Below are 113767 nucleotides of genomic sequence, written 5' to 3'. Positions count from 1 at the left end.
GACGCCGCTACGGCCGGCATCGTTCTCGACCGATTCGCCGCGCTCGGTCTGCGGGTTCTCGCCATCGCCCAGCGGGCCGGGGCTGACGTCGAGACAGCGCCGGGCTCTGCGGGTCGCCTGGATCTGCTCGGGCTGGTCGCATTGGTCGACCCGCCGCGGCCCGGCGTGGCCGCAGCGGTGCGGGCGTGCCAAGACGCCGGGGTCCAGGTCAAGATGATCACCGGAGACCACCCGGTCACCGCGGCGGCGATCGGACGTGAGCTCGGCATCACCGGTGGCGCGCCACCGATGACCGGTCCGCAGATCGCGCAGAGCAGCGACGCGGACCTACGCGCCCGGGTCCAGGACACCGACGTGTTCGCCCGCGTCGAGCCGGAGCACAAACTGCGGCTGGTCCGGGCGCTGCAGGACAGCGGCGCCGTCACCGCCATGACCGGTGACGGCGTCAACGACGCCCCGGCCCTGCGACAGGCCGACGTCGGCGTCGCCATGGGCCGCGCCGGGACGGCCGTAGCGCGCGAAGCCGCCGACATCGTCCTGCTGGACGACGACTTCAGCACACTCCGGGCGGCGATCGAGGAAGGTCGCCGCGTGTACGACAATCTCGTCAAAGCCTTGGCGTTCGCGCTGCCGACCAACGTCGGTGAGGGCCTGATCATCCTCATCGCGGTGATGAGCTTCCCGCTGCACGGCGGGCAGCCGGTGCTGCCGATCGAACCGGTCCAGATCCTGTGGATCAACCTGGTCGCCACCGTGGCGCTTGCCCTCCCGCTGGCGCTGGAGGCGGCCGAACCGGGTGCGATGCGCCGTCCGCCCCGCCCGGCCTCGGAGCCGTTACTCACGCGTTTCGTCGTGGTTCGTACCCTCTATGTCGGTGTGCTGATGAGCGCGACAGCGGTCGCCTTGTTCCTGCTCGCGGTGCCGCTGGGCGTCGTCGGCCCGTCCTCGACCGCCCAAGCTCAGACGCTGGCCGTCACGGCGGTCGCGTTCTTCCAGATCTTCTACGTCCTGACCTGCCGGACGTTCGTCGCCCCCGTCCGGTCGATCGGCTGGAGGTCCAATCCGTCGCTCTTCGCGGGCATCGCGATCCTGTTGCTTCTCCAGGCAGGATTCGTGCACTTGCCCGTTGCGCACACGCTGTTCGGCACCGCGGACCTCACGCCCACCCAGTGGTTGCTGGCAGCGGTTGCCGGTGCCGTCGTTCTTCCGGCCGTCGCGGGCGAGAAACGGTGGCGGCGGCGTCGGAGCCACACTACGCCTACGGCGTGAGAGGACGCTCTCACGCGTCGGCCAGCGCTCCGCGGAGTTTGCCGCGCGAGCTGACATCGAGTTTGGTGAACACCTTGTGCAGGTGCCATTCGACCGTACGGGGGCTGATGAACAACTCCGCACCGATCTCCGAGTTGGACCTGCCCTCAGCGGCGAGCGCAGCGATCTGCGCCTCCTGCGCGGTGAGAGCCGCACGCACGTCGACCGTGGGCTGCCGTACCGACTCGCCGGTAACCAGCAGTTCACGCCGGGCCCGCTCGGCGAAGGCCGCAGCACCGAAACGATGCAGCATCTCGTACGCCGTTCGCAGTTGCTGCCGCGCCTCACGACGCCGGTTCTCGCGACGCAGCCACTCGCCGTACACGAGGTGCGTGCGCGCGAGGTAGACAGCGATACGGCTCCGCCCGAGGCGCTCGATGGCTTCGCGGTACAGCAGATCGGCCGCGTCGCCCTCGCTGAGCAGAGCTCGGGATCGCGCCAGGACCCCCAGGGCCCAGTCCGTACCGCTGCCCTGCGCTCGCACTTCGAGCCGTTGCAGTCCGGCTGCGGCTGCTTCGCGGTCATCTGCGCGGGCCCCCGCCTCGACGAGTTCGACGAGGGAGAACCCGAAAATCACCAGATCCTCGTGTTCGCCCGCTCGTTCAGCGCTCGTCACGGCGGCCTGGTACCGACCGAAGCCGTTGTGCAGCAACGCCTGCAGATAGTGACTCAGGCCGATCGCTCGTCCCTCACCCCAGGAGGTCGCATCACGGGCGCCCGCCTGAATGAACTCGATCGTCTGGTCGCCGTCACCGCGCCAGGCGGCGAGCAGGAGTGAGGCATAGCCCAGAGGTGAGTTGCCGGTCGCCTCTGTGAGCACGGCCGACTCCTCGATCAGCGAGGCGGCCACATCGAACTCTCCGGCGTGCACGTGGATGGCAGCGCGGTAGTTCAGAGCCAGCGGAAGGAAACTGAGGGCGCCGATCTCCCGCGCCGTCCGCACCGCGTGCGTGGTCAGTACCTCCCATGTCTCGTCGTCCCACATGTCGCCGGCAACCATCCACGCCAGCCACAGCCAACGCATGATGTCGTCCTCGTCGCGCCCGGCCCGCCGGCGGAACGCCCGCAGGGCGCGCTTCAGCAGCGGTGCACCCGCCACGTAGCCGTCCGTGAAGCGCGTCGCCAGGCCATCAAGGAGCTCGTCGGCCAGCCGCGGCGGCTGGGGTCCGCGCGGCGCGGCGCGGGCTGCCTCGGCCACCTCCCGCAATCCGTCGCGTCGGTTGAGGCGGCCGGCGAAGACCGCTGACCCAATCGCTTCCAGGTATGCCTCACGCGCTTGTCCGTCGTCGAATCGCTCCAGGCGCTTGGCCGCGTCGAGCAGCAACGGCAGAGCCTCGCCGCCGCGTCTATGGGCGAACACGATCTGGGCGCGGAGCCGGGCCAGCCGTCCAAGCTGCAGCTCGCCCAGCGGGCCTGTTTTCGCGGCGGCGAGGAGCCCGACCGCCGCATCGGGGACCCCGGCCTCGAAGGTGGCCTGTGCGGCGGCCAACGCTCTCGCCCCCCGCCTTGCCGGATCGGGTGTCAGCTCGGTCGCCCGCCTCAGAAACGCGGCCGCGGCGGCTATCCCGCCACGAGCCTGGGCCCGGTCTGCTGAGCGCTCCAGCTCGTCAGCCACAGCCTCGTCAGGTTCGATCGCCGCATGGGCGCGATGCCAGGCTCGGCGATCCGGGTCGGATGTGGGATCGCTCGCATCGGCCAGCGCACGATGGACGTTCTGACGTTCCGCCGGGGCCGCCGCGCGGTAGGCCGCGGAACGCACCAGCGGATGGCGGAACCGCACCTGAGTACCGAATTCGATCAGCCCAGCTTCCTCAGCCGCGACCGTGGCGTCCGCTCCGATGCCGAGTTGCTCGGCCGCCCGCCTCAGCAAGGACACGTCACCCACCGGCTCGGTGGCTGCCGCCAGCAGCAGACGTTGTGTCGTATCCGGCAGCGACCCGATACGCCGCACGAAGCTCTGCTCGATCCGGCTCGTCAGCGGCCGCGCGTCAGGGCGCCCGAATCCACCGGCCAGCTCCGTCGCCGTCAAACCTCGTGGCAGCTCCAACAGCGCCAGCGGGTTGCCGCGGGTCTCCGCGACGATCCGGTCCCGGACGCCTTCGTCGAGCCGTCCGGGGACCACCGAATCCAGCAGCGCACGCGCATCGCCGTCGTCCAGACCCCCGATGACCAGCTCGGGCGCGCCCACCAGCTGGTCATCACCGGAATCCGGCGTCGATGTACGCACCGCGAAAACGAACGCCACCGGCTCAGCCAACAACCGCCGCGCGACGAAGGTCAGGGTCTGCGCGGAGACCCGGTCCAACCATTGAGCGTCGTCCACTACGCAGATCAGCGGCTGCTCCTCGGCGACCTCGGCCAGCAGGCTGAGCACTGCCAGCCCGACCATGAAGCGGTCAGGTGCGCTTCCGGTCCGCAGACCGAACGCGGTGGCCAGGGCGTCACGCTGCGGGCCAGGCAGGCGGTCGAGATGCCCCATGATCGGCAGGCACAGTTGATGCAGCGCGGCGAACGCCAATTCCATCTCGGACTCGACGCCGGCGGCTCGTACGCTGCGACATCCCGGTGCGTTCGCCACCAGGTACTCCATCAACGCGGACTTGCCGACTCCCGCCTCGCCGCGCAGCACCAGAATCTGACTCCGGCCGGCCCTGGTGTCCGCGACCAGCCGGTCGAGCGTCTCACACTCGCGACGCCGGCCACGCAGCCTGAGTGGAGGGACGCTGCTCGACATCCAGCTACCACCGCCCGGGTCAAGGTGGCCAGGCCCTGGCCGGCCCGCGCCGTCCTCATGATGCCCTACCCGCGCGCAGTCGGTCAGTCAGCCGAACAGACACCGTCGAAGAGTTCGCCGAGGCGCCGATGAGCAGGCACGTCAGGCCGGCCATGTCGCCGGCTCGGGCAGCGTCGAGAAAGGCGTCACGCAGCCGGTCACGTTCCGTCGGGTCGGCCGGCCGGTGTCGTTGCCCGGCGAGATGCTTGCGCGCCCGGCACGCCAGTTGCCGCACATTCGCTTCGCTGAGCCCCAGCACGTCGGCAATCTGCCGGAACGGATACTCGAACGCCTCGCGGAGCACGTAAACGGCGCGTTCGGCGGGCGACAACCGCTCCAGCAGAAGCTGAGCCGCGCCGGCGAGCGCCTCGCCACGTTCCGCCTCCAGAGCTGGGTCGACGGACGCGTGAGTACGCTCCGGCAGGCGCTCGCCGACACTGACCTCACGGCGCGCATGGGCTGACATCACCGCATTGAGGGCCACCCGCCGGGTGATGGTTACCAGAAATGCGACTGAGTCCCGGACCTGTGTCCTGTCTGTGCGTTGCCAACAGACCCACGCCTCCTGAAGGACGTCCTCGGCGTCGGACGCGCGACCCAACGTGTGGTAGGCGATTCCGAACAAGCGGGCACGGACGCTTTGGAATTGCATCGCCGCTATGGACGTGCGTGGATCAGTCGTCGCACCCCACGTAGATCGACCATCCTGGGCAGTTGCGACGGTAGGTGAATCAGTCAGACGTGATCCTGACACGCGCATGGCAGTCTTCCCCCGGTCACGATGGTCTGGAATGCCGGACCCGGCGCCTTGTTCCGCCGAGCCGAACTGATGTCCTGGCCACTGTCATCCGGCACGGGCACGTGCCGCGCCCGTGGAAATCCGGGTGTACCCCCGGGCCGGGTGCGACCCGGGCATCGGCCGACCCGGGTCCCGCGGCGCCGTCACCCGGGACCGCATGAGGCGACCTCGCTCACCAGCGCCGTCGCCGTGGTTCGCGCGCTCAGGTCCACAGAATGCGCAGGAGTGAGGTCCGCGGCGTTGTTGCCGCGGACCTCACCTCGATACCGCTACGCAGTGAGCGCGGGCACGGCCTCGAGGATCGATGCCGTCACCGCCTCCGGCCGGGAGACGCTCAGCGCGTGGGAGGCGCCGGGCAGCTCGCGTACGCCCTTGGCGGCCGCCCGATCGGCCAGGAAGCGGTGCAGGACGACCGGAATGCCGAGGTCGCCGTCGCTGAAGACGAACCAGGACGGGATCGACTGTCAGGCCGGGGTAGCGGTCGGCAGCCCGGCGCCGAGGGTGTTCTCGGTGACGGGGCGCTGGGTGGCGCACATCAGGGCGGCCACTGCGGCGGGTACATCGGCAGCGGGCTGGTGATGGAAGGCGTCCGGGCGGATGACGAACTCGTTGCCCCCGGTAGCGACCGGGTAGGCGGCGAGCGCCGCACCGAGGGTGCTGCCGGGAAACTGAGGGAGAGCGCGAAGGCCGATTCGCCGCCGTGCAGGATCAGCCGCGCGGTCTGCCGGTGTCCCGGCCGGCGTCGGTGACCGGGTAGTACAGCGACGGGCGGTGGCGTACGCCTGCTCGATCGCGACCGGATAGCGGGCTTCGGGGGAGCGGTCGTACTCGACGAACACAACGGCGGCGTCGGTACCACGGCGAGCTCACGCACGAGCCGGTCGTGGGTGCCGGCGTCGCCGAGGATCCAACCACCACCATGCACGGACAACATGACGGGGAGTACCTGCGTGGTGTCCAGTGGCCGGACGATGCGGACGGCGACCTCGCCGACCTCGGCCGACACGATGATCTACTTTTCGTCCACGTCGAGCTTGCCGATCGGGGCGGCCCGGATGTCGTCGAGGACCTTACGGGCGCCGGTGGCTCCAAGCTCGTACAGGAACGATGGCTGGGCGGCGGCGTCGGCGAAGGCCTGCGCCGGCGAATACGAGACGAGTCCTCATGACCATCCTGACGAAGACCCACGTACTCGCCGTCGCCCGCCGCGCCTACGGAGCCGAATACGCCGAGTCGGTGGCAGAGCGCCTGCCCGAGCAACTCGACCCTGACAACGCTGCGGACACGGAACTGCTGTTTCGGCTCGGCCTGACGCCGGACCGCCTGGTCAGTGCCCTGGGCGCAGAGCTGTGAGCCAGGTCGTCAGTTCGCGGGCCGACGTGTCACGGTTCGCACCGTGTGCCGTTGCGGCGTCGTCTGCTCACCGGAGCGTGGAGCTTGCCGGAGCGCGGCCACCAGCGTGGAGGCGTATCGCCATCGACCCACGTTGGACTCACCGCATGAATGCCCATGTCGAGCATGGGTGCGTCGTACGGGTGTCCGGGTCCCCCTCGGACACCGATCAAAGACACGATCGTTCGCCGGGGTCCGGTTCCCGCCGGAGGTGATCGTGGTGGCGGCGCGGTTCACTCCGCTGCTGGCCGACGTCGCACGATTCACCCGGCACGCGCCAGGGGACCGGTGGTTCGTCGACGAGACCTCCGTCAAGGTCAACGGAGTGTGGCGCTGCATCTACCGCGCGGTCGACCAGCACGGACAGGTCATCGACGTGCTGCTCTCGGCCCGGCGGGACGCCGCAGCCGCTCGCCGGCCCATGCGCGGACTGCGGACCGATCGGACAGCACAAGTGGTGATCGCCGGGCACGCCTTCGTCCAGAATCTGCACCGCGGTCACTACGAACTCGAAGTCGACGCGCGACGCAACAACGCCGTCGGACAACGGCGGCGCCCGGAGGGCAGGGAGTGTGGGCGGCGAACGTCGTCAGATGGAGATCTCGAGGCCAACGAGAACACCGACCGCCTGCGCGGTGAGTGTCCGGGCGAGCCGTAGGTGGTAGTCCTTGGACACCGACGGGAAACCAACCGTTTCGATTGCCTCGGCGATGGCGGCCGTCGGCCGGACGTACGGCCAGGTGCCCGCGACCAGCGCCATCGAGGTGGCGGCGAAGCTGCGCGCGGCCTCGTCGGTCATCTCGGGCAGGCAGTCGCGGGTCAGCCCGGCGAGTCGTTGCAGGGCTGCGAGATTGCGGGTCTTGTAGGTGATCGCGAACTCGACGCTGAGTTCGGCGCCGACCAGCGCGCCGGACGCGCTCCATAGCTCGCAGAGGATGCCGGCGGCGGTGACCGTGTCGGCCAGGCTGCCAGCCAGGATCTCGGCGCGGCGGCCGGGCGGGCCGGTGATGTCCCGGTTCGCCAGCTCGGCGGCGAGCGCGTCGAGCCAGCTGTCCGCCTCGTCGGTCATCACCGACAGCAGGATCGCCTCGCGATTCTCGAAGTAGCGCAGCAGGCCCGAGGTGGCCAGCCCGGCCCGCTCGGTGATCGCCTGCAGGGTGATTTTGGCGATTGGCTGCTCGGCGACCAGGTCGGCTGCGGCCCGCAGGATGTCGGCCCGGCGTTGCGCGATCTGTTCGGGACGGCGTGCGCGTCGGAAGCCTGTGGTCGCCGTCATGCATCGATTGTCGCACCTCGGGGCCGGTGGCCCGAGTCGTCGCGGAGCTGGTGGATTCCTGGGTCTTCCCAATAACGGAAGAGCCTTCTATTATCTTGGATCTTGGACTCTCATCAGAACGGGAGGAGGAGCCGTGGATCGTCAGACACGTTCCATCCAGCTGAGGGTGAACGGGGAAGACACCCAGCTGGTCGTGGACACCCGGAGCAGCCTGCTCGACGCCCTGCGCGAGCACCTGGCTCTGACCGGCACGAAGAAGGGCTGCAATCAAGGCGGCTGTGGCGCCTGCACAGTGATCTCCGACGGCCGCCGGATCGTGTCGTGCCTGTCGCTTGCGGTCCAGCACGAGGGCGGCGACGTGGTCACCGTGGAAGGCCTCGACAGTGCCCTTCCGGCGGCATTCGTCACCCATGACGGTTTTCAGTGCGGCTACTGCACGTCGGGACAGCTGTGTTCCGCCGTGGCGATGCTCGAGGAGCACCGGCGGGGGATGCCGTCACACGTATCCGCTGACGTCTCGGCTCCGTCGTTCGAGTTGTCCCGGGCGGAGATCCAAGAGCGGATGAGCGGGAACCTGTGCCGCTGTGGCGCTTACAACGGCATCGTCGATGCGATCACCGAGGTCGCCGCCGCGAATGCCGCCAGGTCGGAGCGAGAGGTCGCCGTCGGCACATGAAATCCTTCCAGTACGAACGGCCCGCCACGATCGATCAAGCAGTCGCGCTGATCGCGGACCGGCCGGCCGCCAAGTTCCTCGGCGGTGGCACGAATCTTGTCGACCTGATGCGTGCGGAGATCGAGACTCCTCCCGCGCTGATCGATGTGACCCGGCTGGGTAACGACAGCGTCGACATCGTGGACTCGCACGTCGTCATCGGCGCCGGCGTCCGCAACAGCGACCTGGCCGCGGATCCACGTATTCGGGCCATGCTGCCGACGATCAGCGAGGCTGTGCTGGCCGGTGCCTCCGGTCAGCTGCGCAACATGGCGACGGTCGGCGGCAACTTGATGCAGCGCACCCGGTGCTCGTACTTCTACGACCACGCCGCGGCCTGCAACAAACGCACGCCTGGTGAGGGATGTGCGGCCCGGGAAGGGTTTCACCGCAACGGCGCCGTGCTGGGCGCCAGCGACCATTGCCTCGCGGTGTTCCCGTCCGATCTGTGCGTCGCTCTGGCGGCCGCGGACGCGGTGGTGGAGGTCCGCAGCAGCCGGGTGGTCCGGCGGATCCCCTTGGTCGGCTTCCACCTGCGGCCGGGTCAGACCCCGGATCGCGAGACAGTACTCGACGCGGACGAACTGATCACCGCCGTGGACGTCCCCGTTCCCCCGTACGGTCTGCGGTCCGGCTACCGCAAGGTCCGCGACCGTGCCTCGTATGCGTTCGCGTTGGTTTCGGTCGCCGCGGCGCTGCGCATCGACGACGGGATCATCACCCACGCCAGGCTGGCGCTCGGCGGCGTGGCCACCGTGCCGTGGCGGGCGCGGGCAGCCGAGTCTGTCCTCACCGGTGCGCCTGCCACCGACGAGGTGTTCCGGCAGGCGATCGTCGAGGAGTTGCGCGCCGCCGTGCCGACCCGCGATACCGCATTCAAGATCGGGCTCACCGAACGGACCGTCGTGGCGCATCTGCGACGCCTACGGGACATGGAGTTGGTCGCATGAACACCCCAGCCACCCCGGCGCCGGCTTGCACGACCGGCCTGGGAGCCCCGGCCGACCGGCTCGACGGACCGGCCAAGACGACCGGCGCGGCCAGGTTCGCCACCGAGTACCCGATGGAGAACCTCACGTACGCGGCGCTGACACACGCCACCGTCGCGCACGCCCGGATCACCAGCATCGACGTCACCGCGGCCCGGGCCTGCCCCGGTGTCCTGCTCGTGCTCACGCACCTCGACGCGCCGCAGCTCAAACCGGCTCCGAAGCCGGGCTTCACCACGGCCATCGCCCAGGCCACGTCATCGACGATCAACTACCTCAACACCGACGAGGTGCACTACGACGGTCAGCCGATCGCGGTTGTCGTCGCGGACAGCATCGAGGCCGCGCAGGAGGCCGCCGCCCTGATCGACGTCACCTACGATCCGCTGCCCGCCGCGGTGGACTTCGCCGGCGAGCTCGGCAACGCCCACCCCCTCAAAGGCCCACCGATCGGCATCATCCTTTCCGGCAAACGCGGTGACGCCGCCGCAGCGCTGGGCGAAGCCGCCGTCGTGGTCGACGAGCAGTACTCCACACCGGAACAGAATCAGAACGCGCTGGAGCCGCACGGAACCACCGCCGTCTGGGACGGTGACCACCTGACCCTCTACGAGGGCAGCCAGAACCTGCAAGGCATGGCCCAGCACCTCGCCCGCAAGTTCGACGTGCCGGCCGTCAACGTACGCATGATCTCCCGGTTCGTCGGCGGTGCGTTCGGCGGCAAGTCGCACGTGTGGCCGGCGACCCTGCTGGCCGCCCTGGCCGCCCGCGAGATCCGACGCCCGGTCCGGCTGATGCTGACCCGGGAGGGCGTCTACCGCACGGTGGGTGGACGCACCGCCACCCGCCAGCGTGTCGCTCTCGGCGCGGACCGTGACGGACACCTGCGCGCTCTGATCCACACCGCGACGACCAGGATCGGCACCGCCGGCGGCCATCCCGAGCAGGTCACCAGCTGCTCCCACGACATGTACGCGGCGGACGCGATCCGGCACGATCAGAAGGCAGTCACGCTCAACCTGGTTCCCAACACCTACATGCGGGCGCCGGGCGAGGCGCCCGGCACTTTCGCGCTCGAGTCCGCGATCGACGAGATGTCCTACCGGCTGGGTATGGACCCGATTGAGTTCCGGATCGCCAACCAGCCGACGAAGGCCCCCGTCGGCGGGAACCGGCTCACCCATCATGTCGTCACGGAACTGCTCCGGCTCGGCGCCGATCGGTTCGGCTGGAGCCGGCGCAACCCCGAACCGGGCGTCACCCGCGACGGTAACCACCTCGTCGGCCTGGGCGCGGCGGTCGCCTATCATCCCGCCACGCTGCTGTCGGCGAATCTCACGCTGACCCTCACCGCGATGGGGCGGGTCGAGGTGCGATGCGGTTTCCACGAGATGGGTATGGGAGCGGCCACCGCTGTCGCGCAGATGACCGGGCACCTCCTCGGTGTCCCACACACTCAGGTCACCGTCGACTACGGGGAAACCGGCCTACCGGTCGGGCCGCCGGCCGGACTGTCGGCGCAGACCGCGGCGATAGCCGGCGCCCTCGAGACGGGCTGTGCCGACCTCATCGAACAGATCGTGGCGATCGCCCGCCGTTCGACCGGATCGCCGTTGCACGGGGCGTCGCGGGCCGGCATCGTCGCCCGCGACGGCGGCCTCTACGCCGGTGACCGGGGCGAGAGCTACTCGCAGATCCTGGCCCGGGCAGGCCGGTCCAGGGTCGATGTCCGGGTGGGGTCGGACACCGGTCTCGGCGCGCTCGCCGGCCAGGTCAAGATGGCCGCCCGGATGGTCGTGGACAGTCGCCGCATCGCCCGCGCCGCCACCGGCGCCCACTTCTGTGAAGTTCGCATCGACGCGGACACCGGCGAGATCAGGATCGCCCGCTGGTTCAGCGCCTTCGACATCGGCCGGGTCGTGAACGCCAAGACCGCCATCAGCCAGCTCCGTGGCGGAATCATCATGGGTCTCGGGATGGCGATGTCCGAGGCAACCCTCATCGATCCCCGTACCGGGCGGATCATGAACCCCAGCCTGACCGAGTATCACCTTCCGGTGCACGCCGACGTGCCCGCTCTCGACATCCACGTGCTCGACGACCCGGATCCGAGCATGCCCCTCGGCGTCATCGGCGCCGGCGAGGTCGGTATCACCGGCGTCGCCGCCGCGGTGGCGAACGCCACTTTCCACGCCACCGGGCGAAGGATCCGCGACCTCCCGATCACCCTCGACCAGGTCGTGTCCTGACCTGACCGCGGCCGTAACCGCAAAGGACCCGCCATGTTGGAGCTGGCATCAGAGATTCTCGCCCGTTGTGCCGCGGACCGGCCGTTTGCTGTGGCCACCGTGGTCGGCACGAGCGGCAGTGCTCCGCGGCCGCCCGGTGCCGCGCTCGCCGTGGACGCCGGCGGTGCGGCCCTGGGCAGCATTTCCGGGGGATGCCTCGAAGGCGAAGTGTTTCAGCTCTGCGAGGAGCTATTGGCCGCCAACGGGCCGGCCTGGCCGGTTGTCCGGAGTTTCGGGTACGCCGACGAGGCCGGCATGGCCGTCGGGCTGACGTGTGGCGGCACGATCGACGTCCTGATCGAGCGCATCGATCCAGACGTCCGGCCCGAGGTGGCGGCGGCGCTCACCGCCGCCGCCGCGGGCCGGCCCACAACGCTCGTACGGACACTGGACGGGCCGGGCCGGGCCCTCTCGATCCAGCCGGACGGCCGGACCGAGGGAAGCCTCGGCGACAAGGAGCTGGACTGCGCCGCGATCGAGCTCGCGACGACTGCCCTCGGCGCCGGATCCACCCGGATCGCCACGGTCGGCGATGCCCGGCTGCTGATCGAGGCCACCCGCCCCGCACCACGGATGCTGATCTTCGGAGCGCTCGACCACGCCGCCGCGCTCGCCACCCTGGGCCGGTACGTCGGTTACCGCACCACCGTGTGCGACGCCCGGGCCACCTTCGCCACCACTGCGCGCTTTCCGGACGCGGACGAGGTCGTCGTCGACTGGCCCCACCGCTACCTCGCCGGCCAGGACCTGGACTCCCAGGCCGTGATCTGCGTGTTGACCCACGATCCGAAGTTCGACGTGCCATTGCTGGTCGAGGCACTGCGGCGACCGGTCGCCTACGTAGGGGCGATGGGTTCCCGCCGTACGCACGAGGATCGTCTGGATCGGCTCCGGGCCGCCGGACTCGATCCGGCCGAGCTGGCCCGGCTCCGATCGCCGATCGGCCTCGACCTCGGCGGTCGGACCCCGGCCGAGATCGCGTTGTCCATCGTGGCCGAGATCGTGGCGTCCCGGCACTCGGCGAGCGGCCGCCCTTTGCATACCGGCCTGCCCATCCACCACGAGAACGTCCTCGCCCCGGCCTCCGGCGTGCTGGGTTCGGAGGACGTACCCCCACCCGGAATGCGGACTTCTACGATGTGGTGACCCGGCCGGGTGGCGGAAGTTTCGGTCAAGGCGCTGTCGAAGGAGGCTTCGCTGACCAGGCTGATGGGTGACGCCGAGCCGCCCTCAGGCCGGCACCCGGGGGTCGTGCACCTGCAGGATGCGCTGCAGTTCGTCGGCCAGCACCCAGATCCGCGTGATCCGCTGGTCGGCGCCGATGGTGAGGACGTCGATGCCCAGGCCGCTGACCGTGCGCCCGGTCGGGGGCAATTCACCCAACGGGGTGTGCCACGGCCCGGTGTGCCGCGCGCTGTGCCGGAACGCGATCGTCAGCTTGCCCGGCGCGCCGACGTGGTCGACGATCTCGATGACGTGGTCGGTGAACGCGCTGTGCAGCGCCTCCGCGCGCGCCACCAGGTCGGCGACGGACATCGGGGTGCCGTTGATGACGACGGGATCGGCGTAGAGCCGGGCGAAGGCCGCGGCCGGATCCGGATGCACGCCGGGCGGCACCCGCCACAGGTCGAACAACTGCTGCTCGATGTCCACGGGACCCAGGATCGCGCCGCGCGGCCGGGCCGGCAAGGCCGCACCGCGAGACGGTTCCCTTTCGGAGATCGGGGCGTAATTTGTGGGGTAGCAGGTCGTCCCTCCGGCACTCAGCGGCGAGGAGTCATCGATGAACCAGCTGATCAACGACCCGGCGAAGGTGGTCGCGGACGCGCTCCGCGGCATCGCCGACGCCCATCCCGAGCTTCACGTCGATCATGAGAACCGCATCGTCCGCCGCGGCGACGCCCCGGTCGAGGGCAAGGTCGGGCTTGTCTCCGGGGGCGGCTCGGGTCACGAACCGCTGCACGCCGGCTTCGTCGGTCCGGGCATGCTGGACGCGGCCTGCGCCGGCGAGATCTTCACCTCCCCGGTGCCCGACCAGATCATGGCGGCGACGAAGGCCGTCGACGGCGGTGCCGGGGTGCTGCACATCGTCAAGAACTACACCGGCGACGTGATGAACTTCGAGATGGCGGCCGAGCTCGCCGCGGCGGAGACCGGCGTCACCGTCCAGGCCGTGGTGACCGACGACGACGTGGCAGTGCAGGACAGCCTCTACACCGCCGGGCGCCGCGGGGTCGGGGTGACCGTGCTGGTGGAGAAGATCGCCGGTGCCGCCGCCGCGCAGCGCCGGCCGTTGGCGCAGGTGGCCGACATCGCCCGCAAGGTCAACGCGAACGGCCGCAGCATGGGCGTGGCGCTCTCCTCGTGCACGGTTCCGACCGCCGGCAAACCCACGTTCGACCTGCCGGACGGCCAGATGGAGGTCGGCATCGGCATCCACGGCGAGCCGGGACGCCGCCGCGTGCCGCTGGCGCCGGCCGCGGAGATCGCCGAGATGCTCGTCAGCCCGATCCTCGGCGACCTGGACTTCACCGGCCGGGACGGCGTGATCGCCTTCGTCAACGGCATGGGCGCCACCCCACTCATCGAGCTGTACGTCATGTACCACGAGGTGGCGGCGATCCTCGCCAGGGCGGGTGTCTCCGTCGCGCGCTCGCTGGTCGGCCCGTACATCACCAGCCTCGACATGGCCGGCTGCTCGGTCACCCTGCTCAAGGCCGACGACGAGATCCTGCGGCTGTGGGACGCGCCGGTACGGACCCCGGCCCTGCGGTGGGGGAACTGAGCCGATGGACGGCACCGTGGACACCGTGGCGCTGACGAACTGGGTGCGGGAGTTCGGCCGGCTCGTCGCGACCCAGAAGGAGCGGCTGACCGAGCTGGATTCCGCGATCGGCGACGCCGACCACGGCGTCAACATGGACCGCGGGATGACCGCGGTCCTGGCGGTGCTCGCCGGCGAAGCGCCCACCACCCCGGCCGACGTGCTCAAGCGGACCGGGATGACCCTGGTCAGCAAGGTCGGCGGCGCCAGCGGCCCGCTGTACGGCACGGCGTTCCTGCGGATGGCCGCCGCGGCCGGGGGCGCCGACGCGCTCGACGCGCCGGGTTTCGCGAAGGTGCTGCGGGCCGGGCTCGACGGTGTGGTCGCCCGCGGCAAGGCCGAGGCCGGCGACAAGACGATGTACGACGCGCTGGCCCCGGCGGTGGACGCCCTGGACGGGGCACTGGCCGCCGGTCAGCCGCTCGGCGAGGCGTTGCGGACGGCGGTCGGTGCCGCCGAGCGGGGCCGTGACGCGACGATCCCGATGGTGGCCCGCAAGGGGCGCGCCAGCTATCTGGGTGAGCGTAGTGCCGGTCACCAGGATCCGGGGGCGACCTCGGTGACGCTGCTGCTGACCGCGGCCGCGACCGTGCTCGGCGGGGACTGAGGCCGTGGTCGGCCTGGTGGTGGTCAGCCACAGCCGGGCCCTGGCCCGCGCCGCGGTAGGACTCGCGGCGGAGATGATCCGGGGTACGGCGGTGCCGATCGAGATCGCCGCGGGGCTCGACGACACGGCGTTCGGCACCGACGCCGTTGCCATCACCGAGGCGGTGGCCGCCGCTGACCGTGGCGACGGCGTGGTCGTGCTGATGGACCTCGGCAGCGCCGTACTCTCCGCGGAGCTCGCGCTCGAGCTGCTGGCGGACGACCTGCGCGATCGGGTCGTGCTGTGCCCGGGGCCGCTGGTCGAAGGTCTGCTGGCCGCCGCGGTGGCTGCCGCCGGCGGAGCCGGCCGCGACGAGGTCGCCGCCGAGGCCGACGCCGGGCTGGCGGGCAAGCAATCCCAGCTCGGCGGGCCGGCCGCCGGTGCACCGGACACCGGCGGCGGGAAGGGGGACGGGCCCTCGGCCACGGTCACCGTGCTCAACCGGCACGGCCTGCACGCGCGGCCGGCCGCGCGGCTCGTCACCCTCGCCCGGTCGTTCGACGCGGAGGTGCGGGTCCGCAACGCCGAGACGGGATCGCCGTGGGTGCCGGCGTCGAGCCTGTCGCGGATCGCCACCCTGGGCGTGCTGCACGGACACCGGATGCAGGTACGCGCGTCGGGCCCGCAGGCGCGGGCGGCTGTCGACGGGATCGTGGCGCTGGCCGGGCGCGCGTTCGATGAGACCGAGCCCGCTTCCGCCGCAGAGGGCCCGGCCGCGCAGGGACGGGCGGCGTCACCGGGGATCGCCATCGGGCCGGCCCGGCACCTGTCCTCCGCACCGCTCGACATTCCCGACCTGCCCGCGCGCGGACCGGCGCAGGAGAGGCAACGCATCGACGACGCCCTCGCGTCCGTGCGGCAGGACCTGGAGAAGCTCCGGGCCGGCGCCGGCTCCATCTTCGACGCGCACCTGCTGCTGCTCGACGACGCCGATCTGCTCGCCGAGGTCCGATCGCGGATCGACGCCGGCGAGGCCGCGCCCCCGGCCTGGGCGGCGGCCACGGCCCGGGTCGCCGGCGAGTTCGAGGCGCTGGCCGACCCGTACCTGAAGGCGCGGGCGGCCGACGTCCGCGCGGTCGCCGACCAGGTGCTGCGCGCCCTGCTCGGGGTGCCCACCGCGGTCACGCGGGGGTCCGGCGTGCTGATCGCCGCCGACCTCACGCCGGCCGAGGCCGCGGCTCTCGATCCGGGGCGGGTCGCCGGTGTCCTGCTCGCGTTCGGCAGCCCCACCGCGCACAGCGCGATCCTGCTGCGGACCCGCGGCATCCCCGCCGTCGTCGGTGCCGGGCCGGCCGCGCTCGAGGTCGCCGACGGTACGCCGGTCGCGGTCGACGGCGGCACCGGCGAGGTGCTGGTGGCCCCGTCGGAGGCGGCGCTGGCGACACTGCGCGAACGGGCCCGCGGGCAGGCTGCGCGCCGCGAGCAGGCGGCCGGCCGCGCCTCCGCGCCGGCCGTGACCCGCGACGGCGTGCGAGTCGCCGTCGGTGCGAACGTGGGGTCGGCGGCGGAGGCACGCGTCGCCGCGGAGCACGGCGCCGACCTGATCGGGCTGATCCGTACCGAGTTCCTGTTCCTGGACCGCGACGCCGCGCCCGAGGTCGAGGAGCAGGAGGCCGCGTGGCGCGAGATCGCGCAGGCGCTCGGCGGACGCCGGATCACTGTGCGGACCCTCGATGTCGGCGGCGACAAGCCGCTGCGCTATCTGCCGGCACCGGCCGAGGAGAACCCGTTCCTGGGGGTCCGTGGCCTGCGGTACACGCTGCGGCATCCCGGGCTGCTCGCCGACCAGCTGCTGGCCGTCGTCCGGGTGGCCCGCGACGTGCCGGTCAGCCTGATGTTCCCGATGGTCAGCACCGTGGACGAGGTGGTGCACGCCCGCCGGATGCTCGACGAGGCCGTCGCGCGGGAGGGCGGCGGCGAGCCCGCCGGCCTACAGGTGGGAATCATGGTGGAGGTGCCGGCCGCCGCGCTCAAGGCCGCCGCGTTCGCGCCGTACGTCGACTTCCTGAGCATCGGGACCAACGACCTGACCCAGTACGCGCTCGCGGCCGAACGCGGCAACCCGGCGCTGTCCGCACTGGCCGACGGCCTCGACCCTGGCGTGCTGCGGCTGATCGAGGCGGTGTGCCGGGGCGTCGGCGAGCGGGTCACCGTCGCGGTCTGCGGCGAACTGGCCGGCGACGAGGTGGCGGTGCCGCTGCTGACCGGGCTCGGCGTGCGGGAACTCAGCGTGGCGCCGCGGAGCGTACCGGCCATCAAGGAGGCCGTCCGCGCCACGGACCTGGCAACGGCCGCCGCGCTGACGCGGGTGGCCCTGGAGATGCCGGACGCCGCCGCCGTGCGGGCGCTGCTCGACGGCCCGGGGTGAAGGAGCGCGGAGGGCACAGCTGTTCGTTTCGAGCGGGTGTTGGCCGCTGCCGTCGGGACATCTACGCGGCTCGGCTGACCTAACCTGGTGGCGGATGGCAACGGCGTACCGAATGATCGGACGGTGGCTCCCGTCGGCATCCGCGCGTCTTCGCCCCGCCGCGTCGTCGTTCTGGTCAGCGTGATCGTTCTGATCGACGTGTGCTTCTTCTCGGCGGTGGCGCCTCTGCTGCCGTCGTACGTGGTGGAGCTGGACCTGTCCAAGAGTCAGGCCGGTGTGCTGGTCGGCGCCTACGCCGCGGGGACGCTGCTGGCGTCCCTGCCGGCCGGGCGGCTGACCGCGCGGCGCGGCGCCCCGCGGGTTCTGGTCTCGGGGCTGCTTCTGCTGGCGGTGGCCAGCGTCGCGTTCGGTGTGGGCTCCTCGTTCGCGGTCCTCGCCGGTGCGCGCCTGCTGCAGGGGGTGGGCGGTGCCGCATCGTGGGCCGCGGGGCTGACCTGGCTCGTCCAAGAGGCGCCCCGCGAACGGCGTGGCCAGATGATCGGCACGGTGCTCGGAGCCGGCGTCGCCGGCGCGATCGGCGGTCCCGCGCTGGGTGCGCTTGCCCACGCCAGCAGTCCTCGGCTGGTCTTCGGCGTGGTCGGGGTCGTGGCGCTCGGTCTGGCCGCCGCCGTGGTGCTGACTCCTTCCCGTGAGCACACGCCGCAGACCGGGACGCTGCGCCAGGCGTTGCGTCAGCCGGCGGTACGCGTGGGGGCCTGGCTCACCGTCCTGCCGGCCATGTACTTCGGCGTCGCCGGTGTCCTGGTCCCTCTGCGCCTCGACGAGCTGGGACTCGGCGCGACCGGTGTCGCCGTGGTGTTCCTCTGCGCCGCCGCGGTGGAGGCCGCAGGTAGCCCGCTGGTGGGTCGGCTCTCCGACCGCTTCGGCCGCCTGCTGCCGCTGCGGGCCGGTCTCGGCGGCGTGCTGGCCGGCTGCCTGCTGCTACCGCTGCCGGGCCGGGCCGTGCTGCTGGCCGTGGTGGTGGTCTTCGCGGCGGCCATGAGCGGGATGCTGATGACCCCGGCGTCCGCGCTGCTGTCCGACGGAGCCGAGGCGTCCGGCCTGCCCCAGGGGCTCGCTTTCGGCCTGTTCAACTTGGCGTGGGCGGCCGGCCAGGGCATCGGCTCGGCGGGAGGATCACGCTTCGCCGAAAGCGTCGGTGACACCGCGTCGTATCTGGCGGTGGCTGTCCTGAGCGCGGCGACGCTGGCTGTGCTGATCGTCCGGGCGCCCACAGGAGTGCGCTGACGCTCGTGCGCGCCCCGCGCGCCCCTGCCAGCGGATTTCGCTGTCCACGATGGTCGTGGTCGCGGTCAGGCCGACGGTCCGGGCGACGGACGTGGCGGCCGAAACCACCCGCCAGAGCGACCGGCACCCAGGTGTAGTCGGGGTGGCTCTGCCAGAACATGGCGAGCCAGGACGATGGCGAAGCCGATGCCGAGATATTCCGATTGGGTCGTCTTGTCGCTCATGTGCAGCAGGCTGCGTACGCCGAAGTCGACCTTCCCGTACCCGAAGGCGTCGCAGCAGCGCAGTTGAGCCCAAAGCCTTTGGTACTCGCGCAGCGCCGCCCGTTCCCAAGACCGTTGCAGTGGATCTTGGCTCGTCGGCGGTACCTTCGCAGCGCTTGCGCGATCGAGCGCCGCGCAGATCATCGAGGGATGCTGGCGAGTCGCGCTACCGGATGCCGGCGAGACGATGCCGGTCCTGAGTGATCGTGGCCCGCAGGCCGTCCGGTAGCGGCAGCACCGTGTCCACCGAGGGAAAGAACGGCCCCGGTCGCCACAGCAGCGCGAAGCAACACAGGACAGCAAACAGCCAGCCGGCGAGCAGGTGGGCCGACGCTGTTACTCGGGTCTGCCTACTCGGACCGAGTCGACGTCGCTCCGCCAAGCGGGAGAGAATCACCGTCGCCAGGGCAAGCACCAAGCAGCTGAGCAGAATCTCACGGCCGCCGCGCGGCACGAGGTAGATGAGTATGACTGCGACGGCGGTCAGGCCAGCCAGAATCAGTGCCGCCGACCACCGGATCCGCGGCACTCGCGACATCAGCAACCAGAGCAGCAGTACAGGCCCGATGGCGATCAATACCAGGAGCACGGAACTGATCCTGCCAAGCAGACGCAATCCCGGGCGCCGGAGACACGGCTATCCGCGCTGCTCGCCTCCGCGTAGTGCTGCACCTGGACGACGCCATGGTTCCCCTTCGCTCACTCAGTGGTCCTGAGGAGCGAAGCGACGGCGTCATGTGCGCCCTCGGGTAGATGTACATCGTCGAGATCCACGACTGCCACGGCAGTGGCCAGGCGTTGTCGCACCTCCGGTATGGCTGACCATGCCGAAGCCGGCAACCGAAGGACGGCCCACAACAGGTCACCGGGGTAATGGTCGCCTTCGGCGTGCGGGTCGGCTGCCAAGACATCGACGGCGAGGGGCAGCAGGATGGGCACCGCTATCTCTTGCCCGAGCATGATCCGAAGATCCTCGACGGTGAACTGCTCAAGAGGCTTACACCTCAGCTCGGTGCAGCGTTGAACCAGAAACGAGGCATCGGCAGGGACCGTCCCCCAGTCCCTGCCCTCGATCTGCTGGATCGTTGTCATCGGGTCACTGTAGAGCCAGGTCGGTTCGCGGCTGCCGATGCACGCCACCGCGGTCGGCAAGGTGCCGCTCGCGTACGCGCCGGCCGACGTGCGGACTGCCGTGCTGACAGACCTGCCGAGGACGCCGTACACGGTGGCCGGTCCGGCGCGCGACCGCGGCCGGCTGGTGTCCGTGCTGCCGGTCGGCGCGCGGGGCATCGGGCGCAGCCTGCCCTGACGACCGGGTGGGGGATATCGACCCGGCTGATATCGGGTATCCGAATTTGAGGATTCCCCTCGCCGTAACGACGTCACTACCGTGCGATCCGGTTCGTCCATCGACGGGAGAGTCGCTTTGCGCCCATCTGGGGAGCCCACGGCCATGCGCAGTCGCTTCCTCGCCCGGCTGCCTCCCGACTGGCTGGGCCGGATGCGAGTGATCTTCGCCGTATTCGCCGCCATCCAGGTGCTGGGTGTCGTACCCGCGCTGACCGATGGCGATCCCGCTCCCGTGCCGAGAACGGCGTGCATCGTCCTGCCCGTCCTCATGGCCCTGCTGATGCTCTTCGCCGGTCTTCTGCACCGCGGCGTCCTGACGGCGTCGGTGCCGCTGGACCTGGCGACGGTCGCGATGGTGAGCCTGGTGCGGCCGGATTCCGTGATCGGCATCGTCATCGCGGGCTCGTTCGGCCGCGCCCCGTACGGCGGCAACGGCCAGGCTGCGATCCGCGCGGCGCTGTACCTGGCCACGGCCCTGGTGGCCGACGCGGTCCGGCCGGCCACGCTGCCGCGTCCGGCGCTCAACGACTGGCCGTTGCAGATCGTCCTGGCCGTGGTGCTCGCCACCCTGCTCAGCCGGCTCATCGTGCGGTTCCTGCACGGGTTGCAGACCGCCCTGCGGGCCGCGGACCGCCTCGCCACCGCCGCCACCGAGCTGCTGGCCGCCACCGATGTGGCCAGGGTGAAGCAGGTGACGGAGACCTGTGTAGCCGGGCTCGCGGACAAGACCTCCGGTCGGTTGGTGTTACCGGGTGAGCAGCTGCCGGCCACGACGCCCGGCAGTCGGCAGCCGGTGGAGCTGCCCTTGACAGCCGAGGGCAGGCGCCTGGGCACGCTTGTCATCACGTCCGCCGGCCCGCTGCCCCCGCTGTTGCGGTCCACGACGCAGGCGTTGGCGGCCCAGGCCACGGCCGCGGTGCAATCGATCGAGCTGCGTGAACGGCTCGCGCATGAGGCGACGCACGATCCGCTCACCGGACTGCCCAACCGGCCGTTGTTTCTCGAGGAGATCGCCCGGCTTCTCACCATCGGACGGCCGGACGACGTGGTGCTGGTCGCGATCGAGGTCGACGCGCCCGCTCGGGACGATCTCCACGTCGAGATAGCCCGGCGACTGGTGCGCTGCCTGCGCCACGGCGATGTGGCCGCACGGCTGGACAGCGGCGTCTTCGGCCTGGCGTCGGCCGGCCGGGTGCCGACCGCGGAGGCGCTGAGAACGCTTACCGAACAGGTCCGGACGGCGTTGAGCGGTCCCTACACCCTGGGCGATGAGGCGGTGCTGCTGCGCTGCGTAGCAGGAGCGGTGCGAGCACCGTCGACCGCTACAGGCTCTCGAGACAACGCCGTCGTGCTCCTGCGCCGGGCGACCGCGGCGATCGGCGCGGCCCGTCGTGGCGCGACGGAGGCCGGGGATCGGCACCCGGGCGAGGCAGACCTGACCACGGAGCTGTCCCATGCGTTGACGGCACATGACATCAAGGTCCTGTTCGCCCCGGTGATCGCGGTGGCCGACGACTCGCTGCAGATGATGTGCGCGGTCCCGGAATGGGCGGGACACGCCGCCGGTGCGGACCTGCTGGCGGCCGCCGATCAGGCCGGGCTGCTGCCACGAGTGGCCGGTTGGCTCACCACTGCCGCGTGCCGGTCGGCGACAGCCTGGCGCGGCCCGGATGCGGTGCCGGTGTGCGTCCCGGTCGGGGCCGGTCATCTGGCCCGGCCGTGGCTCGCCGATACCGTTCTCCACGCGCTGCAGACCACCGGGCTGCCGGGATCGCGGTTGCTGGTGGAGGTCCGGGAGGACGATCTGATGTCCGAACTCGACGGTGTCGCGGGCGCCGTCCGTCAGCTCCGAGGAGCGGGTGTACGCATCGCGCTGGCCGCGTTCGGCGCCGGCGCGCTGAGCCTGCGCGAGCTCGGCACCCTGCCGGTGGACGTACTGATCATCGACCCCGTGCTGGTCGGTGCGCGCCCTGAGGAGCGCAACGAGCGCATTCTGCGGACCATCGTGCGCGCTGCGCAGGCGCACGGCATGGGGGTGATTGCCGACGGCGTGCGGACGAGGGCGCAGCTGGAGTGGTTGAGCACCCTCGGCTGCGACGGTGTTCGCGGGCCGGTCCGCCACCGGCCCGGTGATCCGGTCATCGCGGGCGCCGACGGGCGTGCCCAGTGATCGGGGGTTGAGCAGGTCCCAGGCGGGCGTCGAGGTCTCCGATGAGGCTGTCACCTTTCCGGCGTACCGCGATCGTTGACGGTGGCTGACGGGTCACGCCGATCGCTGGTCGCCGACCGGCAGGATGCAGTACCGGCTGCGGAAGTACAGCAGTGGGCCGGTCCCGTCCGAGCCCGATTCGCCGAGGGCGGTGGCCCGGCCGACCGCGATGTGGTGGTCGCCGCCCTCGTGCAGGGCGGCGAGCTCGCACTCGATGTGGGCCAGCGCGCCGGCGAGCAGCGGGGCTCCGTTACTGCCGGGCCGCCACGGCACGTGGGCGAACCGGTCGGCGTGCCGGGCGGCGAAGACCTGGCTCACGTGTTGCTGGTCGGTGCCCAGGATGTTGACCGCGAAGCGGCCGGCCGCCTGAATCCGGGGCCAGGTGGTCGACGACTTCGCCGGGCTGACCATGACCAGGGGCGGGTCCAGTGACAGGGCCGAGAACGACTGGCACGTCATGCCGACCGGTCCGTCGCCGTCGTGCGCGGTCAGGACGACCACGCCGGTGCAGAAATGGGAGAGCACCCGCCGGAACGCCGCGGATTCGATCGTGGTCGCCATGAACCCTCCGATCCTGCGAAGCCATCGCCTTCCGTCAACATACTGACTAGTCAGTCAGTATGTAAAGGCCGGCGACCGACGGCCGAGACGGCCGGTCGAGGGTCAGGCGGTACGGACCAACAGCCGCAGCAACGTGTCGAAGGCTGCGGCGGTGTCCAGGTCCGGGTCGAGCAGCCAGCTCTTCTGCAGGCCGTTGATGGTGGCGGCGAGCAGGGTGGCAAGGACCTCCACGTCGATGTCGGCGGGCAGGTCGCCGAGCTCACGGCTGCGGATGAGGCGTTGGGTGAGTTCGTCATGGACGTAGCCGAGGCGGGCGGTGACGTAGCGCAGTGCGGCCTCGTTGCCGGCGATGCCCTCGCCCTCCAGGACGTGCACCAGCTGCAACGGGATCCGGGACTGTTCGGTGCGCCCGAGGAACGGCGCGAGTTCCCGCAGCTCCGCGAGCGGCCCTCCGTTGGGGGTCGCGGCTGGGATCTGCTGGGCCGCCCACTCGCGCTCCGAGTCGAGAACCGCCTGGAACAGCGCGTCCTTGGAGGGGAAGTGGTGCAGTACGCCGGGGCGGGTGAGCCCGATCTCGCGCGCGACGGCGTCAAGCGTGGTCTGGGCGTAGCCGCGCTGCGCGAACATCGTCGCGGCAGTCCGCACGATCGTGGCCTTCCAGCGGGCGCTCTCGGCGAGCTGTCGCTCGGACCGGTTGCGGGGGCGCCGGAGACGCGGGGTGGCGGGCGATTCGGTCGGTTCCGGCATGGAGCTGATGGTAACGGTGCGTCAAGGGTGCGTTGCCAGGCTATTGACTTACCAACTAGTCAGTCGATAACTTGCCGTACACCTCAGCGTGACGGAAAGGGTCTCCGTGAGAATCGACGTGCACGCCCACTACTGGGCAGCCAGCTACATCGACCTGTTGGTGGAACTCGGCCGTAGGGACCTTTCGTTCGCCGGGCGGCAGGCCGACGACCTGGCGCAGCGGCGCGACGAGATGGACGCTGTCGGCGTCGACGTGCAGATCCTCAGCGCCATCGGGCTCAACACGGAGGTGGCCGAGCCGGCGGGCGCCGCGCGCGCCGCCCGGCACATCAACGACGTGTACGCCGACGTGGTCGAGCGGCACGGTGGCCGCTTCCGGGCCTTCGCGAGCGTGGCGCTGCCGCACGTGGAGGAGTCCATCGCCGAGACCGACCGCTGTCTCGGCGAGCTCGGCCTCGCCGGCGTCGCGCTGCCCTGCTCGGCCGGCGGCAAACCGATCGACGACCCGGCGTTCGCCCCCTTCTGGGAGAACCTGGCGCGCTACGACGCCGTCGTCTATGTCCACCCCGTCGGCAGCAATTCCGCATGCCACCCGGGGCTCGCCGACTGGGGGCTGCACACGGCGTACGGCAGTCCCGTGCAACTCGCGACAGCCGTCACCCGGACCGTCTTCTCCGGCCTGACGTTCCGCCATCCCGGGCTGAGGTTCGTGTTCGGCGTGTGCGGCGGGGTCCTGCCGTACCTCTGGCCCCGGCTGGAGCGTAACCTGCGCCGCGCCTTCGACCACAGCGCCGACCGCGCCGTCGGCGGCAACTACTTCAGCTGGATCCGCGACCTGCCCCTGAACCCGGACGACCCGATGGAGGCCTTCCGGCGGTTCTGGTACGACACCAGCACCCAGGAGACCCCGGTCACCATGCTGCTAGCCAAGCAGACGTTCGGGGTGCCCCGCACCGTGCTCGGCAGCGACGCGATCTTCGCCTCCCTGACCGAAGCGGTGCGCTACATCGAGACCTCCGAGTACCTCACCGCCGCCGAGAAACACGCCATCCTCGACGTCAACGCCCAGCAGCTGCTCAACCTGCCGGCGCCGGTCGCGGCGCGCCACGATCGATAAGGGAGCACGACATGCACGTGTCTGTCTTCATGGGCCCGTTCTCCTTCGGCCCGGAGCAGGATCTGCCCAACATCGAACTGTGCTTGTCCCAGGCCGCCGCGGCCGCCGAGGCGGGGTTCGCCATGGTCACCTTCGGTGAGCAGCACTTCAACAACTACGAGCCGTACTGCAACCCGTTCCTCATGGCCGCCCGGTTGGCGCCGTACCTCGGCGACACCTGGTTCGGCACCACGATTGTGCCGCTGGTGCTGCACCACCCGTTGCGGCTGGCCGAGGACGCCAGCATCGTCGACCTGCTCACCCGGGGCCGCTTCATCATGGGCCTGTCCGCCGGCCGGGTCGGGTTCTCCCCGGATTTCGAGAACTTCGGTCTCGACCCGGCGCAGCGCCTGGAAATCTTCGCAAGCAAGCTCGACCTGTTGCGCCGGGCGTTCGCGCACCGTCCCGGTGATCCGCCGCTGGTCATGGACACGCCCTGGGACACCGGCCGGATGACCGGTCGGCTGATGCCGGTGTCGTACCGGGCAGGCGGGCCGCAGCTCGCCGTCGGCACCAACACCGACGCGACCATCGCCGAGTACGCGGCACAGGGCCTGCCGGTCTTCCTCGGCCCGTGTCTCCCGACCGAGGCCGCCCGCAAGCTGCGGATGTTCCGCGAGGCAGCCGCCGGGGCCGGGCACGACGCCGCGACGGTGGACCGGCTGGCCGCGCACTGCCTGGTCACCCGGCACGTGATCGTGGGCGCCGACGAGGACGAGGCGTGGGAACGGGCCGAGCTGATGGCCGGCCGTAACCCGCTGATGGACCGGTCCGTGGACAGCCGATCCCTGCGCGAACTGGCCGAGGTGGACCTGAGCGCTCCCGGCGCCGCGCAGGACCCGGCGAACCGCAACGCGGTGCACGTCCAGTCGTGGATCCTCGCGGGCACCCCCGACCGGGTGGCCGAACAGTTGCGCTGGTACGAGACGAACGGCGTGACGCAGGTGCTGACCCGGTTCACCGTGGGCGGGTACAACCCGGCCGAGATCGGCCGGTCCTTCGAACTCTTCGTCGGCGGCGTGCTGCCCCAGGTGTCGGCCGAGTTGCTGCCGGCCCTGTCCGGCGACGAGATCCGTTCGGAGCACCGGGGTGTGCGCGAGACCGTGCCGGCGCCGGTGCGGTTGAGTGGTCCGGCGGCCGACCCGAGCGGCCGGTGGGCGGCCGTCATCGAGACCCCGATGGGCAGTCAGAACGTCACGCTGGATCTGGCGGTGGACCGCGGAGCGCTCGCCGGCACCGCCACTCAGCACGGGTCCACCGTGCCGATCGCCGACGGCGAGGTGGACGGCGACACCGTCCGGTGGACGGTCTCGCTCACCACGCCGATGGCGATGACGCTGTCGTACACCGCTGTCGTCGACGGCGACGCCATGTTCGGCCACGTGCGGGCGGGTACGTTCCCGGCGGCCCCGCTGACCGGCAAACGCCTGCCTTGACGCCGGCTCACCTCGCGCCGTTATGCCTGGCACCCGCGGGGTTTCGCCATGCACTCGAGCGGATCTGGGCGGAGCTGGCCACCCGGCTCGGCCACGGGCGGGACGGCTGGACCCTCACGCCCGGCCCGATCACCGATCGCAGACGCTGATCACCTTGCTGCGGCAGAACCCGGCCCTCGCCGACCGCTACTCCGCGGACGCGCTGCGCCGAGCTTGCAGTTGTGGCAGCTGCGGTGGATGACCTCCAGCGCGGCGGGCGCGACCGGGCCGGCCGAGAGCTACGCGGGCCTGCCGATCGGCCGGTAGCGCTGCTGCGCGGTGTCGGAAGCGGCAAGGTAGGAGCTGATGGCCGCGGCGGTCATCCAGCCGCCGTACTGCTCGCCCCGGCCGGTTCGGAAGCCCAGCGCCTGCAGCCGGTCGGCCTGCGCCCGGTCGTCAACGGCCTCGGCGACGACATCGCCTCCCAGGTCCCGCGCGAGACGCGCCACTGCCGCCGTCACGGCCTCGGCCCGGAAGCCGTCACCGGACCTGGTCGAGGACCGGCTGTCGAACACGGTGACGTCGACCGGCGCCTCGGCGAGGTGCCGGAGCGCGGCGCCGCCGGTGAAGCCGCTGACCGCGATGCGGATACCGGCGCCGCGGAGCGCCGAGAGCGCATGGCGCACGCGCGTCTGCGACAGATCCGGTGCGGTGATCTCCAGCACCAGGGCGGACAGGGGGAGCCCAGCGCGGATCAGCGCGGCGGCTACCGTCGCGGCCAGATCCGGGTCGAGCAGCTGGTCGGCGGGCACCGGCACCATCGCGTACACGTCGTGGCCGGCGTCCCGCCAGGCGGCGAGCTGACCGCTGACCTCGCCCAGCGCCGGCATGCCGGTCTCCTCGACACCCGCGGCGCCCCGGTTCGGCGTTCCCGGCGAGCCGACCGACGCCACTACGCCGACGGGAGCACCGGACTCGAGATCCGCGATCGGCCGGTACCGCACCGGCGTGGAGGCGATCGGGGTGGCGGTCGGCGTACTGCCGGTGTCCGCGATCTCCATCGCGGGGGACCACACCGCGTATCCGTGCCGGCCGCTGCGTTTGGCCGCGTACATCGCCGTGTCGGCCCGGTGCCGGATCACCGCGAGGCTGTCCTCGGAGGTTGTCATCGCGATCCCGATGCTGGCTCGCATGCGTAGCTTCCGGCCGGCGACGGTGACATCGGTGGTCAGGGCCTGCAACAGCCGCGCGGCGACCTCGGTGGCCTCATCGGGGCCGCCGACGCGCCGCAGGACGGCGCTGAACTCGTCACCGCCGATCCGGCCGACGATGTCGCCGCTGCGGACGGACCGGCGCAGCATGTCCGCGAACGCGATCAGCAGCCCGTCGCCGACCTCGTGGCCGTAGGTGTCGTTGACCTGTTTGAAACCGTCGAGGTCGATGATGAGAACGGCGGACGCCGAGCCCTGCTGCTGGTGCAGGCGAATAGCGGCCGCCGCGCTGCTGTCGAGTTTCCCCCGGTTGGCCAGCCCGGTGAGGTGGTCCTGGTCGGCCATCTCCCGGTTCCGCCGCACTTCGGAATGCTGTCGCGCCGCCACCGCCACTGTGATGATGACCGCGCCGGCGACCAGCCCGCCGAGTTCGGCCAGGCTTCCGTCGCGGACGACACCGAACATGAGCAGCACGTATCCCACCGCGATCGCCGCGTAGGGCAGGTGCCGGACACCGGGCATCGGGGTCTCCGTCGCGGATCCCTGAGGCCGCCGCGGTCGCACGATGTGGATGGCGGCGGCCATGGCCATCGCGAGCTGGGCGGTCGCCACGGTGAGGACCAGGGGGGTGGACCAGGTGACGGTGCCGTTCGCCAGGATGCCGGGAAGCATGCTGAAGTCCGCCACGCTGGAGAGAACGAGGCCGCCGACGAACACCGGCAGTCCGCCGCGCAGCACGTCGCGTCCGCCCCGCATGACGACGGAGCAGAGCGCGAAAATCAGGACCGCGTCGGCGAGCGGTACGGCGAGCGACGACAGCACCGCCGGGTCGGGCAGACCTGTTCGCAGTGCCGGGCCGAGCCCGAAGAACCAGATGACCACGATGCCGGCGCCGACGACGGTCGTGACGTCGGCGCGGTGCTCGCGGCGGCGTGCGGCATTCCGGTCGTGGTGGCTGAACCACAGGATGCCCGCCAGCATGCAGCCGGCAGAGATGATACGGCCGAAGTTGAGCACCATCGCAACGTGTTCGCCGTCGCCGCCGGTGGCGCCGGTGACCGACAGCACAACCGAGATCGCGACGCTCGTGAAGGCGCCGGCGAACCACAGCCAGAGCCGGCGCACCTTCCCGCACTCACGCACCGCCGCTGTCACGCTGAACACCAGACACAGCAGCAACGATGGTGCCAGCGACGGGCCGATCCGCTCCGGCACCGGCGCGGTCGTCCAGCGCACAACGATCGCCAGCCACGTCAGGCCCACCAGCCACACCGGCCACAACGCCGGACGCAGGCTCCTGCGGAGCACGGAGGCGAAGCTCCTGTTCTCCCTACCAGCCGTCGGGGGCACACTCACGTCTTCCTCATCGGCACGTCTGTGGCTCAGTTGACGATGACGGAGCCTCGTGCCTTGCCGGCCGGCCCTCGGGCGTCTCAGCGCACGCCGCGGACCCGCAGGATGGTCACGCCCGCGATCACCGCGAACAGCACTCCGGCAAGGAACAGGGCCGGGTAGTTCTGACCGGCGCCGCCGGTCATCGAGAACAGCGGGATGGCGAGGAAGACCGGCGCGAACGCCGGCGCGATCGACTGCGGGATGAGGTTGGCCATGCCGAGGATGCCGAGATCCTTGGCGGCGTCCTGATCCTTGTTGGGCAGCACGTCGGCGACCAGCGCCAGGTCGATGGCGAAGTACGTGCCCTGGCCCAGGCCGATGAGTGCCATGGCGAACAGGAACAGCGAAATCGACCCGCGATCCGCCGGGGCGAAGGCCAGGACGGCGAGCCCCGCGGCGGCGATCACGGCCGCGATGAGGACGAACAGCCGGCGGCGGCGCAGCCGGTCGGAAAGCGGCCCCAGCGTCAGGCTGACCAGGATGACCATGACCGTCTGCACGCCGATCGCCAGGGGGACGAGATCCGTCGCCTGGGTCTCGGTGAGTCCCAGGTGCGAGGTCAGGTAGTAGATCTGGTAGTTCAGGACGAAGGAGATCGCCATGAACATGGCGAACCGGCTGATCCAGGCCCATCCGAAGTCGGGGTACCGGCGAGGATTCACCCAGAAGCTGCCGGCGAACTCGCGCAGGCTGAAGACAGGACGGTCCTCCTTGGCCAGCCGCCGGTCGGAAAGGACGACGGCGGAGAGCGAGACGAGAGCGAGCGCGATCACGGTGGGCACGATGATCGCGAGGGTGAGCGAGACCTGCGACAGCCCGCCGACGAGGGCCACTCCGAGAACGGCGGCGACGGCCTGGGTGAGCCCGAGCAGTCCGGAGATGCGGCCGCGGTGTTCCACCGGGACCTGATCGGGTAGCAGGGCGAGCAGGACGGCCATGGTCGCGTTGACGCCGATCTGGTTGATCGACCAGCCGACCGTCGCGGCCACGACGGTCGAGGACAGGCCGAGCACGACCGCGCCGAGCACCGACAGCACCGCTCCGAGGAGCAGCCACGGCCGCCGCATGCCCATGCGCCAGGTGGTGCGGTCGGAGATGCGCCCGAAGATCGGGTTGGCGAGGATGCCGAACACCGCCCCGATGCCGAGCACCATCGACAGCGTGGTGCCCTGGGTGCCGCGGTCCGGATCGATCTCGGCGACCTTCAGCGGCAGAGACACGATCACCGGGGTCAGGGTGGCGATCCAGAGTCCGAGACTGGCCAGGGCGAAGGTGAGCACGAACCGAACGGACGGACGGCTTGCCGGTGGGGTCGGGGGGATGCCCTCGAGGAGGGATCGGTCTGCGGTCATCGGTGACTCCTGGTCCTCAGTCGGGGAGCGGGATGCGAGCCTGCAGGTAGTGCGTGACCGCGCAGCAGAGTTCGGCGACGAACGAGTCCCAGTCGCGCCCGGTGTGCTCGGAGAAGGTGACCCGCGGGCGGATCTCCAGGACCAGCATCGACAGCACGAGCTGCGTCGCGAACTCCAGCGGCGCCCGATGCGCGGGATCCGATCCCGTGACCGGTTCGAGCACGGAGCGGAAGTCCTGGCTGAGCCGGTTCATCGCCTCCGCGCCGGCACCGCCCTCTTCGCCGCGGTCCAGCCGCAGCAGACTCCGGCCGTGCTCCCGGAAGACCCGGGCAATGGCGCCGACGGCGGCGTGGACGGCCGCGTCCAGGGTCGGCGCTTCCGCCGAGCGTGCCTGGTCGAAAGCCTGCTCATGGGCGCTGTTCACGGTTTCGAGCAGACGCTGGTGGGTGTAGTCGAGCAGCGCCTCGCGGTTGGGGAACCGTAAGTAGAAGGCGCCGCGACTGACGCCGGACCGGCGCTCGACGTCGCCGACGGTGACGGCCTCCCAGCCGCCCTCGCCGAGGAGCCGGACGCTCGCGCCGTAGATGCGCTCGAGCTTGTCGCGGCTGCGGTCCTGTCGCGGTGTGCGGACTGAGTCGGCCATGGGTGGGCTCCTCGTTGATGAATCTTGGTGGCGGTGGTCACATCTTGACAGAGCAAACCAGACCGGTCCAGTCTTGTTTCTCACATGTCAAGGGGAGATCACGTGGTCACTGTCGATGTGCACGCACATCATCTGCCCGCCGTCCTGGGCGCGCGTTTCACCGCGCTCTCCGGCCGGCCCTATCCGCTGCGGCATTCCGAGGACCAGTCCCGGCGGATCGCCGACCTGGACCGGGCCGGCGTCGACGCGCAGATTCTGGGCCTCGGCGCGGTGCAGCCGTACTGGCCCGATCGGCAGGCCGCGATCGATGCCGCACAGTTCGCCAACGACCTGTACGCCGCGACGGTCGCCGGGCACGCCGGCCGGCTGCGCGCTCTGGGCGCCGTGCCGTTGCCGCACCCGGACGCCGCGGTCACCGAGGCGGTCCGCTGCCTCGACGAACTCGGGTTCGACGGGATCGGTCTGGGTTGCTCCGCTGCCGGTGTCCCGCTCGACGATCCACGGTTCGATCCGTTCTGGGCGGAGATGGACGCCCGGGCGGCCCTCGTCCACCTCCATCCCGGTGTGGCGAACAACCTCGGCGTGGGTGTCTCGGACTACCCGATGCTGCTCGGGCCCGTCTTCGGTTCGCCCGCCGAGCAGTCGATCGCCGTCGTCCGGCTCGCGCTGGCAGGCGTCATGACGCGGTTCCCCCGCGTTCGTCTCCTGGTCGCCGGCATGGGCGGCAACCTTCTTGTGGCCCGGTCGAAGCTCGCCGAGAGCCTGGAGCGCGGCGCGCAGCACGGCGACCGCTTCGATGCTCCCGCGGTGCTGGCGGCCCTCGACCGGCTGTGGTTCGACACCTCATCGATAGATCCGGTGCTGGTGCTGGCCGCCCGCCAGGCCGGCGCCGTCGACCGGCTCGTCTTCGGCTCGGACACCCCGTGGGGCAGTGCCACCCGGGTCGTGAACGAGCTTCGGAGTCTGCTCGCACCCCCCGAGGCCGACGCGGTGCTCGCTCGCGGCGCGGAGCTCACCGAAACCGGAAAGAAGGTCTCCTGATGTACGTAGGCTGCTTCCTCGGACCCACCGGCAGAGGCCCGGCGGACGATCTGCCCCTGATCAACTTCTGTCAGGACATGGCGATCGCCGCGGACCGGGCCGGGTTCGCGCTCGTCAACGTCGGCGAACAGCACTTCACCAACTACGAGCCCTACAGCTCCCCGTTCATGATGGGGGCGATGCTGGCCGGCCGCCTCGAACGGGCCTGGTTCGGCACCACAGTGGTCAACCTGGCCTACCACAATCCGATCTCCCTGGCCGAACACGCCAACCTCATCGACCTGCTCTACCGCGGCAAATGCTTCATCGGCCTGTCCACCGGCCACCTGCCCTTCATCGCGTCCCAGTGGGGAGTCCCCGCCGCCTACAGCAAGAACGTGGCTCTCCAGCGGATCGACGTGGCGCTCAAGGCGTGGGCGAAGGAACCGGGCGACGAGCCGCTGGCCTGGCGGACCGACCTCGAGGAGGGCGTGCTCGCGCTGCGGGTCATGCCGGTCGGCTACCGCAGGCAGCACCCGGTCATCGGGTTCGCGACCAACACCGACGCCACGATCGAGCACGCGGGCACGCAGGGCTGGCCGGTCGCGCTGGGGCGCTACAACCTGGTCGAAGCCGCCCGCAAGATGGCGATCTACCGCGCCGCGCTCGACGCCGCGGACCACCCGGACGACGTACGCACCGAATGCCTCGCCCTGTCGAGCGTGACAAAAGCGATCGTGATCGCCGACACCGACGAACAGGCCTGGGAGATTGCGGAAAAGCAGCTGCGCGGCTTCATGAACTTCACCTACTCCGTGGCGACCCGACGCCGCCTGGAGGACACCCGCTCCATGAAACAGCTGTGGGACGACACCGTCGAAGGGCCCGTCGACATCGCGAACAGCACGTTCACGGCGCCGGAATGGATCCAGGCGTCCGCCTTCGTCGGCAGTCCCGAGTCCGTGGCCCGCCAGATGCTCGCGTACGCCGATGCCGGCATCGAGGGCATCAACGCCCGCTTCGTGTACGGCGACTTCGACGAGGCCGAGGCGTGGCGCGGCTTCAACCTGTTCGCCGAGAAGGTCATGCCCCTGGTGCGGGCCCGGCAGATCCCGGGGCCGGGACCGGACCGGATCCGCCCGGAACACCTCGGCCCCACCGAGCCGGTACCGGCTCTGGCCACGATGTTCCGATGAGGACGGCACCATGAGCGATCAGGAACTGACGGCGGCGTTCCGCGAGGTCATGGCCGGAGTCTGCACGCCGGTGTCGGTCATCACGACGATGGACGACGGGCGCCCGCACGGCACGACGGTGAGCGCCTTCGCCTCGCTGTCGATGGCGCCCCCGATGGTGCTGGTGTCGCTGGACCGCGGCTCGGATCTCCTGGCCCTCATGCGGACCACTCGGCGTTTCGGCGTCAACGTGCTCGGCCGTGACCAGCACACGCTCGCGTCGGTCTTCGCCCGCAAGGGAACCGACAAGTTCAACGGGATCGGCTGGGCTCTGACCCACGGGGTCCCGCGGATCACCGGCGTTCCCGGCTGGCTGGCCTGCGAGCTGGCCGACCTCGTGCCCGGTGGTGACCACGTCGTCGCCATGGGCGTGGTCGTCGACGCCGAGACCGTGCCGGCCGATCCGCTGACCTACCACTCCCGGGCCTTCGGCACCCACACGCCGCTGGCCGCCCGCTGACCGGATCGGAGCCGCCATGTACTTCTCCCTCTTTCTCGGCCCCGGTGTGCGCGGGCCGCACGAGGACCGGCTCGCCATCAACCTGGGCATCGAACAGGCGATGGCGGCCGACGCTGCCGGCTTCACCGCGGTCTACGTCGGCGAGCAGCACTTCAACAACTATGAGCCGTACGCCGACGGCCTGACGATGGCCGCCTTCCTCGCGGGCCGGTTGACCAACGCCTACCTGGGTACCAGCGTCGTGCCGCTGGTGCTGCACCACCCGCTGTTCCTGGTGGAGCGGGCCAACCTGCTGGACCAGCTCACCGGCGGGCGGTTCATCCTCGGACTGTCCGGCGGGCGGCCCCGGGAGGGCAAGGCGTGGCACAAGCATGACCTGGCCCCGCAGCAGCGGTCCCGCCTGTTCGACCAGAAACTGGATGTGATGCTCCGGGCCTGGGCGCACGGCGCCGGGGATCCGCCCTTGGAATTCGCCACCGACGACGAGTACGGCGTCATGGAGGGCCGGATCATGCCGGCTCCCTACCGGTCACCGCATCCGCTGTACGCGATCGGCACCAACACCATCGCCAAGATCGTCGAAGCGGGCCGGCGCGGGCAGAAGGTCCACCTCGGCCCGTTCGACGCTGAGGGCGCCGGCCGCATCGCCGGGCTCTATCGGGCCGCCATGCAGGGCGGCGGGCATCCGGCCGACCTGATCGAGGAGAACCTGCGCTGGCTGATCCACACCAAGATCATTCTTGTCGGGGAGACCGACGACGAGGCGTGGGACGTCGCCGAGCGGCTCCTCGCCGGCCCCATGGTCATCGCGCCGTGGGTGCGGCCCGACCCCGGGCAGGCCGGCTGGTCGCTGCGGAAGATCTACCAGGCCGAACCCGGTGCCTTCGCGCCCGCGATGGGTGGCCCGGAGAGCCAGGGCGCCTTCCTGCGCCGCACGGTGATCGTCGGCAGCCCCGAGACCGTCGCCGCGGAGCTCGCCGGCTACCGGGCCGCGGGCCTGCCGCACGTGCACGCCCGCTTCATCTTCGGCACCCTGGACGACCCCGATGTGTTCCGGCGTTCGTTCCGCCTGTTCACCGGGGAGGTCATGCCTCGGCTGGGAATCGACACGATCTCCGGCCCGCCGGACGGCGATTCCTGACTAGGAAGGCGACCGCAGGGCGTCAAGGTCCTTCCTTCATGTCCGCGACGCTGCTGAGCTGGGTGTGCGGTGCGTAGCCGCTGCACCGAAGATCGCGCTGACGAAGTACCCGGCGGCCGCCGCGAGCGGGATCGGGGCCTGGATCCCACCGCGGCGCCGCGCCTCGAACAGGGCGTCCTCGATGACCATCGCGGACGCGGACGCCGCGGCTCACGGCGTCACCTGCACGACCGGCTCGGAAGGCCGCCGGACTCTTCGAGCAGGGCCTTCTCACCCTGCCGGTGGCGCAGACCTGCGCGCTCGCCGAGGGGCCTGCCGCGCACCGGATCAGCGAGGAAGGCCACGTCCGCGGGAAGCTGGTGCTGCTCCTGCCCTGAGCGACGGATCCCCACCGTCCGCGGTGAGCCGCGCCGCGTTGCCCGAGGCGATCGCATCGCGATCGGCAGCCGTGAGCTCGGCAGCTTCCAGCCTGGTCAGCGGGTCTTCGACACCCATGTCGAACGGGTAGTCCGAGCCCAGCAGCACCCGGTCCGCGCCGACCGCGGCCACCAGTGCGCGCAGCCCCTCGGCAGTGTGCACCAGCGAGTCGAACCAGAGCCGCCGCAGATAACTGCTCGGTGGCTCGGCGCAGCCGCGCGCGTCGGAGCGCACCCGCCAGCCGTGGTCGGCCCGGCCGATGAAGGTCGGTAGATAGCCGCCGCCGTGCGAGACGATCACCCGCAGGCCGGGGTGCCGGTCCAGGACGCCGGAGAAGATCAGGTGGGACAGCGCAACCGCGTTCTCCACCGGCTGCCCGACGATGTTGGACAGATACCAGCGGTCGAGGCGTGCGTCGAGGGTGCAGCCGAACGGGTGCAGGAAGATGATCGCGCCGAGCTGCTCGGCGCGCGCCCAGAACGGCTCCAGCCGTTCGTCGGACAGCTCGACGGTGCCGGCGGCGTCGAAGGCCGGCGCATGCGAGGAGATCTCCACACCGGTCAGACCACATTCCCGTACGGCGTGATCGAGCGCGGCAACCGCACGATCGGGGAACTGCAACGGCACCAGACCGAGCCCGGTCAGCCGGTCCGGAGCCCGCGCGCAGAAGGCGGCGATCCCATCGTTCGCCGCCCGCCACACCACCTCGGCCAGCTCCTCACCGGCCCAGTAGTGGTATTGCGACGGCGACGGGGAGACCAGCTGAGCATCGATCCCGGCGGCGTCCATGTCCGCCAAGCGAGTGCTCAGGTCGGTGAGGCGGCCGAAGCGCTCGGCCACCATCCGCCCGGACACCGCACCGGACTCGGCGCCGGTGCGCAGAGCCTCCAGCGCGCGGTGCGCGGCCAGGCCCGGCGCCCCGGCGACGGCCCGCTCGACCTCGTCGATGACCAGGTGTGCGTGCACATCGAGGACCCTCATGCGATCAGTACGGCGCCGAGAGAACGCCCATAGCGCGGCCGCGCACCGCCCCCATGGCCCGGGGATCGGCGCGTTGCTGTTCCATCCGCAGCAGTTCCACGCTGCCCTCGACCACGGTGCGGACCCGCGGCTCACGCCGCAGCATGAACCTGTCGAGCGCCACAGCCGGATCGGCCGAGGCGGTGAGTTCCTGGGCCAGCACGACCGCGTCCTCGCACGCCATGCCGCCGCCGTAGGAGAGATGCGCCGTGGTGGCATGCGCGGCGTCGCCGATCAACGTGACCCGGCCGCGGTGCCACGGGGCGGGCACCAACAGCCACTCGAAGGGGCGCACCAGAATGTCGGCATCGTCGCTCAGTCGCGCACGGATCGCGGTCACGGTCGGCGCCCGGAACCGGTCGAGGATGTCGGCCATGATGTCGCGGGCTGCGCCGGGCGAGACCCGCTCGTACGGCAGGTCGCGGCCGGTGCTGACGTAGGCCAGCCCACCGCGGAGCCGGCCGACGATCACGGTGACGTCCGGGCCGTGGAAGAAGCCAGGTTCGCCGCCCGGATCCGGCAACAGCCAGCGCAGGCTCATCAGTCCGGTGTACTGCGGTTGATGGTCGTCGCCGTGCAGCCGGCGGCGGGTCGGCGACTGGATCCCGTCGGCGCCGACCACCAGGTCGTACCGTTGCCGGTCGCCGTCGGTGAACGTCACCTCGACGCCGGCCGCGTCCTGGCTCAGGTCGGCGACGGTGATTCCGATCCGGATGTCGGCGCCGGCCTTGCCGGCATGGGCGCGCAGGATGCCACGGAGCGCGGCACGGTGGATGACCACGGCACCGGGCAACCTGCTGTCCTCGCGGACCGGCACCGGCGGCACGGGCAGGGGGTGGCCGTCCGCGTCGTACATGCGGGCGAAGACCGACTGCGGCAGGGCGTTGCCGGCGGCCATGCAGTCTTCGAGGATGCCGAGTTCGTCGAGCGCGTCCACCGCCCGGTTGTTGAGGCCGATCGACGCGCCGTCGGTGCGGTCCTCGGTGTCGACGACCTCGCAGGCGATGCCGGACCGGCCCAGCGCGATCGCCGCGGCGAGGCCGGCGATGCCGGCACCCACGATCAAGACTTTCTGTACGGGCATGTGCCTCTCCTGATCCGTCACGGGATGGGATTCACCCAGGCGCCGAAGACCGGCTTCCGATCGCCGATCTGCTCGTCGACACAGTGGTTGCGCTGCCGGCCCAGCCCGGTGATCGTGCTGTCGACGACGTCGCCGGCGCGCAGGAACCGGCCATGGTGCATGCCGTTGCCCGGCGGGGAGCCGGCAGTGATGATGTCGCCGGGCAGCAGACGAACCCGTTCGGAGGCATAGGCGACCAGCTTCGGCAGGTCGAAGACCATGTCGTTGGCGGGCCAGTCCTGCATCACCCGATCGTTGACGCGCAGCGTGATACGCACGGTGTCGATGTCGACGAACGGGGCGGGCACGATGAACGGCCCGGCCGGCTTGAACCCGGCCTGGTGCTTGCCGATCCAGTCGTAACCCCACGGGATGTCGGTGCGCCGGAACGTGTCGACCGAGCCCAGGTCGTTGACCATGACGTAGCCCGCGATCAGGTCCTTCGCCTCGTCGACCGAGGTGTATCGGGCCGAGCGGCCGATCACCGCGCCGATCTCCAGCTCCCAGTCGTGTTGCTCGCCGACGGGCGGCAGCACGATGTCGTCGTGGGCGCCGGCCAGCGCGGAGTGCAGTCCGGCCCAGAGGAACGGGGTGCCGTGCGCGGCGCGCTCGTCCATCATCGCGTAGTTGCGTTGATAGAACTGTTCGTCCGTCTCGCCGGGCCGCCGGTTGTGCTGGTTGAACTTGTTCTTGGTGAGCATCTCGGCCACATGCTGCTTGTAGTTCGCGCCGGCGCAGAGCAGGTTCGGGTGCGCCAGGGGTGGCAGCGGCCGTACCCGGTCGAGCGTGGTGTCCGCGACCGTGCCGGCGGCGATCCGGGTGAGCACGTCGAAGCTCGCCGGCCACTCGTCGAAGATCTGGTGGGTGTCCCGGAAGGCGGGGGAGAGGTCGACGATCTCCCCTCCCGGCCGGACCAGACCGGGGAACGCCCGGCTGTCCCGCTGGAATGTGCCGATGCCGAAGGTGTCGTCGAGCAGGCCGGTGACGCTCATGTTGTGATGTCTCCGAGTTCCAGGCCCTGCAGCCGGCGGACATAGTCGACGACGAACGGGATGCTGAACTGCCCGGCCAGCCGAAGAGCGAAGTTGTAGACCAGGAACGGGTGGGCCCCGGCGGCGACCAGCCAGCGCACGTCCCGTCCGGCCAGAGCTGTCCGGGCCTCATCCGGCAGATCGCGGCCGGCCACGAAGCCGACAGGGTCGGCGGTGAACCGGGCGGCGGAGGCGCGGTCGCGGTAGACGTCGTACAGAACTTTGTTGATCTGATATTTACTCACCGGCCGGCTCCGTTCAGCGCGTCCTCGTCCCACTCCAGGAATCCAGCCGGCGGCTGAGTCGGCCCCGCGGCGAGCTTCGACCAGGTCGGGCGGCGGTCGCCGGCGGCACCGAGGGCGAACAGATAGTCGAGGAAGCCGGCAGTGCCGCTGCCGTACCGCAGCAGCCGGTCGTAGGTGCACTCGTCCACGAGTTCGTCGAGGTCGCCGGTGTGCAGGCGTTCCCAGGTGCGCCGGTCCCATTCGGACACCGGCTGCTCGCGGAAGTCCATCATCTGGGGGCCGCCGATGCTGTTGGTCATGTGCCCGCTGGTGATGACCGCGACCCGGCTGCCGGCGTCGAAGTCCTCGATCAGGTCTCGGACCGCGCGGCCCAGCGCATGGAACCGGCGGCCCGGCGCGACCGGCGGGGCCATCACGTTGGTGAAGATCGGTACGACCGGAAGGTCACCCTCGGGGCGCAGCATGGTCAGCGGCACCACGAAGCCGTGGTCGAGGGTGAACTCGTTGGAGTACGCCAGGTCGAAATGGCCCTCGATGCCGCGGTCCAGCAGGTGCCGGGCCAGCACTCCGTCGATCTCGGTGTCGTAGGGGTCCAGGCCGAACAGCTCCCGCTCGTGCTCGAACGGTCCGGTCGCACGAGGCGCCTTGCCGATCGAGAACTGCGGCATGTTGTCCATGAACCACTGGTTCAGATGGTCACCCGCGACCACGAGCAGCACGTCCGGGCGCGCCTCGGTCAGCCGTACCCGCAAGCGGGCGAAAGCATCCCGGGTGGCCGCCGCCGCCTCGGGAAGATCTCCGGGGGCGCGTAGCGCCGCCGGCACGGTCGGATCGTGCGGAACGCACATCACCTCGACGAGTCGTGCCATGTCAGCCTCCGGTGGGGGAATCGAGGGTCAGCCCGATCTTGCCGAGCGGGCCGTCGCGAAGCGCCTCGAACGCGTCGTCGATCTTCTCCAGCGGGTAGCTCTCGACAAGCGGCACCCGTAGCTCACCGGCAAGGTCGGCGATGCGGCGCAGGAGTGCGGGATCGCCGTCGGAATGGACATTGCGCCGGCGTGAGCCGATGGCCGCGCTGAGCGTGGACACAGCACGCCCCTTCGGCGCGAGGACGCCATCGGCCAGGGCGGTGAACCGGTCGGTGGCGGGCGAGACGAGATCCACCAGCCCGTCCATGCCTGCCGGGCGCAGGGTGCGGACCGTGTCAGCGACATCTCCGGCGGACCAGTCCACCGTCGCTGTGGCACCCAGGCCGCGCACGTGCTGCTCCTCGGCGCCGGGCCGCGCGGTGGCCACGACGTCCAGCCCGGCCAGCCGGCCCAACTGGAGCAGGAAGGCGCCGACCCCACCGGTTGCCCCGTTGATCAGCAGGCCGGCGCCCACGGGAAGCATCAACGCGTCCAGGCACTGCAAGGCGGTCACCGCCGCCAGCCCGATCGCGCCGGCCGCGGCCACCGGCAATGCGGCCGGCCGGGCGACGATGAATCGGTCCTCCGGAACCGTCACGTACTCCGCGAACGTTCCGCCGCCGATGAACGGCCGCTTCACGAACCCGAAGACCTCGTCGCCGAGGTGGAACCGGTGCGTACCCGGGCCGGCGTCGACCACGGTGCCCGCCAGGTCCCGGCCGAGCGTGGCCGGGAAGCGATGCTCCAGGCGTTGCCGGAAGCCGCCGGCGCCGATCATGGCGTCCACCGGGTTGACCGAGGAGGCGGTCATCCGGACCAGCACTTCGCCGGCGCCGGCCACCGGCGTCGGTACGTCGGTCAGGGCCGGCCGTTCGCCGAAGCCACGCAGGACGTATGCCCGCATCTGCCGTCTCCCGTCTTGTCGGTGAGATCACCCTGACGGCCGGAGCAGTATCGGGGAAGGCAATGATGGGGATATCCGCTATTAACGCTGTTGATATCGTTGCGTGGTGCCGAAGAATGTCGACCTCAACCTGATGAAGGGTCTGCAGGCTCTGCTGGAGGAGCGCAGCGTCAGCCGGGCCGCCGAGCGGCTGGGCATCGGCCAGCCCGCGGCCAGCAGCATTCTCGCCAAATTGCGCCGGCACTACCACGACGACCTGCTGATCCGGCACGGCAACGGCTACCAGCTCACCCCGATCGCGCAGCAGCTGACCGACCGGGTCTCCGAGGCCGTGACCACCGCCGACCGGGTCTTCTCCCTGCAGCCGGAATTCGACCCCGCGACCGCCCAGCGCGAGTTCACCGTCGTCCTGTCCGACTACACGATCCAGGTGCTCGGCTCGGCCATCTCACGGCTGCACAAGCAGGCCCCGGACGTACGCCTGCACCTGCGACAGGTGACGACCGATGCAGTAGACGCCGCGCCGGAGTCACTTCGTCACATCGACGCGTTCATCCTGCCGCACGGTGTCGTCAACGACATGCCCTACCAGGACCTGCTCGATGACGAGTGGGTCTGCATGATCGACGCCGGCAACACCAGGGTCGGCGGCGAACTCACCACCGAACACCTCGCCGAGCTGCCGTGGGTCACGGTCTTCCATCGGACGACCGCGTTCACCACGGCTGTTCGTGAGCTGCGCCTGCACGGCATCGAACCACGGGTCCAGACGGTCAGCGAGAGCTACTGGACCCTGCCCGCGCTGATCATCGGCACCAACCGCGTCACGCTGATTCAGCGGCGCCTCGCCGACCTGCTGACATCCGCTCAACCGGTCCGGATCATGCGGTGCCCGGTGCCGATCGCCCCGCTCAAGCTCGCCCTGTGGTGGCATTCGGTCAACGACGCCGACCCCGCCCACCGGTGGCTCCGCTCGATCTTCACAGCGGCAGCCCGTGACGTCTGCTGACGAAGGCATCAGAAGGCGGGATCGGCACGACACCGCGTTCCGGTCCGCGGCATAAGCTGCCTCCATGACGGTGATCGCGAAGGTGGCCGCGATCCTGGACGCCTTCACCGCTGACGATCGCGGGGTCGGTTTCGCGGAGCTGCAGCGGCGTACCGGGCTGGCCAAAGCCACCCTGCACCGGCTGACCGGGGAACTGGTCGAGGCCCGCCTCCTGGACCGGGTGGATGGCAGGTTCCACCTCAGCGGGTACCTCTTCGCGCTCGGCATGCGCGCCTCGGTGGAGCGCGACCTGCTCGAAGTGGCCACGCCGTTCCTGGAGGACCTGTACGAGCGCACCCACGAGACCGTTCACCTCGGCCTGCGGGAAGGGATGGAGGTGGTCTACGTGGCGAAGGTGGGCGGTCATCGCCAGGCGCGGGCCCCCTCCAGGCTGGGCGGGCGGATGCCCCTGCACGCGACCGCGATCGGCAAGGCCCTGCTCGCCTTCGCCCCCGATTCGGTACGAGCCGAGGTGCTGGGCGCGCCGCTGGCCCGCCTTGCACCGCGGACGGTCACGTCCGCACTGATTCTGCGCCGGCAGCTCGGCGAGGCGATGGAGGCCGGAGTGACGTTCGAGGCTGAGGAGTCGGCGGTCGGGATCGTCTGCGTCGGCGCGCCGGTGCTGGACGAGCACGACGTCGCCGTTGCCGCCGTCAGCGTGGCAGGTCCGGCGACCCGGTTCCATCCTCGCCGGCACGCCGACTCTGTGAAGGCCGCCGCCGCCGGTATCGCGGCGACCTTGGCGCGCCGTTCGGCTCTGCTGGCTCCGAAGGAGCGATGATCTGTTCCGGATAGCGGAACAGTTCGGTGGAGGAAGTGTCGACGTCCAGGGATGGTGGCGCCATGACATCGCCTGCGGCGCAACGGCTGCTCGACGCGGCCCGACGAGCCGAACCCTGTGCTCCGGTCCGTGATCTGATCGGCGCGGACGACCTCGTGGCCGCGTACGCCGTCCAGCAGGAGCTGACCGCCCTGCGGAGACGAACCGCGAAGATCGTCGGTCACAAGATCGGTCTCACCTCGCCGGCCGTGCAGAAGCAGCTCGGCGTGGACAGCCCGGACTTCGGCGTGCTCTTCGACGACATGGACGTCAGCACGCTGGACCCGGTGCCGGTGGGCGGCCTGCTGCAGCCGCGCATCGAGGCGGAGGTCGCCTTCTTGCTCGGCGCCGACCTCGACGGCGACATCACCGCGGCCAGTGTGCGCGCGGCCGTGGACCTGATGGCCCCCGCCCTGGAGATCGTCGACAGCCGGATTGCCGGGTGGGACATCAGCATCGCGGACACGATCGCCGACAACGCGTCGAGCGGCCTGTTCGTGCTCGGCGCCGACCGAGTTCCGCTTGACCTGCTCGACCCGACAGAAATCCAGATGGAGCTCAGTGTCGACGGCGCGGTCGTCTCCAAGGGCTCGGGGGCGGCGTGCCTTGGTGACCCGCTGAACGCGCTGGCCTGGCTCGCCGGTGTCGCCCGTGATCTGGGTGATCCCTTGCGGGCCGGCCAGGTGGTGCTGTCCGGTGCGCTGGGCCCGATGGTGGCGGTACTGCCCGGCATGCGGGTCACCGCCACGCTGACCGGCCTGGGCGCGGTTTCCACCAGATTCGGAGATGCCTGATGCGGACGAAGGTTGCGGTCATCGGCTCGGGCAACATCGGTACGGACCTGATGATCAAAGTTCTGCGGTTGTCGGAGAGTCTGGAGATGGCCGCGATGGTCGGCATCGACCCGGCCTCGGACGGCCTGGCCCGGGCTCGGCGGCTCGGCGTGCCCGTCACCTCCGGCGGTGTGCACGGCCTGATCGCGATGGACGGCTTCGAGGACATCGAGATCGTCTTCGACGCCACGTCGGCGCGGGCGCACGTGGCCAACGACACCGCACTGGCCGCGTACAGGAAGACGATGATCGACCTGACCCCGGCGGCGATCGGCCCTTACGTGGTGCCCGCGGTGAACCTGAACTCCCTGACCGGAGCCCGTAACATCAACATGGTCACGTGCGGCGGCCAGGCGACCATCCCGATCGTCGCGGCGGTGTCCCGGGTGGCCGACGTGCCGTACGCGGAGATCGTCGCCTCCATCGCATCCAGGAGTGCCGGTCCGGGCACCCGCGCCAACATCGACGAGTTCACGGAGACCACGGCACACGCGATCGAACGGGTCGGCGGCGCGGCGCGCGGCAAGGCGCTGATCGTGCTGAACCCGGCCGAGCCGCCGCTGATCATGCGGGACACCGTGCTGTGCCTGGTCAATGCCCCTACCGAGGAGACGCGTTCGTCCATCCGGGCGTCAGTCGAGGAGATGGTCGAGGTGGTCGCCGGGTATGTACCCGGCTACCGGCTCAAACAGCAGGTGCAGATCACCCCTGTACCGCCGGGGCAGCCGGTACACACGCTGGCCGGTGCGGCCCCGGTGACTCATCAGGTGTCGGTGTTCCTTGAGGTCGAGGGCGCGGCGCACTATCTGCCGGCGTACGCGGGGAATCTGGACATCATGACCTCGGCCGCGATGGCCGCGGCCGAGCGCATCGCGCGGGTGCCCGCATGAGCAGGCTCTTCATTCAGGACGTGACGTTGCGGGACGGCATGCACGCGGTCCGGCACCGGATGGAACTCGACGCCGTCGCCCGGATCGTCCGAGCGCTGGACGCGGCCGGTGTCGACGGCATCGAGGTGGCACACGGCGACGGATTGTCCGGCGGGAGCCTCACCTACGGCCCGGGCTCGCACACCGACTGGGAGTGGATCGAGGCGGCGGCCACGGCCGTCAGCCGGGCCCGGCTGACGACGCTGCTGCTGCCGGGCATCGGCACCATCGCCGACCTCAAGCAGGCGTACACGCTCGGCGTCCGCTCGGTCCGGATCGCCACCCACTGCACCGAGGCGGACGTCGCGGCTCAGCACATCGCGACCGCCCGCGAGCTGGGCATGGACGTTTCCGGGTTCCTGATGATGAGCCACCTGGCCGAGCCGGCCAGGCTCGCCGCGCAGGCGAAGCTCATGGAGACGTACGGCGCGAACTGCGTCTACGTCACCGACTCCGGCGGCCGGCTGATGATGGACGGCGTGCGCGAGCGGGTCAGGGCGTACCGCGACGTGCTCGACCCGGCGACCGAGCTCGGCATCCATGCCCACGAGAACCTGTCGCTGTCGGTGGCCAACTCGATGATTGCGGTCGAGGAGGGTGTGACCCGGGTGGACGCGTCCCTGGCCGGTCTGGGCGCGGGCGCCGGGAACTGCCCGATCGAACCGTTCGTCGCGGTCGCTGATCTGCGCGGCTGGGAACACGGATGTGATCTCTTCGCGCTGCAGGACGCGGCGGAGGATCTGGTGCGCCCGCTGCAGGATCGCCCGGTCCGGGTGGACCGCGAGACCCTGACCCTGGGGTACGCGGGTGTCTACAGCTCGTTCCTTCGGCACGCCGAGGTCGCCGGCCGGCGCTACGGCGTGGACGTGCGCACGATCCTGGTCGAGGCCGGGCGGCGGGGACTGGTCGGCGGGCAGGAGGACCTGCTCGTCGACATCGCGCTGGACCTGGTCACCGTACGGGGAAGGTAGTCCCGATGCCCATGCCGGTGATCCACTCCGGGACCGGTTCGTAGCTGTCCCAGACCAGTGGCTGCCCGACCGCCGCGTACCCGACCAGCCAGGTGCGCACCTCGTGGCCGCCACTGCCCGCCTCGTGCTCGAGCTTGTCGTGGCCCAGCGCCACGATGGCATCGAGCTCGAGAGTGCGCAGCCGGCCCAGGAACCAGCGGTCCCACTCGGCGTTCACCGGCGCGTCGGGGTTGCCGGCCATCGCCCGTACCCTGGGCTCCCGGACCGCGGCGAAGGCACGGGCGTCCTTGCGCCCGTGGATGAGCGACTCCCGGCGCTCGCCGACCACCGACGGGTCGCGCGGGTCGTTGGACGGCAGCCAGTGCGACAGCCCGCCACTCGCGATGACCAGCACGCGGCCGGCGTCGGGGGAGCGCCGGATCGCATCGCCCAGCGCCCGGCCCAGGGCCACGCAGCGGGCCAGGCCGGGCAGCGGTGGCGCAGCGGTGTTGAGCACCAGCGGAACCAGCGGAACCTCGATACCGCCGGTGGTCATCTCGTAGCTCTGTACCACGCCGTGGTCGACGGTCAGGGCGTACGACAGCGACACGTCGAACCCCGCGTCGGCGAGCCCGTCGCGGACCGCCCACGCCAGCCCGGACGCGACCGGCAGCGGCCCCTCGGTGCTGGCGAAGTCGCCGAACCCGGTGGCTGCCTCGACGCCGAGCACGAACGGCGGCATCTGGTCGTAGAAGTTGGCGTGGAAGTGGTCGGGGCCGATCACCACGACCGCGTCCGGCGCCAGCCCGGCCACCGCTGCCGCCACTCGCTGCGCGTCCGAGAGGAAGCGCCCGCCGGGTTCGTCGCCGGCGGCCGGCGGCAGCAGCGTCGCGAAGGGCGAGTGGGACATCCCCACGAAGCCGACGATCTCGCTCATGCGGGGTCCTTTCCGAGCAGCAGGAAGTCGCGATGGGTGCGCAGGTACTCGTCGACCTTCTCCCACTGCGGCCAGTGGCCGGCGTCGGCGATGACGTGCAGCCGCGCGTCCGGCAGCCAGCCGAGCAGCAGATCCGCCTCGTCCAGCCCGCCGGTCGGGTCGTGCTCGGTCCAGAGCAGCAGGGTCGGCGCGGTCACCTTGCCGACCCACTCCGGTCCCCAGGCGAAGTTCCGGCGGACCACCGGATCCTGGAGCACCAGTGTGTTGGTGATGGCCTGGACGAAGCCCGGCCGGCTGTAGACCGCGCGGCGCAGATCGACCAGCTCGTCGGTGACCATCTCCTTGTGGTGGAAGAGGAACTCCACGCGCCGCCGCACGGTCTCGTCGCTGGGGTCGCGTACCGCCGCCATGGTGCTGTCCCGCATCCGGGCCATCACCTCGGGCTTGTTCGCGATGTTGCCCGGGGTGTTCAGCACGAGCCGGTCCACCCGTTCGGGGTGGTGTGCGGCCGTCCACGCCACCACCCAGCCGCCGAGCGACTCGCCGGACAGGTGGGCCCGCTCGATGCCCAGCGCGTCCATCAAGCCGACCAGATGACCGGACAGCACATCGATGGTGTACGGGTAGTCGGGCGTGTCCGACCACCCATGGCCGACCATGTCGTAGGCGGTCACCCGGAAGTCCGCGGCCAGCCCGGCGATGTCCCGGGCGTACGCCTCGAGGTGGCCTCCGGTGCCGTGCAGCAGGATCAGGTCCGGCCCGTTCCCCGCTTGCAGGACCCGGGTGCGCACACCCCCCACGTCGGCGTGCCACAACCGATGGTCCACAGTGGCCAGTTCGCCCCAGATGCTGATGTGGCTGCTCATGTCTGCTCCTTGAACAGTGCCCGCGCTTCCTCGACGGTCGCCAGCCCGGCGCTCTGCCTGCGGGCGATCCCGAAGTGGCTCAGCAGTCGGGAGTTCTCGATGGTCAGGAACTCCACCGGCTCGTCGGCGGAGTCGTTGTAGTGCCGGTGCCAGGTCCACGGCGGTGTGTAGACGAACGCGCCCGTAACCCAGGGCTCGACCTCGTCCTCGACCTCGGTGTGCCCGATCCCGGAGATCACGAAGTGCACGGTCTCGTGGTAATGGCGTTGCATGTCCGAACTGAGCCCCGCCGGAATGGTCTGCCGGAAGATCTCGAACGTGCTGGTCGGCAGCTTCCCGGCGATCCGCAGCTCGGTCGGGTTGTGCACCTGCGCCGCGGGCAGCGTCTCCAGCTCGTTGTCGTGCACCACGATCGGGCGGGCCTGGCTCGGCCGTACCACGGCCGAGATCGCGCTCAGGAATTCCGCCATGCTGAAGTCCGGTCCGGACTGCGCCATCAGGGTGTCTCCGTTCTGCCACCGTCGACCGTGAGCACGGTCCCGTTGACGTAGCTTGCGGCAGCCGAGGCGAGAAATGCGACGGCCGCGCCCACCTCCTCGGGCATTCCCGCGCGGCCGGCGGGCACGGTGGCCACGTCGGCGGCATCCAGCTCGGCGTAGGTCGCGCCGATGCGCTCCGCGCGGGCGGCGAGGATCGCGTGCCGCCGCTCGGTGGCCGTCGGCCCGGGTGCCACGCAGTTCACCGTGACGCCGCGATCGGCGTACTCGCGGGAGAGCAGCTTGGCGGCACTGGTCACCGCGGCCCGCAGCACCACGCTGCTGGCCAGGTCCGGTTGCGGCTGGCGGACCGCCGTGGAGGTCACGAAGACCACCCGGCCGAAGCCGCGTTCGGCCATCGCGGGCAAGGCCCGGCGGGCGAGCCGCAACGGCCCGCGCAGCAGCAGATCGAACGCGTGCTGCCAGCCGTCGTCGTCGACATCCAGGATGCGGCCGGGCGCCGGCCCACCGGCGTTCAGCACCAGCACGTCGGCGGCGCTGATCAGCGGCGGGCAGTCGGTGGCCAGGTCGGCGACGACCGTGGTGACGGAGGAGCCGGTGCGCTCGGCGATGGCGGCGGCGGCCTTGTCCAGCGGCTCCTGGCGACGGCCGGCCAGCACGATGTCGTGGCCGGCCCGGGCCAGGCACTCCGCGGTGGCAAATCCAATGCCGGAGCCGCCGCCGCCGACCAGGGCTGTTCTTCTGTTGATGACGGCCTCCCCAAGTCGGCGGTTCGGGGTTAGCCTGACCGCCATGACGGGCAGGGACCTACCGTGAGTCCCGCTGAGCGGGACGCCAGTTCGTCGGCCGGCCCCGGTGGGCTCGACCGGGCGGAGGCGATCTTCGGCGCGTTCGACGAGCAGCACCGGGAGCTGAGCCTCGCCGCGCTGGTCGCGCGCACCGGTCTGCCGCGGTCGACCACGCACCGGACCGCGGACAAGATGCTGAGACTGGGTTGGCTGGACAAGCCGGCTGACCGTTACCGGATCGGCAACCGGCTCTTCGAGCTCTCCGGCCTCGCCCCGGTCCGCCACGAGTTGCGCGAGGCGGCACTGCCGTTCCTCCAGGACCTCTACCATGCCACCCGGACGACGGTGCAGCTCGGCGTGCTCAGCGGCACCCAGGTGCTGCTGGTCGAGAAGATCACCGGACATCGGCCGATGCCGATGTTGTCGCAGGTCGGCGCCTTGCTGCCGGCGTACTGCTCGGCCCTCGGCCTGGCGATCCTGGCCCACAGCGACGAAGCCACCGTCCAGGCGGTGATCGACGCCGGGCAGGAACGGCGCACGCCCCGCACGATGACCACGGCCACCGCCCTGCGCCGCGAGCTGGCCGCCATCCCCGAACGCGGGCTGGCCGTCGAGCGCGAGGAAGCCAACATCGGGATCAGCTGCGTGGCCGCGCCGATCTTCGGGCCGCTGGGCGCGGTGGTGGCCGCCGTCTCGGTCACCGGACCGACCGGGCTGGTCCGCGCCGATCGTGCCGGGCCTGCTGTGCGCCTCGCCGCGGCGGCTGCCTCGCGGGCCTACTCCACTTTTCCGTCCCGCTGAGTGAGACTGCCGTTTGGGGAGGCCGAGCGTCCGGCCGCAGGCTGTGAGCCAGCACACACCCCCGGCGAAATGGAGGACACCGTGAGCCTTGGCGGTGGCTACCTGCTCAGCTCGCGCAAAGGGACACAGATCCCGGCGATCGGCCTGAACATCACGATGAAGACGAACGGGTCGTCGACCCGCGAGGCGTACTCGCTGTTCGAGTACGCGATCCCGCCGGAGACCAATGGCCCGCCGGCGCACATCCACACCCGCGAGGACGAGTCGTTCATCTGCCTCGCCGGCCGGCTGGACGTGTCGCTCGGCGGTGAGGAGTTCACCCTCGAGTTCGGCGACTACCTCTACCTGCCGCGCAACGTGGTGCACACCTTCCGCAACCCGTACGGCGACGAGGCGCGGGTCATCTCGGTGGTCTCCCCGGCCGGCCTCGAGGCCTACTACCAGGCCCTGGGTGAGCTGCCGCCGGGCCCGAAGGACCTGGCCACGCTCAAGCCGATCATGGAGGAGTTCGGGATCCAGATGCAGCTGCCGCCCGGCGGGGGGCGCTGACCATGCGCATCGGGATCATCGGGGCCGGTGTCGCGGGGCTGGCCACCGCCAAGACGCTGCTGCAGGCGGGGCACGAGGTGGTGGTGTTCGACTCCGCGCCGGACGTCGGCGGCGTGTGGAGCCGCACCCGGCGTTACCCGGGCCTGACCACGCAGAGCGCCAAGGCGACATACGGCCTCTCCGACTACCCGATGCCCAAGCACCTCCCCGAGTGGCCGACCGGCGCCCAGGTGCAGGAGTGGCTGGAGGGATACGCCACCGACTTCAAAATCGAGCCGCACCTCCAGCTCGGCACCAGGGTGACCCGCGCTGTGCGGGACGGCGACCGGTGGACGCTGACTCTGTCTCCCGGCGGCACTGACGTGGTCGACCGGCTGGTCGTCGCCAACGGTGTCTTCTGCGAGCCGAACATGCCGGCCTTCTCCGGTCAGGACGACTTCGCCGCGGCCGGCGGCCGGATCCTGGCCGGCACCGAGATGCACGACGTGGAGCTGGCGCGCGGCAAGAACGTCCTGGTGATCGGCTATGGCAAGTCGGCGTGCGACGTGACCGTGCCGTTGAGCGAGGTCGCCGCGAGCACCGATGTCGTCGCGCGGCAGCTGCTGTGGAAGGTGCCCCGCAAGATCGGTGGGGTGCTGAACTTCAAGATGCTGCTGCTGACCCGGATGGGCGAGGCGCTGTTCCGCCATCACCGGCTGCGCGGCGTCGAGAAGTTCCTGCACGGCCCGGGCAACCCGATGCGCCGCAGCATGCTCAACTCCGTCGGTTCGGTGTCGGTGCGCCAGTTCAAGCTGAAGCAGCTCGGGCTGGTGCCGCGCGGCACGATGGAGGGCATCGTCAAGGGTGCGATCGGGCTCGCCACCGAGGGGTTCTTCGAAGGTGTCGAGGCGGGCACGATCGTCGTGCACCGGGACACCACGATCGCCCGGCTGTTCGTCCGGGACGGCAAGCCGATGGCGGAGCTCTCCGACGGCACCGAGCTGCCCGCGGACCTGATCGTCTGCGCCACCGGCTTCCGTCAGGGCGTGCCGTTCCTCGACGAGAACGTGCAGCGGCGGCTCTTCGACGAGCGGGGAAACTTCCTGCTGTACCGGCAGATCCTGCCGCTGGGCGTGGACGGGCTCTACTTCAACGGCTACAACTCGTCGTTCTTCAGCCCGCTCAACGCGGAGATGGCAGCGGTATGGATCACGGCGCACCTGGCCGGCGCGGTGCCGCTGCCCGACCCGGACGCGATGGGCCGCCAGGTCGCGGCGCAGCTGGCCTTCATGGATGAGGCCACCGACCGGCACCACTGCCGCGGCACCAAGATCATCCCGTTCTCGATGAAGAACGTCGACGAGGTTCTGGACGACCTCGACCTCAACATCAGCAAGCGCGTGCGTGCCTCTCACTGGGTGAACCCGGTGGACCCCTCCGCCTACCGGGCCGTTACTCCGGCCCTGATCGCACGGTTGCGCACCCGGGACGGGGAAAGCTGACCGGCATCCTTCAGCTCGTTGCGGGGCAACTGCCCGTGACGTCTCGGACCGGGATGTCGGCGAAGCCCGCTTCCAGATCGCGCAGCGCGCGGTCGACGGCGCTGATCGGGGTCAGGTCGCTGTGTTCGGCCCACCACGTCAGAGCCGTCATGGTGGCCGCCTGGACCGAGGCGGCGAAGACCTCGGCGGTCAGGTCCGGCCCGGGCAACCCGCGCTCCGCGGTGACGAAGTCGCGGATGACACCACGCCAGGTGATGAACGGGCCGGAGGTGTTGGCGTGCAGAACCGGGTTCCGGCTGATCACCCGCAGCCGCAACCGGGTCGCGTCATGGCCTTCCACCTCGGCGAGGGAGGCGAGCACGCCGAGGCGTACCCGCGTGGTCACCGTCTCCTCGGCCGGTGTCCCGGTCAGGTGACTGGCGAGGTCTCCGACCGAGGAGGACAGCGACTGCCAGATGACGTCGCTCTTGGAGGCGAAATAGCGCAACAGCGTACGGGCGGTCACGCCGGCTTCCCGGGCGACGTCGCCGAGCGGGATGTCGTCATATCCGTGTTCATCCCACATCCGCAGGGCCACGTCGGCGAGGTACTCGGCCGTCACGGTCGCCGGGCGGCCGCGGCGGGCTGGCGCATCGGTCATGCGGGGATACTATCGCCAGGTCAGGATTATGTCGTACGGTGACATAATTGCCGTGGCCGGTAGGGTCACGTTGTTCTCGTGGCGAGGAGGCCCGGGATGGATGAGCAGACCGAATACGACGTGGTGATCGTCGGCTACGGTGCCGCGGGGGTGGCGGCAACGATCGAGGCAGCTGACGCCGGCGCCCGGGTGCTGGTACTCGACCGGGGCTATGGCGGCGGGGCGTCCGCCCTGTCCGGCGGGGTCGTGTATGCCGGTGGTGGCACCCGCTACCAGAAGGCGGCCGGGCTCACCGACAGCCCGGAGAACATGTTCAACTACTTGCGCCAGGAGACGCAGGGCGTGGTGTCGGACGAGACGTTGCGCCGGTTCTGTGAGGGCAGCCCGGCGATGATCGATTGGCTGGAGGAACAGGGCGCCCGGTACCGCGCGACGCTGTGCCCGTACAAGACGTCGTATCCGACCGATGCGCACTACCTCTACTACTCGGGCAACGAGAAGGCCTGGCCGTACCGGGAGCAGGCGACCCCGGCCGCCCGCGGCCACCGGCAGGTCGCCAAGGGGATGAGTTCCGGCAAGGTCTTCTTCGAAGCACTGCGTGACACCGCGATGCGCAAGGGCGTCGCTCTCAAGCCGCTGAGCCGAGTGCACTCGCTCATCATCGAGGACGGTGCGGTGGTCGGGGTTCGATACCGCACGGTCGACCCGGAGTCCGACCCCATCCGCAAGAGCCGGCGGACGTCCACGCTGGCCGGCAAGTTCGGTAACTGGGTCCCGGCGGTCGGAGCCCGCCTCGGTGCGAGAGTCGAGGCCACCTGGCTGGACAATGCGATCGAGGCGCAGGTGCGGGCGCCGGCCGTCGTACTGGCCGCGGGTGGGTTCGTTTTCAACCCGGAGATGAAGGCGAAGTACGCGGGCGGCTTCGCCGACATCAGCCCGCTCGGCACGGTCGGCGACGACGGCACGGCGATCAACCTCGGCGTGGGGGCGGGCGGCTCCACGGCCAACATGGAGCGGATGACCGCGTGGCGGTTCATGTCACCGCCGTCGTCGCTGCTCGAAGGCGTGACGGTCGGGCCGTCGGGAGAGCGGATCGCCAACGAGGACCTGTACGGCGCCACGCACTCGCAGATCATGATCGACAAGCACGACGGACGTGGACATCTCGTGCTCGACTCCCGCATCTGGAAGCGCGCGCGCGGCCAGATCGCCGGCCAGACCCTGGCGTTCCAGATGGCGCAGGCCGCATACCTGTTCACCGTCGGGCACAAGAAGGCCGCGACGCTGCCCCAGCTCGCCAAGAAGATCGGCGTTCCGGCCGGCGGCCTGGTGGAGACCGTCCGTGCCTACAACGACGGGATCGCCAGGGGTATCGGCGATCCCGCACACAAGGGCACTGACTTGTGCGCGCCGATCGAGGACGGGCCGTTCTACGCGATCGACATCTCCATCAAGAACGCAGCCGCCTACCCGGCTCCGGGTCTGACTCTCGGCGGCCTGCGGGTCGACGAGCAGACCGGCCAGGTGCTCACCCCCGAGAACACCGGTGTGGCGGGACTCTACGCAGCCGGCCGTACTGCCGTCGGCATCTGCTCCAACAGCTACATCAGCGGGCTGTCGCTGGCCGACTGCATCTTCTCCGGTCGCCGGGCCGGCGTGCACGCGGCAGCCGTACGCCGTACCGAGGCGGCCGCCTGACCCGGCCAACCGTCCGGTCACCGCCGGGCGCCCATCCGGGTGGAACCGGATGGACCGCCCGGCACGGGCGAACCGATTTCCCCGGCGTCGCGGCGGGGTAGGTCAATGGCCGTTGTTGCGCGCAGCGCGTAGTGCGCCGGCCCACCACAGCAGGTCGTCAGTGAGGAGCTTGAGCCGCGGCTCGAGTGGCTCGAATGCGGTGGTGCTCGCTGGTGTGCCTCCCTGGCGTGCGGCGATCATGGTGTCGGGAAGGATGTGCACCGCGTGGCGCAACGGAGCCATCTCGAACTCGACGGCGACTTGGCGCAGCTGCTCGATGGCCCGTGAGCCGCCGACGTTGCCCCAGCTCACGAAGGTGATCGGCTTGCGGGACCACTCGACGAACGTCCAGTCCATGGCGTTCTTGAGCACGGCGGGGTAGCCGTGGTTGTACTCGCCGGTGACGACGATGTACCCGTCGGCGCGGTCGAGGGTGGCGCCCAGGCGGGCGACCTCCGAAGTCGGGTAGGTGCGCGGGTTCTTGGCGGGCGGCGCGCCGTCGAAGAAGGGGAGCGGGTGGTCGCGCAGGTCGACCGCCTCGGCGTCGATGTCGCCGCGGTCGTGCAGATGGTGCAGCACCCAGGCGGCGACGCGTTCGCTGAAACGTTCGGCGCGTGTGGTACCGGTGATGACCTGGATCAGCACGGTGCTCAGTTCCTTCTTCAGCAGGTAACGAAGATCTCAGCGCTTGGCGGGGCCGAAGCGGAGCATGGCCCGGTACATGCGGCGGGGTGCGGCGGCGGCCGGCAGGGGGCCGGCTGACGGTGCGGCGCAGGCCTGGAGGAAGTACGCGACCAGCCGGCGAGACGTTTCGGGCGCGGCGTCGGCAGTGGCGGTCAAGACGCCGGCGTTGGCCATCAGGAGCATGACCATGTCCTCGGCGACGAAGTCGGCGCGCAACCGATCGGCGGCCTTGGCCCGGTCGACCAGGGCCATGAAGTCGGCGAAGGACCGGTCGCGTTCGGCCTCGAAGCGCTTGGCGGTGGGGAAGCTCATGGTCAGCACCAGGTTGAAGCCGCGGTCCTCGGCCTGCATCGCGCAGACACGCTCCACGTAATCACAGAAGCCGCGCCACGGGTCCGGCTCGGCGAGCGCGTTGCGGGCAGCCTCGGCGTACGCGGTCATCTTCTGCTCGAAGGCGGCGGCCACCAGATCGGCACGGGTCGGGTAGCGCCGGTAGAGCGTCCCGACGCCGACGCCCGCGCGGCGGGCGACGTCCTCCATGGGCACGTCGAGGCCGCATTCGGCGAAGGCCTCCCGGGCGGCGGTCACGATGCGCTGCCGGTTGCGCTCGGCGTCGACCCGCAGGCCCGACGTTGTCATGACCCTCACCATAGCCGGAAGCGGAGAGTGTCGTCCACTTGTCTGCTACGGTGGGTCACACAAGTGGAGGCTATCGTCCATTTATCTCCTGGAGGGGTTCTCATGCGTGCCGTCGTGATTGCTGAGCAGGGCGCGAGTCCGGTGCTGACCGAACTGCCCATGCCCGAGCCGGGTGCCGGTGAAGTGCTGGTGCGGGTCGAGGCGTCGTCGCTGAACGGGTTCGACACGGTGGTCGCCGCCGGTTACCTGACCGCGATGATGGAGCACCGCTATCCGGTGGTGCTGGGCAAGGACTTCGCCGGCACGGTCGAGGCGGTGGGCGCGGGCGTGACGCGTTTCGTCGTGGGTGACCGGGTGTTCGGCGTGGTCACCAAGCCGTTCCTCGGCGACGGTGGCTTCGGCGAGTATGTCGTGGTCGGCGACCAGCTCGGCACCGCTGCGATTCCCGACGGTCTCGACACCGGCACCGCCGGCGTGCTCGGCCTTGCCGGCACCGCCGCCGTGGACGCTGTGGACGCCGCCGCCCCGCAGTCCGGCGAGATCGTGCTGGTCAGCGGCGCGACGGGTGGCGTGGGCGCGATCGCGATCCAGTACGCGGCCGCGGCCGGCGCCCGGGTCATCGCCACCGCCCGACCGGGCGACGAGGCCGATCTCGTCCTCGCCCTGGGTGCCACCGACGTCGTCGACCACACCGGCGATCTCGCTGCCCAGGTCCGCACACTGGCGCCCGCCGGAGTGGACGTGGTGCTCCACCTCGCCGGTGACGGCGCCGCCCTGGCCGGCCTGCTCACCGAGAAGGGCCGCCTGGCCAGCACCCTCGGCCTCGGCCCGGACCAGCACCCGGCGGCCACCGCGATCATGGCCAACCCGGCCGCCGCGACGCTCGACCGGCTCGCCGCCGACGCCGCCGCCGGCCGGATCACCGTTCCGGTCAGCCGCACCTACCCGCTGGCCGAGGTGCCGGCCGCGCTCGGCGATTTCGCCGGCGGCACGCTCGGTAAACTCGCCGTCCACCTCGCCTGACAGCCGTGATGGAACTCGGCATCCTGTCGCTGAGCGATCTGCAGACCAGCCTCGGCACCGGAGAAAAGGTCAGCGCCGCCCAGCGGATCGCGGACACCATCGACTACGCCGTTCTCGGCGAGCAACTGGGGCTGGACGTGTTCGCGCTCGGCGAGCACCACAGCCTCGACTTCGCCGTCTCGTCGCCGGCCGTCGTCCTTGCCGCGATCGCCGCCCGGACCCGGCGGATCCGGCTGACCAGCGCGGTGACCGTGCTCAGCGTCCTCGACCCGGTCCGGGTCTACCAGGACTTCGCCACACTCGACCTGGTCAGCTCCGGCCGGACCGAGATCATCGCCGGACGCAGCGCGTTCACCGAACCGTTCGCCCTGTTCGGCGAAAGTGTCGACGACTACGACGCCCTGTACGCCGAGAAGATCGACCTGCTGCTGCGGCTGCGCGCCGACGACCACGTCACCTGGTCCGGGAAGTTTCGGCCGGCGTTGCACGACGCACCGATCGCGCCACGCGCCCAGCAGGCTCCGTTGCCGGTATGGGCCGGAGTGGGCGGCTCGCCCGGCAGCGCCGTGCGGGCCGGAATGCTCGGCCTGCCCATGGTGCTCGGCTACATCGGCGGGCCGCTCAGCCACGCCAAACAGGCTGTCGACCTCTATCGCGAGGCCGGCGAGCGGGCCGGGCATCCGGAGAAGCTGCGGGTCGGCATCTCCACCCACTTCTTCGCGGGCACCGAAGACGTCTATCCCTACTACCACGAGTACCTGCGACCCAAGACGCCCGGCGGCCGCGGTTTCCTGGTCAACCGGGCCGCCTTCGATGCCGGCACCGCCCGTGGCCAGGCAATCATGATCGGCCCGAGTGAACAGATCGCGGAGAAGATCCTCGACGCGCGGGACCTACTGGGCATCGACCGCTTCTTCGGTCAGTTCGACTGGGGCGGCCTGCCGCGCGGCCTGGTCGAGGAGTCGTTGCACCGCTACGCCACCGAGATCGCACCGGCCGTACGCAACCACACGTCCACCTCCTGAGGAGAAACCATGCCCACCATCGCCGTCATCGGCGCCGGTCCCGGCCTCGGCCTGTCCATCGCCCAGCGCTTCGGCCACGAGGGATTCGCCGTCGGCCTCGTCTCGCGTACCCAGAAGAACCTCGACGCTCTGACCGCGAACCTGGACACTGCCGGCATCACTGCGGCCGGCTTCGCCGCTGACGTCACCGATGCCGCCGCCCTGAGCTCGGCCGTCGATCAGATCACCGAGCGATTCGGCCCGATCGACGTGCTCAGCTTTTCCCCGAGCGCCCCCGACAGCGCGCAACTGCGACCGGTCGCCGTCACGGAGGTCACCGTGGCGGCCGTCCAGCCACAGCTCGAGTTCTACCTGGGTGGCGGTATCGCCGCGGCGCAGCAGGTGCTGCCGGCGATGACCGGGCGCGGCGCGGGCACGATCCTGTTCACCACCGGAGGATCCTCCGCCAACCCCGGCATGATGCCGGCATTCGGCAACATCGCCATCGGCTCCGGTGCACTGCGGACGTACGCGCTCAGCCTGCACGCCGCCGTCGCGGACCAGGGCGTCTACGTGGCGCACATCCCGCTCAGTGTCTGGATCGGTCGCGGGGGACCGGAGACCCAGCCCGACACCATCGCGGAGCACTACTGGCGTGTGCACACCGGGCGTCAGGGCGCTGAGCACCCGTACGTCGCCATGCCCTGACAATGACCGGGTAGCAGCGCCTGGAGCGTCAGCGTGACCAGCCCCTCCTTCAGCTGCGCGACACTGCCCGGCAGGGTGTGCGGTGCGTAGGTGCTGCGTCCGAGGATGGCGCTGACGAACACCTCGGCAGGCAGCGAGAGCGCTACTCCACCATCGATGTCGCCGCGCCGTCGAGCATCGACCAGTGCATCCTCGATGACTGCCATGCTCTGGTCGATCACGTCGCGTTTGAACACGGCGTACAGCTCGGGCCGGGCCGACAGTTCGGCCGCGTAGCGGGTGAGGATCGACCGGTTCGGTTCTGCGAGCGTCTCGGCGATCTGGTCGAACAGGGCGTCGAGGTCGCCGGCCAGGGTGCCGCTTCGTGGTGGTGAGAGGCCGACCGAGAGCGACGTCAGGGCCGCGGCGATCAGGTCTTCGCGGTTCGGCCAACGGCTGTAGATGCTGCGTTTCGCGACGCCGGCTCGCGCGGCGACCGAGTTGAGGCTGAAGGCGACAGCACCGGCCTCGGCCAGTTCCTGCACGGCGGACCGCACGATCCGGTCGTCGACCCTGGTGTCGCGCGGCCGGCCGCGGGTGGTCGTGGTGGGTGAGGCCATGACCCCAGGATATCTGTTACCGCTGTGGTTGCATAAATGGTTTCGGCGGGGTTACCGTCAATTAACGTCACCACACCGGTGCGCTAAAGCGGTCGGAAAAGAGAACGATCATGAGTTTCACGGGATCGGGAGTCGTCGTCACCGGAGCCGGCTCGGGCATCGGACGTGCCACCGCCGCATACCTCGCGGCGCAAGGCGCACGGGTAGTGGTGTCGGACGTCTCCGAGGAGGGCGCGAGAACCACCGTCGAGCAGATCCTTGCCGCCGGCCACAAGGCGGACCCCGTCGTCGCCGACGTGTCGGACCCGGACAGCGTCGAGGAGTTGTTCGCCCGCTCGGTGGAGATCCTCGGCGGTCTGGACCTGGCGGTCAACAACGCCGGGATCGGTCATCAGCCCGGCGATCTGCACGAGATGCCCGTCGAGGTCTGGGACCAGGTGCTCGGCGTCGACCTGCGGGGCACGTTCCTGTGCCTGCGGGCCGAGCTCAAGATCATGGTGGCGGCCGGGCACGGCAGCATCGTGAACATGGCGTCCAACGCGGGCGTGAAGAATGCGCCGGACATGGCCGCTTACACCGCCGCCAAGCACGGCGTCATCGGCCTGACGAAGAACGCCGCTCTCACCTACGCGGGTCGCAACATCCGGGTCAACGCGGTGTGCCCCGGCACCATCGCCACGCCCGGCATCGCCTCATTTCCCGCCGAGACCCAGCGCGAATGGTCCAGCCACATCCCGCTGGGCCGGCTCGGCACGCCCGAAGAGGTCGCACAGGCGGTCGCCTACCTGCTCTCCGAGCAGGCCGGCTTCATCACCGGCACCGCCCTGCTCATCGACGGCGGGCTGATGTTCCAGTGAGAGCGTTGCTCTTCGAGCGGTACGGCCCGCCGGACGTCCTCCACCTCGGCGAGGCTCCCCAGCCGCACGCCGGGCCGGGTCAAGTTCGGATCAGGGTGCACGCGGCCGCGGTGAACCCGGTCGACTGGAAGATCCGCAGCGGCGCGAGCGCCGGGTATCACCGAATTCGGCTGCCGCACATTCCGGGACTGGACGCCGCGGGCGTGATCGACCAGCTCGGCCCGGACGTTCAGGGATTGCGCCTCGGCGACGAGGTCTTCGGCAGCACCGTCACCGGAGCGGCGGCTGAGTACGCGCTGCTCGACACCTCGGCCCTCGTGCACCGTCCCACCGGCCTGTCCTGGGCAGAAGCGGCAGCGCTGCCGTCCGCGGTGGAGACCGGGCTGCGCGCTGTTGACCTGCTCGGCATCACGGCGGGCGATACCGTGCTGGTCAATGGCGCGGCCGGTGGGGTCGGACTGTCCGCTGCCCAGTTCGCGCTGGCCCGGGGTGCCTCGGTGATCGGCACCGCGGGTGCCCACAACCATGCGTTCCTCACCGGACTCAACATCATCCCCACCACCTACGGTGCCGGCCTCGGAGCCCGCGTCCGCTCACTGACGCCCAACGTGGACCGCGCACTCAACGCCGCCGGGCGCGACGCGCTGCCGGACCTCATCGAGCTGACCGGTGCCGTCGAGCGGGTCATCACGGTGGTGTCGGAACCCGCCGCGGCCGCACACGGCGTGCGCTTCACCACCGGTGCCGAGCGGCGTTACTGGGAGGCGCTGCAACTGGCCGTCGACCTGAACGGCAAAGGACAGTTCACGCTGCCCGTGCAACACACCTTCCCACTGGCCGAGGGCGCCGAGGCGCATCGCCTCAGCGAACACGGCCACGGCCTCGGCAAGCTCGTGCTCCAACTATGACCCGACGGCGTCCGAGGGCAACTGAAGGTGTCGGCTATCCGCGCGGGAGAAGGCGGGCCCGGCGGTAGCACTCGTCGATGAGTTCCGCGTTGGCCACCGACCCGTCGATGTCGGCGGGGAAGGACCGACCGCTCTGCAGGGACTCGGCGAGGCGAGCGAGTTGGTAGGTGTAGGAAGTGTGGTCGCCCAGCGTTTCCTCGCTGGTTCGTCCGTTTCTGGTCACCGTCAGCCGATTGTCCATGTGGGGGACGGCGAAGGCCGGCGAGGTGGCCGCACCGTCGGTGCCGGTCACCGTCCAGGTCATGATCCGTTCCGTGGCGGCCATGTCCCACCGGCAGTGCCCGGTCACTCCGCCGGCGTAGGCGAGCTCGACGCGCATCGACGCGTCCACTTCAGGCGCTCGCAGCGTGGCGTCGACGCTCACGATGCGCGGCTCGGCGTTGATCCATCGTCCCAGGTGGCGCGCCGCGTCCAGGACGTAGCAGCCCAGATCCATGGTCGCCCCGCCGGCCAACTCCCGCGACCAGCGCGGATCGGTGTCCGGCGGCGCCGGCATCGTCAGCGTCAGGTCCACGCGCCGGATGTCGCCCAGAGCACCGGAGACGACCAGCTCGTGCAGCCGCAGGTTCACCGGGTGGTGCAGGTAGTGGAAGCCCTCGAAGATCCGGCCGGGGGAAACCCGGGCGGCTGCGCGGACCGTGTGGGCCTGCTCGGCATTGGCGGTCAGCGGCTTCTCGCTGAGCACGTGCTTGCCCGCCGCGAGCGCGGCGAGGTTCCACCGCGTGTGCAGGGAGTTGACCAGAGCGTTGTAGACCAGATCGACGTTCGAGTCGGCGATCACGCCGGCGTAGGTGTCGTGCACCTTGGTGATGCCGTGCTCGGCGGCGAACGCCTCGGCCCGAGCGCGGTCGCGGGCGGCCACGGCCACGACTTCGTGGCCCAATATTCGGGCCGGCGCGACGATGCCCTCGTCGGCGATCCGGGCGGCTCCGAGAATGCCGATGCGCAGCGGTGCCGTCACGGGTCCACCTCCCACGCCGAAGCCACTGAGGGCAGGCTCCACTTCTGGCCGGTCCTCTGTCAAGCAGCGCCAAACTTTCCCACTGGGAAAACGTGCGCATCGGGAAAGACCGGCAGATGCTTGCGTGGGTCATCCATCGGGGAAGGGGCTCCGGCATGGTCGAACCTGCCGCCCGCGCAGCCGACGCCACAGCGACCGAGGTGCTCGAGCAGCTGCGCGAGCTGCTGAAGGCCGTCCGGCAGCTCAAACAGGAGCACGTCCTGCTCCCGACGCCGGTTCCCGCCGGCATGGTCGGCGTCCTGGGCGGCATCGACAGTCTCGGCGACGGCGTCATGACCCACCGGCAGATCATGGAGGCTCTCGGTGGCCTGCTGCTGGTCCTGTTCGTCGCCATGGCCGGTTCCACCATCGTCTCGCCCGCGCCGCCGAAGATCCCCGGCGCGTTGAACGGCAGCCAGAAGCAGTACACCTGGGTGGTCACCGCGACCCTGATGGGGTCGGCATGTCGATGCAGAACCTCGTCCTCGCGGTCCAGAACACGGTCGCCCTCAAGGACATCGGCTCCGCCAGCTCCTCGATCGCGTTCTTCCGCTCGCTCGGCGGCACCATCGGCGTGTCGGTCCTGGGCGCCGTGCTCGCCCAGCGGGTGACGGACAACATCACCGACGGCCTGGCTGCTGCGGGTGTGCCGGCGGGCACCCGCACCGGCCGGCGACGAGTGGCCCCAGCCCACCGCCGCAGCGGGCACCACGCCGCGGCCGTGAGACCGCACTGATCCGCTGAACTCGCGAGGCGGTGCCCGGGTACAGCGGTCACGTCAGCGAGCGGAGCTCGGCCATCAGGTCCGGGTTGGCGTAGTCACTCCACTGAGGGTTGAGCAGGCCCCAGGTCTCGACCGCGCCGCGCACGCGGTTGTAGCCCGCGGACTGGGTACCGTTGAGCGGCCACCAGACCCAGTCCATGTCCGTGGCGCGCAGGTAGCGCGCGATCGCGTACGGGTAGAGCAGTCGATCCTCGGTGCACCGGGAGCCGTCGTCGCGCGGCTGGGTGCATCCGCCGAACTCGCTGAGCAGGACCGGCGCCGTCCAGGGATGGCCGGGCTCGGTGACGAGTCCCCAGCGTGCGTCGAGGTTGGCCCGGAATGCCGCATCGTCGCCCTGGAGTTCGGTGATCGGGTGGTTCCACGGGTAGTCGTGCACCGCATAGACGAGCTTGTGCGGAAGGGCCAGCCGCACCGGTGCATCGGGCACGTAGCGCAGGTGGCCCTGATAGTCGGTGCCGCCGACGATGACCAGCAAGCGCGGGTTGGCCTTGAGCACCGTGTCGCCGCCGCGCTCGGCTGCGGCTCGCCAGTCGGTCGCGGAGTTGCCGTCGCCCCAGGTCGGGATCAATCCCAGGCCAGGGTCGGGACGGATCTCGTTGCGCAGTTCGGCGGCCACGACCTGGGGGCGGTCGCGGTATCGACGGGCCATGAAGGCCCAGTCGGCCAGCCAGGCGGATTCCGGGTACTCGGGGGTGTGCCACAGGCCGTCGCCGTGCGCCTCGTCGCAGCACCAGTCGCCGCGGCTGCGATGGTTGTCCAGGATCACCATGAGGCCGTTGCGGCCGAGTTCGTCGACGACGATGTCGAACAGGGCGAGCGCCCGCTTGCCCCGCAGCCGCGGGTTCGCGGCCAGAGATTCGTCGGCGACCACCGGGTTGCTCTCGACCAGTTCGTTGGACCATGGCAACCGGACGGCGTTGAAACCACCGCGCTTGATCAACCGGGCGATCGCGCCGACGCGCTGCTTGTCCAGGCCGCCGACGACGAACTCGCCGGACTCGGCACCGAACCAGTTGACGGCGGCGAACTTCACTCTCTTCCCCGCCCGGTCGACCACCCATTGCTGGCTGGTGCGCAGGGGAAGTCGGATGCCCGCGAAGGAACTCCCGTCGGTGGGCGCGGCGTTCGCCGTCGGTGGGCCTGCGGCGAGGCCGCCCGCTACCACCACCGCACACGCCAGGCCTGCAACGGTACGGGCGAAAGCGAGCGGCAAGCGAGGCATGCCGCGACGCTAGCAGTTAGTTTGGAATCCCGTCTATATCTACGCTGGTAAATGTCATGTCGCGGCTCAGCCGGGAACGTCGTGCCTCTCTCGGGTCGGCGAAGGAGGTGATCAGTGCTCGCTCACGGTCGTTGTCAGGCGATCGTGACGGCGTCGATGATCTGCTGCTGGTTGCCGCCCACGTAGAGGTTGATCGTGCGGACGTCGTTGATGGCCGGGCAGCCCGCGGCGACGGCGGTCAGATCGAGGGCATAGACATCGGGCCGATCCGGCGCCGGCCGCGCGTCACCCTGGCACCAGGCCGAGTCGGGCCCGGTCTGCAGCGACACCGCGAAGGAGCCGTTGGCCGACGGGGACGCGAAGCTGAGCTCGGCGCGGCGACTGAGGTCCAGCGGTTCGGCCAGGGTGGAGCCGAACCATCCGCCGTCGGTCCCGGTGAGCTGGAGTGCCTGGACGCCGTCGGCGTGGAAGCTGGCCGTCACCGTCGTGGTGCCGGCCGCCGGGTTGAAGCTCGCCGGACTCCAGCCCTTAGTGCCGTCCTCGAAGTCGAACAGGACCTGGGCGGGGGTGGGCGGCGGCTTCACAGTGACCGTGATGACGGCCGGGGGCGACACCCGGGCGAGCGAGTCAGCGACCGTGTAGGTCGTGGTCGCCCGGCCGCTGAAGCCGTCGGCCGGGGTGAACGTCACCGTCGCGTCGGCCGCGGCGGTGAAGGTGCCGGCCGCGGTGGTGCGTGCCCGCTGCCGTCCCGGAGTGGCCGGGTCCAGATCGACCGAGGATCGGACGATCCGGACGGCCGGCAGGTAGAAGATGTCATTGGCGGCCACTTGCAAGGTCGCGGTGGTCGCGGCCGCGACGGTGGCGTTGTCGTCGTCGGCGACCGGTACGAAGGTGAGCGCCGAACCGTTCATCCGCCGGCCGGAGTTGGCGATCGTCGTGCACACCGGGCTCGGGCAGTACACCGTGAAGCCGTCGTAGTCGCCGTACCGCGTGCCGTCGTCGAGCTCGTCGGAGAGGATCCAGTAGAGCGCGCCGTTGACGCCGCTGACGTAGGCCGCATTGGTCCACTCCTGGTAGACGACGTTGCGGGTGGCCTTGTCCTTGAGCCCGTACTCGCCCAGCAGTACCGCCTTGCGCAGGCGCTTGGCGGCCGCCGCGTGCTGCACGATCCACTGCGTGCCCCAGGCCGGGGTCTTGCCCCAGCCGTCCGGGTAGAGGTGGAAGCTCATCACGTCGATGTTGCGCAGCGCGGCCAGCGCCACCGTGTCGACGCCCTCACCGCCGTTACGGGTCCAGTCCTCGCCGTCCGGCTGGTCGGCGAAGAACCCCTCGTCCCCGACGCTCACCAGGTGCCGGCGGTCGATCGACTTGATGAACGTCGACACGTCGTCCGCCCACGAGGTCAGCGTGCTCGTGGTGCAGTTCGACGACCGCGGGTACTTGCCGGAGCCGACGCAGCGGGGCTCGTTGGCGAGCTCCCACGTCATGATCGTGGGGTCGTCCTTGTACTTCACGCCGGTGATCGTGTTGGTGTGTTCCAGCAGGTGCGCGATGTAGTCGCGGTACCAGCCGCGAATGCGCTGATCGGTGTAGAAGTCGTCGTGGTGGCTGCCCCCGGCCCATTCGACGTACTTGTCCATGCCGCCGAAGTCGGCCCAGTTGTTGGTGAACGGGATGATCAGCTTGAGGCGCAGCTCGGCCGCTTTGGCGATCACGGCGTCGAGGCGGGCGAGACCGTCGGGGCCGTCGTTGTAGCGGGGATGCCCGGAGCCGTCCCAGTACTGCAGGTAGACGCCGTTCTGGCTGCCCGCCGTGGGATCGGTACCGGCGGCCGTGCCGGTGTCGAACCAGCCCCAGGTCCGCACGACCGGCAGGCCGGAGGCCGCTGCCTGCTCCAGGACGTTGTCGCGTGCCGTCGCCGACTGGTAGTGCAGGTAGTAGTTGTTGGTGCCGGCGAAGCGGAACGGCCGGCCCTGCAGCAGAAGCTGCGAACCGCTGCGGGTGACGAAGCCGGACCCGGTTTGCGCCGGGGGTGCCGCGGTCGCGGCCGTCGCCGGCAGCACCAGCACGCTCAGGGCCGCCGCCGTCCATCGGACCGCATACGCGGCGAGGCGCTGATTCATCGACATCTCCCAAGTCGTCACGCAGCGGAGGAAGCACGCGGACGTCAATCTAAAGCTGGTTAAGTAAGCGGTCAAGGGCGTCGTGGGAGCGATTCCAGGCGATCGAAGATCAACATGGTCATCGATGGGTAACAGGTCTGCCACGTGGTCTTGACATCTCCAACTTAAGCCGCTTAATAATGTGCCGGTCGAGGTCGGGCTGCGTCCTGTGTGGGCGATGCCCGGCGCCCCGCATCGCTGCCGTGCGGCCGCGATCCGACCAAGGGACCGCTGATGCACCTTCTCTCCCGACCTCGCCGTCGCCGTCTCGGCACGGGACTGACCGCCGTGGCAGCTGTGGTAGCGCTCGCCGTCGCCGGCTGTTCCTCCGATCCGTCGCCCTCCGGCGGCGGCAAGGCGGCCGGTGCCAGCGCGATCACGATCTTCAACGGCGCCAACGGGACCATCGTGGAGAACTGGAATCCGTTCTCGCCGACCTTCCTGCAGCCGACCAACGGCCTCATCCACGAGCCGTTGTACTACTACAATCTGGCCACCGAGGCGGCACCACAGCCGATGCTGGCCACCGCGTTCTCCTGGACGCCGGACGGCAAGCAGCTCTCGATCACCACCCGGGACGGCGTCACGTGGTCGGACGGCCAGCCGTTCAGCGCCAAGGACGTGGCGTTCACCTTCGACCTGATCCGTCGCACCCCGGCGATCAACTCCACCGGGCTGAAGATCACCTCCGCCGAGGCGCGCGATGACAAGACCGCGGTGCTCACGTTCCCCGGCACGTCGTTCACCGATGAGGCGAGCATCCTGGGCAACACGCCGATCATTCCCCAGCACGTGTGGAGCAAGATCGACGATCCCGGGAAGACCATCAACAAGAACCCGGTCGGCACCGGTCCCTACAAGCTGAAGACGTTCAACGCGCAGAGCTACGTCTTCGACAAGAACCCGGCGTACTGGCAGCAGGGCAAACCCCAGATCCAGTCGGTCCGTTACATCTCCCTGGCCACGGCCGACGCCGCCAGTGCCGCCCTCACTGCCGGGCAGGTCGACTGGATGAGCTCGTTCCTGCCCGGCCTGGACAAGATCCTCAAGAACCAGCCCGAGCTGTCGTACGTGAACACCCCCGCCCTCACCGCCTCGATCTTCACCTGCTCCAACGCGGAACTGGGCTGTAAAGGCCCGCAGACCGACCCGGCTGTACGCCAGGCCATCTATCACGCGATCAGCCGCGACCAGCTCAACAAGCTCGCCGGTGGCGGGTTCGCCGCGACCGCCTCGCCGACGCTGCTGCTGCCCGACCGCGACCAGAAGTGGATCACCGACCCGGCGCAGCTCAAGGTGCCCGGCGCCCCGGACGCGGCCAAGGCCGACCAACTGCTCGATCAGGCGGGTTGGGCCAAGGGGTCCGACGGTATTCGCGCCAAGGGCGGTCAGCGGCTGTCGCTGACCATCCAGACGGTCAGCGGCTGGAGCGACTTCATCTCGCTCAACGACGCGATGAGCCAGGAACTCAAGGCGGTCGGCATCGAGCTCAAGCCCACCCAGCTGTCCTGGAACGAATGGAACAACAATCAGGTGCAGGGCACCTTCCAGCTGTCGCTGGACTCGATCGGCCTGGGTGCCTCGTCGAATCCCTACTTCACCTACAACCCCCGCTACTCGACCAAGACCACCGCCAAGGTGGGCAAGTCGGCCAGCAACAGCGGCAACTACGCCCGCTACAGCAACCCGGTCGTGGACCGGGCGGTCGAGGCTGCCGCGGCCACCAACGACGAAGCCGCCCAGAAGCAGCAGTACGCGATCATCCAGCGGGAGATCGTCCGGGACCTGCCGTACATCCCGATCTACGTCAACTCCCTGCTTACCGAGTTCAACACCAGCCGGGCCACCGGCTGGCCGTCCAACGACAACAGGTACGCCCTCCCGGCCACCTGGAAGCAGTGGGACAACGGCATCGTGCTGGTCAACCTGAAGCCGGCGAAGTAGCCCGAACGTGCGCTACCTCCGCAAGATCGGGTTCTATGTCGTGGCGTTGTGGGCCGCGCTGACGGTGAACTTCTGCATCCCGCGGCTGATGCCCGGCAACCCGGTCGACATCATGCTGTCCAAACTCGGGCAGCGGGGACCGGTCACCCCGGAGGCCCGGCACTCGATCGAGGTGCTCCTCGGCGCGAACACCAGCCAGTCGCTGCTCTCGCAGTACGGCGACTACCTGGGTAACCTCGCCACCGGGGACCTGGGCGTCTCGCTCACGTTCTTTCCGGCGCCGGTCAGCGACATCATCGGCCAGACCCTGCCCTGGACGATCGGCCTGATCGGCCTGTCCACCGTCATCTCGTTTTTGCTCGGTATCGGGCTCGGCACCGTCGCCGGCTGGAAACGGGGATCCTGGCTGGACAACCTCATCCCGGTGACCACGATGTTCCAGTCGGTGCCCTACTTCTGGCTGGCCCTGATCCTGTTGTTCGTGCTCGGCAGCCTGCTGTCGATCTTCCCGTTGAACGGCGGCTACGACGTCTACAACGCCGTGCCCGGGTGGAACGGCGTCTTCCTGGGCTCGGTGATCTATTACGGAACGCTGCCCGCCCTGACGATCATCCTGTCCTCGGTGGGCGGCTGGATGCTGGGCATGCGCAACATGATGGTCTCCACGCTGTCGGAGGACTACATGCTGACGGCGGAGGCCAAGGGCCTGCGCCCGGGACGGATCATGCGGACCTACGCCGCGCGTAACGCCATCCTGCCCTCGATCTCCGGCTTCGCCATCTCGCTGGGCTTCGTGGTGGCCGGTTCCATCGTGACCGAGGCGGTCTTCTCCTATCCCGGGATCGGCTCCGCGCTGCTGCAGGCGGTGGGCGGCAACGACTACGCGCTGATGCAGGGCATCTTCCTGATCATCACGCTGTCGGTGCTCGGCGCCAACCTGCTGGTCGACCTGCTGTATTCGGTGATCGATCCGCGCACCCGGGCGCGGGGCTGAGGAGCGCGCATGACGCTGACGACGCAAGCCGCCGAACCGGTCGGCGGCGAGGCCGCCGAGCCGGCCCGCAGCCCGCGCCGGGTCGGGCTGCCGCCCATGACGGCCAAGCTTGCCGCCGGGCTGGTCATCGGGGCGGCCATCGTGCTGTTCGGACTGGCCGGTCCGTTGCTGGTGCAGGATCCGTCCGAGGTACGCGACATCGGGCTCGCCGGACCCAGCGGCATGCACTGGCTCGGCACCACGCAGACCGGTCAGGACGTGCTGGCTCAGCTCGCGTACGCCACCCGGGGCTCGCTGACCGTCGGCGTCATCGTCGGTGTCCTGACTTTGGTGCTGTCGGCCTTCTTCGGTGTCGTCGGCGCCTACGCCGGCGGCTGGCTGGACGAGCTGTTCTCCCTGTTCACCAACATCATGCTGGTCATACCGGGCCTGCCGCTGGTGATCGTGATCTCCAGCTACGTGCCGGACAAGAGCCTGGTGCTGGTGGCCCTGGTGTTGTCGATCACCGGGTGGGCCGGCTCGGCCCGGGTTTTGCGCGGCTACACGCTGAGTCTGCGCAGCCGCGACTACGTGCTGGCCGCCCGGGTGGCGGGAGAGAAGCGCTGGCGCATCCTGTCGGTCGAGATCCTGCCCAACCTGATCCCGTTGCTGGCCTCGCAGGTGGTGTTCGCGGTCATCTTCGCCATTCTCGGTGAGGCCGGGCTGTCCTACCTGGGCCTCGGCGCGAGCGGCTCCTTCACCTGGGGGACGATGCTCTACTACGCCCAGAACGGCCTCGCCCTGCGGCTGGGCGCGTGGTGGTGGTTCGTGCCGCCCGGGCTGATGCTGGCGCTGTTCGGCGCGGCACTGTCCCTGATCAACTTCTCCATCGACGAGATCATCAACCCTCGGCTGCGCAACCAGACCCGGTCCGAGCGCCGCGGCTGGCGGATGTCGCGCCAGCAACTGCGCACCGCCAAGGAGGCCACCCTGTGAAGCCGAGTGAGCCGGTCCTGACGGTGGCGGACTTCAGCGTCGATTATCTGGTCGCGCCGGTCGTGCACGCCGTGCGCAATGTGTCTTTCGTCCTGCACCGCGGAGAGGTGCTGGGCCTGGCCGGGGAGAGCGGCTGCGGCAAGAGCACCCTGGCCTACGGCATCGTGCGTCTGCTCAAGCCGCCGGCCGTGATCTCCTCGGGCCGGGCGGTGCTGCACTCCCGCGAGGGCGGCGACGTCGACTGGAACCAGCTCGACGCCGAGGAACTGCGAGCTATCCGCTGGGATTCGATCTCCATGGTCTTCCAGGGCGCGATGAACTCTTTGAATCCGGTGATCTCGGTGCGCGACCAGTTCGAGGACATCTTCACCACCCACCGGCCGGAGATGGGGCGCCGGGAACGCCGGCGGCGCTGTGCGGAACTGCTGGAACGGGTCGGGGTGGATCCGGCGAGGCTGGGGGCGTACGCGCACGAGCTGTCCGGTGGCATGCGCCAGCGCGTCATGATCGCCATGGCGATGGCCCTCGAACCGCAAGTCATGATCATGGATGAACCCACCACCGCCCTGGACGTGGTGATCCAGCGTGAGATCCTCCGCGAGATCACCCGCCTGCGGGACGAGCTCGGCTTCGCGGTCATCTTCATCACCCACGACCTGCCGCTGCTGCTGGAGATCAGCGACCGGATCGCGGTGATGCGCGACGGCGAGATCGTGGAGATCGGCGACGCCGTCGGGCTCTACACCGACCCGCAGCACGAGTACACCGAGCAACTGCTGGCGTCCTTCCCCAGCCTCACCGGCGATCGTGGCTCGTTCGTGCGCGGCGGCATCGACGAACGCCTGCTCGCCCTGGACGCCGTCCGGGTCGACGGTGGTGACCGGTGAGCACCCTCGAGGTCCGCGGACTCGGCAAGGAATACCGTCTGCGCGAGGGCCTGCGGAGCAGCACTCTGCGTGCGGTCGACGACGTCAGCTTCACCCTGCGTCCGGGCCGGACGGTCGCGTTGGTCGGGCAGAGCGGCAGCGGCAAGTCCACCGTCGCCAAGCTGCTCATGCAGCTGGAGCGGCCCACCTCCGGGGAGATCCTGCTCGACGACCGGCCGGTGGCACGCCGCGGCGCCGGGCTGGCCGAGTACCGGCGGATGGTCCAGATGGTCTTCCAGGACCCCTTCGCGTCGCTCAACCCGTTCCACAGCATCGGCCACCACCTCGAACGTCCGTTGCGGCTGCACCATCGCGGGATGACCGGCGCCGAGGTCCACCGGCGGGTGGTGCACCTGCTCGAGCGGGTCCGGCTGCACCCGGCCGAGCTGGTCGCCCGACGCCGCCCGCACGAGCTGTCCGGCGGGCAGCGGCAACGCGTCGCCATTGCCCGCGCACTGGCTCCGGAACCGGGCATCCTGGTCGCCGACGAACCGGTGTCGATGCTCGACGTGTCGATCCGGCTGGGCGTGCTGAACCTGCTCGCCACCCTGCAGCGCGAGGAGGACCTGGGCGTTCTCTACATCACCCACGACCTGGCGACCGCCCGGCACTTCTCCGACGAGATCCTGGTGATGTACCAGGGCCGCATCGTCGAACGGGGCCCGGCCGACGACGTCATCCTCCGTCCGCGGCATGAGTACACCAAGACACTCGCCGACGCGGCACCCAACCCCGAGCGGCGGCTGCGGCAGGCCCGGTCCTGACCCGGCTGACGCCGATTCAGCCCCGCAGCTGCGACTGCAGCACCAGCGCCGCTGCTCCGGTGGCCGATGCGGCGCCCGCCGCCAGCGACACGGTGACCGACACCGAGCGGTGCCACGTACGCGCGTCGGCGACGGCGATGCGCTGCCGGATGGCTGGGCCGTAGATGAACGAGGCCGCCGCGAAACCGGGACCGGTCAGGACCAGCAGGTCGATGTCGAGCAGGTTGACCACCGACTCCGCCGCGGCGGCGACGTAGCGGGCCGAGCTGCTGAGCACGGCATGGCACCCCGGAGCCTCCGCCCGGGCGGCGCGGGCCACCGCCGCGAACTCGCTCGTGACGCTGCGCCGGGGCGAATCGGGCGTCAGCCCGGCCTCAGCCGCGGCGACCGGGTCGGCGCGGACCGCGTCGATGACGGCCCGGGGCCCGGCCAGCACTTCAAGGCAGCCCTGGCTGCCGCACCAGCACGGTGGCCCGTCCACCTGCAGGCAGAGGTGCCCGAACTCGCCGGCGTTGGCCTGCCGGCCACGCACGGCGGAGCCGTCGATCATCAGGCCGGCACCGATGCCGCTGCCCATGTACAGCGCGGCGAAGGCCCGGCTGGCCCGGACCCGGGCGACCCAGTACTCACCCACGGCCGCCGCGGTGGCGTCGTTCTCCACCAGGACCGGCCAGCCGGTCGCCTCGGACAGCCGCCGGCCCAGGTCATCGCTGCGCCAACCGCGCAGGTGCGGCGGGGCGTCCTCCGGGCGTACCCCGCTGCTCGGGCCCGGCCAGACGACGCCGATGCCCAGGCAGCGGGCGCGGTTCACCCCCGAGCCGTCGAGCAGGACGTCGATGTCTTCGGTCAGGTGGCTGACGACGGCGTCGGGGTCAGCGGTGGCCGGCGCCGGCCGGGCCAGACGCGACACCACGCCGCCGGTTTGGCCGGTCAGCACGTAGGTGGTGACGTCCTCGTCCAGGTGGATGCCGACCGACAGCCGCGCGGTGGGGTCGAGGCGCAGCAGCGTGCGCGGTTTCCCAGCGGTGGGGGTGCGGCCGGTCTCCACGAGCAATCCCTCGTCGAGCAGGCGCCGGACGGCCATGGACACAGCCGCCTCGGTGAGCCCGGTCATCGCGGCCAGTTCCACCCGGCTCAGCGACTCCGCCGCGCGGATGGCGTCGAGGATGCTCTCGCGGGCCGCCGGCCGGCGGCTGCGGCCGGCGGAGGTGCGGCCGTCGTCGGTCACTGCGCCACCGCTCACCGCCGTGTCACCGTCTTCCCCCTAGGTCCTCGTACCGTCGGCCGCTCAGGACCCGTCCGTGGCCCGCACCAGCAGGACCCGGTCGGGATACAGCACCGGCAACCGCAGACCGGAGGTGCCCAGCACGCCCCCCGGCAGGTGCACCCCCTGTTGCGTGCACCACGGTAGCCCAGCACCCCAGGCGGCCGCGTTGCCGTCGGGTACCTCGCCGGGAGGCTGCGGCCGGACGTGATAGACGCGCTCCGGCCTCAGCCCGGGCAAGGGGACCTGGCCCGGGGGATAGCCGGCGCTGGTCGACCGGGAGATGATCGCGTACAGCGCGTCGGTGCCGTCGGCCGCGACCACGCCGGTGAGCTCGTACGCAGGGTCGACGAGATCGCCGTGCACCAGCGTGCCGGTGTGCAGCAGCCCGCGTACGGTTTTGTAGAAGGCCACCCACCGGGCCAGGCGGGCCCGCTCGCCGGGGTCCGCCGTGGTCAGGTCCCACTCGATCCCGAGGTGTCCCCAGATCGCGCTGCCGGCGCGCATGTCGAGCGACTGCCGGCGCCGGGTGGTGTGTGACTCGGCCGCGCCGATGTGCGAGCCGATCAGTTCCAAGGGGATGAGCAGGCTGGTCCAGCGTTGGATGGCCACCCGCTCGTGCGCGTCGATGCAGTCCGAGGCCCACACCCGGTCGGTGTGCCGCAGGATCTCCAGGTCCACCCGGCCCCCGCCGGAGGAACACGATTCCACCTCCACGCCGGGATGCCGCTCGCGCAGCTCGTCCAACAGCCGGTAGAGGGCCCGGGTCTGGTCGTGCACCCCGGCGCGGCCGGTCGCCGGATGTCCCGCCTCCACGAGATCCCGGTTGTGATCCCACTTCAGATACCGGATCGGATACTCGCGCAGCAATGCGTCGAGTCGACCCAGCACGTGCGCGAACGCGTCCGGATTGGCCAGGTCGAGGAGCTGCTGGGAGCGGGCCGGCGGTGGCATCCGGTCGCCCGTACCCATGATCCAGTCCGGATGGGCCCGGGCCAGCTCCGAGTCCGGGCTGATCATCTCGGGTTCCACCCACAGCCCGAAGTCCATCCCGAGGCCCCGTACGACCTCGATGAGGGGACCGAGTCCCTGCGGCCAGACGTCGGCCGAGACCGTCCAGTCGCCCAGCGCCGACGTGTCGTCGCGGCGGCCGCCGAACCAGCCGTCGTCCAGGACGAACCGCTCGGCGCCGACCTCGGCGGCCGCCTGCGCCAGTCGGGTGAGCCGGCCGAGGTCGTGGTCGAAGTAGACGGCTTCCCAGGTGTTGACGACCACCGGGCGCGGGGTCCTGGGATGGCCCGGCCGGGAACGCAGGTAGCGGTGGAAGCGGCCGGACAAGTCGTCGAGGCCCTCGCCGTAGGAGGCGTACAGCCACGGCGAGGTGTAGCTGTCGCCGCCGGCCAGTCCCACCTCGCCGGGCAGCAGGAGCTCGCCGCCGCCCAGCGCGGAGTGCCCGTGGAACGTGCGCTCGGCGATCGTGCGGGTGCCGCCGGAGAACGCCGTGTGCAGAGCCCAGACCGGACCGTGCCGATTGGCGAAGCCGGCCGTCCCCGCGCAGAGCAGGTAGGCGCTGTCGTAGCCGGTGCGCCCGGTGCGGTTCTCACGCACCCGCAGCCCGTGCGTGAACGCGGTCCGCTGGGGCGAGCGCTCGCGCAGGTGGTGGCCGGTGAAGTCGAGCAGTTCCACCGCCTGCTCGGGAACCGGCAGGAAGAGGGTGAGGTGCTCCAGCCAGTACGTCGCCGCGCCGGTCGCGGTCAGGCTGGCCCGCGCCCGCAGGACTCCGCTGGCGTGCAACTCGATCTCCAGCGTCAGCAACAGGTCGGCGGCATCGTCGCGGGCATCGACGATCACCGCCTCCGTGGTGTCGGCGCCGGCGCCGCGTCGCTGGTGCCGCCTGTCCGTCACGACGAAAGCGGAGGACCAGGCGCGGCCCTGCCGGTGCCCGGCCAGACCCGGATGTCCGAGCCAACCGGCGGATTGTTCCGGTAGCACCGAGACCCGCACGGGCGTGTCGGCGGAGAACCCGATCGGCTGTGGTGCCGCCGCCACGGCGAGGCCGGCGAGCTGCTGTGGTGACAGCTCCCCGAGATCAGCCCCCCAGTGCACGATCGCCGGCAATGCTGGTCCGCGCAGGTCGAGCACCAGGCTCACGCCCCCCGCGCGGAGCTGGAGAATATCGATGGTCATACGTCTCCTTGAGGGCCGGAAGGGGAGTTGACGCGCTTCCTTCAGTAGCTTAAGAATGTAGCGGTCACGGCGTCACTGAACCCACGGGGAGCAGTCGTTCATGATCAGAGAGAACCTGCACGAGAACTGGACCGTGCACGCTGTCGACGGTGCGCGCCTGACCCTGGGTAGCGTGGCGATCGCCGCCACCGTGCCGGGCACCGTCCATGTCGACCTGCTCGCCGCCGGCCTCATCCCCGACCCGTACACCGGGACACACGAAGTCCAGCTCGCCTGGATGCACCGCGTGGCGTGGCAGTACGACACCACGTTCAGAGTCGCGCCGCCGGCCGCCGAGGAACGCGTCGACCTGGTCTTCGACGGTCTCGACACGGTCGCCACCATCGTGCTGAACGGCGTGGAGCTCGGCCGGACGGCCAACATGCACCGCGGATACCGCTTCGACGCGCGCCGGCTGCTGTCCGACGGGGACGCCGCCCTGTCCGTGCGCCTCGATCCCGCCCTCGCCTATGCCGAAGCGGTGCGTGACAGCATCGGCGAACGCCCGCACACCAACCAGCACCCGTACAACATGGTCCGCAAGATGGCGTGCAGCTTCGGCTGGGACTGGGGTCCCGACCTGCAGACAGCGGGCATCTGGCGACCGGTGCGGCTGGAGCGCTGGCGGGTCGCCCGGCTCGCCGCGGTGCGACCGTTGGCCACATTGGACCCCGACGGCCGGACCGGGCGTCTGACCGTCCACGTCGACGTCGAGCGCAGCGGCCTCGCCCCCGCAGCGGACCTCACGGCCCGCGTCACCGTGGCCGGCGTGACCGCCGAGCTCATCCTGCCCGCCGGTGTGCAGGCCGGCGTGGTGGAGGTGGAGCTTCCCGACGCGCCGGTCTGGTGGCCCGTCGGTCACGGCGAGCAACCGCTGACCACCGCCACGGTGGAACTGCTCGACCACGCGGGCACCACGCTGGACACGTTCGCACGCCGGGTCGGCTTCCGCTCGGTACGCCTGGACGAGACTCCCGACGAGACGGGGCGAAGATTCACCCTCGTCGTCAACGAAAAGGCGATCTTCGTCAGGGGCCTCAACTGGATTCCCGAGGATCACCTGCTGACCAGGTTGACCCGCGACGACTACGCCACCGCTGTCGACCGCGCCATCGACGCGCATGCCAACCTGCTGCGCGTCTGGGGCGGCGGCATCTACGAGGCCGACGACTTCTACGACCTGTGCGCCGAGCGCGGTGTGCTGGTGTGGCAGGACTTCGCGCTCGCGTGCGCGGCGTACGCCGAGGAGGAGCCGATCCGCTCGGAGATCCTTGCCGAGGCCCGGGAGAACATCGTTCGGCTGAGTCCGTACCCGTCGCTCGTGCTGTGGAACGGCGGCAATGAGAACATCTGGGGTCACGAGGACTGGCGCTGGAAGGAACAGCTAGGCGACCTGAGCTGGGGAGCGCGGTACTACTACAAGGATTTCCCCATGCTGCTCGCCGAGCTCGACCCGACCCGGGCCTACCATCCCGGCAGCCCCTCCAGCCCGGGCTTCGACCCCGAAATGATCCATCCCAACGACGATCGGTACGGCACCCGGCACGAGTGGGAAGCCTGGAACCGGGAGGATTACACCTGGCACGACCGGTCCACCCCACGCTTCTGCTCCGAGTTCGGCTGGCAGGCACCACCGGCCTGGGCGACCCTCAGCGAGGCGCTCGACGAGCGGGACCTGCGGGCGGACTCCGCGGCGTTCCTGCTGCACCAGAAAGCGGAGGACGGCACCGGCAAGCTCAACCGCGGGCTTGCGCACCACCTGACGGTGCCGAGCGACTTCACCGACTGGCACTGGGCGACCCAGCTCAACCAGGCTCGGGCCACGACGTACGCGGTGGCGCACCTGCGCTCGCACATGCCGCGCACCATGGGGTGCATCCTGTGGCAGCTGAACGACTGCTGGCCGGTGACGTCCTGGTCGGTGGTCGACGGCTCCGGGCGGCGCAAGCCTGCCTGGTACGCCCTGCGCCGCGCCTACGGAGCACGCCTACTCACCTGGCAGGTACGCAACGGCGAGCTGGTGCTCGTGGTGATCAACGACTCCGACGACGCCTGGCAGGCGCCGGCGCTGGTGCGACGGGCCACCTTCGACGGCACCGTGCTGGCCACGGCTCCGGCTGTCATCCGGGCCGAACCGCGGTCGGTGCAGATCGTCGCGCTCGCCGCCGAGGTGCGGACCGTCGAGGATGCCACCCGGGAGGTCCTGGTGGCCGACGCCGACGGCCTTCGCGCCACCCGGCTTTTCGCCGAGGACTTCGACCTCGCCTACGACCCGGCGCCCGTGTCGGTGCGTTCCTCGCCGGAACGCGGGGGATACTCGGTAACCGTGACCGCCTCTTCCTTCGCCCGCGATGTCGCTCTGCTGGCCGACCGGCTGGCAGGCGACGCCGAGGTTGACGACATGCTCATCGACCTGCTGCCCGGGGAGAGCCACACATTCCGGGTCCGCACGGGAGCCTCGCTCACCCCGGATACCCTCACCGTCGCGCCGGTGCTGCGCTGCGCCAACGACCTGGCCGTCACGGCCAGAACCCGGTGAGCCCGCAGCATCCCGGCCGGCCGGACGGCCCCGGCCTGATCGGTCTCGTTCTGCCCGGGGGAGCTCCTCGAGTCGGCGTCGAGCCGTTCTTCACGGAGCTCATCGCCGGCATGGAGCAGGCGCTCACCCCCACGGGGGCCAGCGTGCTCCTGCTCATAGCCCCCGACCTGAACAGTGAGCTGGCCACCTACCGCCGATGGGCCGCCGATGGCACAGTGCAGGCTGTCGTGGTGGTCAACGTGGTACGCGACGACACCCGCCCGGGGGAGCTGGCCGCCCTGGGCCTGCCGGCCGTGCTGGCCGGGAGCTACCCGGGACCCGTGCCCCTGACCCGGGTGCTGACCGACGACGCCGGGGCGATGACCGCCGCCATGGAGCTGTTGCACTCCTTGGGACACCGTGTGGTCGGCCGGGTGAGCGGTCCTGCGGAACTGGTGCACACCGCCGAACGCACCGCCGCGATGCACGCGACCGGCGAGCGGCTGGGCATCGAGGTGCGCATCGTCGAGGCCGACTACTCCGCCGAGGCGGGCGTACGCGGTGTACACCGGCTGCTGGCCGCGGATCGGCCGGCCACCGCGGTGATCTTCGACAACGACGTGATGGCGGTCGCCGCCGAGGAGGACCTGATCCATTCCGGCGTCTCCGTTCCCGAACAGGTCAGCCTGCTCGGGTACGACGACTCGCCGCTGTGCGAACTGGCGGCGCCGCCCCTGTCAGTGCTCAGCATCGATGTCCACGAGCACGGTGTGCTGCTGGGGCAGGTCGTGCTCGAAGTGCTCGCGGGTGCGCCGCACCGCGACCACGCCGGTCCGGAGTTCCGGATCCTGCGCCGGGGGAGTACCGGCCGCGCCCCGGTCGCGCTGCCGGCGGCCTAAGGCGTGTTTCGTAAGTCGCACTGAGGTCTGAAGGTCGCGGCGTGGCGGTGATCGACAACAAGCCCTGCGCGGCTACCCCACTCAGATACTGTCGCGCTGTTGAGGCGCGAGGCGGCGGGAGAGCCGGTCGGTGATGTTTCCGGTCGCACCGACGGCGCCGCTCAACATCTCCCGGAGGACTGTGTCCAGTGGCGTCGACTTCACGCCGAGGATCGCCTCGGTCCGGCTGGAGTCGATGACATGCGGGTTCTCGTTGCTGTACATCATTTCCATGAGTTCGCCGAACAGCGGTTGCTGTCGGGCCAGCGTGGCGAGCTCGTCGCGGTCGATGCGGTGCAGCTTGGGTGTGGGCGCTTCGGCCAGTTCGGCGAGCCGCTCGCTCAGTGCCCGCACGGAAAGTGACGAGGTGGCCGGCACGTGCCAGGGCTGGCCCCACGCGGCGTCGTTGCGACTCGCGGCCACGAGTGTGCGGGCGATGTCTTCGGTGTAGTTCCAGCTGTGCGCTACGTCGAGGTCACCCGGCCAGGACGCCACCTCGCCGGCCAGGAGGGGGCCGAGCACGAATGCGCCGTAGGGACCCACAGGGCCGGCGCCGAGGAAACCTGTGGCCCGCACTTCGGTGACCCGCGCGCGGCCCGCTTCGTGAGCGGCCAGGGCGTCGAGCCACATCTGCGCTCGGACACGGCCTTTGACCGTGGTGGCGGTCATCGGCAGGTCCTCGGTCATCGGCCCGTCGACATGACCGTAGCCATAGGTGTTGCCCAGCATCACGTAGGCCGCTCCGGTCCGCTCGACCGCGGTCAGCAGCGCCGCGGACATCGGTGGCACGTCGACAGCCCAGCGGTCGTACGCGGGAATGGCGCAGTTGACCAGCACGCTTGCGCCCTCGGTGAGCTCGGTGAGCCGGTCGGCATCGGTGATGTCGGCGGCCACGGTCTCCACCAGCGGGTGGTCTGCGCCGCGGCCGCTGCGGGTGATCTGGCGGACGCGTTCGCCGCTCTCGGCGAACTGGCGGGCGGTGGGCAGGCCGGCTGCGCCGGCTCCGGTGACAACGACGAATGACATGTCTCAACCCTGCCGAGCCGCAGCGCTGTACAGTAGTGGCCCGAGTGCCATACATCCGGAGGTTCCGGCCATGCACCGCATCGTCGTCATCGCCGTTCCACCGGTCAACACCTTCGATCTGTCCATCCCTGAGCTGATCTTCCGCGGGGTGGAGATCGATGGGCGGCCTGCGTACGACGTTCGGGTGTGCACGGCTGAGCCGGGGATCCTGCCGTCCGACGGCGCTTTCGACCTGTTCGTCCGGCACGGACTTGAGGCGGTCGACGAGGCCGACACGGTGATGGTGACCGGCGGGATGGCCCGCGACGACGTCCCGCCGGCCGTCCTGGAGGTGTTGCGCACCGCGGCCGCGGCCGGCCGGCGGGTAGCGTCGATCTGCACCGGTGCCTTCGTCCTGGCGGCCGCCGGTCTGCTGGAGGGCCGACGCGCCACGACGTACTGGGTGAAGTCCGACGTGTTCCGTCAGCGCTACCCTGCCGTGACGCTCGAACCGGACGTGCTGTTCGTCGAGGACGGCCCGGTGCTCACCTCGGCCGGGCTGGCGGCCGGCATCGACCTCTGCCTGCACATGGTTCGCTCCGACCACGGGGCTGCGGCGGCCAACGCGGTGGCCCGGCTGGCCGTGGTGGCACCGGTACGCCCGGGCGGTCAGGCGCAGTTCATCGAGACCCCACTGCCCGCCGAGACCGGCGTCTCCCTCGCCGCGACCCGAGCCTGGGCGTTGCAGCGCCTTGACGAGCCGCTCACGCTGACCGACCTGGCCCGGCACGCCAACAACAGCGTACGGACGCTGACTCGCCGATTCCGCACCGAAACCGGCCTCAGCCCGCTGCAATGGTTGCTGCATCAGCGCATCAACCGGGCGCGCGAACTTCTGGAGTCCACCAACCTGCCGATGGACCTCGTCGCCACCCGCAGCGGACTGGGCAGTTCCGACTCGATGCGCCAGCACCTGACGCGGCGGGTCGGGCTGACACCGATAGCGTACCGGCGAACTTTCACCCGTCTGCCGGAACACCGGTAGCCATCGCCGTCGCCGAGGAAGGTGGAAGCCCGACTCCTATCGGTCAGTTCGAGGGGCGCGCCAACTCGCCGAGGGCGTCGAGACACCGGGGATATCACCTCAGTACTCGACGCTGCTTCTCGCCGGACATCAGATGCCGGAGCGCCATCCACGTCCCCCGTACGTTTCTCGAGATGCCGCGGTGGCGACGCGAAGGCGCACCTTGGCTGGCCGCGCTGCCGGAGCTGATCCGAGCGCGGTGTGCGAGCTGGCGGCTGCCTGACCATGCCGGGCCCCGACGTGGCGGATCAGATCGCGGCGCTCACCTTCTGGGCCGGCCGGGGCACCGTACGCCTGATCCGGGCCGATGCCGGCGCCGGCGTCATGCTGCTCGAGCGGCTCGGTCACCCGCTGGCGACGCTGCCCGTCGACGAAGCGATGCCGTTGCTGGGTCGGATGATGCGTCGCCTCGCCGTGTCGGCGCCGCCGGACGTGCCGTGCACCGCAGCCGTGGTGCGTGACCGGACAGACACCCTGGACGCCGAGTGGCGCGATCTCGGCCGGCCCTTCGACGTTGCTTTTCTCCGCGCGGCGCTGGCTGCCGGATTGCGGCTGTCCCACACCGACTCGACGCTCGCGGTGAACGGGGACATGCACTCCGGCCAGGTGCTGCGGGCAGAGCGGGAGCCGTGGCTGACCGTCGATCCGGTGCTGATGCGCGGCGACATCGGCTTCGATCTGGCGCGCGTGCTCTGGGCCCGGCTCGACGAGATGCCGACCGCGGCGGCGATCCGTGGACACCTCGTCGCCGTCGTGCGGGCCGCCGGGATCGACAGCGGGCAGGGCCGGGACTGGGTGCTCTGGCGAAGCGTCGACTACTGGCTCTGGGGGCTACGCAACGGCCTGACCGAGGATCCACTGCGGTGCCGGTGACTCATGACCGTCTTCACGGCATGAGCCCCAGGTTCGCGGACGCGCCGGCACCGCGATGCCGGCGCGCCCGCGGTCGGCTCAGATCGGCGGTACGTTCACCCAGAACCGGGTGTCGTCGGTGCGATAACGGGAATTGGAATTGATCTGGTCCCGAATCCAGTAGATCGCGTTGCGGTAGTTGGCGATGTCCTGAGTGTTCGGATTCCGCAGTCCGGTCTCACCGTTACGGTGCCCGGCGAACCAGGTGTATTCGCCCCACTTGTTCTGCGCCGCGTGACGGATCTGGATGTCCCAGCTGAGATTGCTGTTGAGTGCCGCACCGGCGTTGTACTCATTGGCTCCGTACCCGCTGTACTGCGACACGGACTGACGGATCATGTGCCAGTTCTGCTTGAAGATCCCGAAGTTGGCAGCGTCGCCGGACTTGCCGTCTCCGTAGGTGTAGTCCGTGGTCATCCGCTCGGTCTCGAGCATGGCGATCGCGAGATCGAGGACCGTTCCACCGTTGTTGAGCACTGCTTGCTTGCGGCTGCCCAGGCCGCTGACCGAGTAGGAGCCCCGGTCCGCGGCCTGGGCCGGGGCGGGCGCTGTCAGCAGAGCTGCGGTCAGCGCGAGGGCGATCGCCAAGAGGCGTCTCATCGCATTTCCTTTCGCCATGATGCTCGTATCCCGGTCCGGAAGCGGGATGTCGACATCGGGAGCGGTGCGGCCGCGCACTGTGAGGGCGGAGCTGCCGACGGGTGCTTCAGAAAGCACGCCGGGGCGCCGCCACATATTGATACTAATCACTGAACAGTTCAGTTACAACCGTGTCGGCATTGTTTCTTAAGGCGCTTATGTTAAACAGGCGCGGTCGCTCTTCCGCCACGGACGCGGGCGTGGCGGGTGTCGTGCGTAAACGCACCACACCCGCCACCTTCGTACTCGCGGTCGACGATCGCGCCGCCCGCATCGCGGCGGCGGTGCTGACCGGTTCGCGGTCGGCCCGCGAGGTGCACTGGGATCGTGTCCAGCCCGCCGGTGCGGGCAGATCGGTCAGCTGGCGGTGCAGGCCGGCGTGGTGCTGGGTGCGGTGCCGGTGCCCTGGAAGCCGAACTCGGTGGAACCGCCGGCGTTGAGCCGACCGTTGTGACTGGCGTTGGTGAACCGGACCGAGCCGCTCGTGCCGCTCGCCTGAGCGTTCCACGAGTTGGTCACGGCGGTGCCGGACGGCAGCGTGGTCGCCACTGACCAGCCGGCGAGCGCATTGCCACCGGCGGTGACCTTCACCGTGGCGACGAAGCCGCCGTTCCAGGCGTTGACCGACAAGGAGGCGGTGCAGGCACCGCCCGCCGGTGGGGTTGAGGGCGGGGTCGAGGGCGGCGTGGACGGCGGGGCGGACGGCGTGTTGGTACCGCTGTAGACGCTGGCCTCGCGCGAGGTGGCCTTGATGCCGTTGGCGCCGTTGATGAACCGCTGGCCCCACGTGGTCAGCTGGCCCGGGTTGAAGTTGGTGGTCATGTCGAGGTACTCGACGCCGCTGCCGTTGCCGCTCCAGGACCAGCCGATGTAGCCGATGCCGCGGGACTGGGCGGTGGCCATGATGGTGTCCTCGTCCGGGTTGCCGTCCGAGTGGTCGTTACCGAACTCGCCGACCACGATCGGCAGGTTCGCGGTCTGGAACCGGCCCAGGTAGTCGGTGATCTCCGCGGCGGTGTCGAACACGCCGTACATGTGGATCGAGAAGATGGTGTTCTTCTGCGGGTCGGCGGCGAACAGCGAAGCGGCGTTGTCGCGCATGGTGAAGGACCAGTCCTGGCCCCAGTTCGGGGCGTCCACCATGATGGAGTGCTCGAAGCCGTTGGACCGCAGCCGGGTGATGGCGTTGCGGGTGTCGGCGACCCAGCCGCCCGCGTTGGTGTTGCCGTACGGTTCGTTGCCGATGTTCAGGATGACGTAGCGCTCCTGGCCGGCCAGCGCCGACTTGATGCTGATCCAGTAGTCGACCGCCTGGGCCAGCGTGGCGGCGGCGCCCTCCTCGCCGTACCCGGTCGTGTCGTGCACCTCGAGCACGCAGACCAGCCGGTTCGTCTTGCACTGGTTGATCACGTTGGTGACGTCCGCGGCGTCGTTGCGGGTCCAGCGGTTGCCGCTGCTCAGCACCACGCGGACGGTGTTCGCGCCGGTCGCCTTGATGTTCGCGAAGGACGACGTCTGACTGGGGTACCAGTTGTGGGCGTGGTTGATGCCGCGCATGACGAACGCGTTGCCGTTGGCGTCCAGGATGCGGGTGCCGCTGACAGTGAAGCCGGCGGCGGCATGGGCCGGTTGCGCGGCGAAGACCGTCGCTCCGGCCACTACGGCCAGGGCGGCCAGGACTTTCAGTACGAGTGATCTCACGGGTAGCAGCCTTTCCGGGGGGAAGTCAGCCGGCCGGGGCGGTCGTGCTGTGGTGGTCGGGAGCGCTCCCACGCTGGATGACCGCACATGCTGCCTTACTCGGTTCAGTAAAGTCAACCAGCAGGAAACCTTCTTGTAACATTGCCTCTGGTCAATGCGTTTAGAGGTGGCCGGCTGCCTTTCCGGACGATCGAGTCGAAGCTCAGCGCCCGTCCGGCGTAGTTTTTCGTGTTAACCCATCGTTTCGGCAAGGACATTTGCCGGGCGGGCAGTGCTCGCACGTGGAACGAGGAATGCCGTTGCGTGTTGGTAGCTCGGCGCGTCGCCGTCGGTGATGACGGTCATGAGCTGCCGGGCCGCGACTTTTCCGTACGCGGTGATGTCGCGCGACAGGGCCGTCAGGGGTGGGTGGACCACGCTGCACAACAGCGAGTCACCCCAGGCGACGATGGACAGGTCCCGCGGCACCGAGATCCCCATCTCATGCGCGGCTCCGAGGCCCGCCACCGCCATGATGTCGTTGTCGTAGATGATCGCCGTCGGTCGCTCCGTAGAGGAGCTGAGCAGGCGGCGCGTCGCCCGGCCGCCTTCCTCCCCGCTGTAGTCGGAGGGCACCGTCACGGCGTGCTGGACCCCGATTCGCCGGCAGGCGGCGGCGAAGGCGTCCGTGCGGATGACCGTGTGCAGCAGATGCGGCAGGCCGCCAACCCTGGCGATGGTGCGATGGCCCAGCGCTGCGAGGTATTCGACGGTGTCGGTGATGGCCGCCGCGTCGTCCGACCACACGCTGGTGATGCCTCCGAAATCGCCCGGGCCGGCGATGGCGACAGCCGGCAGCTGGAGCTGCCGTACGGCATCGAGGCGTTCGTCGTCGACCCGGACGTCGACGAGAAACACGCCGTCGACGCGCCGCTGCGCCGCCCACCGCTCGTACACTCGCAGTTCGGCATCATGCGCCGAGACGACGTGGATGGTCAGGTCGCAGGAGCGGGCCGACAAGGCCGCTTCGATGCCGCTGACCAGCTCCATGAAGAACGGCTCGACGCCGAGAATGCGGGCGGGACGGCAGATCACCAGACCCGCCGCGCCGGCCTTGGCGGCGGACGGCGCGCGGACGCCGCGGCTCGGAGTGAATCGCAGCCGCTTGGCGATCTCGAGGATTCGGTCGCGAGTGGCATCGGAGACGCCCGGCTGCCCGTTCAAGGCGTACGACACGGCCCCCTTGGACACACCCGCCTCGCGGGCGATGTCCGCGATCGTCACTCGCTTGACCACTGGTCTCCCTCTACCCAGGCCGAGCGGCCCGGTCCGGTCGGCTCTGCCGATTCAGTATGCCGCAAGAGATGAACGTCCCGGGCCGTGCTTCAGATCGATCTACTGAACAAATTGGTTAACGAAATACCCAAGACACATAGCTTGACAACAATGTCCACTGAACTTAACGTCTCTGTGCACAGCTGGTTCAGTGGAGACCGTCAGGATCTTGCAGGATCCCGGGCCGCGCATGGCTGGGATGAAGCCGCAGGCGCCTTCCCGCCGATGGACTCCGCGTAGCGATAAGCCCCGCCGCAGCCGTTCAACGTTGCCCCAGAGGACCGCGGTGCGCCGCGGGGGTGAATCGCGCCAGGCAACGGGGGCAAATAGGCATTGCGGACCCATCGGAGGTAATTTTGAAAAGGCGAAATGGTCTGCCGGCATTCGCCGTGCTCCCGGTCGTGGCCACGTTGCTGCTCGCCGGATCTCTTCTCCTGCCGACATCCAACGCCGGCGCCGCCACCGACAGACGCGCCGCCCCTGTGATTCAGGCCGCCGCGGCCGCGGCCGTCAAGGTGATGCCGCTGGGTGACTCGATCACCGGGTCACCCGGATGCTGGCGGGCCAAACTCTGGACGAAGTTGCAGAGCAGCGGCTACACCAACGTCGACTTCGTCGGCACGCTCGGCGATCCCGGTTGCGGCGCCTCCTACGACGGCAACAACGAGGGCCACGGCGGCTACCTGGCGACCAACATCGCCAATCAGAACCAGCTCCCCGGCTGGCTGTCTGCCACCCAGCCCGACGTGGTCATGATGCACCTCGGCACCAACGACGTCTGGAACAACCTGTCTGCCAGCACCATTCTGGCCGCGTACGGCAAGCTCGTCGACCAGATGCGGGCCAGTAAGCCGACGATGAAGATCCTCGTGGCGAAGATCCTCCCGATGAACCCCAGCGGGTGCTCCGAATGCGGGCAACGCGTGATCAACCTCAACAACGCCATCCCGGGCTGGGCCAGTGGCAAGAGCACCTCGGCGTCACCGATCACCGTCGTCGACCAGTGGAGTGGCGTCAGCACAGGCTCGGATACGAGCGATGGGGTTCACCCGAACGACAGCGGCAACGTCAAGATCTCCGACAAGTGGTACCCGGCACTGGCTGCCCTGCTGGCAGCCGGAGGTTCCGGGTCGGGCTCGGCCGGGTTGCTCGAAGGGTTCGAGTCCGGCAACAACGGCTGGAACGGCAGCGGTGTCTCCGCCGGCCCGTGGCAGGTCAACGAATGGGCGGCCCAGGGCAGTTACTCGCTGAAGGCCGACGTCGCACTCGGCAGCGGCAAGAGCTACTCCTTGTCCAGGACCGGCACCCAGAACCTGGCCAGCGGCTCGACGCTCAAGGCAACCGTCCGCGCTGCTGCCTGGGGCACGCTCGGCAGCGGCCTGACCGCCAAGATCTATCTCAAGAGCGGATCCGGCTACACCTGGTACGACACGGCCGTCACCGCGATCACAACCGGCACCGGTGGCACCACTCTGAGCCTGAGCCTGTCCGGCGTCGGCAACCGCAACGACGTGCGGGAGATCGGCGTGCAGTTCTTCGCCGCGTCCGACTCCAGCGGCACAACCTCGATCTACCTCGACAACCTCACCGTCGCATAGCGCTTGCTCGACCAGCCGTAGGCCGTGTCACCGGCGGCCTCGCAGGGTCGTCACTGCCGAGGCGCTCGCCGAGCAGGGGGATGACCAAGTCGCCGGCCTCGCTCGGTCTCGTTCAGTCGGACGGAATCCGTCGGCAGAGAGAAGAGCCGCCCGAGGCCGCCGGCGAGGTGAGCGACCTGCTTCGGGGTGCGGCGGATGTCCCGGCCGGTGGACCGGACGCCGACGATTGTCAGGCGCCCGGTCCAGCTTGCCCTGGGCAATGCCGTCGAGCTGATGCTGGATATCCGTGATCGGAGCGGCATCACGATTGATGCGCAGCCGCTTCAGGGTGTTGGTGTGCCGTCGATGGTGATGGCGAGGATGGCGACGTCGTCTCGTCGTGGTACCGGTCCGACGTCAGCGCTCAGGACGTGGTCAATCAAGGCGTGCGGGTCCCCGGTGGGTGCCGACTGTACTGCTGCGCACAGGTGCGCCATGCCTTGGTCGATGGTGTAACCCCGGTCCTCGACCAGGCCGTCGGTGTAGAGGATGAGGTCGCTGCCGGCTGGCAGTACGACATTCGTGTCGTGGTAGTGGGCGCCGCGGACCCCCAGCGGGGGTCCTGTCTCCAGCCGGAGTTGGCGGGTGGTGTCTGCGGTACGCAGGATGGGCGAGGGGTGTCCGGCGAGCGCGCCGGTGGCTGTTTCCTCGGCGACGTTGAGCTCCAGGTAGCAGCAGGTTGCCATGGCGTCGGGGACCAACCGCACGAGTAGATCGTTGACACGATGCATCACCGCGGCCGGGCTGTGGCCGTCGATGGCATAGGCGCGTATGGCGTTTCGTAGTTGCCCCATCGTCGCGGCGGCGTTGACGCTGTGGCCGGCGACATCGCCGATGACCAGCGCGACGGTGTCCGGTCCGAGCGGGATGACGTCGTACCAGTCGCCGCCGACGTCCGCGCCGTGGGTCCACGGGAGGTATCGCACCGCATGTCGCGCCCCGCGCAGTACGGGCAGTGCGGCAGGAAGCAGCGTCCGCTGTAGGTCTGCGGCGATCGACATCTGCGCCTGGAACAGCAGCGACCGTTGCAACGCCTGGGCGGCGAGCCGGCTGAACGCCATCAGGTTGTCTCGCTCGTCGGTGTCGAAGTCGCGCGGTTGCGCGTATCCGATCACGAGCGTGCCGAGCACCTGGCCGCCGGTGCTGAGCGGAAGGAACGCCCACGCCTGGCGTCCGCCGCCGGAGATCGCGGTGTCGGCGTCCGGTTGGGCGGCGGCGAATTCGGCTGGTGAGCCGAGGTAGCGGGGTTCACCGGTGACGCAGACCGGCGCCGCCGGATACGGATGTGATGCCGGCAGCTCGCGGAGCTGGTCGACGACGTCTGGTTCGTAACCGGCGTGGTAGCGCAGCACCAGACGGTCATTCTCGACCAGCAGCACGACCAGGCCGTGCCCGCCGGCTGACGGGCGCACCACGGCACCCATCGCCGCGTACACCTGGTCGGGGGTGTTCGCCGTCACCAGCGCCGCGGTCACGGTCTGTAGTGCGGCCGTACGTATCGCCGCGGCCTCCACCGCGGCTGCGCTACGCGCCAGTTGTTCCTGATGGTCCACGTGTGCGGTGATGTCCCGATAGGAGACGGCGAGGACGTCGACATCCACCCGGGCTATCTTCACTTCCCACACCTGCGCGGCATGGGGTGCGGTCAGCTGTTGCTGCCACACCTCGCCACTGTCGGCCACCTGGCACAGCGGCTCGAACAAGCCGAACACCGCATCGCCGTCGGCGTGGCGGATACTGCCGCCGACGAGGTCCTCCACCGTGCGCCCGGCCAGCTTGGCACCGACCTGGTTGACGTACTCGCGGGTGAAGTCGACGATCGTGTCGGTGTCGTCCCGGGCTGCGCGCAGCAGAGTGAACCCGTCGAAGGCCGCATCAAGCGCGTCATACAGATGGGCTCCGGCGTTGGTCACCAGACCCAGGGTCAGTTTCGTCAGGTCGACGAACCGGGCTATGAATCCGTCGCCGAACGGCACGACCCGAAACTCGAAGTGGCCATGCACGCTGCTCCGGTCGTAGTACACGGTGCGCGTCACGGGAACACGGTCCTGGACGACCTGACGGTACAGGGGGAGCGTGCCGTCGGTGACCGTCTCCGGCCACAGATCCCGGTACGTTCGCCCGATCAACTCATCGTGCGACCGTCCCAGGAACCGTGCGCCGGCGTCGTTGAGGTGCACCAAGGTGAAGTCGATGATCGTGCCGTCGTCATCGCGTACCGAGCACGCCAGCGCGCATCCATGGGGGTCGGCGTCGAGCAGGGCGCGAACGTCGGCCACGTGCACGGTGTCCGGGCCGTCCGCCATGCCCTGCCACCTCCTGCTATGTCATCGCCGACAGCGTACGCCCACGTCCCGTGGCAAGCCGTCGCCCGATCGATACCGTCACTGCAGTCGGGGCGGGCGCCGTAGGGCGGAGCGACCCCGTGTTCTGGGCTGCGAGGCCGTGGCGGCGCGGTGCTGAGGTGACCGATGGGTGTATTCCGACCGGCGGGGGTACCGACGTGAAGTGCACCCGTACAGCGGTCGGGAACGTAGCGGCGTGGTCACTGGTCCAGGTCGAGAGGTCCTTGTTCCGCTCCGGTGATCAGTTCCGTGTCCGACTGTGCCGGGGCGGGACTGCGCCACTCGGCGAGCAGCACGGTGGCGTCATCCTGCAGCCGGTCGTCCTGGTAGTCGAGGATGGCATGCACGAGCCGGCGCATGGTCTCCGGTCCGGGAAGCTGGTCGGCGAGGGCTTTGGCGGTGAAGTCGGTGAGTCGTTCGATGCCGAAGTGCTCGCCGTCCACCGAGCGTGCTTCGACGATGCCATCGGTGTAGAGCAGCAGGCGGTCACCGGGCTCCAGCGCCTCTTCCACGACCACCGGTGGGCGCCGGTCGCCCAGCGACACCGGCAGAGCGGTCGGGGTGGGCAGCACCTTGACGACCTTGCCGTGTCGCAGGACGATTCCGCCGGGATGGCCGGCGGAGATGACCCGCAGCGCGCCGGTGCGCTGGTCCAGCTCCGCCAGCACGGCCGTGATCATGCCGGCACGGTCGTGGGCTCGGACCGCGCTGTCGATGTGATGGTAGGTGGCGGTCAGATCCATGCCCGCGCGGCGGGCGTTGCGGTACGCGGCGAGAGCGATCGAGGCCAGCACGACCGCGCGCATGCCGCCGGCCGATCCGTGCCCGGCGGCGTCGAACAGGGCCAGGTGGGCGGTGTCACCGTTGACGGCGTAGTCGAAGGCGTCACCGCCGACGTCGTAGCTGGGTTCCAGGATGCCGCTGATCATCAGGTGGCCGGTCGAGAAGGACAGCGGCGGCAGCTGGGCCCGCAGCATCTCCGCGGCCAGCTGCATGGGTTCGCGGCGGCGAACCCGTTCGACGGTGTCGCTGTAGGAGCCGCGGGTGATGACCAGTTCGGCCAGCAGCGAGGCGACAGTCATGCAGTCGTCGGTCGCCTGGTCGCTGAGCGGGGCGGCGGAGACGACCTCGAGCACGCCCATCCGTTCGGCGCCGTTGAGCAGCGGCACCCACAACCGCCGTCCGTCGGGTTCGGTGTCGCTGACGCACGTGGTGACCAGCGTGAAAGCGCGGCCGCCGAGGGTGCCGTCGACGCTGAAGCTCTCGCGGTGCGGGGCGGAGCCGCCCAGCAGGGGCAGCAGCTCACGCTGCTGATGGTCGACCAGGTAGATGACCATGGCGGTCGCGTCGACCATCGGCGCGGCGCGCATGGCCATCTCCGGGAGATCTTCGGGCCTGGCGTGGTGCGACTGTCGCAGCAGCTGCCGCAACGACTCCAGACTGCTCATATCGGCCTTTCCGTCCTCGTGCGGTGGGTGGAGACAATCTTGCCCGCACGGCGTGTCCCGAAGCCTGCCGCCGTCGTTGATGACTCGACCGTCCGGCCGATGCCGGGCGGTAAGGTGATCTCCTCGGCAGTCGCGGCTGTCGAGTGGGCGGCCCTCGTAGCCGACACCGAGCAGACCGCAGACGGGGGACCCGGAAGAGGCTGTCCGGTGCCCGCTAATGCCAGGGCGCTCCGGTCCAGCCGGCCGAGGACCAGCTACGGCCGCTCCAGGACCCGCCGAGCCAGGTGTCGGGCGACCAGCTGCGGTGCGCGGCCGGGCCGATCAGCCCCGCGAAGCTTCCCCTCATTGACCCGAGATCGTTGGCGCATGTCAGCATAGGGCCGCGAACCGCGACCGATGTTTGTCTGCAAGCCTCGGCCGCCTGGCCGAAAGGCAAGGGCATGTACTCCTACGACACGGCAGGTCCAGTGCCCCCGGAGATGCCCGAAACCTTGCCCACCGGGCAAAGGCTACCGAAAACCGCCGATTGGTTCACCACTGCGGACGTGCTGGGCGACGCGCTCGTCCCTCTGCTGGCGGACTGGTGCGCCGTACACGTGCGGGCCTGCGTCGTCGAGGCGTTGCGCGCCGGCGTCGCTGTTCCCCTGGCCGAGCTCGGCCTGGCTCAGCCGGTCGACGGCGAGCTGTTGGAGATGGTCACGCTGCGGCACTGCGACGCCGAGCGTGAACCGATCATCAGGCAGTGGGCCGCCGAGAGACCGGTACGCACCGGCGACGTCTACGGCGCGGGGCGTGTCACCGCCACCGGGAAGACCCGCTACATGCCTCACGTCGCACCGACGATGGTGCATGCCGCGATCACCGATCCGCAGCAAGTGGCCCAGTTCCAGCGTCTGGGCATCACCAGTTCCATCGTCGTGCCCCTGTACACCTCGGCCGGTGCGCTGCTGGGCGCCATGACCCTGCTGCGTGAGCTCGACACCCGCGAGGCGTTCACCCAACAAGACGTGCTGGCCGCCGAGCAGTTCGCCCGGTCGGCCGCCGAGGCACTCGACGCGTCCCGCATCGCGACGGTCACCGCCGAAATGCCGGCGCCGGAGATCGGCGATCAGCGCAGCGCCACCTGGCGACCATCACACCCGCGTGCCACCACCATCAGTACCGAAGGCCGCAACTGGGCTCGGCGCACGCTTCCGGAGATCTTGACGCATCAACCCCGGCGGGACCTGTACGAGGACATGGATCTGGTCTTCACCGAGCTGCTCAGCAACGCCGTCCGGCACGGCGGAGGGCTGTGCGAGGCGCAACTGTCCAACACCGGTGACCACCTACGCCTGGTCGCCGCTGACAACGATCCGCGCAGCCCTGCGATCCGAGCACCCCGCGTCGACCGGCCCAACGGACGCGGTATGCGTCTGATCGAAGCGATAGCCGACAGGTGGGGCGTCCAGCGGCAGTACTCCGAGATCGGAAAACGCGTCTGGGCCGATCTGCGCATCACCGCGTAGGACCGGGGAAGCCCTCATCCCACCTGAGGTCTCGATGTGATTGCCCCGGGGATCGGGGGTATGCACCGCACATGACGCCGGTGAAGGTGGGTCTTTGCGGTGCCGGCATGGCGCTGACGTCCTACGCGCAACGCTTCCGGGTGCTGGAGGTGCAGCAGACGTTCTACGAGCCACCCCGGGAGGCGACGCTGCGGCGGTGGCGGGACAGCGTTCCCCCGGCGTTCGAATTCACCGTCAAGGCGTGGCAGTTGATCACGCACGAGGCGAAAAGCTCCACGTACCGGCGGCTGCGCACACCGTTGAGTGCCGAGGAACGCACTGAGGTCGGCGGTTTCCGGTGGACGCCCGTCGTCGCGCGTGCCTGGGAGACCACACTCGGGTGCGCCGCGATCCTGCAAGCGAGCGCGATTCTGCTGCAATGCCCGGCAAGCTTCCGGCCGACCGAGCCCGCCATCGCGCGGTTGCGGGAGTTCATGTCCCGAGCCCGCCGGCCGGCGGGGGTCCGGCTGTTGTGGGAGCCGCGCGGCCCGTGGCCGGACGAGGTGGTCCGGGGCCTGTGCGAGGAGCTGGACCTGACCCACGCCGCCGACCCGTTCCTGCGCCCGAGCCTGACGCCGCTGGCCTACTACCGGCTGCACGGCATCACCGGCGCGCGCCACGTGTACACGGATGCCGAGCTGGCACAGCTCGCCGACACCATCGACGCCGGCCCTGCGTACGTGATGTTCAACAACCTGCCCCGCGCCGCCGACGCTTGGCGGTTCAGCCAGCTGGTGCGCCGGGACGGGGGCGCTGCCCGGTCGGCGCCGGTCGGCGCGGGCACCGACTGACCGGCAACCGCGGGTGATGAGCTCACCGGTCAAGTCGCGGTCGTACGTGTGGAGCGGCGCTACCACCTGGCTGGATTCGGTCCGACGGGCGGCGAGATGAAGGGGGAACCCGGGATTGCCTTCCTCGGCAGAAGCCTTACCGGAATTCTTAGTCCTCTGCCTTGCGTTGTGTCGTACCGGCGGTGCCGTCACTTGATGCCGGTGCCGACGTCGACGCGCTGCGGTTCGTATTTCGCACCGCGACCACGCCGCTCGGGAGGGACGGCCGCATGTCAATCGGGTGGCGTCGACCGGGACTCTGCGGCCCCGAAGTGCTCGGCGGATTGCGGCACCCGGCCGGTCACCCGTTGCCACAGCCAGCCCGACGGGACGGTCCGTCCGGTCAGAACGTACTCGCTGACGGCGTGGTGGGTCATGGTGTCGAGCAGGGACCGGCGCGCCGAGGGTCGTCCGACGAACAGGAGCTGGTCGCCGGGCGCCAGGATGATGTCGCCGTTCGGGCCGAGAATGCTCTCGGAGTCCCGTTGCAGCAGCAGCGGCACAGCGGCGAGGGGCCTGCTCTGGTCCTGCGGGCTATTCAGCAGGTTCCCCAGCCGGGCGTCGCCCGCACGCAGCCAGGAGACAAGCGCGGGCGCGTCGCGATCGTTCAGGGTGACCTTCCAGACGCTGCCGAGGCGCCGGCCGCACTGCTGACGGAGGCGGCCGATGACTTCTGCCGCCCAGTCGTCACCCCGTGCCGGCATGTTCTGCAGGAAGCGCCACAGCAGCGGGGTGCTCAGCTGGGCGTAGACCTCCCGCGCCACCATGTCGGTCGGCACCAGCAGCCGGTCGACGTCCATCGCCGCGTACAGCGGTGCGCTGGCGGGCCGGTTCTGCCGCGAGGCGATGAACAGCGTGGGGTTGACACGGCGGGCAGCGGCGATCAGGGACAAGTTCGTCGTGTCGTTGTCGGTGCCGGCGACGAAACCCACCGCCTGCTCCAGCTCGGCGCGCGCCAGCACGGCGGGCTCGGATGCGTCACCCACGATGATCGTGGTGCCCGCCAGGGCGTCCGGCTGCTGGTTCATGATGACCACGTCCAGCCCCTCGGCGCGCAGGTCCTCAGTGAGCTTCCTGCCGAAGCGGCCGTAGCCGCATATGACCCAGCGTCCCGCGGTCGGCAGCCGACCCGGTTCGGGCAGATCGGCGCCCGGGCCGCTCTCCAGCCAGGACATCAGCTGGTACGACGCGGGTGAGCGCAGGGCCAGCCCCAGGTGGTCGCCGAAGCGGTCGAACGGGTTGACGACCGTCGGCGAGCCGAAGGCCCGCATCCGGTGCTCGATCGCAGGCGAGAGGGTTCGGGCGATGACCGGTAGGTCCGGGCGAACCAGAGCGGCGGTCATCGCGACGACCAGGTTGACCTCGTCGTTGTCGGTGAGTGCCAGCACTCCCTCACACCGGGGGTGCTCCAGACCGGCGACGGCCAAGGTGTGCGGGTTGCCGGCGTCTCCGGCCAGCCCAGGTACGTCGGCGTGGTACGAGTCGACGTCCAGCGAGTCGACGCGTTCCGCGGACATGTCGAGCACGACGAAGCGCCGGCCGATGGCGTCCAGCGAGCGACCGAGCAACTGCCCGGTTTGTCCGTACCCGACGATCAGCAGGAACGGCTCGCGCAGCCTGTTCACCGTACGGGTGAAGCGCTGCAAACCCAGCGCCTGCCGGAACGCCCGGTCCTGCAGCAACGTGAGCAGCGACCCGATCGCGTACGCCCACCCGACCACCGTGAGGTAGATGGCGGCCATCACCCACAGCCGCTGGGCGCCGGTGAACGGTTGGGGAATCTCGCCGTACCCGATCGTGGTGGCCGTGTAGCTCATGAAGTAGAACGCGTCGAAGAACCCCATCCGGGTGGGGTGCCCGGCGGCGTCCCGGCCGGGAATCAGGGTCAGGCCCAGCACGCTGACGGCGAAGATCGTGATCAGGACGATCAGCGGTGCCCGCATGCGGCGCAGGATCAGGAAGACCGTGGACGACGTCTCCGCCGACCGGGCGGAGAACGACCGCCGGGGTCGCCGCTGCCGCCGGTTCTCGCGATCCCGGAACCGGTGCTGCCACGCCGAATCAGCCACGACTCCTCCCCTTCACCGGCGGTGGAACGACACGGTCTCGATCACCAGGAGCACGACCGAGACGAGATTGGCCAGCAGAGCGCCCCCGGACAGCGACACGACGCTGGCCATCGCCGCCCCGTTGAGGCCGCTCGACGCGATCTGAGTGGCATATCCCCAGGCCAGCGCGGCGGCGATCAGCTGCAGGTCGGCGACGAGGCTGGTGGCCAGGTGTACCGCCCCGATCTGGGTACGGTCGCCGAACTTCAACACGGTCGCGATGAGACTGACCACGATCGCTGCGAACAGCTCGTACACGTTGTGCAACGACGGGTCCGACAAGTCGCCGATGAAGAAACCGAAGTTGAGTGTCGCGGCCAGCAGCACGAAGAAGCCGAAGATCACCTTTTCGAGACTCATGCGTGCCTCCTCGGGGTCGGAAACTCACGCTAGCTCGATACCGCCTCAGCCGCTGCGGGACGCTCGGCGTAGCGCTGCTCGACCTCGGGCGACCTGTGGGGAATGGACGAAGCCGCGGCGCGGACTGCGTGCGAGAGGTGGCGAACCCGGCAGACGAATGACCTCGCCGACCGCTGCCGCCAGGAACAAACCTGAGCCGGTCGGTTTCTTCGTAGGGGTGGTCAAGCGGTATCCCCGCCGGGCCGGCGCAGCGTCGCGCGACTGGCGCCGGGCGCACCACAGTGCGGGTCCTCACTGTTCCGCGGGCCTCTGATCGCCGGCCTGCATTCGCGGCGCCGCCTACAGACGGATCGGACAGCACCAATAGTGTTTGCCGTGCATCCGTATCGGCAGAGCGGCGAGGCGGCCGGTCCCTCGCGTGGCGAGGGACCGGCCGATCTGGAGCGTTACAGGCTCAGCAGAGCCAGGATCGCGTTCAACAGCGCGACTATCTGCGCGAGCGGCGCATTCAGGCCGCCGTTGAGCAGGCCGGCGATCGCGCACAACAGGTTGCCCAGCAGATTGCCCGGTCCGGAGATAGCGGTGATGTCCAGCACGACGGTGTTGAGGTGGACGGTCAGCCCGAGCAGATTGAGGTCCAGCGGGCCGAGCACCAGGTGCAGGATCGGACAGGCGGCCTGTGTGCTGACGTCGCCTGCCGGCAATTGCACCGGCAGGGTGACCGCGGTGTCGGCGGTGCCGACGTTGGAACCGGCTGCGTCGGTCAGCACGCTGTGCAACGTGCCGATGGCGACCACCTTGCCGTTCTGCGCGGCGAACCGCTTCGGTGTGAAGGTTCCCGTTACCGTGCCGCCGTTGCCGAAGGTGCCGTCGACGGCCGACGTCATGGTGCCGGCGGCGGCCTTCGGCGCCGGCGCGGCTACAGCCGGGGTGCCCACGACCGTGGCCGTGGCCGTGGCTGTGGTCAATGCGACTGTGCCGGCTAATGCGAGCCTGGCGATGATCCCGATGCGCATGTCCTGCTCCTTTAATTGACGAGCTTCTTTGTGCAGTATCTGCCCGTCGTGCTCTGCGGAAAACCTGGGGCGAGGAGCGGTGGATTCATATAGCAGGAACTAATCATCGTGATTGTTCGAGAAGAATCAGTTGGTGATTCTGGCACGTGGCCGTACGTCATCGTCCGTCAACGTCATCGACGTGCGGGGACAGTTTTTCACTTCGGCGAACTGGTTGCTGGTGCCGTTACTCATTTTCCGCCAGCTTTCACCGTCCAGCAGGGGCTGTCAAGTTTTAGAGGGCGGGAATGAGTCAATGACAAAAGTCATGTTTTTGTTCTGACAATAGTCACCCTTTCGCCGTGACAAAAGTAATTCGTCAACGCCTCTAACAATTGCCGGTTGCCGCCATGAGCCGTCAGGCGCACGCCGGGCACCAGCCGCGGACCGCGACGAGCGGTCGATGAGAGGCGAGCGCTGTCCCACTGCGGCAGCGCGAGCTCGGCGTACCGGGTGCCAGGGGTCGACAGGTTGAGCAGCGGGCGGCCCGGGACCGCAGCAGGTCAGTGAGGGTCCAAGCTCGTCGGCCCGCCTACGCCGGACCCAGCTCCCCGTACCGCCCCACGCGACGCGCCAGCAGCCACGACCACCGGACTGTCGCGCCCACGATGACCCGCATGAACGTCTGACGGTGACGCCATGCCTGGGCGGCACCGCCCGGGGAACGCCTGGGCCGAAGGCAGCCCACTGGTTCATATGATCCGCTACTCCTGCTCGGACGCGGCGAGATCGCACCGGTCACGCGCGAGATCATCCGCAAGCACGAGCCCGGCCAGCAGCGTCGCCCCGGCATCCACGTCGGCGCCTGAGGCAGCCGACGACGGCCGGCCGGGCCACAGTCGCGATCACTTCTCGGGTGTCAGCAGTTCCGTGGGCTCCGCCCGGATGGCGCCGGCAACGGTGGTGAAGGTCGGCACGATGTGCAGAACTCCGGCGGTACGGAGTGACTGCTGGAGTGCGTCGGTGGCGCCGGCCAGGCGCAGAGGGGTGGCCGGCGGGGCGGCTCGGCTGGCGCCGACCAGCACCGCGGCGCCCGCGGAGTCGCACTCCGATATCTGGGAAAGGTCAACGACAAGAGGGTGCCGTAGCTGGGTCAACAGGAGCGCCGCTCGGCGTTCGAATGTCAGGGTGTTGCCCGCCACCAAGGCTCCGCCGATGTGCAGGATCGTCGCACCGTCGCGTTCGGTGCAGTGGAGCAGGAGCTGTGTCGGGCTCATCGTTGCCTCCTTCGTCGGTGCCGGACGGGACTACATCACTCCTCTTCGATTCGAAGCCGGAGCTGACCCGGATGGGTTCGCGGGTACGGCTGCACTCCCGCTACAGCTCCTGCCGCCGCGGGCGTAACGTGTCCCGGACAGGTGTGACCGACCCGATGGAGGGTCGAGCCACCGGGTTGCATGGCGCCGGCCGCGTGGTTCGCGGCCAGCCACATCTTCGCGCCGGCGACGGCGAAGTCGTCCATCTCCGCCGGCGATGTCCTTGTCGACGGCCGGCCGGGCGCCGTCCGATGAGTACGGATCACCTCGGCGAGGTGCCGCAGCGATGCCGGGCGGCGCCGGCGGCGGGGCTCCGACCGGCCGGGCGGCGGTGTGTGGAGGCCGTCCCGGCCGGCTTTCGCAGTCGACCGGGGCCTTTCTAGAAGTACAGGTACGCCTTCATCACGAGCTGGCACAGGTAGTCGAAGCGGATGCCGTAGGTGGAATCCGGGTCGAACCGGGGCCAGCCGGAGGCCGGGTCGATGATGTAGACGATGCGGTTCGTGGGCTCGTATCCGTAGATGACGAACCAGTGGTCGACCTCGGACGTGTTGGTCCAGTCGTCCGGCTTGTACGGGCTGTTCGCCGGCACCACCACGTTCACGATCGGCGGCGTCCAGTTGCCGACACCGTTCTCGATCCGGCGCCAGAACTGCTCGCGCAGGGCGACCGAACTGCGCAGTCCGCCCCGGGACTGGACGTCCTCGAGGCCGTAGACGTTCTCCCCGAACCAGTGGTCCGCGCCGTTCAGCATCTGCCAGCGGTTGGTGCCGGCCGAGTCGGTGCCGACATACGACGCGATCGTTCCCTGGCTGGGCAGGCTGTCGTACCAGGCGGAGAGCGCGATCCGCAGGGCCGCCGGCCCGCACCAGTTGTTGTACGTCTGCTTCTGCCAGACCAGCGGGATCTTCACCGGTGCGGCGAGGGCCGCGCCGGGGAGACTCAGCGCACCCGTTCCGGCGGCGGCCGCCCCCAGCAGCGGAAGGGTGAGCAACCTGCGTCGGTTCATCGACGATCCTCTCGACGAATGTCGTCGGCGGTCGGGCGACCGCCGATGTCCACCCTGGAGGTCCAGCTGTCCCCGGCACAGCGTCATCTGTCGGCAGGACCAGCGGCGGGACAGATGAACCGCTCGGCGACGCTGCCCTCCGGCACGCTGTCCGACTGCTTCGGGCAGATAGTTGTTGGCCACCGTGCCGTCCGAGACTTCCTCGTGCTGGTCGTCTCCGTGATGGCATTGCGCCGGCATTCGGCCGCAGGTTGGCGACCGTGTCCTCCGAGGTGGGAGTCCATTCCCTCAGCGTCGCGGCCGCTGTTGCCCCTCGATCGATTCATATGTTGTCACGCCGGTCGTGGCTGCTCATCGTCCGGGAGCCGGCCGGGTGCGTCGCTGTCGCGGCAGGAGGCGCCGGTCAGCATACTGTTGGTCGCGTTGGTGATTACCGTGTCGAGCCGGTCGCGGGTTCGGATGAGATCGGTGATGCGCCGGTCGATCTGTTCGCGCTCGGCGGTCAACTGTGCGAGCAGTGCCGGGGTGGCGCGGTCACCGACGACGCATGGCAGCAGTTCGACGATGTTCTTGCTGGTCAGCCCAGCCTGGTACAACTGCTGGATCAGCTGAACCCGGTCGACCGCGCTCTCGGGGTAGCGGCGGTGGCTGCTGGAACCGCGTTCGGCGCTGAGCAGATTCTGCTGCTCGTAGTAGCGCAGCGCCCGGACACTGACACCGGTGCGGGCGGCCAGCTCACCGATACGCATCTCGACTCTTCCCCTACGACGTGGATCACGCGACTTGAATCTGACATCAACGTCACGTTCTAGCGTAGCGGCGGGCCGGCAAGCCGGCCCGGCCCACGTCCGGAAGGAATCCTCAGATGATCACGTACAAGACGACCGGTCTCACCGGTCCCGCGTCCGCGGCGACCGTGTCGGTCAAGCCGATCGTGCTGCCCGCGCCGGAGCGCGGCGAGGACTTGCAGGTACGCGTCTCGGCGCCGGTCACCGGCACCGGCCTGCCGATGGTGGTGTTCGCGCACGGATACGGCTCGAACCTCGACGGCTACGCACCGCTGGTCGACCACTGGGCAGCCCACGGCTTCGTGGTGGTTCAGGCCACCCATCTGGACTCGCGGCGCCTGGGCGTCGCCGCGGACCAGTCCCGCAAGCCGCACCTCTGGCTCTACCGCGTGCAGGACATGCAACGGATCCTGGACAACCTCGATGTCCTGGTCGCGTCGGTACCTGGGCTGGCCGGCCGGGTCGACCATGGTCGTATCGTCGCGGCCGGGCACTCCTTCGGCGGCCAGACCGCCGGCATCCTCGTGGGTCTGCGCGTCGCGGATCCGGTGACCGGCATCGCGCGGGACCTGTCCGATTCCCGCGTCATGGCGAGCATTCAGCTGGCCACCGCCGGCAGGGGCGGCGACGATCTGACCCCGTTCGCCCTCCAGGCCGCTCCCTGGCTGCGCGACCAGGACTTCTCGCACATCACCGCGCCCGGGCTCGTCGTCGCCGGCGACAAGGACGAAGTTCCGCTGTCCACCCGCGGTGCGTCCTGGACGACCGACCCGTACACCCTGGCCCGCGGCGACAAGAGCCTGCTGACCGTCTTCGGCGGCCAGCACTCGCTCGGCGGCATCTCCGGTTACGACGCGGCGGAGACCACCGACGAGCACCCCGGCCGGGTCGCGCTCATCCAGCAGGTCACCCTCGCCTACCTTCGCCACGTCACCGGCGTCGACCACACCGACTGGCAGACCGCCCAAGCCGTCCTGGCCGGTGACTCCCACGAACTTGGCCGGCTCGAAACCAAGTGAACAAGAACGGGCCACCGAAGTACTGCACGGAGATCGATGTCGATCGCAATGCCGAAGACCCGGTGCGGTCCTGGAACCTACGGATCAGAAGGTCAGGAGGCTTCATCGCCGTGACGCTGTCCGCTTCGCCGCGCTCGGCGCTTGTCCAGACAGCGTTCGCGACTGATGACGGCCGCTCAGCGGGGCAGATCGCGGGTCAGGACCTTGCCCGTCGCGTTGCGTGGCAAGGACGGGAGAAACACCACGTCGCGCGGTACGCAGAAGCGGGCCAGGTGACGGCGCACATGGTCGCGGACCTGCTCCGGGCCGAGGATCTCACCCGGCTGCGGCACCACGTACGCGGCCAGCCGCTCGCCGTACCGGGCGTCGGGCACGCCGATCACCGCCACCTCACGAATCTGGGGGAGGCCGGCGAGCAGGCTCTCCACTTCGGCGGGGAAGACGTTCTCGCCGCCGGACACGATCATGTCGTCCTCGCGGCCGTCGACGAAGACCCGCCCGGCCGCGTCGAGGTGGCCGAGGTCGCCGGTGGCCAGCAGGCCGTCGTGCCGTTCCCGGGGGGTGCCGTTGGAGTAGCCGTCGAAGAGCATCTCGTTGACGACGAAGAGCCGCCCGACCGTGCCGGTGGGTAGCGGCCGGCCGGCCTCGTCGAGCACCACGGTCCGGGTGCCGTGCGGCGGCCGGCCCGCCGTGTCCGGCGCTGCCCGCAGGTCGGCCGGGGTGGCGATGGACGCCCAGGACACCTCGGTGGAGCCGTACACGTTGTAGAGGACCTCGCCGTACCGGTCCATGACCCGGGTGGCCAACCCGCCAGGCAGCGCGGATCCGCTGACGGCGACGACCCGCAGCGGCGGGCGGGGGCCGGCCGGGACCTGCTCCATCAGCTGCTGCAGCATCACCGGGACCGCGATCATGGCGGTGCACTGTTCCCGCACCATCGCGGCCGACACGGCGACCGGCTCGAAGCGGCGGCGCAGCACGACGGTGGCCCGCAGCGCCAGCGCGATCTGCAGCCCGGCGTACCCCCAGGTGTGGAACAGCGGCGCGGCGATCAGCACGCGGTCGCCGGCGCGCAGCGGGATCCGGTCGATCATCGAGCACAGCGGGCCGAACCCGCCGGGCGTACGCCGCAGGGCGCCCTTGGGCACGCCGGTGGTGCCGGAGGTCAGCACGATCGTCCGTCCGGCGTGCTCCGGTGGGGTCAGCTCACCGGGCGGGGCCTCGTTGATCAGTTCGTCGAGCCGCGCCTCGCCGATGCCGTCGAGGCCCGTCGGCGGCTCGAACTCGTCGTCGTGGATCAGCGCCCGGAGCTCCTGCTCCCCGGCGACGGTGCCGAGCTGAGGTCCGGACAGCCCGGTGTTGATCAGCACCGCGTCGGCGCCGAGCGAAGTGACCGCGACCAGGGTCTCGATCATGGCGGCGGAGTTGCGGCAGAGCACTCCGACCCGGTCGCCGGGCTCGACGCGGACCGTGCCGCGCAGGGCGCGGGCCAGCCGCCCGGCCCGCTCGAGCAGGTCGCGGTAGGTCACCACGCGGCGCTCGTCGACGACGGCGACCCGTTCCGGGTCGCGGGCGGCGGCCTGCCGGAGCTCGCCGGCCAGGCCGAAGCCCCACCGGCGCAATGCGGTGAGCTGCCTGATCAGGTCGGCCGGTGGGCCGGGACGGAGCAGCCCCCGCCGGGCCAGCGTGGCGAGGACGAACGGGACGGCCATGCCGGTGCACCTCCAGGGGCGGGTCAGCGGATCGGCATCCCGGAGATCGCCCGGGCGATGACCAGCCGCTGGATCTCGGACGTGCCCTCGAAGATGGTGTAGATCTTGGCATCCCGGTACATCCGCTCGACCGGGTGATCGCGCAGGTAGCCGGCGCCGCCGAGGATCTGCACCGCCTTCTCGGTGACCGCGACGGCCACCTCGCCGGCCTTCAGCTTGGACATCGACCCCTCGCCGGCGGTGAACGGCCGGTCGTTGCGGCCCATCCACGCGGCCCGCCAGACCAGCAGCCGGGCGGCGTCGATCTCCATCTTCATGTCCGCGAGGGCGAACGCGATCGCCTGGTTCTCGATGATCGGCCGGCCGAACTGCACCCGGTCCTTGGCGTAGCCGAGCGCGTACTCGTAGGCGGCGCGGGCGATCCCGATCGCCTGGGCGCCGACCGCTGGGCGGGACAGCTCGAACGTGCGCATGGCGGCCTGCTTGCTGGCCCGCTGTCCCGAGCGGGCGCGGGCCAGGCGCTCGTCGAGTGCCTCCTTGCCGCCGAGCAGGCAGTTGCCGGGCACCCGTACGTCATCCAGGAAGACATCTGCGGTGTGCGAGGCCCGCAGACCGAGCTTCTTGAGCTTCTTCGTCCCGGCCAGGCCCGGCGTGCCGGGCGGGACGATGAAAGCGGCCTGGCCGCGCGAGCCCAGCTCCGGGTCGATCGAGGCGGTGACCACGTGGATGTCGGCGATGCCGCCGTTGGTGGCGTACGCCTTCTGCCCGTTGAGGACCCACTCGTCCCTGGCCTGGTCGTAGACCGCCCGGGTGCGCATCGAGGCGACGTCCGAGCCGGCCTCCGGCTCGGTGGAGCAGAACGCGCCGACCTTCGGGTCGGCGGTGTCACCGAAGCACTGCGGAACCCACTCGACGAGCTGCTCGGGGGTGCCGGAGCCGTAGATCGCGGCGACCGCGAGCGAGGTGCCGGAGATCGCCATGGCGATGCCGCCGTCGCCCCAGAACAGTTCCTCGTTCGCCAGCGGCAGGGAGAGCCCGGTCGGGTCGGACCAGGTGTTGATCAGGAACTCGAAGCCGTAGAGGCCGATCTTGGCCGCCTCCTGGATCACCGGCCACGGGGTCTCCTCGCGTTCGTCCCACTCGGAGGCGGCCGGACGGACGACGCCTTCGGCGAAGCCGTGCACCCACTCGCGCAGATCACGCTGCTCCTCGTTCAGATCGAGCCAGAACTCCACGGCCGGTCAGCCTTTCCTCGGAGAAACCTACTGGCGCGTTAAGTTACGGGGAGGATGCGTAGTCTGACAAGGGTGTCGACCACTCGCACCTTCAAGCGACTGCCCCGTGAGATCCGTGAGCAGCAGGTGCTCGACGCCGCGGTGCGGGTCTTCTCCCACCACGGCTTCCACACCGCGTCGATGGACGAGATCGCTGAGGTCGCCGGCGTCTCCAAGCCCATGGTCTACGCCTACCTGGGCACCAAGGAAGAACTGTTCATCGCCTGCCTGCGCCGGGAGGCCACCCGGCTGATGGAGGCGATCGCCGACGTGGTCGACCCCACCCTCGGCCTGAGCGACCAGCTGTGGTCGGGCCTGCGGGCGTTCTTCGCCTTCGTCGGCGCACACCGCGACGGCTGGGCCGTGCTCTACCGGCAGGCCCGTGGGCAGGAGCCGTTCGCCGCCGAACTGGCCGCCATGCGCCGGCGCATCGTCGACGTGATCGCCGACATGCTGGACCGGGCCGTGCGGGCCGAGGGGCGCCAGATCCACGCCATTGATCTCGAGGTCAGCGCGTACGCCCTGGTCGGTGCCGGGGAATCGCTCGCCGACTGGCTGGCCGATCACCCGGACGCCGACCCGGACAAGACCGCCGGCCGGCTGATGAACGTCGCCTGGCTGGGCGCCGCGCAGCTGCTCCGCGGCGATGTCTGGGCCCCGGGCGGCTCCGAGCCGCCGGTCACGTCCCGGGGCGCGGCGTGACCTCGGTGACCGAGCCGGCCAGGTGGGGGCGGCCGGAGTCCGCCGCACGCAGGGTGAATTCCCAGCCGCCGCCGGCGGTTCGCGCCGCGGCGAAGTCGACCGTCGCCGGCAGCAGGATGGGCAACTTGAAGACGACATCCACGCTGTAGGCCGGCGGCAGCCGCCCGTCGAGGGCGGCCAGACATCGTGCCTTGGTCCACATCCCGTGCGCGATCGGGCGGGGGAAGCCGAACAGGCGCGCGCCCAGCCGCGAGGTGTGGATCGGGTTGTGGTCGCCGGAGACAGCGGCGTAGTCGCGACCCACCCGGGCCGGGACCCGCCGGCGCGCGGTGGCGGCCGGCCCGGTCGGTCGGTCCCCCCGGCTGCCGCCGCCCTCGCCCGGTCGATCTTTGCGGAGGTACGTGGAGACGCCGCGCCACGCCTCCTCCCCGTCGACAGTCGCCGAGCTGATGACGTCGAACTGCTGTCCCCGCTCGTGCGGGCGCGGGCCGGCCGCCCGCACGGACAGGTCGAGCCGGCTCCCGGCGTCGATCGGCCGGCGCACCGTGATCCGGTTCGCGACGTGCACCAGGCCGGCGAGCGGGAACGGGAAGTCCGGGGCGGACATCAGCCGCATCGCGAGCGGCGCGGCCAGCACGTGCGGATAGGTGGCCGGCAGCGCGTCGGCGAGCCGGAAGCCGCAGACCCGGTCGTAGCGAACGAGATGCTCGCGGTCGATGACCGCCTCGCGGCGGATCACCATACGGTCGGGCAGCGCGGTGCCGCGGCGGCGGGGGAGCAGGCCAAGAGCGATCCGGGCGTACGAGGGTCCGGGCCGCCCGGTCAGATCAACCACCATGTCATGCCCCCAACAGGCTCTGGCCGCAGACCCTGACCACGGTGCCGGTGACCGTGCCGGAGCCGGGCGAGGCATACCAGGCGATGGTCTCCGCCACGTCGATCGGCAGGCCGCCCTGCGTCATGCTGTTCATCCGCCGGCCGGCCTCGCGCAGCAGCACCGGCATCCGGGCGGTCATCGCGGTCTCGATGAAGCCGGGCGCGACCGCGTTGATGGTGATCCCTCGACCGGCCAGATCCGGGGCGCACGACTGCACCAGGCCGATCACGCCCGCCTTGGCGGTGGCGTAGTTGGTCTGGCCCCGGTTGCCGGCAATCCCGGCGATCGAGGCGACGCCGACGATCCGGCCACCGTCACCGATCACCCCGCGATCCACCAGGACGTCGTTGATCCGCTCCGGGCCGGCCAGGTTCACGTCGAGCACCGAGTCCCACCGGGCGGCGTCCATCCGGGCGATCGTCTTGTCGCGGGTGATCCCGGCGTTGTGCACCACGACGTCGACCCCGCCGGTCAGGTGGGCGGCCAGTCGCTCCCCGGAGGCCGGCGCGGTCAGGTCCAGTTGCAGGGCCCGGCCGCGTACCTCGTTGGCCACGTCGGCCAGAGCGTCGCCGGCGGCCGGCACGTCCAGCGCGATCACCTCGGCGCCGTCGCGGGCCAGCACCCGCGCGGTGGCCGCTCCGATGCCCCGGGCCGCTCCCGTGACCAGGGCGACCTTGCCGGCCAGCGGCCGGTCCCAGTCGGCCGGCGCGGTCGCCGGGCCGGCGCCGACCCGGATCACCTGACCCGAGACGTACGCCGAACGCCCGCTGAGCAGGAAGCGCAGTGTCGACTCGATGGCCTCCTCGCCGCCCGGTGCCACGTAGACGAGTTGCGCGGTGACACCGCGGCCGAACTCCTTGCCGATGCTGCGGACCAGCCCTTCCAGCGCACGCTGCGCGGTCGCCTCCCGCGCCGAGCCGCACAGCTCGGGCGCGGTGCCCAGCACGACCACCCGGCCGGAGCCGAGCACCGAGCGGGCCGCCGGGTGGAAGAAGTCGTAGAGCGCCCGCAGCCCGGCCGAGTCGCGGACCCCCGTAGCGTCGAAGATCAGCGCGCCGTAGCGGGTGCCGCCCTCAATGCCGCCGCGCACGTCGGTGCCGGCCCGGTCGAGCAGGTCGCGGACCGGGCAGCCCAGCCGCCCGCCGGGCGCCGCACCCAGCAGCACCGGTCCAGGCGCGAGGGGAGCACCCGGTTCGTGGCGGCGCAACCGGGGCGGATCGGGAAGCCCCAGCCGCCGCACCACGGTTCGGCCCAGGCCGGTGTTCGTGAAGGTCGCGTATGTGTCACCCATGCGAGTAACCTACTCGCCAGTAGATTACTGACAAGCTCCCGGAGGAGTGCCGTGCGGAACACGCGCCGCGTCGCCGTCCTGGGTGGAAACCGGATCCCGTTCGCCCGGTCCGGCAGCCGCTACGCCCACGCCACCAACCAGGACATGCTGACCGCCGCCCTGGACGGGCTGGTCGCCCGGTTCGGGCTGGCCGGGCGGCGGGTCGGCGAGGTGGTCGCCGGCGCGGTGCTCAAGCACTCGCGCGACTTCAACCTCACCCGCGAGGTCGTCCTCGGCTCCCAGCTCGACCCGCACACCCCGGCGTACGACATCCAGCAGGCCTGCGGCACCGGGCTGCAAGCCGTCATCCTGGTCGCCAACAAGATCGCGCTGAGTCAGCTGGAGGTCGGTATCGCCGGCGGGGTGGACACCACCTCGGACGCGCCGCTGCAGCTCAACGAGGACATGCGGCGGGCGCTGCTGGAGCTCAACCGGGCCCGCGGCCTCGGCGCCCGGCTCCGGGCCGCCGCCAAGCTCCGTCCCCAGCAGGCCTTCCGTCCGGAGATTCCGCGCAACGCCGAGCCGCGCACCGGGCTGTCGATGGGTGAGCACGCCGCCCTCACCGCGTTGCACTGGAACGTCGACCGCGAGTCGCAGGACGCCCTGGCCCTCACCTCACACCAGCGCCTCGCCGCCGCGTACGACCGGGGCTTCTTCGACGACCTGGTCACGCCGTACCTGGGGCTGACCCGGGATCAGAACCTGCGCCCGGACACCAGCCTGGACCGGCTGGCCGCGCTCAAGCCGGTCTTCGGCGCCCGCGGGGCCACCATGACCGCGGGCAATTCGTCGCCCCTGACCGACGGCGCGTCGACCGTGCTGCTGGCCTCCGAGGAGTGGGCGCAGGCGCACTCGCTGCCGGTGCTGGCCTACTTCACCGACTGCGAGACCGCCGCCGTCGACTTCGTGCTCGGCGACGAGGGACTGCTGATGGCGCCCGCGTACGCCGTACCCAGGATGCTCGCCCGCCATGGCCTGACCCTGCAGGACTTCGACTTCTACGAGATCCACGAGGCGTTCGCCTCGCAGGTGCTGGCCACCCTGGCCGCCTGGGAGTCGCCCGAGTTCAGCAAGGAACGGCTGGGCCTGGACGCTCCGCTCGGCTCGATCGACCGGGACCGGCTCAACGTCAACGGCTCATCGCTGGCGGCCGGCCACCCGTTCGCCGCGACCGGCGGCCGGATCGTGGCGAACCTGGCCAAGCTGCTCGCCGAGAAGGGCTCCGGCCGTGGTCTGATCTCCATCTGCGCCGCCGGCGGCCAGGGCGTGGTCGCCATCCTGGAACGCTGACCTCCCGCGGCGGAGTCAACCGCAGCTGGAGGTCCGCGCCTCCCCGTTGAAGGTGTCGATGTTCTCCACCCTCCAGGATCCGTCCTGGCGCACCGCGTTGACGGCGAACATCGCGCCCGCGGTGGAGGTCTGTTTCGTGGCGGTGCTGGTGTCGCTCTGGGTGGCGAAGACGAGCACTCGCGCCCGGTTGCCGGTCAACATCTGCACCCCGCTGTTGGTGACCGTGACCGTGACGACCAGCCGCTGCTGGGGCGCATGTTGCCGGACCACCGCGAACAGCTGGTCGTACTGGCAGACAGCCTTACCGGTCAGCAGGCTCCGGGCGGCCTGCTGGGTCTTGTCGAGGTCGTTGTAGTTGTACGAGAAGAGCGTGTTGACCGCGGTGGCGACCTGACCGTTCGCCTCGCTGGTGGCGGCGTTGTCGGTCAGCGCGATGTTGGTGCCCGCCGCGGCGCGCACCTGGTGGGCCTGCTGGGCGAACCACGCGGCCAGTCCACTCAGGACCAGAGCGCACGCGCCGAGCACCAAGACCTGTGTCATGGGCCGCCGGAGGGCAGACTGTGCAGCCGGGGGCTCCGGTTGCGTCGCCGAGGATTCCGGTTGCGCGGGTGGGGGTTCCGATGGCGGCGGGGTGGGATCGGTGAGCGGCCGGCGGCGCACCATCCGCCGGGAAACGGACCGCCGAGGTGGGCGGGTGGGTGTCGGCATGCGTGCTGGTTCCTTCCGTACGCGGGCTCAGGCCGCGGAAACCGGTACCTGTCCGATCGAGCTGAGCTTCCAGGTCGACCCGGTCCGCGTGAGCTGGCCCGCCAGCCGTTCCCGCTTGGTGGTCGGCTTGCCGGTCGCCGGGGTCACCGTCAACTCGATGCCCACGATGACGCTCGCCTTGCCGGCACGCTCGTCCAGCTCGGTCACCGCGCCGTCGAGGATCTTCGCCGTGGTGATGGTCTTCGCCTTCTGGATCTGCGTGAGGAAGTTCTGGCGGCCCTGGTTGAGCTGATCGCGCAGGGTGCCGGTGGTGGAGTCGATCCAGAGATTGATGCCGCTCCCAGCCGTGCGGTAATCCAGCGTGTTGAGATTCTGGATCGCCTGCTCGGCGGCGCGCAGCACCTCGTCGCGGGTCTGTGAATACCGCAGCGAGTCGTCGTGCGCCGCCGACCACCACGACCAGCCGGTCCACCCGGCGGCGCCGGCGGCGATCAGAGCGAGGACGAGAGCCAGCACCACCAGCAGGTGGTGGGGACGCGTCTCGCGGGTAACGGTCATTTGACAACTCCGTTGGCCCGCTCGTGCAGCCGGCGGGCCCGCAGCACCAGTTCCATGGCGAAGCGGGAGTCGGGATCGTCGAGCTGGTCGCCGAGACTCTGCTCGAGCTGACGCATGCGGTAGCGGACGGTCTGCGGATGCACGCTCAGTCGCTCGGCGATCTTGGCCGCCGAGCCGCGCGCGTCCAGCCAGGCCTCGAGCGTCTCGACCAACCGCTCCCGGCGGTGCGGGCTCATCTTCCGCACGGCGACGAATTCGCGGTCGGCGAGCTGCTCGACGAGCGCCCAGTCGGAGAACAGCAGCATCTCGCAGAGATGGTCCTCGCACAGAATCACCGGCCCGGCATCGATCGCGCCGGACTCGGCCAGCGCAAGCGCCTGCCGGGCCCAGCGCAGCGAGTCCGCTGCCGCGCTCAGCCGCACCCGGGGACCGATGGCCAAGCGACTGCCGGGGAACTCCGCGACCAGGCGGGTCCGGCGGTCCGCCGAAGGCCGGCCGGGCACGAGCAGGTATGGCTCGACGCTGTCCAGGTCGGACAACACGTCATCCTTGGGCGGCGTCGCATCCCGGTTGCGGAGGCACACCGCGATCATGGTGACTTCGTCGGGCACCGTCCAGCCGGCCAGGTTGGCCAGGTCCTTCACCGCGCTCTCGGGCGCGGGCGGGGACTCCAGGATCAGCCGAAGCAGCCGGCGGCGCCATTGGTTCAGCGCGTCGGCGTTGCGTGCCTTCGCCTCCATGTACCCCTCGACGGACAGTGTGGCCAACTGGTCGATGTAGCCGAGCAACGTGTCGGCGAGCTGGAACATGGTCGACGACAGCAGGCCTTCCCGTCGGCCCACCTTCACGGCCCGTTGCCAGGCCAGCCGGGCGCCGACCCGGTATGCCGCCTGGAGGCTGTCCAGGCTGCGGTCCTCGTTCGCCTCGTACCGGCCGAGCCGCCGGAACACCCCGTCCCAGCCCTCGTGGGAGGCGGACGGGTCCGCGATCTGGTCGATGAAGGACTCGAGCGCGTGCTCGACGCCCAGCCGCATGGCCTGGCCGTACGGGCCGTCCATCGGGCGGGCGTACTCGGGAATGGTCTCGCGGATCTCGGTGATGATCTCGGTGGCCAGGCTCGGCAGTTCGGCCCGCATGATGACGGCCAGGTGGCGGGGGAGCACCTCCGGCGGCTTCGCCCGGCTGCTCCTCGTGGCGTGGCTGTCGGCCTGCAGTGGACGGGTCATCGACGTCTGCCCCTTTCCGACACCAGGCGGCCGGTTCGACGTGGCATCGAACATAGTCCATGTCGGTCGACTTGGCGCAAGTTGCCCTCTATACCGGTCATAGCTAACAAACCCGACAAGCTGCTCCGGGCCCCGCCCCGGGGCCGAATTGCGCGTGCCGTGACAATCCGCGTCGGCACTTCGTGCTGGAAGTGATAAGAAACGGCGGCCCGCCGGGCACCCGAGCAATTCATCGGCGTCTCTGCTTGTGGCCCTTTGTAACCCGTCAGTAACATACCGCCGAGGCCGACTCCGAGCTACTGACGGCCCGCTATTCCAGGTCCTGCCGACGGCGCCGGGCGGACTCGGGAAGGGGTCCGCGGAGCGGGCTACAGCCAGGCCCGGCGACCATTCGGTCGCGGGCATTTCCCCAGGAGAGTGCCAATGCGCGTACGGAAAGCAAGTGTTCTCCTCGTCGCGGCGATGGCCGCGTCGGCAGTCGGCGTCAGTGCCTCACCAGCCGCCGCCGCAGCCGACATCAACGCCACCTATCCGATCAACGGCGTCAGCCACATCAACTCCAACGACTCCGACCTGCCGCTGGGTCCGGGCAGCCTGCACGCGACCGTCGACCTGGATAGCGGCGCACTCACCGCGAGCGTCTCCCTGCCCCCGGCCACCGGGAACTTCAAGGAACTCGGCATCATCCCGGTGAGCGCGACGGTCGAGTTCACCGAGGCGGAGCCGACCACCGGATCGCTGAACCTCGACACCGGCGCGATGCAGAGCACGTCGCACATCACCCTGCGGCTGACTCGCCTCACCATCGCCGGCCTGCCCGCTCCGGTCGGCAGCCGCTGCCAGACCGTCCGGCCGGCCGAGATCCCCTTGGCCTCGCAGTCCGGGTTCAGCGTGCTGCGCGGTGGCGTCGTCTCCGGGACGTACACCATCCCGCCGTTCGAGCACTGCCTGCTGAACACCGGGCTGATCAACCTGACCATCCCGGGGCCGGGTAACACGCTCACCCTGACCCTCGGCCCGGCCGTCCTCGGCTGAGCCGGCAGTGCATCCCCCACTGAGGAGGCAAAGATGAGAATGCGCACCCGCGTGACCCGCATCCTGTTCTCGAGTGCCGCTGCGACCAGCGCGGCGGTCCTGATCGGCGCCGGCGCGGTCCACGCCGCCGACACCGCGGCCACCATCACCGTCACCAACCCGGCGGCGGGCGGCTCGTACGGCGCCGTCACCTCGCACAGCTCGTTCCTGGATCTCAACACCGGCATCTCGCTGACCTGTACGAGCGGCGGCGGCCAGAACTACGGCTCGCAGGCCACCGGTGCGCTGCCCAGCCAGTCGGGCGTCGCGCTGCCGGCCACATTCGCCACCGGCGTCGGGAGCCTGCTGTTCAACACCGCCGGCGGCTGCACCAGCCTGCTCGGCTCGGTGACCTCGATCGCGACGGACACGCCGTACGAGATCGTCATCCAGAACTACCCGGGCGTGAAGTCCGACGGCGTCACCCCGGCGAACGGGGACGGCTACATCCACATCAAGAATGTCAACGTGTCCATGCCGGCCTGCTCGTTCACCGTCTCGGGCGACGCGCCGGTGTACTACGACAACGCCACCCAGTCGTTGAACGTCACTCCGGACATCGCGCCGGAGTACGGCACCTCCACCACCGGCGACGTCACGCTGCCGGACGGGCCGTTGACGATCAACAACGTTCGCGGCTGCCTCGGTGAGGTGCAGAACGGTGACATCGGCGCCTACTACGCCACCGCTGACGCCGAGGACCCGTTCGGCAACGACACGCCGTACGTGCTCGACTCTGCCCTGCAGATCACGGCGCCGTAGTCCGGATCGGAAGCGCCGCCGCGCCCCGGACGCCCCGGCGACCAGGGCGCGGCCCCACCGACGGGGGAGACTCCTTGCTGGGTAACAGCATTCGCTGGCTGACCCGCGCGGCCACAGTCGCGGTGCTGCTCGCGGCAGCGGGCACGCTGACCTCGGCCGCGCCGGCCAGCAATCACCGGGCCGGTCGCGCCGCTCCGGCCGGTCCGCTCACGGCGGCCCGGGCCGCGCCACCCACCCCGCCCGCGTGCAGCGCGTTCCAGGTGCCGGGCCAGATCCAGCAGCTGGGTTGCGCGTACGTGGTCGGCTACTCCAACGTCACCAAGCTGGACGGCGCCGCTCTGCTCGGCTCGCCCGACCCGGCCCTGGCCAGCGTGGTCATCACCGCGAACCGGAGCTTCTGCGTGCCGTCCACCATCCCGCTCGGCCTGTGCGTCATCCGCGGCGGCGTCCGGCACACCGTGACCGACTACCAGTTCATGCTGGAGCCGAACGGCATCACCCCGGGCCTGTCCGAGGGGGAGTTCCCGCCGGCCACCGCGACGTTCCTGACGTTCGGTTTTGTCCCGGTCAGCGCGACCATGCACCTCAGCCTGGTCGGTCCCATCACCGGCTCGGCGGAGACCACGCAGGCGAACGGCCAGCACACCCTCGTCTCGACCACGCTGTCCGGCCGGATCTCGATCCGGCTCACCGACGTCAAGGTGAACGGCGTGCCGCTCGCCGCGGGCGCGGACTGCCACACGATCGAGCCCGAGACCGCCAACTTCACCCTCGTCGGATCGGGCGACAACAGCACCATCCCGCCGACCGGCTACACCGTCGCCCGCGGTGGACCGCTTACCGGTACGACCACCATCCCCGCGTTCACCGGCTGCCGGGGCGCCGACGGGGAGGATCTGAACCCGTTGTTCACCGCGCCGCTGTCGGGGCCGGACAACTACGTCAAGATGATCCAGGGGAACCTCTGCTCCCCGGAGACCGCCGGCGCCAACGGATGTCCGCCCGAGATACCGGTGCCGCAACGATGACGCCTTTGTCGTCGATTGACAATCTTGCCATTGGCTCTTGTCTATCTGTGACAAGTTCGGCCGGGTAAAAGCCGTCCGGCGATCGTCGTCTTGTGCCGTGATGTTGCCGGAAGTAACGTGCCGGCAAGAACGTACTGCCGAGTAACCTTCCTCCCCGATAGGCCGGAGACTGCAATGGGCATCGAAGTGGAGGCCGACGGTCTGACGAAGTCCTTCGGTCGGCACACGGTGTGGCGAGACGTCTCATTGACCCTGCCGGCCGGCGAGATCTCGGTCATGCTCGGTCCTTCCGGCACCGGAAAGACGGTCTTTCTCAAAACCCTCGTCGGCCTGGTCCGGCCCGAGCGCGGCCGGGTCGTGATCAACGGCGTGGACATCGTCTCCTGCCGGGAGCGCCAGCTCTACCGCACCCGGCGGCTGATGGGGGTGATGTTCCAGGACGGCGCGCTGTTCGGCTCGATGAACCTGTACGACAACATCGCCTTCCCACTGCGCGAGCACACCCGCCGCAACGAACGCCAGATCCGGTCCATCGTCGAGGAGAAGATGGCGATGGTCGGCCTGAGCGGAGCCGAGTCCAAGCTGCCCGGCGAGATCTCCGGGGGTATGCGCAAGCGCGCCGGCCTGGCCCGCGCGCTGGTCCTCGACCCCGAGTTCATCCTGTGCGACGAACCCGACTCCGGGCTGGATCCGGTGCGCACCGCGTACCTGTCACAGCTGTTGATCGACCTCAACGCGCAGATCGACGCGACCATCCTGATCGTCACCCACAACATTCAGATGGCTCGGACCGTGCCGGACAACATCGGCATGCTGTATCGCCGGCAACTGGTCACCTTCGGCCCTCGCGAGGTGCTGCTCACCAGCGACGAACCGGTGGTGGCGCAGTTTCTCAACGGCCGGCGCAGCGGGCCCATCGGTATGTCCGAGGAGAAGGACGCGGCGGCCACCGCCGCGGAGGCGATGGCTGAACCCGATTTGGACGATGTCCGCGGCGTCGTACCGCAGCTGACGCCGACTCCGGGCCAGCCGTACCGGCAGGCGGCCGCGCGTCGGCAGGAGCGGGTGATGCGGATCCTGCACCAGCTACCACCCGCGGCCCAGCAAGGCATCCTGGCCGGCCGCACTGAGGTGTCCCATGAACGCACTGGCTGAAACCGGCCGGGTGTTCACGCTGGCGGCTCAGGTGGCCCGCATGTCGTTCACCACCCGGCCGCAGGTCCGCGAGACCGTCGAGCAGTTCTGGTTCATCGCCAGCGTGACGATCCTCCCGGCGGCGCTGGTCTCGATCCCGTTCGGCGCGGTCATCGCCCTGCAGGTCGGTTCGCTGACCCGGCAGCTGGGTGCGGAGTCGTTCACCGGGGCGGCCAGCGTGCTGGCCATCGTTCAGCAGGCCAGTCCACTGGTCACCGCGCTGCTCGTGGCCGGCGCCGGTGGCTCGGCCATCTGCGCCGACCTGGGCGCTCGCACCATCCGGGAGGAGATGGACGCGATGGAGGTGATGGGCATCTCGCCGGTCCAGCGCCTGGTCGTGCCCCGGGTGCACGCCGCCATGGGCGTCGCCGTGCTGCTCAACGGGCTGGTCTCCACCGTCGGTGTCGTCGGCGGGTACTTCTTCAACGT

At 70.0% G+C, this 113767-nt stretch carries 103 protein-coding genes and 3 pseudogenes (2 of these 106 cut by a window edge); 55 read left to right on the top strand and 51 right to left on the bottom strand.

The genetic code is table 11. The annotated features are described in order from the left end of the window. Window positions 1–1269: the end of a cation-translocating P-type ATPase gene (locus tag ACZ6S4_RS01860; protein WP_465473052.1), read on the top strand. Its footprint begins 1428 nt before the window's first position; the window shows 1269 of its 2697 coding nt (coding positions 1429–2697); its start codon lies off the left edge, out of view; its stop codon occupies window positions 1267–1269. A gap of 10 nt (window positions 1270–1279) precedes the next feature. On the opposite strand, the gene ACZ6S4_RS01855 is transcribed toward ACZ6S4_RS01860, so the two are convergent. The 3 genes from ACZ6S4_RS01855 to ACZ6S4_RS01845 all read right to left on the bottom strand — a co-directional run bounded on the left by ACZ6S4_RS01855 (window position 1280) and on the right by ACZ6S4_RS01845 (window position 5719). Further along, window positions 1280–4042, bottom strand: coding sequence for a helix-turn-helix transcriptional regulator (locus ACZ6S4_RS01855; RefSeq protein ID WP_465473051.1), 2763 nt, complete (start codon window positions 4040–4042; stop codon window positions 1280–1282). Between the two features lie 55 nt (window positions 4043–4097). Beyond that, on the bottom strand, window positions 4098–4733 hold the full coding sequence (locus ACZ6S4_RS01850) for a sigma-70 family RNA polymerase sigma factor (RefSeq protein ID WP_465473050.1): 636 nt from the start codon (window positions 4731–4733) through the stop codon (window positions 4098–4100). A 611-nt stretch (window positions 4734–5344) separates the two neighbouring features. Next, on the bottom strand, window positions 5345–5719 hold the full coding sequence (locus ACZ6S4_RS01845) for a hypothetical protein (RefSeq protein WP_465473049.1): 375 nt from the start codon (window positions 5717–5719) through the stop codon (window positions 5345–5347). 44 nt (window positions 5720–5763) lie between these two features. Here ACZ6S4_RS01845 and ACZ6S4_RS01840 point away from each other — a divergent pair, with 44 nt between their 5' ends. The 3 genes and pseudogenes from ACZ6S4_RS01840 to ACZ6S4_RS01830 form a co-directional block, all read left to right on the top strand. Then, a complete protein-coding gene (locus tag ACZ6S4_RS01840; protein ID WP_465473048.1) occupies window positions 5764–6048 on the top strand; it encodes a hypothetical protein in 285 nt (94 codons plus the stop codon). Then, complete coding sequence (locus ACZ6S4_RS01835; RefSeq protein WP_465473047.1) at window positions 6045–6233, top strand: hypothetical protein; 189 nt, start codon at window positions 6045–6047, stop codon at window positions 6231–6233. Before ACZ6S4_RS01840 ends, ACZ6S4_RS01835 begins: the two co-directional genes overlap by 4 nt. A 169-nt stretch (window positions 6234–6402) precedes the next feature. After that, window positions 6403–6795 (top strand): annotated as a pseudogene (locus ACZ6S4_RS01830) (DDE-type integrase/transposase/recombinase); the annotation flags it as partial. A gap of 66 nt (window positions 6796–6861) precedes the next feature. On the opposite strand, the gene ACZ6S4_RS01825 reads toward ACZ6S4_RS01830, so the two are convergent. Further along, window positions 6862–7548, bottom strand: a complete 687-nt coding sequence (locus tag ACZ6S4_RS01825; protein WP_465473046.1) for a TetR/AcrR family transcriptional regulator — start codon at window positions 7546–7548, stop codon at window positions 6862–6864. A 133-nt stretch (window positions 7549–7681) separates the two neighbouring features. On the opposite strand from ACZ6S4_RS01825, the gene ACZ6S4_RS01820 reads away from it, so the two are divergent. From ACZ6S4_RS01820 to ACZ6S4_RS01805, 4 genes are read left to right on the top strand one after another with little or no spacing between them, the layout of a single operon-like run. Next, window positions 7682–8224: a 2Fe-2S iron-sulfur cluster-binding protein gene (locus tag ACZ6S4_RS01820; RefSeq protein WP_465473045.1), complete on the top strand. Its 543-nt coding sequence runs from the start codon at window positions 7682–7684 to the stop codon at window positions 8222–8224. Then, on the top strand, window positions 8221–9213 hold the full coding sequence (locus tag ACZ6S4_RS01815; RefSeq protein WP_465473044.1) for an FAD binding domain-containing protein: 993 nt from the start codon (window positions 8221–8223) through the stop codon (window positions 9211–9213). The genes ACZ6S4_RS01820 and ACZ6S4_RS01815 overlap by 4 nt, the downstream gene beginning before the upstream one ends. Next, window positions 9210–11501 (top strand): xanthine dehydrogenase family protein molybdopterin-binding subunit, encoded by a 2292-nt coding sequence (locus ACZ6S4_RS01810; protein WP_465473043.1) that lies wholly within the window; start codon window positions 9210–9212, stop codon window positions 11499–11501. The genes ACZ6S4_RS01815 and ACZ6S4_RS01810 overlap by 4 nt, the downstream gene beginning before the upstream one ends. A gap of 33 nt (window positions 11502–11534) precedes the next feature. Then, on the top strand, window positions 11535–12686 hold the full coding sequence (locus ACZ6S4_RS01805) for an XdhC family protein (protein WP_465473042.1): 1152 nt from the start codon (window positions 11535–11537) through the stop codon (window positions 12684–12686). Window positions 12687–12770: 84 nt separating this feature from the next. On the opposite strand, the gene ACZ6S4_RS01800 is transcribed toward ACZ6S4_RS01805, so the two are convergent. After that, on the bottom strand, window positions 12771–13193 hold the full coding sequence (locus tag ACZ6S4_RS01800; protein WP_465473041.1) for an ester cyclase: 423 nt from the start codon (window positions 13191–13193) through the stop codon (window positions 12771–12773). 130 nt (window positions 13194–13323) lie between these two features. On the opposite strand from ACZ6S4_RS01800, the gene dhaK reads away from it, so the two are divergent. The 4 genes from dhaK (at window position 13324) to ACZ6S4_RS01780 (ending at window position 18665) form a co-directional block, all read left to right on the top strand. Then, window positions 13324–14325 (top strand): dihydroxyacetone kinase subunit DhaK, encoded by a 1002-nt coding sequence (gene dhaK / locus ACZ6S4_RS01795; RefSeq protein ID WP_465473040.1) that lies wholly within the window; start codon window positions 13324–13326, stop codon window positions 14323–14325. A 4-nt stretch (window positions 14326–14329) separates the two neighbouring features. Beyond that, window positions 14330–14971: a dihydroxyacetone kinase subunit DhaL gene (dhaL, locus tag ACZ6S4_RS01790; RefSeq protein WP_465473039.1), complete on the top strand. Its 642-nt coding sequence runs from the start codon at window positions 14330–14332 to the stop codon at window positions 14969–14971. 4 nt (window positions 14972–14975) lie between these two features. Then, window positions 14976–17378, top strand: a complete 2403-nt coding sequence (gene ptsP / locus ACZ6S4_RS01785; protein ID WP_465473038.1) for a phosphoenolpyruvate--protein phosphotransferase — start codon at window positions 14976–14978, stop codon at window positions 17376–17378. Window positions 17379–17501: 123 nt separating this feature from the next. Beyond that, the gene (locus ACZ6S4_RS01780; RefSeq protein WP_465473037.1) at window positions 17502–18665 is read left to right on the top strand and encodes an MFS transporter; all 1164 of its coding nucleotides are present in this window, start codon (window positions 17502–17504) and stop codon (window positions 18663–18665) included. A 429-nt stretch (window positions 18666–19094) separates the two neighbouring features. On the opposite strand, the gene ACZ6S4_RS01775 is transcribed toward ACZ6S4_RS01780, so the two are convergent. Both ACZ6S4_RS01775 and ACZ6S4_RS01770 read right to left on the bottom strand, forming a co-directional pair. Further along, entirely contained in the window at window positions 19095–19517 is a 423-nt protein-coding gene (locus ACZ6S4_RS01775; protein ID WP_465473036.1) for a hypothetical protein, read from the bottom strand. A gap of 110 nt (window positions 19518–19627) precedes the next feature. Continuing rightward, on the bottom strand, window positions 19628–20020 hold the full coding sequence (locus ACZ6S4_RS01770) for a contact-dependent growth inhibition system immunity protein (RefSeq protein ID WP_465473035.1): 393 nt from the start codon (window positions 20018–20020) through the stop codon (window positions 19628–19630). A gap of 25 nt (window positions 20021–20045) precedes the next feature. Between ACZ6S4_RS01770 and ACZ6S4_RS01765 the strand changes: the two are divergent. Together ACZ6S4_RS01765 and ACZ6S4_RS01760 are read left to right on the top strand one after the other, a co-directional pair. Further along, window positions 20046–20237: pseudogene (locus tag ACZ6S4_RS01765) on the top strand (IclR family transcriptional regulator); the annotation flags it as partial. 144 nt (window positions 20238–20381) lie between these two features. After that, window positions 20382–22448 (top strand): EAL domain-containing protein, encoded by a 2067-nt coding sequence (locus tag ACZ6S4_RS01760; RefSeq protein ID WP_465473034.1) that lies wholly within the window; start codon window positions 20382–20384, stop codon window positions 22446–22448. A 93-nt stretch (window positions 22449–22541) separates the two neighbouring features. On the opposite strand, the gene ACZ6S4_RS01755 is transcribed toward ACZ6S4_RS01760, so the two are convergent. Both ACZ6S4_RS01755 and ACZ6S4_RS01750 read right to left on the bottom strand, forming a co-directional pair. Continuing rightward, entirely contained in the window at window positions 22542–23048 is a 507-nt protein-coding gene (locus ACZ6S4_RS01755) for a flavin reductase family protein (protein ID WP_465473033.1), read from the bottom strand. Window positions 23049–23150: 102 nt separating this feature from the next. Beyond that, on the bottom strand, window positions 23151–23795 hold the full coding sequence (locus tag ACZ6S4_RS01750; RefSeq protein ID WP_465473032.1) for a TetR/AcrR family transcriptional regulator: 645 nt from the start codon (window positions 23793–23795) through the stop codon (window positions 23151–23153). 106 nt (window positions 23796–23901) lie between these two features. Here ACZ6S4_RS01750 and ACZ6S4_RS01745 point away from each other — a divergent pair, with 106 nt between their 5' ends. Both ACZ6S4_RS01745 and ACZ6S4_RS01740 read left to right on the top strand, forming a co-directional pair. Continuing rightward, window positions 23902–24912, top strand: coding sequence for an amidohydrolase family protein (locus ACZ6S4_RS01745; protein ID WP_465473031.1), 1011 nt, complete (start codon window positions 23902–23904; stop codon window positions 24910–24912). Between the two features lie 11 nt (window positions 24913–24923). Next, window positions 24924–26387 carry an LLM class flavin-dependent oxidoreductase gene (locus ACZ6S4_RS01740; RefSeq protein WP_465473030.1) on the top strand — a complete coding sequence of 488 codons (1464 nt, stop codon included), beginning with the start codon at window positions 24924–24926 and terminating at the stop codon, window positions 26385–26387. A gap of 278 nt (window positions 26388–26665) precedes the next feature. Here ACZ6S4_RS01740 and ACZ6S4_RS01735 read toward each other — a convergent pair whose 3' ends face one another. The 3 genes from ACZ6S4_RS01735 to ACZ6S4_RS01725 all read right to left on the bottom strand — a co-directional run bounded on the left by ACZ6S4_RS01735 (window position 26666) and on the right by ACZ6S4_RS01725 (window position 30967). Then, window positions 26666–28885 (bottom strand): diguanylate cyclase domain-containing protein, encoded by a 2220-nt coding sequence (locus ACZ6S4_RS01735; RefSeq protein WP_465473029.1) that lies wholly within the window; start codon window positions 28883–28885, stop codon window positions 26666–26668. A gap of 125 nt (window positions 28886–29010) precedes the next feature. Continuing rightward, window positions 29011–30324, bottom strand: a complete 1314-nt coding sequence (locus tag ACZ6S4_RS01730; RefSeq protein ID WP_465473028.1) for an MFS transporter — start codon at window positions 30322–30324, stop codon at window positions 29011–29013. Window positions 30325–30340: 16 nt separating this feature from the next. Continuing rightward, a complete protein-coding gene (locus ACZ6S4_RS01725) occupies window positions 30341–30967 on the bottom strand; it encodes a TetR/AcrR family transcriptional regulator (protein ID WP_465473027.1) in 627 nt (208 codons plus the stop codon). A gap of 102 nt (window positions 30968–31069) precedes the next feature. On the opposite strand from ACZ6S4_RS01725, the gene ACZ6S4_RS01720 reads away from it, so the two are divergent. Genes ACZ6S4_RS01720 through ACZ6S4_RS01705 form a run of 4 tightly spaced genes read left to right on the top strand, consistent with a single transcriptional unit; the run spans window position 31070 to window position 34823 of the window. Then, a complete protein-coding gene (locus tag ACZ6S4_RS01720) occupies window positions 31070–32008 on the top strand; it encodes an amidohydrolase family protein (RefSeq protein ID WP_465473026.1) in 939 nt (312 codons plus the stop codon). Continuing rightward, window positions 32008–33183 carry an LLM class flavin-dependent oxidoreductase gene (locus tag ACZ6S4_RS01715; protein WP_465473025.1) on the top strand — a complete coding sequence of 392 codons (1176 nt, stop codon included), beginning with the start codon at window positions 32008–32010 and terminating at the stop codon, window positions 33181–33183. Before ACZ6S4_RS01720 ends, ACZ6S4_RS01715 begins: the two co-directional genes overlap by 1 nt. 10 nt (window positions 33184–33193) lie before the next feature. After that, window positions 33194–33682, top strand: coding sequence for a flavin reductase family protein (locus ACZ6S4_RS01710; protein WP_465473024.1), 489 nt, complete (start codon window positions 33194–33196; stop codon window positions 33680–33682). Window positions 33683–33698: 16 nt separating this feature from the next. Then, a complete protein-coding gene (locus ACZ6S4_RS01705; protein ID WP_465473023.1) occupies window positions 33699–34823 on the top strand; it encodes an LLM class flavin-dependent oxidoreductase in 1125 nt (374 codons plus the stop codon). A gap of 327 nt (window positions 34824–35150) precedes the next feature. On the opposite strand, the gene ACZ6S4_RS01700 is transcribed toward ACZ6S4_RS01705, so the two are convergent. From ACZ6S4_RS01700 to ACZ6S4_RS01675, 6 genes are read right to left on the bottom strand one after another with little or no spacing between them, the layout of a single operon-like run. Beyond that, window positions 35151–36221: an amidohydrolase family protein gene (locus ACZ6S4_RS01700; RefSeq protein ID WP_465473022.1), complete on the bottom strand. Its 1071-nt coding sequence runs from the start codon at window positions 36219–36221 to the stop codon at window positions 35151–35153. A 4-nt stretch (window positions 36222–36225) separates the two neighbouring features. Further along, complete coding sequence (locus ACZ6S4_RS01695; protein ID WP_465473021.1) at window positions 36226–37344, bottom strand: FAD-dependent monooxygenase; 1119 nt, start codon at window positions 37342–37344, stop codon at window positions 36226–36228. Between the two features lie 17 nt (window positions 37345–37361). Further along, the gene (locus ACZ6S4_RS01690; RefSeq protein ID WP_465473020.1) at window positions 37362–38375 is read right to left on the bottom strand and encodes a fumarylacetoacetate hydrolase family protein; all 1014 of its coding nucleotides are present in this window, start codon (window positions 38373–38375) and stop codon (window positions 37362–37364) included. Next, window positions 38372–38659 carry a hypothetical protein gene (locus ACZ6S4_RS01685; RefSeq protein ID WP_465473019.1) on the bottom strand — a complete coding sequence of 96 codons (288 nt, stop codon included), beginning with the start codon at window positions 38657–38659 and terminating at the stop codon, window positions 38372–38374. The genes ACZ6S4_RS01690 and ACZ6S4_RS01685 overlap by 4 nt, the downstream gene beginning before the upstream one ends. Continuing rightward, a complete protein-coding gene (locus ACZ6S4_RS01680; RefSeq protein ID WP_465473018.1) occupies window positions 38656–39528 on the bottom strand; it encodes a DODA-type extradiol aromatic ring-opening family dioxygenase in 873 nt (290 codons plus the stop codon). The genes ACZ6S4_RS01685 and ACZ6S4_RS01680 overlap by 4 nt, the downstream gene beginning before the upstream one ends. A 1-nt stretch (window position 39529) precedes the next feature. Continuing rightward, window positions 39530–40471: an NADP-dependent oxidoreductase gene (locus ACZ6S4_RS01675; RefSeq protein ID WP_465473017.1), complete on the bottom strand. Its 942-nt coding sequence runs from the start codon at window positions 40469–40471 to the stop codon at window positions 39530–39532. 106 nt (window positions 40472–40577) lie between these two features. Between ACZ6S4_RS01675 and ACZ6S4_RS01670 the strand changes: the two genes are divergently transcribed. The 5 genes from ACZ6S4_RS01670 (at window position 40578) to dmpG (ending at window position 45072) form a co-directional block, all read left to right on the top strand. Further along, window positions 40578–41480 carry a LysR family transcriptional regulator gene (locus tag ACZ6S4_RS01670; RefSeq protein WP_465473016.1) on the top strand — a complete coding sequence of 301 codons (903 nt, stop codon included), beginning with the start codon at window positions 40578–40580 and terminating at the stop codon, window positions 41478–41480. Between the two features lie 64 nt (window positions 41481–41544). Continuing rightward, window positions 41545–42300: an IclR family transcriptional regulator gene (locus ACZ6S4_RS01665; RefSeq protein WP_465473015.1), complete on the top strand. Its 756-nt coding sequence runs from the start codon at window positions 41545–41547 to the stop codon at window positions 42298–42300. Window positions 42301–42362: 62 nt separating this feature from the next. After that, window positions 42363–43133 (top strand): 2-keto-4-pentenoate hydratase, encoded by a 771-nt coding sequence (locus ACZ6S4_RS01660; RefSeq protein ID WP_465473014.1) that lies wholly within the window; start codon window positions 42363–42365, stop codon window positions 43131–43133. Continuing rightward, complete coding sequence (locus tag ACZ6S4_RS01655; protein ID WP_465473013.1) at window positions 43133–44062, top strand: acetaldehyde dehydrogenase (acetylating); 930 nt, start codon at window positions 43133–43135, stop codon at window positions 44060–44062. Before ACZ6S4_RS01660 ends, ACZ6S4_RS01655 begins: the two co-directional genes overlap by 1 nt. Continuing rightward, the gene (gene dmpG / locus ACZ6S4_RS01650; RefSeq protein WP_465473012.1) at window positions 44059–45072 is read left to right on the top strand and encodes a 4-hydroxy-2-oxovalerate aldolase; all 1014 of its coding nucleotides are present in this window, start codon (window positions 44059–44061) and stop codon (window positions 45070–45072) included. The genes ACZ6S4_RS01655 and dmpG overlap by 4 nt, the downstream gene beginning before the upstream one ends. Here dmpG and ACZ6S4_RS01645 read toward each other — a convergent pair. The 4 genes from ACZ6S4_RS01645 to ACZ6S4_RS01630 are packed head-to-tail and all read right to left on the bottom strand — an operon-like array spanning window position 45053 to window position 48145. Next, on the bottom strand, window positions 45053–45988 hold the full coding sequence (locus tag ACZ6S4_RS01645) for a DODA-type extradiol aromatic ring-opening family dioxygenase (RefSeq protein WP_465473011.1): 936 nt from the start codon (window positions 45986–45988) through the stop codon (window positions 45053–45055). The two genes, dmpG and ACZ6S4_RS01645, sit on opposite strands and share 20 nt — an antisense overlap. Further along, window positions 45985–46854 (bottom strand): alpha/beta fold hydrolase, encoded by an 870-nt coding sequence (locus ACZ6S4_RS01640; RefSeq protein ID WP_465473010.1) that lies wholly within the window; start codon window positions 46852–46854, stop codon window positions 45985–45987. The genes ACZ6S4_RS01645 and ACZ6S4_RS01640 overlap by 4 nt, the downstream gene beginning before the upstream one ends. Then, entirely contained in the window at window positions 46851–47351 is a 501-nt protein-coding gene (locus tag ACZ6S4_RS01635) for a cupin domain-containing protein (RefSeq protein ID WP_465473009.1), read from the bottom strand. The genes ACZ6S4_RS01640 and ACZ6S4_RS01635 overlap by 4 nt, the downstream gene beginning before the upstream one ends. Further along, window positions 47351–48145, bottom strand: a complete 795-nt coding sequence (locus ACZ6S4_RS01630) for an SDR family oxidoreductase (protein WP_465473008.1) — start codon at window positions 48143–48145, stop codon at window positions 47351–47353. The genes ACZ6S4_RS01635 and ACZ6S4_RS01630 overlap by 1 nt, the downstream gene beginning before the upstream one ends. 18 nt (window positions 48146–48163) lie before the next feature. Between ACZ6S4_RS01630 and ACZ6S4_RS01625 the strand changes: the two genes are divergently transcribed. From ACZ6S4_RS01625 to ACZ6S4_RS01615, 3 genes are all read left to right on the top strand, one after another. Beyond that, on the top strand, window positions 48164–48940 hold the full coding sequence (locus ACZ6S4_RS01625; RefSeq protein ID WP_465473007.1) for an IclR family transcriptional regulator: 777 nt from the start codon (window positions 48164–48166) through the stop codon (window positions 48938–48940). A gap of 81 nt (window positions 48941–49021) precedes the next feature. Further along, entirely contained in the window at window positions 49022–49489 is a 468-nt protein-coding gene (locus tag ACZ6S4_RS01620) for a cupin domain-containing protein (RefSeq protein ID WP_465473006.1), read from the top strand. 2 nt (window positions 49490–49491) lie between these two features. Next, entirely contained in the window at window positions 49492–50970 is a 1479-nt protein-coding gene (locus tag ACZ6S4_RS01615; protein WP_465473005.1) for a flavin-containing monooxygenase, read from the top strand. A gap of 10 nt (window positions 50971–50980) precedes the next feature. Here ACZ6S4_RS01615 and ACZ6S4_RS01610 read toward each other — a convergent pair whose 3' ends face one another. Then, a complete protein-coding gene (locus ACZ6S4_RS01610; protein ID WP_465473004.1) occupies window positions 50981–51610 on the bottom strand; it encodes a TetR/AcrR family transcriptional regulator in 630 nt (209 codons plus the stop codon). Between the two features lie 78 nt (window positions 51611–51688). Between ACZ6S4_RS01610 and ACZ6S4_RS01605 the strand changes: the two genes are divergently transcribed. Continuing rightward, window positions 51689–53308 (top strand): FAD-binding protein, encoded by a 1620-nt coding sequence (locus ACZ6S4_RS01605; RefSeq protein ID WP_465473003.1) that lies wholly within the window; start codon window positions 51689–51691, stop codon window positions 53306–53308. Window positions 53309–53410: 102 nt separating this feature from the next. On the opposite strand, the gene ACZ6S4_RS01600 is transcribed toward ACZ6S4_RS01605, so the two are convergent. After that, complete coding sequence (locus ACZ6S4_RS01600; protein ID WP_465473002.1) at window positions 53411–53992, bottom strand: NADPH-dependent FMN reductase; 582 nt, start codon at window positions 53990–53992, stop codon at window positions 53411–53413. A 36-nt stretch (window positions 53993–54028) separates the two neighbouring features. Continuing rightward, complete coding sequence (locus ACZ6S4_RS01595) at window positions 54029–54670, bottom strand: TetR/AcrR family transcriptional regulator (RefSeq protein WP_465473001.1); 642 nt, start codon at window positions 54668–54670, stop codon at window positions 54029–54031. A 102-nt stretch (window positions 54671–54772) separates the two neighbouring features. Between ACZ6S4_RS01595 and ACZ6S4_RS01590 the strand changes: the two genes are divergently transcribed. The 3 genes from ACZ6S4_RS01590 to ACZ6S4_RS01580 are packed head-to-tail and all read left to right on the top strand — an operon-like array spanning window position 54773 to window position 57405. Beyond that, window positions 54773–55693: an NADP-dependent oxidoreductase gene (locus tag ACZ6S4_RS01590; RefSeq protein ID WP_465473000.1), complete on the top strand. Its 921-nt coding sequence runs from the start codon at window positions 54773–54775 to the stop codon at window positions 55691–55693. Between the two features lie 8 nt (window positions 55694–55701). Beyond that, window positions 55702–56718, top strand: coding sequence for an LLM class flavin-dependent oxidoreductase (locus ACZ6S4_RS01585; protein WP_465473483.1), 1017 nt, complete (start codon window positions 55702–55704; stop codon window positions 56716–56718). 9 nt (window positions 56719–56727) lie between these two features. Continuing rightward, on the top strand, window positions 56728–57405 hold the full coding sequence (locus ACZ6S4_RS01580; RefSeq protein ID WP_465472999.1) for an SDR family NAD(P)-dependent oxidoreductase: 678 nt from the start codon (window positions 56728–56730) through the stop codon (window positions 57403–57405). Here ACZ6S4_RS01580 and ACZ6S4_RS01575 read toward each other — a convergent pair. Beyond that, entirely contained in the window at window positions 57369–58004 is a 636-nt protein-coding gene (locus tag ACZ6S4_RS01575) for a TetR/AcrR family transcriptional regulator (RefSeq protein ID WP_465472998.1), read from the bottom strand. The genes ACZ6S4_RS01580 and ACZ6S4_RS01575 overlap by 37 nt on opposite strands. A 110-nt stretch (window positions 58005–58114) precedes the next feature. Here ACZ6S4_RS01575 and ACZ6S4_RS01570 point away from each other — a divergent pair, with 110 nt between their 5' ends. Both ACZ6S4_RS01570 and ACZ6S4_RS01565 read left to right on the top strand, forming a co-directional pair. Further along, window positions 58115–58861 (top strand): SDR family NAD(P)-dependent oxidoreductase, encoded by a 747-nt coding sequence (locus ACZ6S4_RS01570; protein WP_465472997.1) that lies wholly within the window; start codon window positions 58115–58117, stop codon window positions 58859–58861. Further along, complete coding sequence (locus ACZ6S4_RS01565) at window positions 58858–59769, top strand: NADP-dependent oxidoreductase (RefSeq protein WP_465472996.1); 912 nt, start codon at window positions 58858–58860, stop codon at window positions 59767–59769. Before ACZ6S4_RS01570 ends, ACZ6S4_RS01565 begins: the two co-directional genes overlap by 4 nt. A 34-nt stretch (window positions 59770–59803) precedes the next feature. Here the strand turns inward: ACZ6S4_RS01565 and ACZ6S4_RS01560 are convergent, their stop codons facing one another. After that, window positions 59804–60790, bottom strand: coding sequence for a Gfo/Idh/MocA family protein (locus ACZ6S4_RS01560; protein WP_465472995.1), 987 nt, complete (start codon window positions 60788–60790; stop codon window positions 59804–59806). Window positions 60791–60849: 59 nt separating this feature from the next. Continuing rightward, a complete protein-coding gene (locus ACZ6S4_RS01555) occupies window positions 60850–61131 on the bottom strand; it encodes a hypothetical protein (protein WP_465473507.1) in 282 nt (93 codons plus the stop codon). Window positions 61132–61283: 152 nt separating this feature from the next. Here ACZ6S4_RS01555 and ACZ6S4_RS01550 point away from each other — a divergent pair. Further along, window positions 61284–61487: pseudogene (locus tag ACZ6S4_RS01550) on the top strand (EmrB/QacA family drug resistance transporter); the annotation flags it as partial. A gap of 115 nt (window positions 61488–61602) precedes the next feature. Here ACZ6S4_RS01550 and ACZ6S4_RS01545 read toward each other — a convergent pair. Beyond that, entirely contained in the window at window positions 61603–62835 is a 1233-nt protein-coding gene (locus ACZ6S4_RS01545; protein ID WP_465472994.1) for a glycoside hydrolase family 5 protein, read from the bottom strand. 134 nt (window positions 62836–62969) lie between these two features. Beyond that, the gene (locus tag ACZ6S4_RS01540) at window positions 62970–64958 is read right to left on the bottom strand and encodes a glycoside hydrolase 5 family protein (RefSeq protein ID WP_465472993.1); all 1989 of its coding nucleotides are present in this window, start codon (window positions 64956–64958) and stop codon (window positions 62970–62972) included. Window positions 64959–65285: 327 nt separating this feature from the next. On the opposite strand from ACZ6S4_RS01540, the gene ACZ6S4_RS01535 reads away from it, so the two are divergent. From ACZ6S4_RS01535 to ACZ6S4_RS01515, 5 genes are read left to right on the top strand one after another with little or no spacing between them, the layout of a single operon-like run. Further along, a complete protein-coding gene (locus tag ACZ6S4_RS01535; protein WP_465472992.1) occupies window positions 65286–66941 on the top strand; it encodes an ABC transporter substrate-binding protein in 1656 nt (551 codons plus the stop codon). 7 nt (window positions 66942–66948) lie between these two features. Continuing rightward, the gene (locus ACZ6S4_RS01530) at window positions 66949–67935 is read left to right on the top strand and encodes an ABC transporter permease (protein WP_465472991.1); all 987 of its coding nucleotides are present in this window, start codon (window positions 66949–66951) and stop codon (window positions 67933–67935) included. A gap of 9 nt (window positions 67936–67944) precedes the next feature. Continuing rightward, a complete protein-coding gene (locus tag ACZ6S4_RS01525; protein ID WP_465472990.1) occupies window positions 67945–68910 on the top strand; it encodes an ABC transporter permease in 966 nt (321 codons plus the stop codon). After that, entirely contained in the window at window positions 68907–69797 is an 891-nt protein-coding gene (locus tag ACZ6S4_RS01520) for an ABC transporter ATP-binding protein (RefSeq protein WP_465472989.1), read from the top strand. Before ACZ6S4_RS01525 ends, ACZ6S4_RS01520 begins: the two co-directional genes overlap by 4 nt. Further along, window positions 69794–70600: an ABC transporter ATP-binding protein gene (locus ACZ6S4_RS01515; protein WP_465472988.1), complete on the top strand. Its 807-nt coding sequence runs from the start codon at window positions 69794–69796 to the stop codon at window positions 70598–70600. The genes ACZ6S4_RS01520 and ACZ6S4_RS01515 overlap by 4 nt, the downstream gene beginning before the upstream one ends. Window positions 70601–70616: 16 nt before the next feature. On the opposite strand, the gene ACZ6S4_RS01510 is transcribed toward ACZ6S4_RS01515, so the two are convergent. Beyond that, window positions 70617–71828, bottom strand: a complete 1212-nt coding sequence (locus ACZ6S4_RS01510) for an ROK family transcriptional regulator (RefSeq protein WP_465472987.1) — start codon at window positions 71826–71828, stop codon at window positions 70617–70619. A 60-nt stretch (window positions 71829–71888) separates the two neighbouring features. Further along, window positions 71889–74051, bottom strand: coding sequence for an alpha-galactosidase (locus tag ACZ6S4_RS01505; RefSeq protein WP_465472986.1), 2163 nt, complete (start codon window positions 74049–74051; stop codon window positions 71889–71891). A 100-nt stretch (window positions 74052–74151) separates the two neighbouring features. Between ACZ6S4_RS01505 and ACZ6S4_RS01500 the strand changes: the two genes are divergently transcribed. Both ACZ6S4_RS01500 and ACZ6S4_RS01495 read left to right on the top strand, forming a co-directional pair. Continuing rightward, entirely contained in the window at window positions 74152–76629 is a 2478-nt protein-coding gene (locus tag ACZ6S4_RS01500; protein WP_465472985.1) for a glycoside hydrolase family 2 protein, read from the top strand. After that, window positions 76626–77507, top strand: a complete 882-nt coding sequence (locus ACZ6S4_RS01495; protein ID WP_465472984.1) for a LacI family DNA-binding transcriptional regulator — start codon at window positions 76626–76628, stop codon at window positions 77505–77507. The genes ACZ6S4_RS01500 and ACZ6S4_RS01495 overlap by 4 nt, the downstream gene beginning before the upstream one ends. Before the next feature lie 81 nt (window positions 77508–77588). Here ACZ6S4_RS01495 and ACZ6S4_RS01490 read toward each other — a convergent pair whose 3' ends face one another. Continuing rightward, the gene (locus ACZ6S4_RS01490) at window positions 77589–78572 is read right to left on the bottom strand and encodes an NAD-dependent epimerase/dehydratase family protein (RefSeq protein WP_465472983.1); all 984 of its coding nucleotides are present in this window, start codon (window positions 78570–78572) and stop codon (window positions 77589–77591) included. Between ACZ6S4_RS01490 and ACZ6S4_RS01485 the strand changes: the two genes are divergently transcribed. Beyond that, a complete protein-coding gene (locus ACZ6S4_RS01485; protein ID WP_465472982.1) occupies window positions 78571–79596 on the top strand; it encodes a GlxA family transcriptional regulator in 1026 nt (341 codons plus the stop codon). The two genes, ACZ6S4_RS01490 and ACZ6S4_RS01485, sit on opposite strands and share 2 nt — an antisense overlap. Before the next feature lie 264 nt (window positions 79597–79860). Then, window positions 79861–80508, top strand: coding sequence for an aminoglycoside phosphotransferase family protein (locus ACZ6S4_RS01480; RefSeq protein WP_465472981.1), 648 nt, complete (start codon window positions 79861–79863; stop codon window positions 80506–80508). Window positions 80509–80586: 78 nt separating this feature from the next. Here the strand turns inward: ACZ6S4_RS01480 and ACZ6S4_RS01475 are convergent, their stop codons facing one another. The 3 genes from ACZ6S4_RS01475 to ACZ6S4_RS01465 form a co-directional block, all read right to left on the bottom strand. Further along, on the bottom strand, window positions 80587–81147 hold the full coding sequence (locus ACZ6S4_RS01475) for a lysozyme family protein (RefSeq protein WP_465472980.1): 561 nt from the start codon (window positions 81145–81147) through the stop codon (window positions 80587–80589). A gap of 396 nt (window positions 81148–81543) precedes the next feature. Next, on the bottom strand, window positions 81544–82887 hold the full coding sequence (locus ACZ6S4_RS01470) for a cellulase family glycosylhydrolase (RefSeq protein ID WP_465472979.1): 1344 nt from the start codon (window positions 82885–82887) through the stop codon (window positions 81544–81546). Window positions 82888–83118: 231 nt separating this feature from the next. Beyond that, the gene (locus ACZ6S4_RS01465; RefSeq protein WP_465472978.1) at window positions 83119–84150 is read right to left on the bottom strand and encodes a LacI family DNA-binding transcriptional regulator; all 1032 of its coding nucleotides are present in this window, start codon (window positions 84148–84150) and stop codon (window positions 83119–83121) included. A gap of 350 nt (window positions 84151–84500) precedes the next feature. Here ACZ6S4_RS01465 and ACZ6S4_RS01460 point away from each other — a divergent pair, with 350 nt between their 5' ends. Then, a complete protein-coding gene (locus tag ACZ6S4_RS01460; protein WP_465472977.1) occupies window positions 84501–85799 on the top strand; it encodes an SGNH/GDSL hydrolase family protein in 1299 nt (432 codons plus the stop codon). 323 nt (window positions 85800–86122) lie between these two features. On the opposite strand, the gene ACZ6S4_RS01455 is transcribed toward ACZ6S4_RS01460, so the two are convergent. Together ACZ6S4_RS01455 and ACZ6S4_RS01450 are read right to left on the bottom strand one after the other, a co-directional pair. Next, entirely contained in the window at window positions 86123–88144 is a 2022-nt protein-coding gene (locus ACZ6S4_RS01455; RefSeq protein WP_465472976.1) for a SpoIIE family protein phosphatase, read from the bottom strand. A 239-nt stretch (window positions 88145–88383) separates the two neighbouring features. Beyond that, window positions 88384–89631, bottom strand: coding sequence for a PP2C family protein-serine/threonine phosphatase (locus ACZ6S4_RS01450; RefSeq protein WP_465472975.1), 1248 nt, complete (start codon window positions 89629–89631; stop codon window positions 88384–88386). Window positions 89632–90071: 440 nt separating this feature from the next. On the opposite strand from ACZ6S4_RS01450, the gene ACZ6S4_RS01445 reads away from it, so the two are divergent. Both ACZ6S4_RS01445 and ACZ6S4_RS01440 read left to right on the top strand, forming a co-directional pair. Beyond that, window positions 90072–91139: a GAF domain-containing protein gene (locus tag ACZ6S4_RS01445; protein ID WP_465472974.1), complete on the top strand. Its 1068-nt coding sequence runs from the start codon at window positions 90072–90074 to the stop codon at window positions 91137–91139. Between the two features lie 107 nt (window positions 91140–91246). Continuing rightward, the gene (locus ACZ6S4_RS01440; protein ID WP_465472973.1) at window positions 91247–91969 is read left to right on the top strand and encodes a DUF72 domain-containing protein; all 723 of its coding nucleotides are present in this window, start codon (window positions 91247–91249) and stop codon (window positions 91967–91969) included. Between the two features lie 272 nt (window positions 91970–92241). On the opposite strand, the gene ACZ6S4_RS01435 is transcribed toward ACZ6S4_RS01440, so the two are convergent. The 6 genes from ACZ6S4_RS01435 to ACZ6S4_RS01410 form a co-directional block, all read right to left on the bottom strand. Beyond that, window positions 92242–94077, bottom strand: coding sequence for a potassium channel family protein (locus ACZ6S4_RS01435; protein WP_465472972.1), 1836 nt, complete (start codon window positions 94075–94077; stop codon window positions 92242–92244). Window positions 94078–94089: 12 nt separating this feature from the next. Beyond that, window positions 94090–94476 (bottom strand): DUF6394 family protein, encoded by a 387-nt coding sequence (locus ACZ6S4_RS01430; RefSeq protein ID WP_465472971.1) that lies wholly within the window; start codon window positions 94474–94476, stop codon window positions 94090–94092. 446 nt (window positions 94477–94922) lie between these two features. Next, a complete protein-coding gene (locus ACZ6S4_RS01425; RefSeq protein ID WP_465472970.1) occupies window positions 94923–95492 on the bottom strand; it encodes a hypothetical protein in 570 nt (189 codons plus the stop codon). An 884-nt stretch (window positions 95493–96376) separates the two neighbouring features. Beyond that, complete coding sequence (locus ACZ6S4_RS01420) at window positions 96377–96748, bottom strand: STAS domain-containing protein (protein WP_465472969.1); 372 nt, start codon at window positions 96746–96748, stop codon at window positions 96377–96379. Window positions 96749–97166: 418 nt separating this feature from the next. Then, window positions 97167–97796 (bottom strand): C39 family peptidase, encoded by a 630-nt coding sequence (locus tag ACZ6S4_RS01415; RefSeq protein ID WP_465472968.1) that lies wholly within the window; start codon window positions 97794–97796, stop codon window positions 97167–97169. Window positions 97797–98128: 332 nt separating this feature from the next. Further along, entirely contained in the window at window positions 98129–98545 is a 417-nt protein-coding gene (locus tag ACZ6S4_RS01410) for a MerR family transcriptional regulator (protein ID WP_465472967.1), read from the bottom strand. Window positions 98546–98661: 116 nt separating this feature from the next. Between ACZ6S4_RS01410 and ACZ6S4_RS01405 the strand changes: the two genes are divergently transcribed. Beyond that, window positions 98662–99603 (top strand): alpha/beta hydrolase family protein, encoded by a 942-nt coding sequence (locus ACZ6S4_RS01405; protein WP_465472966.1) that lies wholly within the window; start codon window positions 98662–98664, stop codon window positions 99601–99603. 176 nt (window positions 99604–99779) lie between these two features. Here ACZ6S4_RS01405 and ACZ6S4_RS01400 read toward each other — a convergent pair whose 3' ends face one another. Both ACZ6S4_RS01400 and ACZ6S4_RS01395 read right to left on the bottom strand, forming a co-directional pair. After that, entirely contained in the window at window positions 99780–101315 is a 1536-nt protein-coding gene (locus ACZ6S4_RS01400; RefSeq protein ID WP_465472965.1) for an AMP-binding protein, read from the bottom strand. A gap of 23 nt (window positions 101316–101338) precedes the next feature. Continuing rightward, complete coding sequence (locus tag ACZ6S4_RS01395) at window positions 101339–102550, bottom strand: acyl-CoA dehydrogenase family protein (protein ID WP_465472964.1); 1212 nt, start codon at window positions 102548–102550, stop codon at window positions 101339–101341. Window positions 102551–102622: 72 nt separating this feature from the next. On the opposite strand from ACZ6S4_RS01395, the gene ACZ6S4_RS01390 reads away from it, so the two are divergent. After that, complete coding sequence (locus ACZ6S4_RS01390) at window positions 102623–103291, top strand: TetR/AcrR family transcriptional regulator (protein ID WP_465472963.1); 669 nt, start codon at window positions 102623–102625, stop codon at window positions 103289–103291. Here the strand turns inward: ACZ6S4_RS01390 and ACZ6S4_RS01385 are convergent. Continuing rightward, window positions 103269–104129 carry a MaoC/PaaZ C-terminal domain-containing protein gene (locus ACZ6S4_RS01385; protein ID WP_465472962.1) on the bottom strand — a complete coding sequence of 287 codons (861 nt, stop codon included), beginning with the start codon at window positions 104127–104129 and terminating at the stop codon, window positions 103269–103271. The two genes, ACZ6S4_RS01390 and ACZ6S4_RS01385, sit on opposite strands and share 23 nt — an antisense overlap. Before the next feature lies 1 nt (window position 104130). Beyond that, window positions 104131–105459, bottom strand: a complete 1329-nt coding sequence (locus tag ACZ6S4_RS01380) for a 3-oxoacyl-ACP reductase (RefSeq protein ID WP_465472961.1) — start codon at window positions 105457–105459, stop codon at window positions 104131–104133. A 51-nt stretch (window positions 105460–105510) separates the two neighbouring features. Between ACZ6S4_RS01380 and ACZ6S4_RS01375 the strand changes: the two genes are divergently transcribed. Continuing rightward, complete coding sequence (locus ACZ6S4_RS01375; protein ID WP_465472960.1) at window positions 105511–106788, top strand: acetyl-CoA C-acetyltransferase; 1278 nt, start codon at window positions 105511–105513, stop codon at window positions 106786–106788. A 15-nt stretch (window positions 106789–106803) separates the two neighbouring features. Here ACZ6S4_RS01375 and ACZ6S4_RS01370 read toward each other — a convergent pair whose 3' ends face one another. From ACZ6S4_RS01370 to ACZ6S4_RS01360, 3 genes are all read right to left on the bottom strand, one after another. Further along, window positions 106804–107328 (bottom strand): hypothetical protein, encoded by a 525-nt coding sequence (locus ACZ6S4_RS01370; RefSeq protein WP_465472959.1) that lies wholly within the window; start codon window positions 107326–107328, stop codon window positions 106804–106806. A 195-nt stretch (window positions 107329–107523) separates the two neighbouring features. Beyond that, a complete protein-coding gene (locus tag ACZ6S4_RS01365; RefSeq protein ID WP_465472958.1) occupies window positions 107524–108054 on the bottom strand; it encodes a hypothetical protein in 531 nt (176 codons plus the stop codon). Further along, window positions 108051–109280: a PucR-like N-terminal domain-containing protein gene (locus tag ACZ6S4_RS01360; protein WP_465472957.1), complete on the bottom strand. Its 1230-nt coding sequence runs from the start codon at window positions 109278–109280 to the stop codon at window positions 108051–108053. The genes ACZ6S4_RS01365 and ACZ6S4_RS01360 overlap by 4 nt, the downstream gene beginning before the upstream one ends. Window positions 109281–109703: 423 nt before the next feature. On the opposite strand from ACZ6S4_RS01360, the gene ACZ6S4_RS01355 reads away from it, so the two are divergent. The 5 genes from ACZ6S4_RS01355 to ACZ6S4_RS01335 form a co-directional block, all read left to right on the top strand. Next, window positions 109704–110315, top strand: coding sequence for a hypothetical protein (locus ACZ6S4_RS01355; protein ID WP_465472956.1), 612 nt, complete (start codon window positions 109704–109706; stop codon window positions 110313–110315). Window positions 110316–110348: 33 nt separating this feature from the next. After that, on the top strand, window positions 110349–111116 hold the full coding sequence (locus ACZ6S4_RS01350; RefSeq protein ID WP_465472955.1) for a hypothetical protein: 768 nt from the start codon (window positions 110349–110351) through the stop codon (window positions 111114–111116). Window positions 111117–111190: 74 nt separating this feature from the next. Then, window positions 111191–112144, top strand: a complete 954-nt coding sequence (locus tag ACZ6S4_RS01345; protein ID WP_465472954.1) for a hypothetical protein — start codon at window positions 111191–111193, stop codon at window positions 112142–112144. Between the two features lie 174 nt (window positions 112145–112318). Continuing rightward, the gene (locus tag ACZ6S4_RS01340; protein ID WP_465472953.1) at window positions 112319–113299 is read left to right on the top strand and encodes an ABC transporter ATP-binding protein; all 981 of its coding nucleotides are present in this window, start codon (window positions 112319–112321) and stop codon (window positions 113297–113299) included. Beyond that, a protein-coding gene (locus ACZ6S4_RS01335; RefSeq protein WP_212990756.1) for an MlaE family ABC transporter permease crosses the window boundary here: on the top strand, window positions 113283–113767 show its 5' portion. Its footprint extends 274 nt past the window's final position; only the first 485 of its 759 coding nucleotides appear in the window; its start codon is at window positions 113283–113285; the stop codon falls past the right edge of the window. The genes ACZ6S4_RS01340 and ACZ6S4_RS01335 overlap by 17 nt, the downstream gene beginning before the upstream one ends.

The organism is Actinoplanes sp. NPDC051405, assembly GCF_055586185.1.
The sequence above is the reverse complement of the archived record's forward strand: the minus strand, read 5'-3'. Positions and strand labels throughout refer to the sequence as shown.

Bases quoted from the DNA above. Each gene is read 5' to 3' on its own strand.
- ACZ6S4_RS01855 (WP_465473051.1), bottom strand. From the start codon at position 4,042: ATGTCGAGCAGCGTCCCTCCACTCAGGCTGCGTGGCCGGCGTCGCGAG.
- ACZ6S4_RS01850 (WP_465473050.1), bottom strand. From the start codon at position 4,733: ATGCAATTCCAAAGCGTCCGTGCCCGCTTGTTCGGAATCGCCTACCAC.
- ACZ6S4_RS01835 (WP_465473047.1), top strand. From the start codon at position 6,045: ATGACCATCCTGACGAAGACCCACGTACTCGCCGTCGCCCGCCGCGCC.
- ACZ6S4_RS01825 (WP_465473046.1), bottom strand. From the start codon at position 7,548: ATGACGGCGACCACAGGCTTCCGACGCGCACGCCGTCCCGAACAGATC.
- ACZ6S4_RS01815 (WP_465473044.1), top strand. From the start codon at position 8,221: ATGAAATCCTTCCAGTACGAACGGCCCGCCACGATCGATCAAGCAGTC.
- ACZ6S4_RS01810 (WP_465473043.1), top strand. From the start codon at position 9,210: ATGAACACCCCAGCCACCCCGGCGCCGGCTTGCACGACCGGCCTGGGA.
- ACZ6S4_RS01805 (WP_465473042.1), top strand. From the start codon at position 11,535: ATGTTGGAGCTGGCATCAGAGATTCTCGCCCGTTGTGCCGCGGACCGG.
- dhaK (WP_465473040.1), top strand. From the start codon at position 13,324: ATGAACCAGCTGATCAACGACCCGGCGAAGGTGGTCGCGGACGCGCTC.
- dhaL (WP_465473039.1), top strand. From the start codon at position 14,330: ATGGACGGCACCGTGGACACCGTGGCGCTGACGAACTGGGTGCGGGAG.
- ACZ6S4_RS01770 (WP_465473035.1), bottom strand. From the start codon at position 20,020: ATGACAACGATCCAGCAGATCGAGGGCAGGGACTGGGGGACGGTCCCT.
- ACZ6S4_RS01760 (WP_465473034.1), top strand. From the start codon at position 20,382: ATGCGCAGTCGCTTCCTCGCCCGGCTGCCTCCCGACTGGCTGGGCCGG.
- ACZ6S4_RS01755 (WP_465473033.1), bottom strand. From the start codon at position 23,048: ATGGCGACCACGATCGAATCCGCGGCGTTCCGGCGGGTGCTCTCCCAT.
- ACZ6S4_RS01750 (WP_465473032.1), bottom strand. From the start codon at position 23,795: ATGCCGGAACCGACCGAATCGCCCGCCACCCCGCGTCTCCGGCGCCCC.
- ACZ6S4_RS01740 (WP_465473030.1), top strand. From the start codon at position 24,924: ATGCACGTGTCTGTCTTCATGGGCCCGTTCTCCTTCGGCCCGGAGCAG.
- ACZ6S4_RS01730 (WP_465473028.1), bottom strand. From the start codon at position 30,324: ATGACCGCAGACCGATCCCTCCTCGAGGGCATCCCCCCGACCCCACCG.
- ACZ6S4_RS01725 (WP_465473027.1), bottom strand. From the start codon at position 30,967: ATGGCCGACTCAGTCCGCACACCGCGACAGGACCGCAGCCGCGACAAG.
- ACZ6S4_RS01715 (WP_465473025.1), top strand. From the start codon at position 32,008: ATGTACGTAGGCTGCTTCCTCGGACCCACCGGCAGAGGCCCGGCGGAC.
- ACZ6S4_RS01710 (WP_465473024.1), top strand. From the start codon at position 33,194: ATGAGCGATCAGGAACTGACGGCGGCGTTCCGCGAGGTCATGGCCGGA.
- ACZ6S4_RS01705 (WP_465473023.1), top strand. From the start codon at position 33,699: ATGTACTTCTCCCTCTTTCTCGGCCCCGGTGTGCGCGGGCCGCACGAG.
- ACZ6S4_RS01700 (WP_465473022.1), bottom strand. From the start codon at position 36,221: ATGAGGGTCCTCGATGTGCACGCACACCTGGTCATCGACGAGGTCGAG.
- ACZ6S4_RS01695 (WP_465473021.1), bottom strand. From the start codon at position 37,344: ATGCCCGTACAGAAAGTCTTGATCGTGGGTGCCGGCATCGCCGGCCTC.
- ACZ6S4_RS01690 (WP_465473020.1), bottom strand. From the start codon at position 38,375: ATGAGCGTCACCGGCCTGCTCGACGACACCTTCGGCATCGGCACATTC.
- ACZ6S4_RS01680 (WP_465473018.1), bottom strand. From the start codon at position 39,528: ATGGCACGACTCGTCGAGGTGATGTGCGTTCCGCACGATCCGACCGTG.
- ACZ6S4_RS01675 (WP_465473017.1), bottom strand. From the start codon at position 40,471: ATGCGGGCATACGTCCTGCGTGGCTTCGGCGAACGGCCGGCCCTGACC.
- ACZ6S4_RS01665 (WP_465473015.1), top strand. From the start codon at position 41,545: ATGACGGTGATCGCGAAGGTGGCCGCGATCCTGGACGCCTTCACCGCT.
- ACZ6S4_RS01660 (WP_465473014.1), top strand. From the start codon at position 42,363: ATGACATCGCCTGCGGCGCAACGGCTGCTCGACGCGGCCCGACGAGCC.
- ACZ6S4_RS01655 (WP_465473013.1), top strand. From the start codon at position 43,133: ATGCGGACGAAGGTTGCGGTCATCGGCTCGGGCAACATCGGTACGGAC.
- dmpG (WP_465473012.1), top strand. From the start codon at position 44,059: ATGAGCAGGCTCTTCATTCAGGACGTGACGTTGCGGGACGGCATGCAC.
- ACZ6S4_RS01645 (WP_465473011.1), bottom strand. From the start codon at position 45,988: ATGAGCGAGATCGTCGGCTTCGTGGGGATGTCCCACTCGCCCTTCGCG.
- ACZ6S4_RS01640 (WP_465473010.1), bottom strand. From the start codon at position 46,854: ATGAGCAGCCACATCAGCATCTGGGGCGAACTGGCCACTGTGGACCAT.
- ACZ6S4_RS01635 (WP_465473009.1), bottom strand. From the start codon at position 47,351: ATGGCGCAGTCCGGACCGGACTTCAGCATGGCGGAATTCCTGAGCGCG.
- ACZ6S4_RS01630 (WP_465473008.1), bottom strand. From the start codon at position 48,145: ATGGCGGTCAGGCTAACCCCGAACCGCCGACTTGGGGAGGCCGTCATC.
- ACZ6S4_RS01615 (WP_465473005.1), top strand. From the start codon at position 49,492: ATGCGCATCGGGATCATCGGGGCCGGTGTCGCGGGGCTGGCCACCGCC.
- ACZ6S4_RS01610 (WP_465473004.1), bottom strand. From the start codon at position 51,610: ATGACCGATGCGCCAGCCCGCCGCGGCCGCCCGGCGACCGTGACGGCC.
- ACZ6S4_RS01595 (WP_465473001.1), bottom strand. From the start codon at position 54,670: ATGACAACGTCGGGCCTGCGGGTCGACGCCGAGCGCAACCGGCAGCGC.
- ACZ6S4_RS01590 (WP_465473000.1), top strand. From the start codon at position 54,773: ATGCGTGCCGTCGTGATTGCTGAGCAGGGCGCGAGTCCGGTGCTGACC.
- ACZ6S4_RS01585 (WP_465473483.1), top strand. From the start codon at position 55,702: ATGGAACTCGGCATCCTGTCGCTGAGCGATCTGCAGACCAGCCTCGGC.
- ACZ6S4_RS01580 (WP_465472999.1), top strand. From the start codon at position 56,728: ATGCCCACCATCGCCGTCATCGGCGCCGGTCCCGGCCTCGGCCTGTCC.
- ACZ6S4_RS01575 (WP_465472998.1), bottom strand. From the start codon at position 58,004: ATGGCCTCACCCACCACGACCACCCGCGGCCGGCCGCGCGACACCAGG.
- ACZ6S4_RS01570 (WP_465472997.1), top strand. From the start codon at position 58,115: ATGAGTTTCACGGGATCGGGAGTCGTCGTCACCGGAGCCGGCTCGGGC.
- ACZ6S4_RS01545 (WP_465472994.1), bottom strand. From the start codon at position 62,835: ATGCCTCGCTTGCCGCTCGCTTTCGCCCGTACCGTTGCAGGCCTGGCG.
- ACZ6S4_RS01540 (WP_465472993.1), bottom strand. From the start codon at position 64,958: ATGAATCAGCGCCTCGCCGCGTATGCGGTCCGATGGACGGCGGCGGCC.
- ACZ6S4_RS01525 (WP_465472990.1), top strand. From the start codon at position 67,945: ATGACGCTGACGACGCAAGCCGCCGAACCGGTCGGCGGCGAGGCCGCC.
- ACZ6S4_RS01505 (WP_465472986.1), bottom strand. From the start codon at position 74,051: ATGACCATCGATATTCTCCAGCTCCGCGCGGGGGGCGTGAGCCTGGTG.
- ACZ6S4_RS01500 (WP_465472985.1), top strand. From the start codon at position 74,152: ATGATCAGAGAGAACCTGCACGAGAACTGGACCGTGCACGCTGTCGAC.
- ACZ6S4_RS01485 (WP_465472982.1), top strand. From the start codon at position 78,571: ATGTCTCAACCCTGCCGAGCCGCAGCGCTGTACAGTAGTGGCCCGAGT.
- ACZ6S4_RS01490 (WP_465472983.1), bottom strand. From the start codon at position 78,572: ATGTCATTCGTCGTTGTCACCGGAGCCGGCGCAGCCGGCCTGCCCACC.
- ACZ6S4_RS01480 (WP_465472981.1), top strand. From the start codon at position 79,861: ATGCCGGGCCCCGACGTGGCGGATCAGATCGCGGCGCTCACCTTCTGG.
- ACZ6S4_RS01475 (WP_465472980.1), bottom strand. From the start codon at position 81,147: ATGAGACGCCTCTTGGCGATCGCCCTCGCGCTGACCGCAGCTCTGCTG.
- ACZ6S4_RS01455 (WP_465472976.1), bottom strand. From the start codon at position 88,144: ATGGCGGACGGCCCGGACACCGTGCACGTGGCCGACGTTCGCGCCCTG.
- ACZ6S4_RS01450 (WP_465472975.1), bottom strand. From the start codon at position 89,631: ATGAGCAGTCTGGAGTCGTTGCGGCAGCTGCTGCGACAGTCGCACCAC.
- ACZ6S4_RS01445 (WP_465472974.1), top strand. From the start codon at position 90,072: ATGTACTCCTACGACACGGCAGGTCCAGTGCCCCCGGAGATGCCCGAA.
- ACZ6S4_RS01440 (WP_465472973.1), top strand. From the start codon at position 91,247: ATGGCGCTGACGTCCTACGCGCAACGCTTCCGGGTGCTGGAGGTGCAG.
- ACZ6S4_RS01430 (WP_465472971.1), bottom strand. From the start codon at position 94,476: ATGAGTCTCGAAAAGGTGATCTTCGGCTTCTTCGTGCTGCTGGCCGCG.
- ACZ6S4_RS01425 (WP_465472970.1), bottom strand. From the start codon at position 95,492: ATGCGCATCGGGATCATCGCCAGGCTCGCATTAGCCGGCACAGTCGCA.
- ACZ6S4_RS01420 (WP_465472969.1), bottom strand. From the start codon at position 96,748: ATGAGCCCGACACAGCTCCTGCTCCACTGCACCGAACGCGACGGTGCG.
- ACZ6S4_RS01415 (WP_465472968.1), bottom strand. From the start codon at position 97,796: ATGAACCGACGCAGGTTGCTCACCCTTCCGCTGCTGGGGGCGGCCGCC.
- ACZ6S4_RS01410 (WP_465472967.1), bottom strand. From the start codon at position 98,545: ATGCGTATCGGTGAGCTGGCCGCCCGCACCGGTGTCAGTGTCCGGGCG.
- ACZ6S4_RS01405 (WP_465472966.1), top strand. From the start codon at position 98,662: ATGATCACGTACAAGACGACCGGTCTCACCGGTCCCGCGTCCGCGGCG.
- ACZ6S4_RS01400 (WP_465472965.1), bottom strand. From the start codon at position 101,315: ATGGCCGTCCCGTTCGTCCTCGCCACGCTGGCCCGGCGGGGGCTGCTC.
- ACZ6S4_RS01385 (WP_465472962.1), bottom strand. From the start codon at position 104,129: ATGGTGGTTGATCTGACCGGGCGGCCCGGACCCTCGTACGCCCGGATC.
- ACZ6S4_RS01380 (WP_465472961.1), bottom strand. From the start codon at position 105,459: ATGGGTGACACATACGCGACCTTCACGAACACCGGCCTGGGCCGAACC.
- ACZ6S4_RS01370 (WP_465472959.1), bottom strand. From the start codon at position 107,328: ATGACACAGGTCTTGGTGCTCGGCGCGTGCGCTCTGGTCCTGAGTGGA.
- ACZ6S4_RS01365 (WP_465472958.1), bottom strand. From the start codon at position 108,054: ATGACCGTTACCCGCGAGACGCGTCCCCACCACCTGCTGGTGGTGCTG.
- ACZ6S4_RS01360 (WP_465472957.1), bottom strand. From the start codon at position 109,280: ATGACCCGTCCACTGCAGGCCGACAGCCACGCCACGAGGAGCAGCCGG.
- ACZ6S4_RS01355 (WP_465472956.1), top strand. From the start codon at position 109,704: ATGCGCGTACGGAAAGCAAGTGTTCTCCTCGTCGCGGCGATGGCCGCG.
- ACZ6S4_RS01350 (WP_465472955.1), top strand. From the start codon at position 110,349: ATGAGAATGCGCACCCGCGTGACCCGCATCCTGTTCTCGAGTGCCGCT.
- ACZ6S4_RS01340 (WP_465472953.1), top strand. From the start codon at position 112,319: ATGGGCATCGAAGTGGAGGCCGACGGTCTGACGAAGTCCTTCGGTCGG.